88 protein-coding genes and 2 pseudogenes (2 of these 90 running past the window's edge) are annotated in these 115,343 nt (G+C 71.6%); 45 read left to right on the forward strand and 45 right to left on the reverse strand.

Annotated elements, in window-relative coordinates; all coding sequences use genetic code 11:
• The 4 genes from acnA to ABZ098_RS11115 form a co-directional block, all read left to right on the forward strand.
• Window positions 1–675, forward strand: the 3' portion of a protein-coding gene (gene acnA, locus ABZ098_RS11100; protein ID WP_356589506.1) for an aconitate hydratase AcnA. The gene continues 2,043 nt to the left of window position 1, outside the view; 675 of the gene's 2,718 nt are visible here — the last part of the coding sequence; its start codon lies off the left edge, out of view; it ends in the stop codon at window positions 673–675.
• 264 nt (window positions 676–939) lie between these two features.
• Window positions 940–1,488, forward strand: a complete 549-nt coding sequence (locus ABZ098_RS11105; protein ID WP_356589508.1) for a DUF1062 domain-containing protein — start codon at window positions 940–942, stop codon at window positions 1,486–1,488.
• Between the two features lie 345 nt (window positions 1,489–1,833).
• Window positions 1,834–2,415 carry an HD domain-containing protein gene (locus ABZ098_RS11110; protein ID WP_356589510.1) on the forward strand — a complete coding sequence of 194 codons (582 nt, stop codon included), beginning with the start codon at window positions 1,834–1,836 and terminating at the stop codon, window positions 2,413–2,415.
• 414 nt (window positions 2,416–2,829) lie between these two features.
• Window positions 2,830–3,894 (forward strand): lytic polysaccharide monooxygenase, encoded by a 1,065-nt coding sequence (locus ABZ098_RS11115; protein WP_356589512.1) that lies wholly within the window; start codon window positions 2,830–2,832, stop codon window positions 3,892–3,894.
• Window positions 3,895–4,148: 254 nt separating this feature from the next.
• Here the strand turns inward: ABZ098_RS11115 and ABZ098_RS11120 are convergent, their stop codons facing one another.
• Window positions 4,149–5,144: an acetylxylan esterase gene (locus ABZ098_RS11120; RefSeq protein WP_356589514.1), complete on the reverse strand. Its 996-nt coding sequence runs from the start codon at window positions 5,142–5,144 to the stop codon at window positions 4,149–4,151.
• 203 nt (window positions 5,145–5,347) lie between these two features.
• On the opposite strand from ABZ098_RS11120, the gene ABZ098_RS11125 reads away from it, so the two are divergent.
• From ABZ098_RS11125 to ABZ098_RS11150, 6 genes are all read left to right on the forward strand, one after another.
• Window positions 5,348–6,328, forward strand: coding sequence for an ABC transporter permease subunit (locus tag ABZ098_RS11125; protein WP_356589516.1), 981 nt, complete (start codon window positions 5,348–5,350; stop codon window positions 6,326–6,328).
• A complete protein-coding gene (locus ABZ098_RS11130; protein ID WP_356589518.1) occupies window positions 6,322–7,194 on the forward strand; it encodes a carbohydrate ABC transporter permease in 873 nt (290 codons plus the stop codon). Before ABZ098_RS11125 ends, ABZ098_RS11130 begins: the two co-directional genes overlap by 7 nt.
• A 37-nt stretch (window positions 7,195–7,231) precedes the next feature.
• A complete protein-coding gene (locus ABZ098_RS11135) occupies window positions 7,232–8,887 on the forward strand; it encodes an extracellular solute-binding protein (protein WP_356589520.1) in 1,656 nt (551 codons plus the stop codon).
• Window positions 8,887–10,401 (forward strand): xylan 1,4-beta-xylosidase, encoded by a 1,515-nt coding sequence (locus tag ABZ098_RS11140; protein ID WP_356590492.1) that lies wholly within the window; start codon window positions 8,887–8,889, stop codon window positions 10,399–10,401. Before ABZ098_RS11135 ends, ABZ098_RS11140 begins: the two co-directional genes overlap by 1 nt.
• A gap of 71 nt (window positions 10,402–10,472) precedes the next feature.
• A complete protein-coding gene (locus ABZ098_RS11145) occupies window positions 10,473–11,288 on the forward strand; it encodes a YesL family protein (protein ID WP_356589522.1) in 816 nt (271 codons plus the stop codon).
• Window positions 11,285–13,294, forward strand: coding sequence for a beta-galactosidase (locus tag ABZ098_RS11150; protein WP_356589524.1), 2,010 nt, complete (start codon window positions 11,285–11,287; stop codon window positions 13,292–13,294). The genes ABZ098_RS11145 and ABZ098_RS11150 overlap by 4 nt, the downstream gene beginning before the upstream one ends.
• Here ABZ098_RS11150 and ABZ098_RS11155 read toward each other — a convergent pair.
• Both ABZ098_RS11155 and ABZ098_RS11160 read right to left on the reverse strand, forming a co-directional pair.
• Window positions 13,288–15,225 (reverse strand): alpha-glucuronidase, encoded by a 1,938-nt coding sequence (locus tag ABZ098_RS11155; RefSeq protein WP_356589526.1) that lies wholly within the window; start codon window positions 15,223–15,225, stop codon window positions 13,288–13,290. The genes ABZ098_RS11150 and ABZ098_RS11155 overlap by 7 nt on opposite strands.
• Before the next feature lie 20 nt (window positions 15,226–15,245).
• A complete protein-coding gene (locus ABZ098_RS11160) occupies window positions 15,246–19,034 on the reverse strand; it encodes a GH92 family glycosyl hydrolase (RefSeq protein WP_356589528.1) in 3,789 nt (1,262 codons plus the stop codon).
• Window positions 19,035–19,389: 355 nt separating this feature from the next.
• On the opposite strand from ABZ098_RS11160, the gene ngcE reads away from it, so the two are divergent.
• From ngcE to ABZ098_RS11210, 10 genes are all read left to right on the forward strand, one after another.
• Window positions 19,390–20,850, forward strand: a complete 1,461-nt coding sequence (ngcE, locus tag ABZ098_RS11165; protein WP_356589530.1) for an N-acetylglucosamine/diacetylchitobiose ABC transporter substrate-binding protein — start codon at window positions 19,390–19,392, stop codon at window positions 20,848–20,850.
• Window positions 20,851–20,865: 15 nt separating this feature from the next.
• A complete protein-coding gene (locus ABZ098_RS11170) occupies window positions 20,866–21,792 on the forward strand; it encodes a sugar ABC transporter permease (RefSeq protein ID WP_356589532.1) in 927 nt (308 codons plus the stop codon).
• Between the two features lie 4 nt (window positions 21,793–21,796).
• Complete coding sequence (locus ABZ098_RS11175) at window positions 21,797–22,714, forward strand: carbohydrate ABC transporter permease (RefSeq protein WP_356589534.1); 918 nt, start codon at window positions 21,797–21,799, stop codon at window positions 22,712–22,714.
• A 194-nt stretch (window positions 22,715–22,908) separates the two neighbouring features.
• On the forward strand, window positions 22,909–24,108 hold the full coding sequence (locus ABZ098_RS11180; RefSeq protein ID WP_356589536.1) for an ROK family transcriptional regulator: 1,200 nt from the start codon (window positions 22,909–22,911) through the stop codon (window positions 24,106–24,108).
• Window positions 24,109–24,241: 133 nt separating this feature from the next.
• Window positions 24,242–25,333, forward strand: a complete 1,092-nt coding sequence (locus tag ABZ098_RS11185; RefSeq protein WP_356590494.1) for a substrate-binding domain-containing protein — start codon at window positions 24,242–24,244, stop codon at window positions 25,331–25,333.
• 289 nt (window positions 25,334–25,622) lie between these two features.
• Complete coding sequence (locus tag ABZ098_RS11190; protein ID WP_356589538.1) at window positions 25,623–26,414, forward strand: ATP-binding cassette domain-containing protein; 792 nt, start codon at window positions 25,623–25,625, stop codon at window positions 26,412–26,414.
• A complete protein-coding gene (locus ABZ098_RS11195) occupies window positions 26,411–27,733 on the forward strand; it encodes a sugar ABC transporter permease (RefSeq protein WP_356589540.1) in 1,323 nt (440 codons plus the stop codon). Before ABZ098_RS11190 ends, ABZ098_RS11195 begins: the two co-directional genes overlap by 4 nt.
• 123 nt (window positions 27,734–27,856) lie before the next feature.
• On the forward strand, window positions 27,857–29,776 hold the full coding sequence (gene dxs / locus ABZ098_RS11200) for a 1-deoxy-D-xylulose-5-phosphate synthase (protein ID WP_356589542.1): 1,920 nt from the start codon (window positions 27,857–27,859) through the stop codon (window positions 29,774–29,776).
• A gap of 142 nt (window positions 29,777–29,918) precedes the next feature.
• Complete coding sequence (locus ABZ098_RS11205; protein ID WP_356589544.1) at window positions 29,919–31,421, forward strand: amino acid permease; 1,503 nt, start codon at window positions 29,919–29,921, stop codon at window positions 31,419–31,421.
• Between the two features lie 74 nt (window positions 31,422–31,495).
• Window positions 31,496–32,923, forward strand: coding sequence for a glycosyltransferase family 39 protein (locus ABZ098_RS11210; protein ID WP_356589546.1), 1,428 nt, complete (start codon window positions 31,496–31,498; stop codon window positions 32,921–32,923).
• A gap of 100 nt (window positions 32,924–33,023) precedes the next feature.
• Here the strand turns inward: ABZ098_RS11210 and ABZ098_RS11215 are convergent, their stop codons facing one another.
• Complete coding sequence (locus ABZ098_RS11215; RefSeq protein WP_356589548.1) at window positions 33,024–33,389, reverse strand: NTP pyrophosphohydrolase; 366 nt, start codon at window positions 33,387–33,389, stop codon at window positions 33,024–33,026.
• Window positions 33,390–33,459: 70 nt separating this feature from the next.
• Here ABZ098_RS11215 and ABZ098_RS11220 point away from each other — a divergent pair, with 70 nt between their 5' ends.
• The 3 genes from ABZ098_RS11220 (at window position 33,460) to ABZ098_RS11230 (ending at window position 35,446) form a co-directional block, all read left to right on the forward strand.
• A complete protein-coding gene (locus ABZ098_RS11220; protein ID WP_356590496.1) occupies window positions 33,460–34,488 on the forward strand; it encodes a hypothetical protein in 1,029 nt (342 codons plus the stop codon).
• Window positions 34,489–34,581: 93 nt separating this feature from the next.
• The gene (locus tag ABZ098_RS11225) at window positions 34,582–35,295 is read left to right on the forward strand and encodes a hyaluronoglucosaminidase (protein ID WP_356589550.1); all 714 of its coding nucleotides are present in this window, start codon (window positions 34,582–34,584) and stop codon (window positions 35,293–35,295) included.
• Window positions 35,296–35,305: 10 nt separating this feature from the next.
• Window positions 35,306–35,446 carry a hypothetical protein gene (locus ABZ098_RS11230; RefSeq protein WP_356589552.1) on the forward strand — a complete coding sequence of 47 codons (141 nt, stop codon included), beginning with the start codon at window positions 35,306–35,308 and terminating at the stop codon, window positions 35,444–35,446.
• A gap of 53 nt (window positions 35,447–35,499) precedes the next feature.
• Here the strand turns inward: ABZ098_RS11230 and ABZ098_RS11235 are convergent, their stop codons facing one another.
• The 4 genes from ABZ098_RS11235 to ABZ098_RS11250 form a co-directional block, all read right to left on the reverse strand.
• Complete coding sequence (locus ABZ098_RS11235) at window positions 35,500–37,626, reverse strand: 3-hydroxyacyl-CoA dehydrogenase NAD-binding domain-containing protein (protein ID WP_351990577.1); 2,127 nt, start codon at window positions 37,624–37,626, stop codon at window positions 35,500–35,502.
• A complete protein-coding gene (locus ABZ098_RS11240) occupies window positions 37,623–38,849 on the reverse strand; it encodes an acetyl-CoA C-acyltransferase (protein ID WP_053852149.1) in 1,227 nt (408 codons plus the stop codon). The genes ABZ098_RS11235 and ABZ098_RS11240 overlap by 4 nt, the downstream gene beginning before the upstream one ends.
• Window positions 38,850–38,967: 118 nt before the next feature.
• Window positions 38,968–40,005, reverse strand: coding sequence for a LacI family DNA-binding transcriptional regulator (locus ABZ098_RS11245; protein ID WP_356589554.1), 1,038 nt, complete (start codon window positions 40,003–40,005; stop codon window positions 38,968–38,970).
• Window positions 40,002–42,371: a glycoside hydrolase family 2 protein gene (locus ABZ098_RS11250; RefSeq protein ID WP_356589556.1), complete on the reverse strand. Its 2,370-nt coding sequence runs from the start codon at window positions 42,369–42,371 to the stop codon at window positions 40,002–40,004. Before ABZ098_RS11250 ends, ABZ098_RS11245 begins: the two co-directional genes overlap by 4 nt.
• 153 nt (window positions 42,372–42,524) lie before the next feature.
• On the opposite strand from ABZ098_RS11250, the gene ABZ098_RS11255 reads away from it, so the two are divergent.
• Genes ABZ098_RS11255 through ABZ098_RS11265 form a run of 3 tightly spaced genes read left to right on the forward strand, consistent with a single transcriptional unit; the run spans window position 42,525 to window position 45,606 of the window.
• On the forward strand, window positions 42,525–43,838 hold the full coding sequence (locus ABZ098_RS11255; RefSeq protein ID WP_356589558.1) for an ABC transporter substrate-binding protein: 1,314 nt from the start codon (window positions 42,525–42,527) through the stop codon (window positions 43,836–43,838).
• Entirely contained in the window at window positions 43,838–44,779 is a 942-nt protein-coding gene (locus tag ABZ098_RS11260; protein ID WP_356589560.1) for a sugar ABC transporter permease, read from the forward strand. Before ABZ098_RS11255 ends, ABZ098_RS11260 begins: the two co-directional genes overlap by 1 nt.
• Window positions 44,776–45,606, forward strand: coding sequence for a carbohydrate ABC transporter permease (locus ABZ098_RS11265; protein WP_356589562.1), 831 nt, complete (start codon window positions 44,776–44,778; stop codon window positions 45,604–45,606). Before ABZ098_RS11260 ends, ABZ098_RS11265 begins: the two co-directional genes overlap by 4 nt.
• A gap of 82 nt (window positions 45,607–45,688) precedes the next feature.
• Here the strand turns inward: ABZ098_RS11265 and ABZ098_RS11270 are convergent, their stop codons facing one another.
• The 3 genes from ABZ098_RS11270 to ABZ098_RS11280 form a co-directional block, all read right to left on the reverse strand.
• Window positions 45,689–46,969, reverse strand: coding sequence for a ribonuclease D (locus ABZ098_RS11270; protein WP_356589564.1), 1,281 nt, complete (start codon window positions 46,967–46,969; stop codon window positions 45,689–45,691).
• 132 nt (window positions 46,970–47,101) lie between these two features.
• Complete coding sequence (locus tag ABZ098_RS11275; RefSeq protein WP_007385400.1) at window positions 47,102–47,764, reverse strand: response regulator transcription factor; 663 nt, start codon at window positions 47,762–47,764, stop codon at window positions 47,102–47,104.
• 224 nt (window positions 47,765–47,988) lie between these two features.
• A complete protein-coding gene (locus ABZ098_RS11280; protein WP_356589566.1) occupies window positions 47,989–48,657 on the reverse strand; it encodes a DUF3000 domain-containing protein in 669 nt (222 codons plus the stop codon).
• Window positions 48,658–48,773: 116 nt separating this feature from the next.
• Here ABZ098_RS11280 and hemE point away from each other — a divergent pair, with 116 nt between their 5' ends.
• A complete protein-coding gene (gene hemE / locus ABZ098_RS11285) occupies window positions 48,774–49,829 on the forward strand; it encodes a uroporphyrinogen decarboxylase (RefSeq protein WP_356589568.1) in 1,056 nt (351 codons plus the stop codon).
• A gap of 1 nt (window position 49,830) precedes the next feature.
• On the opposite strand, the gene ABZ098_RS11290 is transcribed toward hemE, so the two are convergent.
• Window positions 49,831–50,658: a rhomboid family intramembrane serine protease gene (locus tag ABZ098_RS11290; protein WP_356590498.1), complete on the reverse strand. Its 828-nt coding sequence runs from the start codon at window positions 50,656–50,658 to the stop codon at window positions 49,831–49,833.
• A 135-nt stretch (window positions 50,659–50,793) separates the two neighbouring features.
• On the opposite strand from ABZ098_RS11290, the gene ABZ098_RS11295 reads away from it, so the two are divergent.
• Window positions 50,794–51,120: a hypothetical protein gene (locus ABZ098_RS11295; RefSeq protein ID WP_356589570.1), complete on the forward strand. Its 327-nt coding sequence runs from the start codon at window positions 50,794–50,796 to the stop codon at window positions 51,118–51,120.
• Window positions 51,121–51,138: 18 nt separating this feature from the next.
• On the opposite strand, the gene ABZ098_RS11300 is transcribed toward ABZ098_RS11295, so the two are convergent.
• Together ABZ098_RS11300 and ABZ098_RS11305 are read right to left on the reverse strand one after the other, a co-directional pair.
• Window positions 51,139–52,533 (reverse strand): FAD-dependent oxidoreductase, encoded by a 1,395-nt coding sequence (locus tag ABZ098_RS11300; protein WP_356589572.1) that lies wholly within the window; start codon window positions 52,531–52,533, stop codon window positions 51,139–51,141.
• A gap of 27 nt (window positions 52,534–52,560) precedes the next feature.
• Window positions 52,561–53,565, reverse strand: a complete 1,005-nt coding sequence (locus ABZ098_RS11305) for a DUF4349 domain-containing protein (protein ID WP_356589574.1) — start codon at window positions 53,563–53,565, stop codon at window positions 52,561–52,563.
• A 157-nt stretch (window positions 53,566–53,722) separates the two neighbouring features.
• Here ABZ098_RS11305 and hemG point away from each other — a divergent pair, with 157 nt between their 5' ends.
• Window positions 53,723–55,162, forward strand: a complete 1,440-nt coding sequence (hemG, locus tag ABZ098_RS11310; protein ID WP_356589576.1) for a protoporphyrinogen oxidase — start codon at window positions 53,723–53,725, stop codon at window positions 55,160–55,162.
• 5 nt (window positions 55,163–55,167) lie between these two features.
• Complete coding sequence (gene hemQ / locus ABZ098_RS11315) at window positions 55,168–55,899, forward strand: hydrogen peroxide-dependent heme synthase (RefSeq protein ID WP_020133767.1); 732 nt, start codon at window positions 55,168–55,170, stop codon at window positions 55,897–55,899.
• Here the strand turns inward: hemQ and ABZ098_RS11320 are convergent, their stop codons facing one another.
• The 17 genes from ABZ098_RS11320 to zapE all read right to left on the reverse strand — a co-directional run bounded on the left by ABZ098_RS11320 (window position 55,900) and on the right by zapE (window position 73,269).
• Window positions 55,900–57,516, reverse strand: a complete 1,617-nt coding sequence (locus ABZ098_RS11320; protein WP_356589578.1) for an alpha/beta hydrolase — start codon at window positions 57,514–57,516, stop codon at window positions 55,900–55,902. It abuts the gene before it with no gap.
• 116 nt (window positions 57,517–57,632) lie between these two features.
• Window positions 57,633–58,430 carry a TIGR04222 domain-containing membrane protein gene (locus tag ABZ098_RS11325; RefSeq protein ID WP_356589580.1) on the reverse strand — a complete coding sequence of 266 codons (798 nt, stop codon included), beginning with the start codon at window positions 58,428–58,430 and terminating at the stop codon, window positions 57,633–57,635.
• 100 nt (window positions 58,431–58,530) lie between these two features.
• Window positions 58,531–59,319: a DUF4142 domain-containing protein gene (locus ABZ098_RS11330; RefSeq protein WP_356589582.1), complete on the reverse strand. Its 789-nt coding sequence runs from the start codon at window positions 59,317–59,319 to the stop codon at window positions 58,531–58,533.
• Window positions 59,320–59,422: 103 nt separating this feature from the next.
• Entirely contained in the window at window positions 59,423–60,727 is a 1,305-nt protein-coding gene (locus ABZ098_RS11335; RefSeq protein ID WP_356589584.1) for a DUF692 domain-containing protein, read from the reverse strand.
• A 275-nt stretch (window positions 60,728–61,002) separates the two neighbouring features.
• Entirely contained in the window at window positions 61,003–61,608 is a 606-nt protein-coding gene (locus tag ABZ098_RS11340) for a TIGR03086 family metal-binding protein (RefSeq protein WP_356589586.1), read from the reverse strand.
• Complete coding sequence (locus ABZ098_RS11345) at window positions 61,608–62,015, reverse strand: hypothetical protein (RefSeq protein WP_356589588.1); 408 nt, start codon at window positions 62,013–62,015, stop codon at window positions 61,608–61,610. The genes ABZ098_RS11340 and ABZ098_RS11345 overlap by 1 nt, the downstream gene beginning before the upstream one ends.
• 115 nt (window positions 62,016–62,130) lie before the next feature.
• Complete coding sequence (locus tag ABZ098_RS11350; protein WP_356589590.1) at window positions 62,131–62,733, reverse strand: TetR family transcriptional regulator C-terminal domain-containing protein; 603 nt, start codon at window positions 62,731–62,733, stop codon at window positions 62,131–62,133.
• Window positions 62,730–63,446 carry an aminoacyl-tRNA hydrolase gene (locus ABZ098_RS11355; RefSeq protein ID WP_356589592.1) on the reverse strand — a complete coding sequence of 239 codons (717 nt, stop codon included), beginning with the start codon at window positions 63,444–63,446 and terminating at the stop codon, window positions 62,730–62,732. The genes ABZ098_RS11350 and ABZ098_RS11355 overlap by 4 nt, the downstream gene beginning before the upstream one ends.
• A 16-nt stretch (window positions 63,447–63,462) precedes the next feature.
• The gene (locus ABZ098_RS11360) at window positions 63,463–63,642 is read right to left on the reverse strand and encodes a hypothetical protein (protein WP_356589594.1); all 180 of its coding nucleotides are present in this window, start codon (window positions 63,640–63,642) and stop codon (window positions 63,463–63,465) included.
• A 9-nt stretch (window positions 63,643–63,651) separates the two neighbouring features.
• The gene (locus ABZ098_RS11365) at window positions 63,652–64,473 is read right to left on the reverse strand and encodes a polysaccharide deacetylase family protein (RefSeq protein WP_356589596.1); all 822 of its coding nucleotides are present in this window, start codon (window positions 64,471–64,473) and stop codon (window positions 63,652–63,654) included.
• A gap of 60 nt (window positions 64,474–64,533) precedes the next feature.
• Window positions 64,534–66,051, reverse strand: a complete 1,518-nt coding sequence (locus ABZ098_RS11370) for an FAD-dependent oxidoreductase (protein ID WP_356589598.1) — start codon at window positions 66,049–66,051, stop codon at window positions 64,534–64,536.
• Between the two features lie 20 nt (window positions 66,052–66,071).
• Entirely contained in the window at window positions 66,072–66,965 is an 894-nt protein-coding gene (locus ABZ098_RS11375; RefSeq protein WP_356589600.1) for a polyphosphate kinase 2 family protein, read from the reverse strand.
• 80 nt (window positions 66,966–67,045) lie between these two features.
• Window positions 67,046–68,413, reverse strand: a complete 1,368-nt coding sequence (locus tag ABZ098_RS11380) for a PhoX family protein (RefSeq protein WP_356589602.1) — start codon at window positions 68,411–68,413, stop codon at window positions 67,046–67,048.
• Between the two features lie 100 nt (window positions 68,414–68,513).
• Window positions 68,514–69,290, reverse strand: coding sequence for a slipin family protein (locus tag ABZ098_RS11385; protein WP_356589604.1), 777 nt, complete (start codon window positions 69,288–69,290; stop codon window positions 68,514–68,516).
• Between the two features lie 118 nt (window positions 69,291–69,408).
• Window positions 69,409–70,893, reverse strand: a complete 1,485-nt coding sequence (locus tag ABZ098_RS11390; RefSeq protein WP_356589606.1) for a SulP family inorganic anion transporter — start codon at window positions 70,891–70,893, stop codon at window positions 69,409–69,411.
• A 5-nt stretch (window positions 70,894–70,898) separates the two neighbouring features.
• A complete protein-coding gene (locus ABZ098_RS11395; RefSeq protein ID WP_356589608.1) occupies window positions 70,899–71,477 on the reverse strand; it encodes a carbonic anhydrase in 579 nt (192 codons plus the stop codon).
• 691 nt (window positions 71,478–72,168) lie between these two features.
• Entirely contained in the window at window positions 72,169–73,269 is a 1,101-nt protein-coding gene (zapE, locus tag ABZ098_RS11400; protein WP_356589610.1) for a cell division protein ZapE, read from the reverse strand.
• A 37-nt stretch (window positions 73,270–73,306) separates the two neighbouring features.
• Between zapE and ABZ098_RS11405 the strand changes: the two genes are divergently transcribed.
• The 6 genes from ABZ098_RS11405 (at window position 73,307) to ABZ098_RS11430 (ending at window position 86,123) form a co-directional block, all read left to right on the forward strand.
• The gene (locus ABZ098_RS11405; RefSeq protein ID WP_356589612.1) at window positions 73,307–74,104 is read left to right on the forward strand and encodes a pyrimidine reductase family protein; all 798 of its coding nucleotides are present in this window, start codon (window positions 73,307–73,309) and stop codon (window positions 74,102–74,104) included.
• 170 nt (window positions 74,105–74,274) lie between these two features.
• On the forward strand, window positions 74,275–74,730 hold the full coding sequence (locus tag ABZ098_RS11410) for an indole-3-glycerol phosphate synthase (protein ID WP_356589614.1): 456 nt from the start codon (window positions 74,275–74,277) through the stop codon (window positions 74,728–74,730).
• Window positions 74,731–74,775: 45 nt separating this feature from the next.
• Window positions 74,776–76,167: a UDP-N-acetylmuramate--L-alanine ligase gene (gene murC / locus ABZ098_RS11415; RefSeq protein ID WP_356589616.1), complete on the forward strand. Its 1,392-nt coding sequence runs from the start codon at window positions 74,776–74,778 to the stop codon at window positions 76,165–76,167.
• A gap of 13 nt (window positions 76,168–76,180) precedes the next feature.
• Window positions 76,181–76,588, forward strand: coding sequence for a peptide-methionine (R)-S-oxide reductase MsrB (gene msrB / locus ABZ098_RS11420; protein WP_330263817.1), 408 nt, complete (start codon window positions 76,181–76,183; stop codon window positions 76,586–76,588).
• Between the two features lie 141 nt (window positions 76,589–76,729).
• Entirely contained in the window at window positions 76,730–84,595 is a 7,866-nt protein-coding gene (locus ABZ098_RS11425; RefSeq protein ID WP_356589619.1) for a type I polyketide synthase, read from the forward strand.
• A 52-nt stretch (window positions 84,596–84,647) separates the two neighbouring features.
• On the forward strand, window positions 84,648–86,123 hold the full coding sequence (locus ABZ098_RS11430) for a glycoside hydrolase family 3 N-terminal domain-containing protein (RefSeq protein ID WP_356589621.1): 1,476 nt from the start codon (window positions 84,648–84,650) through the stop codon (window positions 86,121–86,123).
• Window positions 86,124–86,184: 61 nt separating this feature from the next.
• Here ABZ098_RS11430 and ABZ098_RS11435 read toward each other — a convergent pair.
• Window positions 86,185–87,503 (reverse strand): annotated as a pseudogene (locus ABZ098_RS11435) (glycosyl hydrolase).
• Window positions 87,504–87,511: 8 nt separating this feature from the next.
• On the opposite strand from ABZ098_RS11435, the gene ABZ098_RS11440 reads away from it, so the two are divergent.
• Both ABZ098_RS11440 and ABZ098_RS11445 read left to right on the forward strand, forming a co-directional pair.
• A complete protein-coding gene (locus tag ABZ098_RS11440) occupies window positions 87,512–88,585 on the forward strand; it encodes a BadF/BadG/BcrA/BcrD ATPase family protein (RefSeq protein ID WP_356589623.1) in 1,074 nt (357 codons plus the stop codon).
• 65 nt (window positions 88,586–88,650) lie between these two features.
• Entirely contained in the window at window positions 88,651–90,810 is a 2,160-nt protein-coding gene (locus ABZ098_RS11445) for a glycoside hydrolase family 3 N-terminal domain-containing protein (protein WP_356590500.1), read from the forward strand.
• Here the strand turns inward: ABZ098_RS11445 and ABZ098_RS11450 are convergent.
• The 6 genes from ABZ098_RS11450 to ABZ098_RS11475 all read right to left on the reverse strand — a co-directional run bounded on the left by ABZ098_RS11450 (window position 90,774) and on the right by ABZ098_RS11475 (window position 100,051).
• Window positions 90,774–91,652 carry a carbohydrate ABC transporter permease gene (locus tag ABZ098_RS11450; protein ID WP_356589625.1) on the reverse strand — a complete coding sequence of 293 codons (879 nt, stop codon included), beginning with the start codon at window positions 91,650–91,652 and terminating at the stop codon, window positions 90,774–90,776. The genes ABZ098_RS11445 and ABZ098_RS11450 overlap by 37 nt on opposite strands.
• The gene (locus tag ABZ098_RS11455; protein WP_356589627.1) at window positions 91,649–92,671 is read right to left on the reverse strand and encodes a sugar ABC transporter permease; all 1,023 of its coding nucleotides are present in this window, start codon (window positions 92,669–92,671) and stop codon (window positions 91,649–91,651) included. Before ABZ098_RS11455 ends, ABZ098_RS11450 begins: the two co-directional genes overlap by 4 nt.
• Entirely contained in the window at window positions 92,671–94,041 is a 1,371-nt protein-coding gene (locus tag ABZ098_RS11460) for an extracellular solute-binding protein (protein ID WP_356589629.1), read from the reverse strand. The genes ABZ098_RS11455 and ABZ098_RS11460 overlap by 1 nt, the downstream gene beginning before the upstream one ends.
• A 117-nt stretch (window positions 94,042–94,158) precedes the next feature.
• Window positions 94,159–94,845 (reverse strand): peptidyl-prolyl cis-trans isomerase, encoded by a 687-nt coding sequence (locus ABZ098_RS11465; RefSeq protein WP_356589631.1) that lies wholly within the window; start codon window positions 94,843–94,845, stop codon window positions 94,159–94,161.
• Window positions 94,842–99,056 (reverse strand): NEW3 domain-containing protein, encoded by a 4,215-nt coding sequence (locus ABZ098_RS11470; RefSeq protein ID WP_356589633.1) that lies wholly within the window; start codon window positions 99,054–99,056, stop codon window positions 94,842–94,844. The genes ABZ098_RS11465 and ABZ098_RS11470 overlap by 4 nt, the downstream gene beginning before the upstream one ends.
• Window positions 99,057–99,166: 110 nt before the next feature.
• Window positions 99,167–100,051 carry a MurR/RpiR family transcriptional regulator gene (locus ABZ098_RS11475; RefSeq protein WP_356589635.1) on the reverse strand — a complete coding sequence of 295 codons (885 nt, stop codon included), beginning with the start codon at window positions 100,049–100,051 and terminating at the stop codon, window positions 99,167–99,169.
• A gap of 119 nt (window positions 100,052–100,170) precedes the next feature.
• Between ABZ098_RS11475 and ABZ098_RS11480 the strand changes: the two genes are divergently transcribed.
• Window positions 100,171–100,935, forward strand: a complete 765-nt coding sequence (locus ABZ098_RS11480) for an SIS domain-containing protein (RefSeq protein ID WP_356589637.1) — start codon at window positions 100,171–100,173, stop codon at window positions 100,933–100,935.
• A 46-nt stretch (window positions 100,936–100,981) separates the two neighbouring features.
• Here the strand turns inward: ABZ098_RS11480 and ABZ098_RS11485 are convergent, their stop codons facing one another.
• From ABZ098_RS11485 to ABZ098_RS11495, 3 genes are all read right to left on the reverse strand, one after another.
• Entirely contained in the window at window positions 100,982–102,022 is a 1,041-nt protein-coding gene (locus tag ABZ098_RS11485) for a lysylphosphatidylglycerol synthase transmembrane domain-containing protein (protein ID WP_356589639.1), read from the reverse strand.
• 223 nt (window positions 102,023–102,245) lie between these two features.
• Window positions 102,246–102,704: a hypothetical protein gene (locus tag ABZ098_RS11490; protein ID WP_356589641.1), complete on the reverse strand. Its 459-nt coding sequence runs from the start codon at window positions 102,702–102,704 to the stop codon at window positions 102,246–102,248.
• A 116-nt stretch (window positions 102,705–102,820) separates the two neighbouring features.
• Window positions 102,821–103,762, reverse strand: a complete 942-nt coding sequence (locus tag ABZ098_RS11495) for a hypothetical protein (protein ID WP_356589643.1) — start codon at window positions 103,760–103,762, stop codon at window positions 102,821–102,823.
• Window positions 103,763–104,146: 384 nt separating this feature from the next.
• Between ABZ098_RS11495 and ABZ098_RS11500 the strand changes: the two genes are divergently transcribed.
• The 4 genes from ABZ098_RS11500 to ABZ098_RS11515 all read left to right on the forward strand — a co-directional run bounded on the left by ABZ098_RS11500 (window position 104,147) and on the right by ABZ098_RS11515 (window position 110,056).
• Window positions 104,147–107,398, forward strand: coding sequence for a BTAD domain-containing putative transcriptional regulator (locus ABZ098_RS11500; protein ID WP_356589645.1), 3,252 nt, complete (start codon window positions 104,147–104,149; stop codon window positions 107,396–107,398).
• A 94-nt stretch (window positions 107,399–107,492) separates the two neighbouring features.
• A complete protein-coding gene (locus ABZ098_RS11505; RefSeq protein WP_356589647.1) occupies window positions 107,493–108,158 on the forward strand; it encodes a M15 family metallopeptidase in 666 nt (221 codons plus the stop codon).
• A gap of 115 nt (window positions 108,159–108,273) precedes the next feature.
• Complete coding sequence (locus tag ABZ098_RS11510; protein WP_356589649.1) at window positions 108,274–108,807, forward strand: RNA polymerase sigma factor; 534 nt, start codon at window positions 108,274–108,276, stop codon at window positions 108,805–108,807.
• A 112-nt stretch (window positions 108,808–108,919) separates the two neighbouring features.
• Window positions 108,920–110,056, forward strand: coding sequence for an NlpC/P60 family protein (locus ABZ098_RS11515; protein ID WP_356589651.1), 1,137 nt, complete (start codon window positions 108,920–108,922; stop codon window positions 110,054–110,056).
• Between the two features lie 45 nt (window positions 110,057–110,101).
• On the opposite strand, the gene ABZ098_RS11520 is transcribed toward ABZ098_RS11515, so the two are convergent.
• The gene (locus tag ABZ098_RS11520; protein ID WP_356589653.1) at window positions 110,102–111,442 is read right to left on the reverse strand and encodes a hypothetical protein; all 1,341 of its coding nucleotides are present in this window, start codon (window positions 111,440–111,442) and stop codon (window positions 110,102–110,104) included.
• 93 nt (window positions 111,443–111,535) lie between these two features.
• Between ABZ098_RS11520 and ABZ098_RS11525 the strand changes: the two genes are divergently transcribed.
• Both ABZ098_RS11525 and ABZ098_RS11530 read left to right on the forward strand, forming a co-directional pair.
• Window positions 111,536–112,762 carry a molybdopterin-dependent oxidoreductase gene (locus tag ABZ098_RS11525; protein WP_356589655.1) on the forward strand — a complete coding sequence of 409 codons (1,227 nt, stop codon included), beginning with the start codon at window positions 111,536–111,538 and terminating at the stop codon, window positions 112,760–112,762.
• Window positions 112,762–113,166: pseudogene (locus ABZ098_RS11530) on the forward strand (hypothetical protein); the annotation flags it as partial. The gene ABZ098_RS11525 and the pseudogene ABZ098_RS11530, both read left to right, overlap by 1 nt.
• Here the strand turns inward: ABZ098_RS11530 and ABZ098_RS11535 are convergent.
• The 3 genes from ABZ098_RS11535 to ABZ098_RS11545 form a co-directional block, all read right to left on the reverse strand.
• On the reverse strand, window positions 113,055–113,855 hold the full coding sequence (locus ABZ098_RS11535; protein ID WP_356590502.1) for a class I SAM-dependent methyltransferase: 801 nt from the start codon (window positions 113,853–113,855) through the stop codon (window positions 113,055–113,057). The pseudogene ABZ098_RS11530 and the gene ABZ098_RS11535 sit on opposite strands and share 112 nt — an antisense overlap.
• 347 nt (window positions 113,856–114,202) lie before the next feature.
• On the reverse strand, window positions 114,203–114,811 hold the full coding sequence (locus ABZ098_RS11540; protein ID WP_356589657.1) for a DUF2064 domain-containing protein: 609 nt from the start codon (window positions 114,809–114,811) through the stop codon (window positions 114,203–114,205).
• Window positions 114,808–115,343, reverse strand: the 3' portion of a protein-coding gene (locus ABZ098_RS11545) for a glycosyltransferase family 2 protein (RefSeq protein ID WP_356589659.1). 175 nt of this gene lie beyond the right edge of the window; only the last 536 of its 711 coding nucleotides appear in the window; its start codon lies beyond the right edge, outside the window; its stop codon occupies window positions 114,808–114,810. Before ABZ098_RS11545 ends, ABZ098_RS11540 begins: the two co-directional genes overlap by 4 nt.

Raw genomic sequence — 115,343 nt, forward strand, 5'->3', positions numbered from 1 at the left:
GACTCGGTCACCACCGACCACATCTCCCCGGCCGGTGCCATCAAGGCCGACACCCCGGCCGGCAAGTACCTCACCGAGCACGGTGTGGAGCGTCGTGACTTCAACTCCTACGGCTCGCGCCGAGGCAACCACGAGGTCATGATCCGCGGCACGTTCGCCAACATCCGCCTGCGCAACCAGATCGCGCCGGGCACCGAGGGCGGCTACACCCGCGACTTCACCCAGGACGGCGGTCCGGTGTCGTTCATCTACGACGCCTCCCGCAACTACATCGAGCAGGGCATCCCGCTCGTCGTCCTCGCGGGCAAGGAGTACGGCTCCGGCTCGTCCCGCGACTGGGCCGCCAAGGGCACCGCGCTGCTCGGCGTCAAGGCCGTCATCGCCGAGTCGTACGAGCGCATCCACCGCTCGAACCTCATCGGCATGGGCGTTCTGCCGCTCCAGTTCCCCGAGGGCCAGTCCGCCGCCACCCTCGGTCTGACCGGCGAGGAGACCTTCTCCTTCACCGGTGTCGAGGAGCTCAACAACGGCACCACGCCGCGCACGGTCAAGGTCACCACCGACACGGGCGTCGAGTTCGACGCGGTCGTCCGCATCGACACCCCCGGTGAGGCCGACTACTACCGCAACGGCGGCATCATGCAGTACGTGCTGCGCAGCCTGATCCGCAAGTAAGCCCCTTCGGGCACTTGAGGGCCGCACTCCCGGTGACGGGGGTGCGGCCCTTTGCTGCGTGGCGTGACCGGAAGGGCTGCCCCACGAAAACCAGTGGATCAGCGCCACCGTGCGCCATTACGGTGCTGCCGCACCGAGTCGCCGAGGCAAGGACGTGCCGTTGTACACCGTGTGAGACCCCCCGAACGCTGATCGGTCGCGCGCCGCACATGTGCGCCGCGCTGCTTTCTGCTGCGGACTTCTCACTGAAACCGGTGTACTTCTGTGCTCACCACCTGGGTGGTCATGCCCACCTGCCTTCCGCTCGTCCTCCGCCGTTGTCACACGTGCGCGTCAAAGCGCTTCCGGGCCAACGGCAAGTTCCGCGTCAACGCGCACCACAAGCTCCTCGACGCCTGGCTCCTCGCGCTGTGCACCACCTGCGGGGAAACGGCGAAGCTCACGGTCCTGGAGCGGGTGCGTGTGCGTTCCGTACGACCGCAACTGCTGGACCGGCTGCACGACAACGACCCCGTCCTCGCAGCCGAGTTGCTCCAGGACCCGGTCATGCGGCGCCGTAACCGCATCGCCCTGGACTGGAGCGACGCCTGGCGTCTCGACACCGGCGGAACGGACCATCCGGGCCGCGAGGTGATCGATGTGTCGGTCCGCTTCGCCGCACGGATCCCCGTCCGTCCGGTACGGCTGATCGCCGACGGCTGCGGTCTTTCCCGGGCCGAGGTCGAGGGACTGATCACGGAGGGCAAGCTGGTCTCGTCGGTCCGGCTGAGCGCCAGGCTCTCCGACGCTTTCACCTTCACGCTCAAACGCTGAGCCCTCGTGGGCACCTGGGACCTGCCCGGCCGGGCTCAGGTGCCCACGAGGTGGCCGGCATCCGCCGTCGGTCCACCCAGCGGGCGGCAGTGCGCGGCCGTGGTCGGGGATGTGCGAGGCCCCGCACGTCTCAGTTCCCGGTGTGTTCGGGTGCACGGTCGGAGCAGGGCCGCCGGAGCACGGTCGCGGAGTCCCGGGTGGTGACGACGACGTGCGGCTGTGGCAGCTCCAGGACGGTCGGTCGGTAGGTCGGAGCACCTCGCGCACATACACACAGCGGCGTCGCTGCCCTGCACGCCCAGAAGACCCGCTCCCCAACTCCCTTACGTCTCCTACCCTTACCGCGTGACGCTCCCCGACCCCCTCCTCCGCGCCCTCCAGGACCCCGGCCCCCGCCCCCTCCCCGACGAGGCGGCCGCACTTCTGCGCACGCTGGACGCCCCGCCCCGCCTGGCGGCCCACCTGAGACTCGTGCACGACGTGGCGTACGAGCTCGTCGAGTGGCTGGCGGTGCGGTACCCGGAGCTCCAACTCGACCGTGAGGCAGTGCTGTTCGGGGCCGCGACGCACGATGTGGGCAAGACCGCGCACCCTTGCGAGCTCTCCGGTCCCGGCTCCGCACACGAGGAGGCCGGCCGTGACCTTCTCCTGGCCCACGGCGTCACCCCCGAGCGCGCCCGTTTCGCCGCCACGCACGCGGCCTGGACCCTCCCGGACATCGGGCTCGAAGACCTGCTCGTCAGCGTCGCCGACAAGATCTGGAAGAACAAGCGGATGCAGGAACTGGAGGACCTGGTCATCAGGAGGCTCGCCGAGACGAGCGGCCGGACGGTGTGGGAGGAGTTCCTGGCCCTCGACGACGCGCTGACCGCCGTAGGAGAAGGCGCGGAGGAACGACTGGCCTTTCAGGCGGCGTACCCGCTGTGACCGTCACCCGGTTCCGGGGTTCTGCCCTCGAACCGCGATCCGTCCATCCAGGAGTTCCCGGTCGAAGGGCAACTCCACTTGCTTGACCTGCCGTAGGTCCAGCCGTCGGCTTACGGGAACATGCAGCTGTGCTCGGTGGCCTGCGGGGTGCGGCCATCACCCTCCCGCGGACGCCGTCACGTGCCGTGATCGGGTGGACGAAGCCATCGTCAGTCGAACCGCCGACACCACACCACGCCATTCACCACAGCGCCCCCCGTTTACAACTGCGCCGCATCCCGCTACCTTCCGCAGAAGGTGGGGTGGGAGCGCTCCCATGCGGACGGACCGGAACCCGCCCGCGTGCGCGCCCCCACCTCACCGCAACCCCACACACCCGCACGGCCCGTACCCCACGGAACGGACTGGACTGTCATGATCCTGACAAAGTTATCGAGGGTGACCCGCCCCAGAGTCCTCTTCCTGGTCCTCGTCTCCCTCCTGGCCACCATCCCCGCCCTCAGCCTGGTCCTCACGGCCGGCGGCAAGGCCGAGGCCCACGGCACCCCGATGAAGCCCGCAAGCCGCACCTTCCTGTGCTGGCAGGACGGGCTGACCGACACCGGGGAGATCAAGCCCATCAACCCGGCCTGCAAGAACGCACAGGCGGTCAGCGGCACCACGCCGTTCTACAACTGGTTCTCCGTGCTCCGCTCGGACGGCGCCGGCCGTACCCGCGGCTTCGTGCCGGACGGCCAGTTGTGCAGCGGCGGCAACACCAACTTCACCGGCTTCAACGCCCCCCGCGACGACTGGCCGCTCACCCACCTCACCGCGGGCAAGACGGTCGACTTCTCCTACAACGCCTGGGCCGCGCACCCGGGTTGGTTCTACGTCTACGTCACCAAGGACGGCTTCGACCCGAAGAAGACCCTCACCTGGGACGACATCGAGTCACAGCCGTTCCTCAGCGTCGACCACCCGCCGCTCAAGGGCAGCCCGGGCACGGTCGAGGCCAACTACTCCTGGACCGGCCAGCTCCCGGCGAACAAGTCCGGCAGGCACATCATCTACATGGTCTGGCAGCGTTCGGACAGCGCGGAGACCTTCTACTCCTGCTCCGACGTCGTCTTCGACGGCGGCAACGGCGAGGTCACCGGCATCCACGAGCCGGGCAACCCGACCGAGCCGGTGCCCGGCGCCTGCACGGCCACCCGTAAGACGACCGGCAGTTGGAACGGCGGCTACCAGTCCGAGGTGACCGTCACCAACTCCGGCGACGTCCCGATGCTGGGCTGGATGGTCGACTGGACCCTGCCGACCGGACAGAAGGTCGACAGCCTCTGGAACGGCAACGCCACCTACACCGGCCAGGCCGTGATGGTCCACAACGCCAACTGGAACGGCTCGCTCAGTCCGGGGCAGAGCGCGACCTTCGGATACGTCGCCACCGGCTCCGGAGGCGACACGGCCACGACTCTTCCCTGTCGCGTCGGCTGAGTCACCGTCAGAACACGCTCGGACCTTCCGCTCAGGGCGGACCCGGTGGGGCTGTGCGCCACCGGGTCCGCGAGCCGTGCCGGCGCAAGGGGGGGGTGATGGCCGACGCGGATGGTGCTGGCTTGTGACGACGAGGCCGACGTGCGACAACGTTGTCGAGTGGTCTATACAACTCTACCGCCCCAACGGACAACGATGTCAAATCAGTTGGGGGAACCGCCATCACCCAGACCCCCCGCGTGCGAGCAACCGGGTTACCGGCCGGTCTCCAACACCTTTGCCAGCCAATTGAGTTGGCGCCGCACCTGCACCGCGTCCCCGCCCTCGTGGCCGTTGTACGGATAGGCGTGGATCTCCTTGCGGAGGTTCACGCCGATCAGCTCCCCGTAGCGGTTGAAGGCCGCGTACGCCCCGCTCGGCGGGCACACCGCGTCGCGCAGCCCGACTCCGAAGTGGGCCGGGGCGGCGGCGCGCCGGGCGAAGGAGACGCCCTCCATGTACGAGAGCGTGCGATACGCGGCCTCCTCCACGCCCCGGTGCACGGAGAGGTACGCGCCGATCTCGCCGTACGGGCTCGCGTCGGTCAGGTCCAGAGCGCGCCGGATGCCGCACAGGAAGGGCGCGGTGACCAGGGCCGCCGTCAGATCGGGCACCAGGCCCGCGACCGCCAGCGCCAGCCCGCCGCCCTGGCTGTTGCCGACGGCCGCGACGCGACCCCCGTCCACCCCCGGCAGCGCCCGCACCGCCGTCACCGCACGCACCGCGTCCGTGATCAGCCGCCGGTAGTGGTAGGCACGCGGGTCGAGCAGGCCCCGTACCGCGGGTCCCGGGCCGCCCGGGGCCGAGGCGTGCGGGTCGGGGGTCGCGCCGCCGTTGCCGTACTGGTCGCCCTGGCCGCGGTTGTCCATCAGCAGATGCGCGTACCCGGCGTTCACCCAGGTCAGCCGTTCGTGCGGGAGGCCGCGGCCCCGCCCGTAACCGGCGTACTCGACGACCGCGGGCAGCGGTTCGCGCATCCCGGTGGGTCTGCTGAACCAGGCGCGTACCGGATCGCCGGCGAAGCCCCGGAAGGTGACGTCCCAGGTCTCCGTCAGCCGCAGCCCGTTCTCCGCCGGGCGCGCCGACACCAACACCTCGGTCTGCGCCGCCTCTTTCAGGGTGTCACGCCAGAACTCGTCGAAATCCGGGGGTTCCTGGACATCGGGACGGTAGTGCTCCAGCTCCGCGACGGGCAGGTCGAACGCAGGCACAGGGCACCTCGCATGAGTCGGTCTACGTAGTGAAACTTGCGGAGGGAACCGGGACTTGGCCTCCCTGTTCTACCCCACTCCTGCCCCGGGTATCTCCCGCCCGCCCCATTGACAGCGCTTTCTCCAGCCCTCTAAGTTGCCGCGAAGTTACCGGTAAGAGCTCGAAAGTTTCGGTTCCGTGCCTCCGTCTGAGAGGACCGAGCATGAGCACATCCGTCAAGTCGGCCTCTCCACCGCTCAGCGTCGGGGACCCACCCGGAGCGCCGGCCCGTCCCGCGCGGCGCGGCGGCCGGCGCCGGGCCCTGCGCCGCGACTGGCAGCTCTACTCGCTGGCCGTCCTGCCGCTGCTGTTCTTCCTGGTCTTCCGCTATCTGCCGATGATCGGCAACGTGATCGCCTTCCGGCGCTTCGAGCCCGGCGGCTCGATGTTCGGCGAGGAATGGGTGGGCCTGCGCTATGTGCGCATGTTCCTCAGTGACCCCACCTTCTGGCAGGTGTTCCGCAACACCCTGTGGCTCGGCGGGCTCACCCTCGTGTTCTGCTTCCCGATCCCGATCGTCCTCGCCCTCCTGCTGAACGAGGTGCGCCGGCGTTCCCTGAAGCGTTTCGTGCAGTCGGTGTCGTACCTCCCGCACTTCCTGTCGATCGTGATCGTCGCGGGCCTCACGATGCAGATGCTCGCCACCGACGGCCCGGTCAACCACGCGCTCGGCTGGTTCGGCCACGACGAGATCCGCTTCATCCAGGAACCCGACTGGTTCCGCACGATCTACGTCGGTTCGGAGGTCTGGCAGACCGCCGGCTGGGGCACGATCCTCTACCTCGCCGCGCTCACCACCATCGACGAGGACCTGTACGAGGCCGCGCGCATCGACGGCGCCAACCGCTGGAAGCAGATCTGGCACGTCACCCTGCCCGGCATCCGCCCCACCATGATCACGCTGCTGATCCTCAACGTCGGCACGTTCATGGCGGTCGGCTTCGAGAAGGTCCTGCTGCTCTACAACCCGCTGACCTATCCGACCGCGGACGTCATCTCGACGTACGTCTACCGCGCGGGTGTCGAGTCCAACAGCTTCAGTTACGCCGCCGCTATCGGACTCTTCGAGGCGATCATCGGCCTGTTCCTGATCACGTCCGCCAACACCCTCTCGCGCCGCACAGTGGGGACCAGCCTGTGGTGAAGCCGAGCCGCTCCCACCGGGTCTTCCAGGGCGTCAACGGGGTGGTTCTCACCCTCGTGGTGCTGGTGACCCTGTACCCCTTCGTCAACATCGTCGCGAGGTCCTTCAGCGGGGAGCGGCAGATCCGGGCCGGTGAAGTGACGCTGTGGCCCAAGGGGTTCAACCTCACCACGTACCGGATCGTCTTCCAGGACTCGATGTTCTGGCGCAACTACGGCAACACCGTGTTCTACACGGTCGTGTCCACCGCCGTGGCCATGGTCCTGACGACCTGTTACGCCTACGTCCTGTCGAAGAAGCACCTCAAGGGGCGCGGGGTGCTCGTCGGCATCGCCGTGTTCACGATGTTCTTCACCGGCGGTCTGATCCCCAACTACATTCTCGTCACCGAGCTCGGGCTGAAGAACAGCGTCTGGGCCATCGCGCTGCCGAACGCGATCAGCGTCTTCAACCTGCTGGTGATGAAGGCCTTCTTCGAGAGCCTGCCGACCGAGCTGGAGGAGGCCGCGCAGATCGACGGCCTGAGCACCTACGGCATCCTCTTCCGGATCGTGCTGCCGCTGTCCAAGGCGGTCGTCGCGACCATGGTGCTCTTCTACACGGTGTCCTTCTGGAACTCCTGGTTCAGCGCGTTCCTCTACATGGACCACTCCGACCTAATGCCGGTCACCGTCTACCTGCGCAACCTCATCGCCGGAGCCACCGGCGGCGGCAACGCGGGTGCCGGGACCGCGGAGCTCAGCCAGGTCGGCGCGAGCATCCAGGCGGTCACGATCGTGCTCACCGCGCTGCCGATCATCTGCGTGTACCCGTTCGTCCAGCGCTTCTTCGTCTCGGGCGTGATGCTCGGCGCGGTCAAGGGCTGACAGCCCGTCACTTCATTTACGGAACAAGGGAGTATCCGTGGAGAACACCGGATCGCTGTCACGACGTCAGATCCTGGCCGCCGCCGGATTCATCGGCCTCGCCGGCCTCACCGGGTGCGGCAGCGGCGACGACGGAGGCGACTCCAAGGACCTTTCCAAGAAGCAGAACGGCGCGATGAAGGAGTACCAGGCGGGCCAGCAGTTCAAGGCCGGCAAGGCGCTGTCCTTCTCCGTGCTGCACAACGACAACCCGGTCTACCCCCTCAAGAAGGACTGGCTGTTCTGGAAGGAGGTCACCAGGCGGACCGGGGTCACCATAAAACCCCTAGACGTCCCCCTGGCCGACTACGAGAAGAAGCGCAGCGTCCTCATCGGCGCGGGCGACGCCCCCTTCATCATCCCGAAGACGTACCACCCCTCCGAGGTCGCGTTCGTCTCGTCGGGCGCGATCCTCCCGGTCAGCGAGTACGTGCACCTGATGCCCAACTTCCGGGACAAGGTGAAGAGATGGAAGCTGGAGCCGGAGCTGGACTCCATCCGCCAGTCCGACGGTAAGTACTACCTCCTGCCCGGCCTGCACGAGAAGCCCAGGTCCGGATACTCGCTGTCGTTCCGCACGGACGTCCTCGACAAGCACGGACTGACCCTCCCCACGACCTGGGACGAGGTGTACGACGTCCTCAAGGCGCTCAAGGCGGAGTACCCCGACAAGTACCCGTGGACCGACCGCTGGAGCACCAACACCCCCTTCCCGTGCGGGGCGTTGTTCCAGTACCTGGGTCAGGCCTACGGGGTGAAGGCCGGCTGGGCGTACGACAACATCAGCTTCGACACCAAGGCGGGGAAGTTCGTCTTCACCGCGACCCAGGACGCCTACCGGCAGATGATCGAGTACCTGAGAAAGATCGTCGCCGAGAAGCTCCTCGACCCCGAGAGCTTCACCCAGCAGGACGACCAGGCCGTGCAGAAACTGCTGGCCGAGAAGTCCTATGTCATCAGCGCCAATCCGCAGGAGCTGGTGCAGAACTACCGCTACAACCTGGGCAAGCAGGTCAAGGGCTCGACCATCGAGATGGTCCCGGTGCCCCTCGGACCGGCGGGGCCGGTCCTGCTGAGCGGCATCCGGCTGGAGAACGGCGTCATGATCTCCAGCAAGGCCCTCAAGAGCGACACCTTCGTCGCGATGATGCAGTTCGTGGACTGGCTCTGGTACTCCGACGAGGGCCAGAAGTTCTGCAAGTGGGGCGTGAAGGACGTCACTTACACCGAGTCCGGCGGCACGTACACGCTGAAGCCCGGGATCTCGCTGATGGGATCCGACCCGGACGCCCCGAAGGACCTCCAGAAGGACTACGGCTTCTTCAACGGCGTGTTCACCTACGGCGGCAGCTGGGAGCTGGTGTCCTCCAACTTCAGCCCGGACGAGCAGAAGTTCCAGGACGTCATGTCCCAGCGCAAGGAACTCCCCGTCGACCCGGCCCACCCCCTTCAGTCCTTCGAGCAGGAGCAGGCGACGCTCTGGGACACCCCGCTCAAGGACCACGCCATCCAGAACACCCTCCAGTTCGTGCTCGGCAAACGCCCGATGTCCGAATGGGACGCGTACGTGGCCGAGTTGAAGGCGAAGAACATGCAGCAGCTCGTCGACCTGCACAACAAGGCGCACGAACGGTTCAAGAAGGAGAACGGGTGATCTTCCGCGTCCCCGCCGAGCCGTCCGGCCCCTTCTCCGACGCCTGGCGCCACTGCGTCGGCACCGGGAGGATCGAACTCGCCCTGCGGCGCGACTACCAGGACTCCCTGAAGCTGCTCCAGCGCGAGATCGGCTTCCGGTACATCCGGGGGCACGGACTGCTCAGCGACGGCATGGGCGTCTACCGGCCGTACGAGTGGCCCGAGGGTGTACGGGGTGTCCGGCACTCCTTCACCTACGTCGACCAGGTCGTCGACGCCTACCTGGAGCTCGGCATCCGGCCCTTCCTCGAACTCGGCTTCATGCCCGCGGAGTTGGCGTCGGGGGAGCGGACGGTGTTCCGGTGGCAAGGGAACGTCACCCCGCCCCGTTCGCACAAGGAGTGGGCCGCCCTGGTCAAGGCGACCGTCACCCACCTCGTCGACCGGTACGGCCTCGACGAGGTGCGGGGATGGCCCATCGAGGTGTGGAACGAGCCCAACCTGCCGGACTTCTGGGAGGGCGCGGACGAAAAGGCGTACCACCGCCTCTACGAGGTGACGGCGGCCGCGGTGAAGGAGGTGGACGCGGAACTCCAGGTCGGCGGCCCCGCGATCTCGCCGGGCGCCGACGAATGGCTGGACCGCTTCGCCGAGTTCGCCGAACGACGGAACGTCCCGGTCGACTTCGTGTCGAAGCACGCCTACACCTCGGGCCCCGCCCAGCACGTCCCCTTCGGCGTCCACCAGACCCTGGCACCCGCCCAGCACCTCCTGGACCAGTTCGCCACGCCCCGCGAGCGGCTCAAGGGCACCCGCCTCGCCGAACTCCCCGTCCACATCACCGAGTTCAACTCCTCCTACCGCCCCGACAACCCGGTCCACGACACCGCCTTCCACGCGGCCTACCTGGCACCGGTCCTCGCACGCGGCGGCGACCACGTCGACTCCTTCTCGTACTGGACCTTCAGCGACATGTTCGAGGAGGCAGGACCGCCGACCGTGCTCTTCCACGGCGGCTTCGGCCTGCTCACCCACCGACAGGTGCGCAAACCCGCGTACCACCTCTACGCCTTCATGGCCCGCATGGGCCCCGACCTGCTCACCCGCGGAGCCGACCACCTGGTCACCCGGCACCCCGACGGCCGGGTGACGGTCCTCGCCTGGGCGCCGGTCGACGCGAGCGGCGAGACACCCGGGCCGACTCGGCACCGGCTGCGCCTGTCCGTGCCGGTGCCGGGTGCGCGGGAGGCGTTCGTACGGCGGTCCGTGGTCGACGAGGAGCACGGCAACGCCCGCACGGCCTGGCAGCGGATGGGCAGCCCGCGCTCACCCGGCCCGCACCAGCTCGACGTGCTCCACGAGGCCGCCGAGCCGGGCCGACAGCACCTGCGGCTGCCGGTCGAGGACGACCGGACCGTACTGGACCTGACACTGGCCCGCCACGAGATCACGCTCGTGGAGGTGAGCCCGGTCGTGGAGGAGGCCCCGGAATGGTGGGACGAACGCCGACTGCTGGGGAGGGGGCCCCGGTGAGCCGGGTGGGCCGGGTACCGGCGACGGACGGTCGCAGCAGGGCGGGAGTGCACGGCACCCCGGCCGGTCCCATGTCGAGCCGCCCTGCGGCACGGACAGAACTGCGGGCCGGCCCTGCACCCACGGTCCGCGCCGACCGGCCCGGCACCGCCGCACACCGCCCGCCCGCCGGACAACGGCACCAGGACAGCCGCCCACCCCGTGCCCCCCACCCCACTCCTGCCTCCTTCGGCACCGGCTCCCTCTCCCGCGCCGCGGCCCTCATCCACACCCTCCTCACCGTCGAGGCCCTGCTCCTCGTCGCCGCCTCCCCGGGGCTGGCGGGTCTGCTCCTGCTGGGCCCCGCCCCCGCCAACCTCCCCCTCGCCGCCGTATGCCTGCTGCCCCTCGGCCCGGCCACGGCCGCCGCCGTGTACGCGCTCGACCACCGCGACCGCGACCTCACCGACCTCCACCCGGCCCGGTCCTACTGGCGAGGCTGGCGGCTCAACGCCGTCCCCGCGCTCAAGCTGTGGACACCCCTGCTGGCCTGGCTCACGGTCATCGCCTTCACGCTCACCCACTTCGCCGCCACCGGCCTGCCCGGCTGGTGGGCCGTGCTGCTCGCGGCCGTCGGTGCCGGCTCCCTCCTGTGGGGCGCGCACGCGCTCGTCCTCACCGCCCTGTTCGCCTTCCGGGCCAGGGACACCGCACGCCTCGCCGGCTACTTCCTGTTCCGGCACGGCCGCGCCACCCTCGGCGCCGCCTCGCTGCTCGTCCTGACGGCCGCCGGGACCGCCGTACTGACCGAGGCCCTGCCCGCCCTGCTGGCGGCCCCGCTGCTGCTGTCCCTGCTGCACAGCAGCCGCCCGGTGATCGCCGAGACCCAGGAGGACTTCACCGAATGAGCCCGTCGAGCTCCAAGATCCCCTACGGCGGCGACTACAACCCCGAGCAGTGGCCGCAGGAGGTCTGGGACGCCGACCACCGGCTGTTCACCGGGGCCGGCATCGACACCCTCACCGTCGGCGTCTTCTCCTGGTCCCTCACCCAACCCGCCGAGGACACCTACGACTTCACGATCCTCGACCGCATCCTCGACCGGGCGGCGGCCGAGGGCCGGCAGGTCTGCCTGGCCACCGGTACGGCCGCGCTCCCGCCCTGGCTCGCGCGCCGGTATCCCGAGGTGAACCGCACCGACTTCGAGGGCCGCCGGCACCGCTACGGCCAGCGCCACAACTTCTGCCCCAGCTCACCGGCGTACCGCAGGCTCGCCACGGAGCTGGCCGCACGGCTCGCCGAACGGTACGCGGACCACCCGGCACTGCTCGCCTGGCACATCAACAACGAGTACGGCGGCGTCTGTTACTGCGGCCTGTGCGCCGACACCTTCCGGGACTGGCTGCGGGACAGGTACGGCACACTCGACGCCCTCAACGACGCCTGGTGGACGACGTTCTGGTCGCACCGCTACACCGACTTCGCCGAGATCGAACCGCCGAGCGCCCTCACCGAGCACTGGCGGGGCCCCGACCACACCGCCTTCCAGGGCATCACGCTCGACTACTCCCGCTTCACCACCGACGCGTTGCTCGGCTGCTTCCTCGCCGAGAAGGAGGTGATCCGCGCCCATGACCCGGTCACCCCCGTCACCACCAACTTCATGGGCATGTTTCGCCCCCTCGACTACCACCGTTGGGCGCCCCACCTCGACTTCGCCTCCTGGGACAGCTATCCGCCCCTCGACGCCCCGCCGACCTGGCCCGCCCTGGCCCACGACCTGATGCGCGGCCTCAAGGACGGCGCGCCCTTCTGGCTGATGGAGCAGACCCCGTCCACGACGGCCTGCCGTGACGTCAACCCCCTCCGCAGACCGGGGGAGTTGCGCCTGGCCACCTACCAGGCGATCGCGCACGGCGCCGACGCCGCCCTCTACTTCCAGATGCGCGCCTCCCGGGGAGCCTGCGAGAAGTACCACGGAGCGGTCATCGGCCACGCGGGCCGCGACGACACCCGGGTCTTCCGGGAAGTCGCCGAACTGGGCGCGGAGTTGGAGCTCCTCGACGACGCCTCCCTGGGCGCCCGCACCCCCGCCCGCACCGCCCTTGTCTTCGACTGGGACAGCTGGTGGGCCCTGGAGATCTCCGACGGGCCGTCCCGACTGGTCAAGTACCAGGAGGTGGTCCACGCCTACTACCGGGCCGCCCGCGAGGCAGGCGCCGACGTGGACGTCGTCCCCCACACCGCCGACCTCACCCCGTACGACGTGGTCCTCGCCCCCGTCCTCCACATGGTCAAGGGTGACCTCGCAGCCCGCCTCGAAGCCGTGGCGGCACGCGGCGGCACGGTCCTCGCCACCTTCCTCTCCGGCCGTGTCGACGAGCACGACCGGGCCTTCCTCACCGACGTGCCCGGCCCCCTCGCGCCCCTGATGGGCATCCGGATCGACGAATGGGACGCCCGCGCACCGGAGTTCGCACAGCCCGTACCGGAGCTGGCCGCAGAAGGACGGCTCGTCTTCGAGATCGTGCAGCTCCGGGGCGCCGAGGCCATCGCCACCTACGGCTCCGACTTCTACGCGGGGACCCCCGCCGTCACCCGCAACCGATACGGGCAGGGCGAGGGCTGGTACGTCGCCACCGCCCTGGACCAGCCGGGCGTCGGCCAGGTGGTCCGCCGTGTCCTGTCCCGCCACGACCTCGTCGGCCCGTACGCCCACCACGAGGGTCTGGAGACGGCCACCCGAGTCGCCCCCGACGGAACCCGCCTGCTCTTCCTCCTCAACCACACCGACCACACAGCCGAGGTGAAGGCCCACACCACCGCCACCGACCTGCTCACCGGAGAACGGACCGAGGCCGGTTCCCCCTTCACCCTCGACCCGCGAGGCGTGGCGGTCCTCCGGCTTCAGTAGATCGTCCGCCCCCGCTCGTCCGGCACCCCCGACTTCCGGAAGAAGTAGCTGTTGACCTGATCGCGCCACTCACGGGCGCTCCGGAGCTGCTCCTCGAACCGCTCAGCCCCCCGCGCGTGCCGCTCCGGGTCCACGAGACCCGCCAGCGAGGCCCACACGTCCCGGGCCGCCTCCACCTCCGCCACGCCCTCGAAGTGCGTGTCGTAGATGTGCTGGATCACCGTCTTGCCGCTGTGCAGCGTGTGTCCGTACGACACGTGGTGGAAGAACAGCAGCAGCTCGTCCGGGCAGGTCTCCACCGACTCGTACAGCTCCGCCCAGGGCTTCGCGTACTGCCCCGCGTACCCCGTCCCGCTCGCCACGCTCCGGTCGACACCGACGCCGTCGCGGTCGGCGAAGTGATAGGTGCCCCAGGGGCTGTACTCGTAGCCGTCGACGCTCGGCCCGTAGTGGTGCCCCGGCTGGACCATGAACCCGACCCCGAGGGGAGCGGTGTACTTCTCGTACGTCCGCCACGATCCGTCCAGGATCGAACGCAGCCCCGCCGCGGCCTCGGGGCCGTCCCCGAAGGTGAGCCGGATCCAGTCGTCGAGGATCCGCCCCGGATCGGCGCCCGGCTCCCAGGCCAGCCGCCCGAACGTGTACAGGTTCGCCTGGGCCAGTGGATGCCCGGTCCAGAACGGGTCGTCCCCGACGTTGGACACGGCGACGAGCCCACCGCGCGCCAGCTCACCGACCGTGGACTCCCCGTCGATCCCGAAGCGCAGCACCTCGCTCCACATCGGCCCCAGCCAGCACACTTGCCGTTGCTGCCCGGTGTACTCCTGCGTCGCCTGGAGCTCCACCGCCAGCCGGGTGCCGGGCATCGCCCCGATCAGCGGGGAGACCGGCTCCCGCACCTGGAAGTCCATCGGACCGTGCTTGACCTGGAGGACGGCGTTGTCGGCGAACTCCCCGTCCAGCGGCACGAAATGGTCGTACGCGGCCCGCGCCCGGTCGGTCACGCGGTCCCGCCAGTCCTGGCGGTGGTCGTAGACGAAGGCCCGCCAGTGGACCGTACCGCCGTAGGGCTCCAGGGCGGCGGCCAGCATGTTGGCGCCGTCGGCATGGGTGCGCCCGTACGCGAACGGGCCCGGCTGTCCCTCGGAGTCGGCCTTCACCACGAACCCGCCGAAGTCGGGGATCACCGCGTACACCCGGGCGGTGGCCTGCGCCCACCACGCCGCCACACCCGTGTCGAGCGGATCGGCCGTGGGCAGGCCGCCCAGCACCATCGGCGCGGCGAAGGTCACCGACAGATGGACACGTATCCCGTACGGCCGCAACGCACCTGCGATGTCGGCCACTTCACCGATCCGGTCGGTCAGCAGCCGCGCCTCGGTCGCGTGCACGTTGACGTTGTTGACGGCCACGGCGTTGATCCCGCAGGCGGCGAGCAGCCTGCCGTACGCCCGCACCCGCTCCAGGTCGCCGCGCGCCCGTCCGTCCGCCCAGAACAGCGACCCGCCGGCGTACCCGCGCTCCACCTGGCCCATCACCGGGTGCACGGCCACGTTGTCCCAGTGGTCGAGCATGCGCAGCGCCAACCGCGGCTCGCGGAGCCTGTGTTGAGCGTCGCCGCGGAACGCCGCCTCCCCGAGCCGCACGACGTGGAAGAACCCGTACAGCAGCCCGCGCGCGCCGGACGCCGTGACGGTCGTACAGCCGTCACGGCGTCCGTAGCCGAAAGCCTCGCTGTCGTCGTCCCCGGTCAACTCCAGGACGAGATCGGGGTCTTCGCCCACGACCGCGCCCCCGAACCGCTCGCAGGCCCGGGCCACCTCGCCGCGGACCGTGTTCACCAGCGGGCCCGAGCCGCGGATCAGGGTCCGCCGGGTGCCGATCGGCCGGAACGCCCCGTCCGGCAGCCAGGCCGGATCGACACCCTGCATGGAACCCCCAACGCTTCGGCTCAGGCGAGCAGTTCGACTTCCGCGACCACCGCCTCACCGTCGAGCACGAGACGGTACTTCCCGTACGTACCCGCGGACCGCACGGTGAACGCCCGTGTCTGCCGGTCCCACGCGAAGGACTCCCCGGACCGCCGGTCGAGGGTCTTCCACGTGGTTCCGTCGTCCGAGCCCTGGAGCGTCCAGCCGGTCGGCGCCCTCGTACGGTCCGACGACGAGGTCAGCGTGTACTGGACCCCCTTGACCGCGCCGGACACCGGAAGGTCCACGCTGGTCACGGTCGCGTCCGTGGCCGACGTGTCGTCGAAGAGCGCCCCGTCCCCGGCGAGCACGTCCGCGCGCGGGGTCGGCACCTCGTCGTCCTGGGTGATCGACACCGGGGCCGCGTTCCTCCCCGTGCCCCACTTGGAGGGCCGCGGGCCCATGTCGAAGTCCAGGACGGCCCCCTCGGCCAGGACCGAGTGGGGGAGCGAAGTCGACGTCCACGGCTTGCCGTTGACCTTCAGGCCCCGCACGTACACGTTCCGCGCACTGTTCTTCGGCGCCCTGACCACCAGGTCCCGGCCGTTCTCCAGATGGACCGTGGCCTTGGCGAACAGCGGTGACCCGACGGCGTATTCGCCGCTGCCCATCACCAGCGGGTAGAAGCCCAGCGCCGAGAACAGGAACCAGGCCGACTGCTCGCCGTTGTCCTCGTCCCCGTGGTAGCCCTGCCCGATCTCGCTGCCGACGTACAGCCGCGACAGCACCTCGCGCACGTTCTTCTGCGTCTTCCAGGGCCGGCCGGCCGCGTCGTACATGTAGGTGACGTGGTGGGCGACCTGGTTGGAGTGGCCGTACATGCCCATCCGGACGTCCCGTGCCTCGGTCATCTCGTGGATGACCCCGCCGTAGGAGCCGACGAACTCCGGCGAGGCCGTCTCGGGCGTCGCGAAGTACTCGTCGAGCTTCTCGGCGAGGCCCGAGCGCCCGCCGTACAGGTTGGCGAGACCCCGGCTGTCCTGCGGGGCGGTGAAGGCGTATCCCCAGCCGTTGGTCTCGGTGTAGTCGTAGCCCCACACCCGCGGGTCGTAACTCGACGACTCGACACGCCAGTTGCCGTCGGCGTCACGGCCCTGGAAGAAGCCCGCGTTCTTGTCGAAGAGGTTCACGTAGTCCCGGGCCCGGTTCAGGAAGTACTCCGACTCCTCCCTGTAGCGCTTCTCGCCGGTCTTCGCGTACAGCGCCCGGCCCATCCGCGCGATCCCGTAGTCGTTGAGGTAGCCCTCCAGCGCCCAGGACAGGCCCTCGTGGGTGTCGGTGCTGGTGTAGCCGAGGAAGGGCGAGGTCTCCATGCCCTTGCGGCCCACACCGGAGGACGGGGGCACGACCGTGGCGTTCTTCAGGGCCGCGTCGTAGGCCGACCTCGCGTCGAAGTCGACGCCCTTGACGTACGCGTCCGCGAAGGCGACGTCCGAGGAGGTGCCGGTCATCAGGTCCGCGTAGCCGGGGGAGGACCAGCGCGAGGTCCAGCCGCCGTCCTTGTACTGCTGCACGAACCCGTCCACCATCTCGCCCGCTTGCGAGGGCGTCAGCAGGGAGTACGCGGGCCAGGTGGTGCGATAGGTGTCCCAGAAGCCGTTGTTGACGTACACCTTGCCGTCCACGATCTTCGCCCCGGTGTGCGTCGGGGTGTCGGGGGACGGCATCGGGGAGAACGGGGACGCGTACCGGTTTTTCGAACCCACCTTCTCGAAGCCGGAGTTGGGGTACAGGTACAGCCGGTACAGGCTGGAGTACAGCGTGGTCAGCTGGTCCTGCGTGGCGCCCTCCACCTCGACCTTGCCGAGGATCCGGTCCCAGGCGCGCTGGGCGGCCTTCTTGACGTCATCGAAGGACGTGCCGTCCGGGATCTCCTGGCGCAGGTTGTCCTTGGCCTGGTCGAGGCTGATGAGGGAGGTGGCGATGCGCAGGGTGACGATCCGGTCCTTGAACCGCAGGTACCCCTTCACCCCGCTGGACGCCCCGTCCACCACCGGCTTGTCGAACACGCCGTACACGAAGAGCCGGGTGGCTCCCGTCGACAGCCCGGACTTCACGTCCGAGTAGCCGGTGAAGGTCCCGCTCTCCTTGTCGAGCGTCAGCCCCGCCTGGTCCGTCACGTTGTCGAAGAGCACGCTCGCGTCGTCGCCCGGGTAGGTGAAGCGCAGGGCCGCCGCGTGGTCGGTCGGCGTCATCTCCGCCTTCAGCCCGTTCTCGAACCGCACCCCGTAGTAGTACGGCCGCGCGGTCTCGTTCTCGTGCCGGAAGGCCAGCTCCCGCGCCTCCCGGCCGGTGTCCGGGGTGCCGGAGGCGGCCGACGGCATCACCTGGAAGGTCTGCCGGTCACCCATCCACGGGCTCGGCTCGTGACTCGCGCTGAACGCCTGGATCGTCGGCAGGTTGTCGGCGTTGTTGGCGCGGGCGTAGTCGTACAGCCAGCTCAGCGAGGACGCGTTGGTCACCGGCGTCCAGAAGTTGAAGCCGTGCGGCACGGCCGTCGCCGGGAAGTTGTTGCCGCGCGAGAAACCGCCGCTGGAGTGGGTGCCCCGGGTGGTGAGCGCGTAGTCGGACAGATGCGCCTTGGGCTTCTCGGGCGCGGCCCGCTCCAGCGTGATGTCGTCCAGCCAGCCCCGGAACTTCGCCGGCCCGCCCGGGGAGTCGTAGGCGACGAGGATCCGGTCGACGGTCTTCCCCGCCGCGACCGACCCGATTCGTGCGACCACGTTGTTCCACTGGTTGACGTAGAGCGCCTTCGAGGCACCCTGCCCCTGGGGCGAGAGCGTGAATCCGTGCTGGTCACGCGCCCCGAGCCCGCTCAGGAAGGTGCCGTCGGTGAAGGCGAGGTCCACCGACACGTTGGTCGAGTCGTAGTCCCGGTCGCCGTCCACCATCGACGGGTAGATCCGGTACGACAGCCGGGTCAGCCGGTCGATGCGCACGTTCACGTCGAAGACCTTGTTGTACGAGTACGCCCGCCCCTCGGCGTTGTGCCGTCCGGCGTAACGCAGGGCCTTCTTTCCGGTGAACCCCGCGGCCGCCTTCGCGGTGGGCGATCCGGTCGGGCCGCGGTCGACCAGCGAGAGCATGTCCGGCGGGACCGGCCCATCGTTCGCCCCGGTGGAGAACTGCACGTCGGCGAGCTGGAGGATGCCCGGGGCGCCGTTGTTCGCGGTGATGTCGAGCCGGAAGTGCCGGTACTCGGCGACGGCGTCCGCCGGGATGTCGTACGACTTCGTCTGGAACCGCTCGGCGAAGCTCTCACCCGCGCGGGTGTCGAGGGTCTTCCAGTCCTTGCCGTCCGTGGAGCCCTTGAGCGTCCAGTCCCTCGGGTCGCGCTCGGCGACGTCGTTGGCCGAGGTGAGCGCGTAGGTGACCGCCTTCACCGGCTCGTCCAGGTCGAACTCCGCCCAGCCGGTGGACGCGAAGGCCAGCCACTTGGTGCCCGGCTCGCTGTCGGCCAGGTTCTCCTTCACCTCGCCGCCGGAGGCGTTCTCGGCGCTCGCCCGGACGTCGGTGACCCGGTCGGTGACATTGCCCGGGACACCGGTGCGGTAGCCGCCGTCGACACCGGAGGCCCGGTCGCCGTCGACCGTGCTGATCCAGTCGGGGGCCGGCTCTCCGGCCTCGAAGGAGGAGGCGAACCCCCCGGCGGCCGGGGCGGGAGCCTCGGGCAGGGCGACCGCCGCGCCCTGCGAGCCCACCGTCACGCAAAAGGCGGCCGTGATCACGACCGCCGTACTCCGTCTGAGCCGAGTTCTGTACCGATCCATCGGCGAGTACCCTCCCTGCAAGGACGGACAACGTTGTCACACAATCCGTGCAAGGATCAGTAGGGGCCCAAGTGGACAGTGGTGTCAAGGGCGTTGGCTGTGGCATTCGGGGCCTATGTCGCGGATTTTTCCGGCAAGCTTCGCGCGGGGCGCTCATATTTCCGCCAGGTCTCAACTCGAAAACACCCATGGCCAACATTGCATTCGATCTTGCTCCGCCCACCGGAAGTGGACTATACCTGTCGGCGATTCACCCCACTCGCACGAACCTCTTGCACGAACCTGCTTGACCTGACCGCGGTGCCGGGAGGATCCGGTTCACCGCCTGAGTCCTGGAGAAGGCGAGGACTTGAGCATGGGATCCACTTCCGCCGAGAACAGCAACAACGGCAGCGCGGGCGTAGGCCGCCGCGATCTGATCAAGCGGTCGGCCGCACTCGGCCTGATCTCCGTCCCGACGATGAGTTTCCTCTCCGCCTGCGCCAGCAGCGGCGGCGACGACAACGGTGACAAGGCCAAGGCCGGCAAGAAGACCGCGAAGAACCCCCTCGCGGTCAACGACACCGCGCAGATGGAGTTCGTCCTGTTCGACGGCGGCTTCGGCAAGGAGTACGCCGAGGACGCCGTGAAGATCTACGAGAAGAACTTCCCCAAGGCCACGGTGAAGTTCTCCGCCACCCAGAAGATCCAGTCCACGCTCCAGCCCCGCTTCAACCAGGGCACCCCGCCGGACCTCATCGACAACTCCGGCGCCGAGCAGATGGACATGGGCGTCCTGGTCGGCAAGAACCAGCTCGCCGATCTCACGCCGCTCCTGGACGCCCCGTCCTACGACGACCCGAACAAGAAGGTCCGCGACACCCTGCGCCCCGGCATCGTCGAGATGGGCCAGTTCGACGGCGACCCGGTGTGGATCATGTACTACGCGTACACGGTCTACGGCGTCTGGTACTCCCAGAAGGCCCTCGACTCGCTCGACGAGCAGTACCCGCAGACCTGGGACCAGATGCTCGCCGTGTGCGAGAAGGCCAAGAAGAAGGGCATGGCGGGCTGGACGTACGCGGGCAAGTACCCGTACTACCTCCCCTTCTCGCTCTACCCGATGATCGGCAAGGTCGGCGGCCGCGAGGTCCTCGACGCGATCGACAACCTGGAGCCCAACGCCTGGAAGAACCCGGCGGTCAAGGCCTGTTTCGACGCCTACTACGAGCTCTACAAGAAGGGTTACGTCCTCAAGGGCACCCCCGGTCTCGACCACATCCAGTCGCAGACCGCCTGGGCCCAGGGCAAGGCGCTGTTCATCCCGAACGGCTCCTGGGTGGAGAACGAGTCGGCGAACGTCATCCCCAAGGACTTCGACCTCGCGGTCTCCGCGCCGACCGGCATCGACTCCTCGGACAAGATGCCCTTCGGCACCATCTGGGCCTCCGGTGGTGAGCCCTTCATCGTCCCGGCCAAGGCGAAGAACACCGCGGGCGGCATGGAGCAGCTGCGCATCATGCTCAGCGAGGCGTCCTCGAAGAACTTCACCGCCAAGGTCAAGTCGCTGACCGCCTACAACGGCGGCACCGACGGCATCACCCTCACCCCGGGCCTCAAGTCCGGTGTGGCGGCGCTGGAGAAGGCCGGCGACAACGTGGTGAACCCGCGCATCCAGGACTGGTACGTCCAGCTCCAGAAGGAGCAGATCGGCGTGGCGGGCCTCGGCGAGATGATGGCCGGCCGGCTCACCCCCGCCGAGGCCATCAAGAAGATCCAGGGCTTCGCCGACGCGGCCGCGAAGGACTCCTCGATCAAGCACTACAAGCACCAGTAACCGGGCGGAGCAGCGATGCAGCACGGCAAGTACCGGTTCATCGTGGGGTTCTTGGCGCTGCCCCTGGGACTGTACGCGCTATTCGTGATCTGGCCGTTCATCCAGTCCATCTACTACTCGTTCACGGACTGGACCGGTCTGAGCCCCGAATTCAAGATGGTCGGCCTGGACAACTACCGGAGGATGCTGGACGACGAGATCTTCTGGAAGTCCTTGCAGCACAGCTTGATCTTCGCGCTCGTGCTGCCGCTGCTGACGATCAGCCTGGCGTTGTTCTTCTCCTTCATGATCAATGTCGGCGGGCGGAAGAGAAGGGGAGGCCCGGTCGTCACCGGTGTCCGGGGCTCCTCCTTCTACAAGATCGTGTATTTCTTCCCGCAGGTCCTCTCGATCGCGATCGTCGCGCTGTTGTTCGCCTTCGCGTACAACCCGGACAGCGGTGCCATCAATTCGATCCTGCGCGGAATCGGCCTCGACAGCGTCCAGCCGCTGTGGCTGGGCGACCCGAGCCTCGCCCTGTGGGCCGTGATGGCGGTCCTCGTGTGGTCCACGGTCGGTTTCTTCGTGGTCCTGTTCAGCGCCGGCATGGCCTCCATCCCGGCGGATCTGTACGAGGCCGCGCTGCTCGACGGGGCCGGGCGGGCCAGCACGTTCTTCAGGATCACCCTGCCGCTGCTGTGGGACACCGTGCAGTCCGGGTGGGTCTACATGGGCATCCTGGCCCTCGGTGCCGAGTCGTTCGCGGTCGTGCAGATCATGACGACCGGGCCCGGCGGTCCCGACTACTCGACCACCGTCATGGTCCTGTACGTGTACCAGAAGGCGTTCCGTGACGGGCAGGCCGCCTACGCCACCACCATCGGTGTCGCCCTGCTCGTCGTCACGCTGGCGTTCGCCGCCCTGGTGATGCGCCTGGGCCGGCGCGAGCGGCTGGAGTACTGATCACATGAAGACGACCGAAACCCCCGTACCGGCCGAGTCCGGTGCTCCCGTCGCCAAGGTCGACCCCGTCGACCGGCCGCCCCGCAAGGAGAAGAAGGAGGGCGGCGTCCTCAACGTCTTCTCGCACGGCGTCCTGGTCCTCTGGGCGATCATGGTCGTGATGCCGCTGCTGTGGGCGGTGATGACGTCCTTCAAGGACGACAGCTCCATCTTCAACTCGCCCTGGGCGCTGCCGGACAAGCTGCACTTCGACAACTGGGCGCGGGCCTGGACCGACGCCAACATGAGCGACTACTTCCTCAACACCATTCTGGTGGTGGCGGGTTCGCTCATCGGCACCCTGGTCCTCGGCTCGATGGCGGCGTACGTGCTGGCCCGGTTCGACTTCCCGGGCAACCGGTTCATCTACTACCTGTTCATCGGCGGCATGAGCTTCCCGATCATGCTGGCGCTGGTCCCGTTGTTCTACGTCGTGAACAACATGGGCCTGCTGAACACCATCCACGGCCTGATCCTGGTCTACATCGCCTACTCGCTGCCGTTCACGGTGTTCTTCCTCACCGCGTTCTTCCGCACGCTGCCGACCTCGGTGGCGGAGGCGGCGTTCGTGGACGGGGCCTCGCACTCCAGGACGTTCTTCCAGATCATGCTGCCGATGGCCAAGCCCGGCCTGATCAGTGTGGGGATCTTCAACTTCCTGGGCCAGTGGAACCAGTACATGCTGCCGACCGTGCTCAACACCGACCCGGACAAGCGGGTGCTGACCCAGGGGCTGGTGCAACTCGCCGCCAGCCAGGGCTACAAGGGCGACTGGTCGGGCCTGTTCGCGGGCCTGGTCATGGCGATGATCCCGGTCCTCGCGGCCTACATCGTCTTCCAGCGGCAGGTGGTGGCCGGGCTGACCGCGGGCGCCCTGAAGTAGCCCCCGGGCCGCCCGCGCGGGCGTCACCCCTTCAAGATCCGGATCTTGAAGGGGCGGCGCCCCTTCGGCATGGGCGGGCACGCGGAAAGTGTTCAACCTCTTGACGGGAGGCGACCCGAACGGCTCAGCTTAGAGTTCACTAGTTGGACATAGACGGGGCCTCATCGATGCGGTCCCGCGCGCAGGAGGTCGTCGTGGAGACTCCGGGGTCGCAGTCGTCGCTGCACCGAGCCAACCTGGAGCGGGTCGTACGTGCCGTCCGGCTGGCCGGGTCGCTCACGCAGGCGGAGATCGCACGGACCACGGGACTGTCCGCCGCGACCGTCTCCAACATCGTGCGTGAGCTCAAGGACGGCGGAACCGTCGAGGTCACGCCCACATCGGCGGGTGGCAGGCGGGCCCGCGCGGTCTCCCTGAGCGGAGACGCCGGCATCGTCATAGGGGTGGACTTCGGGCACACCCATCTGCGCGTCGCGGTCGGGAACCTCGCCCACCAGGTGCTCGCCGAGGAGTCCGAGCCGCTGGACGTGGACGCCTCCGCGCCCCAGGGCTTCGACCGGGCGGAACAGCTCGTCACCCGGTTGATCGAGGCGACCGGCGTGGACCGCTCGAAGATCGCCGGGGTGGGCCTGGGCGTGCCCGGCCCGATCGACCTGGAATCCGGCTCCCTGGGCTCCTCCGCCATCCTGCCGGGCTGGATCGGCACCAAGCCGGCCGAGGAACTCCAGGGAAGGCTCGGCGTGCCCGTCCACGTGGACAACGACGCCAACCTGGGCGCCCTCGGTGAGCTGGTCTGGGGCAGTGGCCGGGGGGTGCGGGACCTGGCGTACATCAAGGTCGCGAGCGGTGTCGGCGCCGGTCTGGTGATCAGCGGCAAGATCTACCGGGGCCCGGGTGGCACAGCGGGAGAAATCGGGCATATTACTCTTGATGAGTCCGGCCCCGTCTGCCGTTGCGGCAACCGTGGCTGCCTGGAGACCTTCGCGGCCGCGCGCTATGTGCTGCCGCTGCTCCAGTCCAGTCACGGCACCGATCTCACCATGGAAGGCGTTGTTCGACTCGCACGGGACGGAGACCCTGGCTGCCGTCGGGTGATCGCCGACGTCGGCCGACACATCGGCAGTGGAGTCGCCAATCTCTGCAACTTGCTGAACCCGAGCCGAGTCGTCCTGGGCGGTGATCTCGCCGAGGCCGGTGAGCTGGTGCTCGGACCGATCCGGGAGTCCGTCGGCCGCTACGCGATCCCCAGTGCGGCACGTCAACTGTCCGTGCTTCCAGGGGCACTTGGAGGTCGCGCGGAGGTGCTCGGAGCACTCGCCCTCGCCCTCAGCGAGATGGGTGATTCGACCCTTTTGGACAGCACGCTGCACGCTGCGGCGCCTGCGTTCACTTAGAGAACGCACGACGTCGTTGCCATCTCGTTAAGTATTTACTTCTTGACGTCGCACGTGTGGCCGAGTTGACTTCCAGCCACCTCGGCCGCAACGACGCGGCCTCGTCAGGGAGGTTTCTCAAGTGAACACGCTCATGCGTCGTGTGGCCGTATCCGTCGCGATCTCGGCACTCGCCGTCTCCGCCGCGGCCTGTGGCAAGGCAGGCGACGACGACAACGCCGGCGACAGCAGCAGCTCGGGCACCGGCGGCAAGTCGATCGGCCTGCTCCTGCCCGACAACGTCACCGCGCGGTACGAGAAGTTCGACAAGCCGTACTTCGAGGCCAAGGTCAAGGAGCTGTGCGACGACTGCACCGTCTCCTACGCCAACGCCGCGGCCGACCCGGCCAAGCAGGCCCAGCAGATGAGCAGCATGGTGACCAAGGGCGTCAAGGTCATCGTGGTCTCCGCGCAGGACTCGGCCGCCATCAAGTCCTCCATCGCCTCCGCGGTGAGCAAGGGCGTCAAGGTCGTCGCGTACGACCGTCTGGCCCAGGGCCCGGTCTCCGCGTACGTCTCCTTCGACAACGTCAAGGTCGGCGAGCTCCAGGGCCAGGCCCTGCTCGACGCCCTCGGCTCCAAGGCGACCCCCAAGGCGAACGTCGTCATGATCAACGGTGACGACGCCGACCCGAACGCCGGCCAGTTCAAGGAGGGCGCGCACAAGGTCCTCGACGGCAAGGTCAAGATCGCCTACGAGCAGTCCGGCCTGTGGAAGGACACCGTCGCCGCGCAGAAGATGTCCGCGGCCATCACCCAGCTGGGCGCCAAGAACATCGCGGGCGTCTACGCCGCCAACGACGGCATGGCCGGTGGTATCGCCAACACCCTCAAGGGCGCGGGCATCAGCAACATCCCGCTGACCGGCCAGGACGCCGAGCTCGCCGCCATCCAGCGGATCGTCGCCGGCACCCAGTCCTCCACGGTCTACAAGGCCTACAAGCCGGAGGCCGACACCGCCGCCGAGCTCGCGGTCAACCTGCTCCAGGGCAAGGACATCAGCTCCCTCGCCGACACCGAGGTCACCAGCGGCTCCGGTGACAAGGTCAAGGCGAAGCTGCTGACCCCGGTCTCGGTGACCGTGAAGAACATCAAGGACACGGTCGTCAAGGACGGCCTGTACAAGGTCACCGACATCTGCACCGCGGACTACGCCGCCGCGTGCAAGAAGGCCGGCCTTCAGTAAGGCCCGCTGAGCCCGGGGCGCGTTCTTCGACGGACCCGCCCCGAGGCCGGCACCAAGCCTGTCCGGCGCCCGCACCGCCTTCATACCCCGCTGCGGGGCGGGCGCCGGACGGAAGCATGGCGGACGCAGCCGTTGCCAAGAGGCATCGGCCGCGCGCATGTTCGACTAGTAAATCCGTGCTTACGGCACAACTCGTCAGTCGAGAGCTACGAGCCTGAGTGTCCGAGAGCACAACCCCTCCGCGCCTTACCCCAAGCGCGGCATCCCCGCCGGTCAGGCGGCGAAGGAGATGGTTCACGTGTCCGCTACGCCCGTGCTGGCGTTGCGCGGAGTCTCCAAGCGATTCGGTGCGGTGCAGGCCCTCACCGATGTCGAACTGGAGGTCCACGCCGGAGAAGTGGTCGCCCTGGTCGGCGACAACGGCGCCGGAAAGTCCACGCTGGTCAAGACGATCGCCGGTGTCCACCCCATCGATGAGGGCGTCATCGAGTGGGACGGCAACCCGGTCAGCATCAACAAGCCGCACGACGCCCAGGGACTCGGCGTCGCGACGGTCTACCAGGACCTCGCCCTGTGCGACAACCTCGACGTGGTCGGCAACCTCTACCTCGGACGCGAGCTGCTGCACCGCGGCGTCATCGACGAGGTCACGATGGAGCAGAAGGCCCGCGAGCTGCTGAGCACGCTCTCCATCCGCATCCCGAGTGTGCGCATCCCGATCGCGAGTCTGTCCGGCGGTCAGCGCCAGGTCGTCGCCATCGCGCGCGCCCTGATCGGCGACCCCAAGGTCGTCATCCTGGACGAGCCCACCGCCGCCCTCGGTGTCGAGCAGACCGCACAGGTCCTCGACCTCGTCGAGCGGCTGCGCGAGCGCAACCTCGGCGTCATCCTCATCAGCCACAACATGGCCGACGTGAAGGCGGTCGCCGACACCGTCGCCGTGCTGCGTCTGGGCAGGAACAACGGCTCCTTCTCGGTGAAGGACACCAGTCAGGAAGAGATCATCTCCGCGATCACCGGTGCCACGGACAACGCCGTGACCCGTCGTGCGGGGCGTCGCAGCACGGAGGCCGCGAAGTGAGCGACACATCCAAGGTTTCCAAGGCGGACGCGGCGAAGGGGCAGCAGACCACCGTCGCCCCCGCCGACGACCCCACCGCCGCGCCGGTCGCCGTCGTCGACCCCCGGCTGCTGGTCCGCGAAGAGGGCTTCAAGGGCTACTGGACCGAGTTCACGCGCAAGGTCAAGGGCGGTGAGCTGGGCTCGCTGCCGGTCGTCGTCGGCCTGATCGTCATCTGGACGATCTTCCAGCTCCAGAACGACCGCTTCCTGAGCGCCGACAACCTCTCCAACATCAGCTACTACCTGTCGGCCACCGGCATGCTCGCCATCGGCCTGGTGTTCGTCCTGCTGCTCGGCGAGATCGACCTGTCGGTCGGTTCGGTCAGCGGTCTGGCGTCGACCCTGTTCGCGGTGTTCGTGGTCGAGCACGGCATGAACGCCTGGCTGTCGCTGGTCCTGGCGGTCATCACCGGTATCGCCGTCGGCGCGCTGCACGGCTGGTTCTTCGCCAGGATCGGTGTGCCGGCGTTCGTCGTCACCCTGGCCGGCTTCCTCGGCTGGAACGGTCTGATGCTGTGGCTGCTGGGCTCCAGCGGCACCATCAACATCCCGTCCGACTCCGGTCCGGTCCACCTGCTCGGCCAGAACTCGTTCTTCATGGACCAGGCCATCATCGGCGCCTACCTGCTGGCCGGTCTCGGTGTCGTCCTGACCCTCGTCGGCAACTTCGGTGAGCAGCGCCGCCGCAAGGCCGCGGGCGTGCCCTTCCGGCCGACCAGCGAGATCCTGATGCGCGTCGGCGCGCTCGCGGTGGCGTCCTTCGTCACGGCGGCGGTGCTGAACGACGCGGCCGGTGTCTCCAACGCGCTGGTGATCTTCCTCGCCGCGCTGGTGATCGTGGACTTCGTGCTGCGTCGTACGACGTACGGCCGCAAGGTCTTCGCGGTCGGCGGCGGCATCGAGGCGGCCCGTCGTGCCGGTATCAACGTGCCGATGATCCGGATCACCGTCTTCGCCATCTCCGGCGGCTTCGCGGCCGTCGGCGGTATGTTCTTCGCCGGTCAGACCGCCAGCGCCACGCTGAGCGCCGGTGGCGGCAACACGCTGATGCTCGCCATCGCGGCGGCCGTCATCGGTGGTACGTCGCTGTTCGGTGGACGCGGCTCGGTGTGGTCCGCGCTCCTCGGCATGCTGGTGATCCAGTCGATCCAGACGGGCCTGGACCTGCTGAACATGAACCAGTCCATCCAGTACATGATCACCGGTGGTGTTCTGCTGGGCGCGGTCGTCATCGACTCCGTGTCGCGCAAGTCTCAGAAGGCCGCGGGCCGCGGATAAGCCCTGCTCGGCCCAGCCAGGTCGCCCGGCACCCCAGAAGGTGCCGGGCGACTCGCATGTCGTGGAACATTAGACTCGACCCCGCCCGGCAAAGCTCGATCAGCTCTAAGCAAGGAGGCACGGGTGCCGCTGCTGACCCGTATCAGGGGACCGCGTGATCTGGACCGGCTCAGCCTTGAGGAGCTGGACCAGCTGGCGGAGGAGATCAGGAGCTTCCTCGTCGGCGCGGTCTCCAAGACCGGCGGCCACCTCGGCCCCAACCTCGGTGTGGTCGAGCTGACCATCGCACTGCACCGGGTCTTCGACTCGCCCAAGGACCGGGTGCTCTTCGACACCGGCCACCAGTCCTATGTGCACAAGCTGCTCACCGGCCGCCACGACTTCTCGAAGCTGCGCTCCAAGGGCGGCCTGTCCGGCTACCCCTCGCGCGCCGAGTCCGAGCACGACGTCATCGAGAACAGCCACGCCTCGACCGTCCTCGGCTGGGCGGACGGCCTCGCGAAGGCCAACCAGGTGCTGAAACGGGACGACCACGTCGTCGCCGTCATCGGTGACGGTGCCCTGACCGGCGGTATGGCCTGGGAGGCGCTGAACAACATCGCCGACGCCAGGGACCGTCCGCTCGTCATCGTCGTCAACGACAACGAGCGCTCCTACGCGCCGACCATCGGCGGCCTCGCCAACCACCTCGCGACCCTGCGCACCACCGACGGCTACGAGCGCTTCCTGGCCCGCGGCAAGGACCTCCTGGAGCGCACCCCGGTCGTCGGCCGCCCCCTCTACGAGACCCTGCACGGCGCCAAGAAGGGCCTCAAGGACTTCATCGCGCCCCAGGGCATGTTCGAGGACCTCGGCCTGAAGTACGTCGGCCCCATCGACGGCCACGACATCGAGGCGCTGGAGTCGGCGCTGGCCCGCGCCAAGCGGTTCGGCGGCCCGGTGATCGTGCACTGCCTCACCGAGAAGGGCCGCGGCTACGAGCCCGCCGAGCAGGACGAGGCCGACCGCTTCCACGGCATCGGCCCCATCCACCCCGACACCGGCCTGCCCATCAAGGCCTCCGCCGCGAGCTGGACCTCCGTCTTCGGCGACGAGATGGTCAAGCTCGGCCGGGAGCGCGAGGACATCGTCGCCATCACCGCGGCCATGCTCCAGCCGGTCGGCCTGAAGAAGTTCGCGGACACCTTCCCGGACCGCATCTACGACGTCGGCATCGCCGAGCAGCACGCCGCCGTGTCCGCGGCCGGCCTCGCGACCGGCGGCCTGCACCCCGTCTTCGCCGTCTACGCCACCTTCCTCAACCGCGCCTTCGACCAGGTCCTCATGGACGTCGCCCTGCACAAGTGCGGCGTGACCTTCGTGCTCGACCGGGCCGGCGTCACCGGCGACGACGGCGCCTCGCACAACGGCATGTGGGACATGTCGATGCTCCAGGTCGTCCCGACGCTCCGGCTCGCCGCCCCGCGCGACGCCGAGCAGCTGCGCGCCCAGCTCCGCGAGGCCGTCCAGGTCGACGACGCGCCGACCGTGCTGCGCTACTCCAAGGGCGTCGTCGGCCCCGCCGTACCCGCCGTGGGCACCGTCGGCTCCATGGACGTGCTGCGTGAGCCCGGCACGGACAGGCCCGACGTGCTCCTCGTCTCCATCGGCGCCCTCGCCCCCATGTGCCTGGAGATCGCCGCTCTGCTCGACAAGCAGGGCATCTCCACCACCGTCGTCGACCCGCGCTGGGTCAAGCCCGTCGACGAGGCCATGGCCCCGCTCGCCGAGCGGCACCGCGTGGTCGTCACCGTCGAGGACAACAGCCGGGTCGGCGGTGTCGGTTCGGCGATCGCCCAGGCCCTGCGCGACGCGGGCGTGGACGTCCCGTTGCGCGACTTCGGCATCCCGCCGCGCTTCCTCGACCACGCCTCCCGCGCCGAGATCATGGCGGAGATCGGGCTGACCGCGCCCGACATCGCCCGCCAGGTCACGGGCCTCGTCTCGAAGCTGGACGGCCGGTACGACAGCACCCCGGCCGAGGCGCAGCCCGCCCGCGACTGACAGGGGCTCGCCCGAACGGGCCGGTCACACCACTCTTGACAGTGGTGTGACCGGCCCGTTCGCGTGAATCCGGCCGCGCCGGGGCATACGACCTACGCCCCCTCTCGATCATGTCGAGGACGACACAGCGTGGGAGGTACCCGTGAGCAGCACCCTCTTCCGGACGAAGAAGGTCGAGCAGTCCATCCTCGATACCGAGGAACCAGAGCACGCGCTCAAGAAATCCTTGTCCGCGCTGGATCTGACCGTCTTCGGCGTCGGTGTCATCATCGGCACCGGCATCTTCGTCCTGACCGGCACCGTCGCCAAGAACAACGCCGGCCCGGCGGTCGCCCTGGCCTTCGTGGTGGCCGGCGTCGTCTGCGCGCTCGCCGCGCTCTGCTACGCCGAGTTCGCGTCCACCGTCCCGGTGGCCGGATCGGCGTACACCTTCTCGTACGCCTCCCTCGGTGAACTTCCCGCCTGGATCATCGGCTGGGACCTGGTCCTGGAGTTCGCGCTGGGCACGGCGGTGGTGTCGGTCGGCTGGTCCGGCTACATCGCCTCGCTGCTGGACAACGCGGGCTGGCATCTGCCGGCCGCGCTCGGCAGCCGCGACGGGGCCGACGGCTTCGGCTTCGACATCCTCGCCGCCGCGCTCGTCCTGGTGCTCACCGGCATCCTCGTGCTCGGCACCAAGCTCTCCGCGCGCGTGACCTCGATCGTCGTCGCCATCAAGGTGACGGTCGTCCTGACCGTGATCATCGCCGGCGCCTTCTTCGTCAAGGGCGACAACTACGACCCGTTCATTCCCAAGGCGCAGGACGTGCCGGCCGGTGACAGTCTCCAGTCGCCGCTGATCCAGCTCATGTTCGGCTGGGCGCCCTCCAACTTCGGCGTGATGGGCATCTTCACCGCGGCCTCCGTCGTCTTCTTCGCCTTCATCGGCTTCGACGTCGTCGCCACGGCCGCCGAGGAGACCAGGAACCCGCAGCGTGACATGCCCCGCGGCATCCTCGGCTCCTTGCTCATCTGCACGACCCTGTACGTGGCCGTGTCGATCGTCGTGACCGGCATGCAGAAGTACACGGACCTGTCCATCACGGCCCCGCTCGCGGACGCCTTCAAGGCCACCGGCCACCCCTGGTTCGCGGGCTTCATCAGCTTCGGCGCCGCGGTGGGCCTCACGACGGTGTGCATGATCCTGCTGCTGGGCCAGACCCGGGTCTTCTTCGCGATGAGCCGCGACGGACTGCTGCCCACGTTCTTCTCCCACGTGCACCCGAAGTTCCGGACCCCGCACCGCCCGACCATCCTGCTCGGCGTGATCATCGCGATCGTCGCCGGCTTCACGCCCCTGAGCGAACTCGCCGAACTGGTCAACATCGGCACCCTGTTCGCGTTCGTGGTCGTCGCCATCGGCGTGATCATCCTCCGCAAGTCCCGCCCCGACCTGCCCCGGGCCTTCCGCACCCCGTGGGTGCCGTTCATCCCGATCCTGTCGGTGGCGGCCTCGCTCTGGCTGATGCTCAACCTGCCGGCGGAGACCTGGCTGCGGTTCGCGATCTGGATGGTCCTCGGCTTCGCCGTGTACTTCCTCTACGGCCGTTCCCACAGCCGACTCGGCCGACGCGAGGAGACGGCGGCCGTCGGTAACACGGAGTAACACATACGTTCCGCCGCCCCGGCCCCGTATGTCCTGCCCAGCCAGGAGATACGGGGCCGGATAGCGTGCTCGCCATGTCCGCAGAGCTCCTGCTCCCGTCACCCTCCGTACCCGCTTCTCGTACGGCGTACTGGAGTCGGCTGCTGCCCCCGCTCGCGGCCCTGGCCTGCGTGACGAGGATCCCTTCCTTCTCCCGCCCCCTGTGGAACCCGGACGAGGGCTATCTCGCCGTCCAGGCACGGCTGCTGGCGCACGGCGGACAGCTCTACGAGACGGTCGTCGACCGCAAGCCGCCGTTCGTGCCGTGGCTGTACGAGGCCGCGTTCGCGGTGACGGGTTCCGGCACGCTGGCCGGCGTGCGGGTGCTGGCGGTCCTGGCCCAACTCCTCACCGCCGCCCTGCTGGCCTCCCTGGCCCGCTGCCGCTGGGGCGACGCGTCCGGCCGTACCGCCGGCGTCCTGTACCTGCTGATCTCCGTGGGACTCAACCCCGAGGACGCGCAGGCCGCGACCTTCGAGGTGTTCCTGCTGCCCTGCACGGCCGCCGCGATGTGGTGCGCGGACCGGCGGCGCTGGGGCGCGGCGGGAACGGCGGTCGCCTGCGCCTTCCTCACCAAGCAGACCGGCGGGGCGGTACTGCTGCCGGTGCTGGGGCTGTACGTGGCCTCGGGGGCGCGGCGTGAAGGAGTGCTGCGGCTGGCGGCGGGGGCCGTGCTGCCGGTGCTGGGCGCTGCGCTGGCCACGGACCCGGCGGGCTTCGTGTTCTGGACGGTGACGGGCTCGGGCGCGTACGCGACCCTGACCGGCTCCGAACTCCACGTTCTGTCAAGGGCGTTGGTCAACACCGGGATTGTCACGGTGGCCTGCGCGGGTCTGGTCCCACCTGTCGTACGGGCCCGGCGCGCACCGACGGCCGACCTGTGGCTGTGGCTGCTCGCGTCGGCGGGAGGCGTGGTGCTCGGCCTCCACTTCTTCGGCCACTACTACCTCCCCCTCCTCCCGCCGGTCGCGCTCCTGGCCACGGCGGCACTGCACGCCCTGCCGTACGACCGTACGGTCACGGCGGTGCTCACGTCGGCCTGCGCGTGCGCGCTGTTCCTGACGTGGGGCGCGCTGGCCCCTCGCCCTGACCTCGACCACGCCCGCCGTGTCGCACAGGCGGTGTCGTCCCGCACGGCGCCGGGCGATCCGGTCCTGCTCTGGGGGATACACCCGGAGACGTACTGGCTGGCTGACCGTGCCCCCGCCACCCGCTATCTGACGGCGGGTCTCCTCACCAACTACAGCGGCGGCCGCGACGGCGGGCGGGTGGGGGAGAGGTACGCAGTGAGGGGTGCGTGGAGGGTGTTCCGGCGCGAAGCGGTCTCGGCGGTCCTGGTGGTGGACGACTCCCGGGGCAAGCCGTACGCACCGGAACGGGTGCGGGGCCTCCGGCGGTTGCTGGCGGGGTACGAGGAGGTGGGGACGGTGGACGGGGCGGTGCTGTGGGTGAGACGGGGGTAGGGGGCGTCGCGTTGCGTCGTCGGGTGCGGGTGCGTCGTGGCTGGTCGCGCAGTTCCCCGCGCCCCTGAGGTACGTGCACTGGGCCCACCTTCAGGGGCGCTCAGGGGCGAACCGTCCGCGGTCCCGCCACCTCCGCCCCCAACTCCCCGACCCTGCGCCGCAGTTCCCGGTCCGCCGTCACCACCAGCACCGGCCGCTCGCCCGCCCCCGCGACCAGCTCCACCATGTGGTCGTCACCGCTCCCGGTAGCCGACTCCACGCGCACCCCCGGCACGGAGGACACCCCCCGAGCCGCCCCCTCCACCACCAGCACGATCTCCACGGGACCGTCCCGCCCGGGCACCCCGTCCACCGCCAGCCGGTCCCGCAGCCGTTCCGCCGCCCCGCGTCGGTCCCGCCACCATCCGTCCGGCACCGACCCGACGACATTCGCGGCATCCACGACGACCAGCAGCACGTCACTCATGCCCCCAGCGTCCCACGCCCGGCCCACCCGAGGACGGCGCCGACCGCCCGATTAGAGTGGGCCCGTGTCAATGGTCCGTACAGTGAACGGCGACTGGCTCATCCGCGCCCGCGACGGCCGACTCGGCGTCTACGCCACCCGTGACGAAGCCGTGTGGTGCCGGGCGGAACACCACCCGGGCAGCGACACCTGGTTGCCCTGGCGCAGGGTCGGCGGCGACCAGCGCCTGCACCCAGGACTCGCCGTCGGACACGGCGCGGACGGCTACGCGCATCTCGTCTCCTGGCGGCCCACCAAGGCGCAGGAGGCGGGCCTGGTCCACTCCACGCACTTCCGCGTCCACCTCGCCGCCCTCGACTGGGCCCCGGTCGGTCACCCCGACAAGGCCGGCGCGCGCACCGGCGTACCCGCCGTGGCCGTCGACGCGGAGGGCCGCGCCCATGTCTTCGTCCGCGACCGCGGCGACGGCGTGCGCGCCCTCGTCCAGAAGGAACGCGGCGGCTGGAACGCCTGGGCCGACCTCGGGGGGACCGACGTGCACGAGCAACTCGCCGCGGTGACGGGGGAGTCGGGCCGGGTCGAGCTGTATGGCAGCAGCCCGGCGGGCATCCTGCGCTGGCTCCAGGCGCAGGCGGGGGCACCTCCCGTCCAGGCCGACCCGTTGCCGGTGCGCGTCGAGCCGGGCACGCTCAGCGCGCTGCCCACCTCCAAGGAACACACCACCCTGTTCTTCGCGGACCCCGAGGGCATGCTCCACGCCTGGCGTGCGGACACCGAGCCCACCCCGCTGCTCGCGGCGGCGGGGCCGGGCCCGGCGGCCCTGCTGCGCTGCACCCTGGAGGGCCACGACTGCACGGTCCTCGCGCAGCGTTCGGCCTCCGGCCGGGTCGCCTTCGCCGCCTGTCCGACCGAGCAGGAGTCGGCGGGGCTGTGGTGGACGGAGTCCGGGCCCGGGTTGCCGGCGGACACGGCCGTGGCCCTCGCCGAGGACGCGGACGGCCGTGTCGTCGCCGCGACGGTGACCCCGGACGGGGAGCTGCGGATCGCCCGGCAGAAGGACGAGCCGGGACTGGCGCTGGCGGCCTGGCGGGAGGTCTGAGCACCCCCTGACCCGAACGTCCAAGCCTCGCACACCTGTGCGTAGTCCGTGATGGAATGGTGATCCAATCCGGTACGGACAAGGGGGATCCCCATGGCAGTGGGACGAAGACTGTTCCTCGGCGCGTTCACGGCGGGGGCCGTGACCGTGGCCGCCGACGGCACGGAGGCGGTGGCGGTGGGGGACTACACCGACTACACGGCGCCCGCCCAGTTCTGGACCCGGTCGACGACCGCGCACGCGGTCACCGCCGTCATGGCGGCCACCTCCGGGGCGGGCGCCGCGCTCAACGTGGCCTCGCAGAACCCGCAGACCTCGGCCCTGAACGTCACCGGCGTGGAGACCGCACGCGGCACGGTGAAGATCACCCACGACGGTTACGCCGACGGCTCGGACGCCGACGGCTCCGCCCTGTCCATCGACCTCCAGACGCACGGCGTCACGGACCAGAGCGGCGGCACCGCGGCCCAGGGCATCTTCGTCACCGCCACCACCGGGGCGACCAAGGGCGCCCTGCTGGTCCTGCGCAACAACAAGGGGCTGGACGACCTGGTCGTCAAGGGCAGCGGCCGGGTGGGCATCGGCGTCCGCCGGGGCGACACCCCGCAGGCGCAGCTCCATGTCGTCCAGGTGGCCCAGGACGCCGCGTCCGCGATCCTCGCCGAGGGCGCCGTACGGCTCGCGGACGTCACGGCCGCGCCGAGCAACGCGCCCGCGGCACTGGGCGGCGGCTCCCTGTACGCCCGGGACGGCGCCCTGTACTGGAAGGGCGGCAGCGGCAAGGTCACGCTGCTGGCCCCGGCGTAGGGGGAGCGCCATGGAACTGACCCCCGAACAGCTCGTCGCCGAGTTCCAGGACGCCGTCATGGAGCTCTACTTCGCCCGCAAGCGCATCGCCCGCCTGGAGGCCGAGAACGCCGACCTCACGGCCCGGCTGGCCGCCGCCGAGGCGGAATGAGAAGAGGGCCTCCGCCGCGGCGGAGGCCCTCTTCACGGCCGTACGGGAGGTGCTTACGCCGGAACCGACGCCACGCCCGGAGCCAGGAACTTCTTGCCGTTCACGCGCTCGGAGACACCCTCGCGGTCCAGGTACGGCGTGATGCCGCCCAGGTGGAAGGGCCAGCCGGCGCCCGTGATCAGGCAGAGGTCGATGTCCTGCGCCTCGGCGACGACACCCTCGTCGAGCATGAGCCCGATCTCCTGGGCGACGGCGTCCAGGACGCGCTCGCGGACCTGCTCCTCGGACAGGACGACATCGCCCTGCTTGAGGAGCGCGGCGACCTCCGGGTCCAGCTCCGGCTTGCCGGAGTCGTAGACGTAGAAGCCGCGCTTGCCCGCCTTGACGACGGCCGCGAGGTTCGGGGAGACCGTGAAGCGGTCCGGGAAGGCCCGGTTGAGGGTCTCCGAGACGTGCAGACCGATCGCGGGACCGACCAGCTCCAGGAGGACCAGCGGGGACATCGGCAGGCCCAGGGGCTCCACCGCCTTCTCCGCCACGGCCACCGGGGTGCCCTCGTCGATGACGTTCTGGATCTCGCCCATGAAGCGGGTGAGGATGCGGTTCACGACGAACGCCGGGGCGTCCTTGACCAGCACCGCGGTCTTCTTCAGCTTCTTGGCCACCGCGAAAGCGGTCGCCAGCGAGGCGTCGTCGGTCTGCTCACCGCGGACGATCTCCAGGAGCGGGAGGATCGCGACCGGGTTGAAGAAGTGGAAGCCCACGACCCGCTCGGGGTTCTTGAGCTTCGACGCCATCTCCGAGACGGAGAGCGAGGAGGTGTTGGTGGCGAGGATCGCGTGCGCCGGGGCGACCGCCTCGACCTCCGCGAACACCTGCTGCTTGACGCCGATCTCCTCGAAGACGGCCTCGATGATGAAGTCGGCGTCGGAGAAGCCCTCCGCCTTGTCCAGCACACCGGTGACCAGGGCCTTGAGGCGGTTGGCCTTGTCCTGGTTGATACGGCCCTTGCCGAGCAGCTTCTCGATCTCGGCGTGGACGTAGCCCACACCCTTGTCGACGCGCTCCTGGTCGATGTCGGTCAGCACGACCGGCACCTCCAGGCGACGCAGGAAGAGCAGTGCGAGCTGGGAGGCCATCAGACCGGCGCCGACGACACCGACCTTGGTGACCGGACGGGCCAGGTTCTTGTCCGGGGCGCCCGCGGGACGCTTGCCGCGCTTCTGCACCAGGTTGAACGCGTAGATGCCGGAGCGCAGTTCGCCGCCCATGATCAGGTCGGCGAGGGCCTGGTCCTCGGCGTCGTAGCCCTGCTGGAGGTCGCCGTTCTTGGCGGCCTCGATGATGTCGAGAGCGCGGTAGGCGGCCGGAGCGGCCCCGTGCACCTTGGAGTCCGCGATGAAACGGCCCTTGGCGACGGCCTGGTCCCAGGCCTCACCGCGGTCGATCGCCGGGCGCTCGATGACGATCTCGCCCTTGAGGACGGACGCCGTCCACAGCAGGGACTGCTCCAGGAAGTCCGCGCCCTCGAACAAAGCGTCGGCGATGCCCAGTTCGTAGACCTGGGCGCCCTTGAGCTGCTTGTTCTGGTTGAGGGAGTTCTCGATGATGACCGAGACGGCCTTCTCGGCGCCGATCAGGTTCGGCAGCAGGGTGCAGCCGCCCCAGCCGGGAACCAGACCGAGGAAGACCTCGGGGAGCGAGAAGGCGGGCAGGGCCGCGGACACCGTGCGGTAGGTGCAGTGCAGACCGACCTCGACGCCACCGCCCATGGCCGCGCCGTTGTAGTACGCGAAGGTCGGCACCGCGATGCCCGCGAGGCGCTTGAAGACCTCGTGGCCGCCCTTGCCGATGGCCAGCGCGTCCTTGTGCTCCTTGAGGAGCTCGACGCCCTTGAGGTCGGCGCCGACCGCGAAGATGAACGGCTTGCCGGTGATGCCGACACCGACGATCTCGCCGGCCGACGCCTCCTTCTCGACCTGGTCGATGGCGGTGTTCAGGTTCGCCAGCGACGCCGGGCCGAAGGTGGTCGGCTTGGTGTGGTCGAAGCCGTTGTCCAGCGTGATGAGCGCGAAGCGCCCCGCGTTGAACGGCAGGTCCAGGTGGCGTACGTGCGCCTGGGTGACGACCTCGTCCGGGAACAGCTCGGCCGCACCCTTCAAGAGCTCAGTGGTGCTCACTTGCTGCCTCCGGCGTCCTTGTGGTTCGGGTTCTCCCAGATGACCGTCGCGCCCATGCCGAAGCCGACGCACATGGTGGTCAGGCCGTAGCGGACCTCGGGCTGCTCCTCGAACTGACGGGCCAGCTGCGTCATCAGACGCACACCCGAGGAGGCCAGCGGGTGACCGAAGGCGATCGCGCCGCCGTACTGGTTGACGCGCTCGTCGTCGTCCGCGATGCCGTAGTGCTCCAGGAAGGCCAGGACCTGGACCGCGAAGGCCTCGTTGATCTCGAACAGGCCGATGTCGGAGATCGACAGCCCCGCCTGGGCGAGCGCCTTCTCCGTGGCCGGGATCGGGCCGTAGCCCATGACCTCCGGCTCGACACCCGCGAAGGAGTACGAGACCAGGCGCATCTTCACCGGCAGGTCGTTCTCGCGGGCGAAGTCCTCGGAGGCGATGAGGGAGGCGGTGGCGCCGTCGTTCAGACCGGCCGCGTTACCGGCGGTGACCCGGCCGTGGACGCGGAACGGCGTCTTCAGCCCGGACAGGTTCTCCAGGGTCGTGCCCGGACGCATCGGCTCGTCGGCGGTCACGAGGCCCCAGCCGGTCTCACCGGCCTCCGGGTTGGTGCGGCGCACCGAGATCGGGACCAGGTCGGCCTGGATCTTGCCGTTGGCGTACGCCTTGGCGGCCTTCTCCTGGGAGCGCACGGCGTACTCGTCGGCGCGCTGCTTGGTGATCGTCGGGTACCGGTCGTGCAGGTTCTCGGCGGTCATGCCCATGAACAGGGCGGACTCGTCGACCAGCTTCTCGGAGACGAAGCGCGGGTTCGGGTCCACGCCCTCGCCCATGGGGTGGCGGCCCATGTGCTCGACACCGCCGGCGATGGCGATGTCGTACGCCCCGAAGGCGACCGAACCGGCCACGGTGGTGACGGCGGTCAGCGCACCGGCACACATGCGGTCGATGGAGTAACCGGGTACCGACTGCGGGAGACCGGCGAGGATCCCGGCGGTACGGCCGATGGTGAGCCCCTGGTCACCGATCTGCGTGGTCGCGGCGATGGCGACCTCGTCGATCTTCTTGGGGTCGAGACCCGGGTTGCGGCGCAGCAGCTCCCGGATCGCCTTCACGACGAGGTCGTCGGCACGGGTCTCGTGGTAGATGCCCTTCGGGCCCGCCTTGCCGAACGGGGTGCGGACGCCGTCGACGAAGACGACGTCCCTGACGGTACGAGGCACGATGGCTCTCCTCCAGATGCGGGATCTGCACTGCCGCGCTGCGCTGAGCGCGCGCTCAGGACCCATGCTACTTATCAGTAACGTGACTGCACACCCCTGGAGGCGGGAGCGGCGAAGGTCACACCGCGGGAGGCGCCGTGGAACCCCGCGGTGTCAGTACCGGAGTGGGCACGGGGTGCGAGCCGGGCCCCTCGCCGGTGATTACTCCGAACAGGGTCCGAGCCGCCTCGGCACCGAATCCGTGCACGTCATGGCTCATCGCGGAGAGCGTGGGGTGGGTGAGCCGGCACAGCTGGGAGTCGTCCCAGGCGAGCAGGGAGACATCGCGCGGGACGTGCAGCCCCATCTCCGCCGCCACCGACAGCCCGGCCACCGCCATGATGTCGTTGTCGTAGACGATCGCCGTCGGCCGGTCCGCCGGCGGGGCGGTCAGCAGGGACCGGGTGGCCCGTCCGCCGGCCTCCCCCGAGTAGTCGGTGGTCACCTGCCAGGCCCCCGCGAGGCCGAGCCCGCGCGCCGCGTCGTCGAACGCCGCCGTCCGCATCGCCGTGTGCCCGAGCGCCGCCGCACCGCCCACCCGGGCGATCCGCCGGTGCCCCAGCGCCGCCAGATACCGCACGGCCTCCGTCACGGCCGTAGCGTCGTCGGTCCACAGGGAGGTGAGACCGCCGGTCAACGACGGATGCCCTACGGCCACCACCGGCATCCCCAGCCGTTCGGCGGCCGCGACGCGCGGATCGTCGTCCCGGAAGTCGACCAGGATCGACCCCCCGACCTGCCGTCCCCGCCACCACGACTCCTGGAGCCCGACCTCCTCCTCCACGGTCCGCACGAGGCGCAGCAGCAGCGAGCAGTTCCGCTCGATCAGCACGCTCTCCACGCCCGACACGAACTCCATGTAGAAGGGTTCGAGCCCCAGCAGCCGGGCCGGCCGACAGATCGCGAGCCCCACGACGTCCACCCGTGACCCGGCCAGCGTCCGTGCCGTGAGGTTCGGTGCCCAGCCCAGCTCCCGCGCGGCCCGGAAGATCCGGTCCCGCGTCGCCTCCGACAGCCCCGGCTTGTGGTTGAAGGCGAGCGACACGGCCCCCTTGGACACCCCGGCGCGCGCGGCGACGTCCTTGATGGTGACGCGCGAGGCCGGCTGGGCTGTCATCGGCTGGGCTCCAGGCAGTACAGGGCGGACCGGGCGGCAACCGCGTCAGGAGTCTCCCAGCCGCTGACCCCGATGGTCACCCGCTCCCCGGGCAACAACGTCACCAGCCCGCGATCGGCCCGCGCCCCCGGCTCCAACCGGTCGGCCTGGAGCAGCAGATCCCGCACGAGGGTGCGGGCCGTCACGGTCACGGCCCCGGGGGCGACGGAGACGTCGAACTCGGGCCGGGGGTAGGGGACTTCCCGGTCGGGTGAGGGAAAGTGCACGCTCCGCAGTCCGTCCGCGTCCGCCACCAAGAACTCCTTCGCCCCCACCGGCACCACCTCGGCCGGTACCGCCACCTCAGCGACCGCCCGCCGGTCCGCGCGGAAGGGCACCTCGATCTCGCCGATCACCTCGCCGTCCACCGACATCCGCCGTAGCCGCAGCACCCCCGCCCACGGCTCACCCGCCTGGTTGACGACCGCCAACACCGGGCCCTGTGCCCGCACCTGAACCGTCAGCAACCGATCCGCGTACAGCCGCCGCAGCTCGTGGTAGAGCGGCTTCTCCCGTCCGTCCCCGTCCACCGCCGCCCAACTCGTCACCGGCCAGCAGTCGTTGAGCTGCCACACCACCGTCCCCGCACACACCGGCCAGTGCGACCGCCAGTGCTCGATCCCGGTGGCCACCGCCCGCGCCTGGTTGACCTGCATGAGGTAGTGCCAGCGGTCGAAGTCCCCTTCGGGAAACACGAAATGGCGTTCCAGACCCCGCCGCAGCTTGCCGTTGCCGTCGTCCGCCTTCTGGTGGTGCAGCACCCCGGGGGAGTCCGCCGCGAGCTCCTCCCCGGGCAGCGCACGCGCGAGCGTGGCGTACGCGGGCGGCGCCTGCCAGCCGAACTCGGCCACGAACCGCGGGACGTCGTCGCGGTACGCGGCGTAGTCGAGACGGTTCCACACCTCCCACGAGTGGTGGGTCCCGTGCGCGGGATCGTTGGGATGCCGCTCACACGACCCCGACCAGGGACTGCCCGCCGTGTACGGGCGCGTGGGATCCAACTCGGCCACCACCCGCGGCAGTACGCCCAGGTAGTACCCCTCACCCCAGGAGTCCCCGGCGAGCCGCGCCTCCCAGCCCCAGTCCCGAAACCCCCACAGGTTCTCGTTGTTGCCGTTCCACAGCACGAGCGAGGGATGCGGCATCAGCCGTACGACGTTCTCCCGGGCCTCCGCCTCCACCTCGCCCCTGAGCGGCTGCTCCTCCGGGTAGGCCGCGCACGCGAACGGGAAGTCCTGCCACACCAGCAGCCCCAACTCGTCGCAGGCGTCGTAGAAGTCCTCGCTCTCGTAGATCCCCCCGCCCCAGATCCGCACCAGGTCCACCCCGGCCCCGGCGGCCTGCTCCAGCCGCTCCCGGTACCGCTCACGGGTGATCCGGGAGGGGAACACGTCGTCCGGGATCCAGTTCACGCCGCGCGCGAAGAGCCGCTCGCCGTTCAACACGAGCGTGAACCCCGTGCCGTGCTCGTCGGCCGACCGGTCCAGCTCGACGGTCCGGAAGCCGACCCGGCGCCGCCACACGTCCAACGGCCGGTCCTCGTGCAGCAGCGTCAACTCGACGTCGTACAAAGGCTGTTCACCGTACCCGCGCGGCCACCACAGCCGTGCGTCCGGCACCTCCAGCCGTACGGTCCCCGAGGTCCCGTCGATCGCGGCGCGGGCCCGTACCCCGCCCACGGAGGCCTCCACCGCCAGCGGCGCCTCGACCCTGGTCCGTTCCACCTCCACCGCCAACTCGACGACCCCCACGCCCTGTTCGACGGTGACGAGCGGTCGCACCCGGGCGATCCGGGCCGTCGACCACCGCTCAAGGCGCACCGGCCGCCAGATCCCGGCCGTCACCAGCGTGGGCCCCCAGTCCCAGCCGAACGAGCAGGCCATCTTGCGGACGTACTGGTAGGGCTCGGCGTACGCGGCGGGCCGCTCGCCCAGTTTCCCGCGCACCGCCTCGGCCTCGGCGTAGGCGGAGACGAACCGCACGGCGAGCCGCCCGGACATGCCGGTCACGTCGAAGCGGTACGAGCGGTGCATGTTCCGTGTCCGGCCCAGCGGTTGGCCGTCGAGGAGGATTTCGGCCACGGTGTCCAGACCGTCGAAGACGAGGTCGGTCTGCTCGTGCCCGTTCGTGGGCGCCAGGTCGGTCTCGTAGGTCCACTCCCGCCGCCCCACCCACGCGACCTCGGTCTCGTTGCGCCCGAGAAAGGGATCCGGGATCACCCCCGCCGCCAGCAGGTCGGTGTGCACGCAGCCCGGCACGACGGCCGACAGCGCGCCCCCCTCGTGCCGCAGGATCCATCCGTCGGTGAGTGGTGTGGCCTGAAGCATGTACGCACTCCTAAACCGATCAAGTCCGGGCGCTCGAAAGTCTTTCGGCATCGTTGGCGAGATAGGGACTTTACCGGTTAAGAAAACGTTGTCAGAGTTCCGAATCAGCCAACCCGCCCGTGCTCGTCCGTCCCATGAACGGAGCTGATGCACATGAACCGCCGTACAGTCCTGGCCATGGCCGTGGGAGCCGCCCTGCTCATCCCGGGGTGCACCGGCACCGGAGGCTCGTCGAAGGGCGCCGACGCCAAGGCCCCTGACGATCCGTCGAAGGTCACCGGAACCATCAAGGTCCTCACCGTCCGCACCGACCTCGTGCAGGACGGCACGATGAAGAAGTACGCCGCCGCGTTCAACAAGACCTATCCCAAGGTCAAGGTGGAGTTCGAGGCCCTGACGAACTACGAGGCCGAGGTCAAGATCCGGATGAACACCGAGAACTACGGTGACGTCCTGCTGATCCCCGCGGTCATCAAGAAGGCCGACTACCCGAGGTTCTTCGCCTCCCTGGGCACCCAGGCCGAGCGCGCCAAGAAGTACCGCTTCACCGACTACACCACCGTCGACGGCAAGGTCTACGGACAGAGCCCGGTCGGTGTGTCCCCCGGGTTCGTCTACAACAAGCGGATCTGGAAGGAGGCCGGCGTGACCGAATGGCCCACCACCCCGGCCGAGTTCCTCGACGCTCTCAAGGCCATCAAGTCCAAGACCGACGCGATCCCGTACTACACCAACTTCGCGGCGGGCTGGACGCTCTCGGGCTGGACGAGCGTCAACGGCTCGGTCCACTGCGACCCCAAGGCGACCGACAAGCTGGCCGAGGGCGACCCGTGGGCACAGGGCGCCGACCTGCGCGTGGGCGACACCCTCCTCTACGACATCGTGAAGGCGGGCCTGGTCGAGAAGGACCCGACGACCAGCAACTGGGAGGAGTCCAAGCCCCGTACCGCGAAGGGCGAGATCGCCACGCAGTGGCTCGGCACCTGGGCGATCGTGCAGTTCCAGGACGCCGCCAGGAAGGCCGGGGTGAACCCGGACGACATCGGCTTCATGCCCTTCCCGGCCCAGGTGGACGGCAAGTTCTGCGCACCCGTCGGCCCCGACTACAACCAGGGCGTCAACGTCCACTCCCAGCACAAGGAGGCGGCCCGGGCCTGGATCGACTGGTTCACCGACAAGTCCGGCTACGTCGAGGACAACCTGGCCATCCCGCCGGTCAAGGGTGCCGCGCTGCCGGCCGTGATGAAGCCGTACGAGGACGCCGGGGTGAAGTTCATCGAGGTGGACGACACCAAGGGAGCGCAGGTCAAGCAGATCGACAACCAGTCCGAGGTCGGCATCTTCGCCCCCGAGTACCGCAAGAACCTCGTCGACCTCGCTCGCGGAGCCCGCAAGGGCAGCCTCGACGGCTTCCTCGACGACCTCAGCAAGCGCTGGACGGACGCCCGGAAGAACCTGGGGTCCTGATGACGGACACGACACAGAAGGCGGCCGTGGAGGTGATCCCGGCCGCCCCCGCCCCGGCCCCCGCCCCGCGCCGGACCCGCGTCCGGCGGGGCGTCACCCCCTGGCTGTTCCTGATCGCCCCGCTCGCCCTGCTGATCACCTTCACGTACGCGCCGATCGTCAACATGCTCGCGTACAGCTTCACCGACTGGGACGGCGTCAGCCCCGCGCTGCGCTACACGGGCGCCGAGAACTACCAGGAGGTCTTCACCCGCCCGGACCTCTTCGAGGTCTTCTGGGTCAGCGGCTACTACCTCGCCGCCTCCGCGGTCCAGATCGTCCTCGCGCTCTACTTCGCGACGGTCCTGAGCTTCAACGTCCGCTTCCGGAACTTCTTCAAGGGCGTGCTCTTCTTCCCGTACCTGATCAACGGGGTCGCGATCGGGTTCGTGTTCCTCTACTTCTTCCAGGACGGCGGCACCCTCGACTCGGTGCTGAGCCTGGTAGGGGTGCACACCGACCACGCCTGGCTCGGCACCCCGGCCTCCGCGAACACCTCGCTGGCCGGCGTCTCGGTCTGGCGCTACCTGGGCCTGAACTTCGTCCTCTTCCTGGGCGCGATCCAGTCCATCCCGGGGGAGCTGTACGAGGCCGCGGAGCTGGACGGAGCCAACCGCTGGCACCAGTTCCGGTACATCATCGCGCCGGGCATCAAACCGGTCCTGACGCTGACGGTGATCCTCTCGATCTCCGGCTCGCTCTCGGTCTTCGAGATCCCGTACATCATGACCGGCGGCGCGACCGGCACCGAGACCTTCGTGATCCAGACGGTCAACCTGGCCTTCCGCTTCAACAAGACGGGCCTGGCCTCGGCCGCCGCCGTCGTCCTCCTGCTGATCATCCTGCTGGTGACCTGGGTGCAGCGGCGCCTGGTCCCCGACGACAAGGTGGACCTCGTATGACCCGCCGCACGCTCACCCGCGCCCTGGTCCACCTCTCGCTGATCGCCGCGACGGTGGTCGTCCTGCTGCCGCTCGTGGTCGTCCTGTTCACCTCCCTCAAGTCGGAACGGGAGATGGCGAACACGAGCGGGGCCCTCGAACTCCCGGACGACCCGCTGAACTTCCACAACTACGTGGCGGCCTTCCAGGACGGCGGGATGCTCTCCGCGTTCACCAACACGGCGATCATCCTGCTGGTCTCGGTCGGCGGCACGGTCCTCATCGGCTCGATGACGGCCTACGCCATCGACCGCTTCACCTTCCGCTTCAAAAAGCTGGTGGTGGCGCTCTTCCTGACGGCCGCGCTGGTCCCCGGCGTCACCACCCAGGTGGCGACGTTCCAGATCGTCAACAGCTTCGGCATGTTCGACTCCCTGTGGGCGCCGATCGTCCTCTACATGGGCACGGACATCGTCTCGATCTACATCTTCCTGCAGTTCGTCCGCTCGATCCCGATCTCCCTGGACGAATCGGCCCGCCTGGACGGCGCCAACGCCTTCACGATCTACCGGAAGATCATCTTCCCGCTCCTGAAGCCGGCGACGGCGACCGTGGTGATCGTGAAGGGCATCACCGTCTACAACGACTTCTACATTCCGTTCCTCTACATGCCCTCGAAGGATCTTGGCGTGATCTCGACGTCGCTGTTCCGCTTCAAGGGCCCGTACGCGGCCCACTGGGAGGTGATCTCCGCGGGCGCGGTCCTGGTGATCCTGCCGACCCTGATCGTCTTCCTGTCGTTGCAGCGCTTCATCTACAACGGCTTCATGCGAGGAGCGACCAGGTAAGCGCCCCGTCAGGGGCGCGGGGAACTGCGCGAGCAACCACGGACGACCCGCAGCCGCCGTACATCAGGAAGCTCCACGGCGGCTATGCGGACAGGGCGGCGACCAGAACCGGCGTGACCTGTTCGACCTGCCAGGCCCGAGCCCCGTAACCGGCCAACGCGGCCCCCACGGACTCCGCACTGACCACACTCGGCGGCTCCCAGCACACCCGCCGCACCGTGTCCGGAGTGATCAGGTTCTCCTGCGGCATGTTCAGGGTCTCGGCGAGCGCCGACACGGCCGCCCGCGCCGCGGACAACCTCGCGGCCGCCGCGGGGTCCTTGTCGGCCCAGGCCCGCGGCGGCGGGGGTCCCGTCACCGGCTGCCCGGGCTGCGGCAACCGCACCTCGGGGAGGGCCCGGGCCCGGTCGACGGCCGCCTGCCACTGCTCCAGCTGCCGCCGCCCCGTGCGATGCCCGAAGCCGTTCAACGCGGCGAGCGCGTGCACGTTCACCGGAAGGGCGAGCGCCGCCTCGACGATCGCCGCGTCGGACAGCACCTTGCCCGGCGACACGTCCCGCCGCTGGGCGATCCGGTCCCGCGCCTCCCACAGCTCCCGCACCACGGCCAGCTGCCGGCGCCGCCGTACCTTGTGCATCCCGGAGGTCCGGCGCCAGGGGTCCTTGCGGGGCTCGGCCGGCGGGGCCGAGGCGATCGCGTCGAACTCCTCGAGCGCCCACTCCAGCTTCCCCTGCCGGTCGAGCTCCTTCTCCAGCGCGTCCCGCAGATCGACGAGAAGCTCCACGTCGAGGGCGGCGTAGCGCAGCCAGGGCTCGGGCAGCGGGCGGGTCGACCAGTCGACGGCCGAGTGGCCCTTCTCCAGGACGAAGCCCAGCACTCCCTCGACCATCGCGCCGAGCCCCACCCGGGGGAACCCGGCGAGCCGGCCGGCCAGCTCGGTGTCGAAAAGGCGCGAGGGGATCATGCCTATCTCGCGCAGGCACGGAAGGTCCTGTGTGGCGGCGTGCAGCACCCACTCCGCATCGGAGAGTGCCTCGCCGAGTCCCGAGAGGTCGGGACAGGCCACGGGGTCGATCAGCGCGGTCCCGGCTCCCGCGCGGCGCAGCTGCACGAGATACGCGCGCTGCCCGTAGCGGTAGCCGGACGCCCGCTCGGCGTCGACGGCGACGGGGCCGGAGCCCGCGGCGAACGCGGCGATCACCTCGGCGAGCGCGTCCTCGTCGGCGATCACGGGCGGAATGCCCTCGCGCGGCTCCAGCAGAGGGATCGGAGCCTCCGCGACAGAAGATCCGCCATCGTCCGGAGGGCCGCCTCCGGTGGTTCGCAGTGAAACGTCTGCTGCGGTCTCTTGGGCGTCGGTCACATGTCAAGGGTATCTGTGTATGGACAGCGCCCGCCGACGGAACGTTCCGTCGGCGGGCGCTTGAGGGTCGGAAACCAGTCAGCCCGGTGAAAGGCCTGGTTCACGTCCGTGAACAGTGAGGCGTGAAGGGCCTCAGTGGATGATGCCGGTACGGAGGGCCACCGCCACCATGCCGGCACGGTCTCCCGTGCCGAGCTTGCGGGCGATGCGGGCGAGATGGCTCTTGACGGTCAGTGCGGACAGGCCCATCGAGACGCCGATCGCCTTGTTGGACTGCCCTTCGGCCACCAGCCGCAGCACCTCGACCTCACGGCCGGAGAGCTCGCGGTAGCCGCCCGGGTGGCTCGGGGCGCCCGGGGGGCGGCGGTGCATACGGGCGGCGGCGGCGCCGATGGGGGCGGCTCCCGGTCGGGTGGGGAGCCCGAGGTTGGTCCGGGTGCCGGTGACGACGTAGCCCTTGACGCCGCCCGCGAGGGCGTTGCGCACGGCGCCGATGTCGTCGGCCGCGGAGAGGGCGAGCCCGTTGGGCCAGCCCGCGGCGCGGGTCTCGGACAGCAGCGTCAGGCCGGAGCCGTCGGGGAGATGGACGTCGGCGACGCAGATGTCTCTGGGACTGCCGATACGGGGACGGGCCTCCGCCACGGACGAGGCCTCGATGACATCGCGCACACCGAGCGCCCAGAGGTGACGGGTGACGGTGGATCGTACGCGCGGGTCGGCCACGACCACCATGGCGGTGGGCTTGTTCGGGCGGTAGGCGACCAGGCTTGCGGGCTGCTCGAGGAGAACGGACACCGGGCCTCCTGGGGTGCGGGACGGCTTGGAAGGTCACAGACGTCTTCGGCACCGAACCCGGCGTCCTTTAGAGAATGATCACGATCTAGTGAGTAACAATTAGTGCAATTCGGACGTACGGTCGATCGTTCGGTGAACACATCGGTTCGTTCGAGGGTCCACTCCTGACTGAAAGTGGCCGTATCGACAAATTGATGCTCCGTGTGGGTGGTCGGCATGTTTGGTCAGCGTGCCTGCGGGTCCCGCCGCTGGGGCAGCGTGACCACCGACGCGTCGCCCGGCCCGGCCGGCGGCAGGCCGGCGACCTGGGCCAGCAGGTCGCACCAGGAGGCGAGGTGCCCCGCCGTGTCCGGCACCCCGCCCAGGCCCTCACGGGGCGTCCAGGAGGCCCGGATCTCGATCTGCGAGGCCGCCGGGCGCTCGGAAAGACCGCCGAAGTAGTGCGAGCTCGCGCGCGTGACGGTGCCGCTCGGTTCGCCGTACGACAGCCCGCGCGCCGCGAGCGCGCCGGTCAGCCACGACCAGCACACCTCGGGCAGCAGCGGGTCGGCCGCCATCTCCGGCTCCAGCTCCGCGCGCACCAGCGTCACCAGCCGGAAGGTGCCCCGCCAGGCGTCGTGGCCGTCCGGGTCGTGCAGCAGCACGAGGCGCCCGTCGGCGAGGTCCTGGTCGCCGTCGACGACCGTCGCCTCCAGCGCGTACGCGTGCGGGGCGAGCCGCTGGGGCGCCCGTGTCGCCTCGATCTCGATCTGCGGCCGCAGCCGACTGTTGCGCAGGGCCTGAACCGCGGCCTGGAAGGCCGGCGGAGCCGCACCGCTCCCATCCCGGTCACTCCCCTTCGCGTCGTCCATTCCGCCCGAGTCGTCCGACAGTCGTCCTTGTGCCGCAGCCATGCGGGAAGGTTAAGGGGAAGGGGGGCGCGGTGCGGGCCTAGACACCCTGACTCGGCTCCATGCCCACACAGACACCGCGCACTCGGCACTCATCGCACCGTGCGAGACTTTCCGACGTGAGTGCACACCAGACGCCGCCGCCGGCCACGTACGAATCCGCCTTCCTCAAGGCCTGCCGGCGCGAACCCGTGCCGCACACCCCCGTGTGGTTCATGCGCCAGGCCGGGCGCTCGCTGCCCGAGTACCGCAAGGTCCGCGAGGGCATCCCGATGCTCGAGTCCTGCACGCGCCCCGAGCTGGTCGCCGAGATCACCCTCCAGCCGGTCCGCCGGCACGACGTGGACGCGGCGATCTACTACAGCGACATCGTCGTCCCGCTCAAGGCCATCGGCGTCGACCTCGACATCAAGCCCGGCGTCGGCCCGGTCGTCGAGCGCCCGATCCGCACCCGCGCCGACCTGGCCCAGCTCCGCGACCTCACCCCCGAGGACGTCTCCTACGTCACCGAGGCCATCGGCCTGCTGACCGCCGAGCTCGGTGCGACCCCCCTGATCGGATTCGCGGGCGCGCCTTTCACCCTCGCGAGTTACCTCGTCGAGGGCGGTCCGTCCCGCACGTACGAGAACGCCAAGTCGATGATGTACGGCGACCCCGAGCTGTGGGCCGACCTCCTCGACCGCCTCGCCGAGATCACCGCCGCCTTCCTGAAGGTCCAGATCGAGGCCGGCGCCTCCGCGGTCCAGCTCTTCGACTCGTGGGCCGGCGCCCTCGCCCCCGCCGACTACCGCCGCTCCGTCCTGCCGGCCTCCGCGAAGGTGTTCCAGGCCGTCGAGGGGTACGGCGTCCCCCGCATCCACTTCGGCGTCGGCACCGGTGAGCTGCTGAAGCTGATGGGCGAGGCCGGCGCCGACGTCGTCGGCGTCGACTGGCGGGTCCCGCTCGACGAGGCCGCCCGCCGTGTCGGCCCCGGCAAGGCGCTCCAGGGCAACCTCGACCCGACGGTCCTGTTCTCCTCCACGGAGGCGGTCGAGGCCAAGACCCGCGAGGTCCTGGACTCCGCCGAGGGCCTGGAGGGACACGTGTTCAACCTCGGCCACGGCGTCATGCCGACCACCGACCCGGACGCGCTGACCCGCCTCGTGGAGTACGTCCACACGCACACCGCCCGCTGAATCACCACGTGTGCCGGGGCCGTGCCTTCCTGCCGAACAGCAGGCCGCGCGGTTCCGGCGGCGGGGGAGTGCCCGGTTTCAGCGGCCAGGCGAGCAGCATCCCCGCGAGGAATCCCACGACGTGCGCCGCGTACGCCACCGTGCCCGCCGCGGAGACGCCCTCGCCGGACGAGTAGAACGCCTGGAGCACGAACCAGAAGCCCAGCACCAGCCACGCCGGCAGTCTGAGCGGCAGGAACACCAGGAACGGCACCAGGACCCACACCCTGGCCTTCGGGTACAGCACCAGATAGGCGCCCAGGACCCCGGCGATGGCACCCGAGGCGCCGATCAGCGGGTCGCTGGAGTCGGCGTTGAGGAGCGCGAAGCCGTACGAGGCCGCGTAGCCGCAGACGACGTAGAACAGCGCGAAGCGCACATGGCCCATCCGGTCCTCGACGTTGTTGCCGAAGATCAGCAGGAACAGCATGTTGCCCAGCAGGTGCAGCCAGCCGCCGTGCAGGAACATCGCCGTCAGGACGGACAGGGCGGGGGACTTGTCGTAGTCCGGCGGGGCCACCACACAGCCCGTCGCGCCCTGAGCGCTCGTGCCGACCTCGCCCGTGGGGACGAGCTTCGGCATCTGATGGTGGATCAACTCCTGTGGGATCGCCGCCCAGTGGTCCAGGAACGCCTGGAGGTGGCACAGCTGCGACACGCTGCTGTCGCCCGCCACGGAGCCGGCCAGGCCGGGCGTGAACAGGAACACGAGGACGTTCGCGGCGATGAGCGCGTACGTCACCACGGGGGTGCGGCGCACGGGGTTCACGTCATGGACGGGGATGACCACAAGGAAGTACTGCCCGCGATGGGCCCGGCGAATCGGTGCCGCCTCGGTGAACACCCGCACGCACGCGTGCGTATGTCTCCTCAACCGCCCGCGGCACGGGGAAGGCGGGCCGCGGGGACTACGTGAGGAACAGCGATGAACGACCGTATTACTCCTCCGATGCACGCTCTTCCCGACGGTGAGGCCGAACTCTCCCTGGTGGTGCGACTGCCGTGGGAGGACGTGGCCAGGCTCGGTCAGGAGGCCGGGCGGCTGGCGTCCCAGATGCAGCGGCCGGTGACGCTCGACGAGGCGGTGAGCCACCGGCTCAGGTCCGCCCGGTCCGCGGCGCACGCCAAGCCGGCGGGCGAGCAGCCGTCCGCGATGCCCCCCAGCACCAGCGCCTCCGTGTCGGCGCTGCCGCCCCGGCCGCCGGCCGACCAGGCCCGCCAGGCCATCGAGCGGATCAACGGAACGGCGTAGCCCTCGGGCACTCGGACCTCAGGAGCCCCGCACCTTCGCGACGGCCTTCCTGGCCGCCACCAGCACCGGATCCCACACCGGGCTGAACGGCGGCGCGTACCCCAGGTCCAGGGCCGTCATCCGCTCCACCGTCATCCCCGCCGTCAGGGCCACCGCGGCGATGTCGACCCGCTTGCCCGCGCCCTCTCTCCCGACGATCTGCACGCCGAGCAGTCGCCCCGTGCGGCGCTCGGCGAGCATCTTCACCGTCATGGGGGAGGCGCCCGGGTAGTAGCCGGCCCGGTTGGTGGACTCGATCGTGACCGACACGAACTGCAGGCCCACCCGACGGGCGTCCTTCTCCCGCAGGCCGGTGCGGGCGATCTCCAGGTCGCAGACCTTGCTGACGGCCGTGCCGACGACTCCGGGGAAGGTGGCGTAGCCGCCGCCGACGCCCGTGCCGATGACCTGGCCGTGCTTGTTGGCGTGGGTGCCGAGCGCGATGTGCCGTTCCTGCCCCGACACCAGGTCGAGGACCTCCACGCAGTCACCGCCCGCCCAGATGTTCTCGTGACCGCGCACCCGCATCGCCAGGTCCGTCAGCAGACCGCCGTGCCGGCCCAGCGGCAGCCCGGCCGCCTTCGCGAGCGCGGTCTCCGGGCGTACGCCGATGCCGAGCACCACCACGTCCGCCGGGTACTCGGCGTCCTCAGTGGCCACCGCGCGGACCCGGCCGTCCTCACCGGTGAGGATCTTGGTCACCTCGGTGTCGTTGACCATGGTGATGCCCAGGCCCTCCATGGCCTCGTGCACCAGGCGCCCCATGTCCGGGTCGAGCGTGGACATGGGCTCGCTGCCCCGGTTGACGACCGTCACCCGGTAGCCGCGGTTGATCAGGGCCTCGGCCATCTCCACGCCGATGTAACCGGCGCCCACCACCACCGCGTCGCGGCCACGCGTGTGTGCCAGCGTGTCGATGAGCGCCTGGCCGTCGTCGAGGCTCTGCACCCCGTGCACACCGGGGGCGTCGGCCCCCGGCATGTCGGGGCGGATCGGGCGGGCACCGGTGGCGATCACGAGTTTGTCGTACGGCGTCCAGGACTCGGCCCCCGAATCGAGGTCACGCGCGCGTACCCGCTGCCGCTCGACGTCGATCTCCGTGACCTCGGTGCGCACGCGCAGATCGATGCCCCGGGCCCGGTGCTCCTCGGGCGTACGGGCGATCAGCTCGTCAGGCCCGGTCACCTCCCCGCCGACCCAGTACGGGATGCCGCACGCCGAGTAGGAGGTGAAGTGGCCGCGCTCGAAGGCCACGATCTCCAGCTCGTCGGGGCCTCTCATCCGGCGGGCCTGCGACGCCGCGGACATCCCCGCGGCGTCGCCACCGATCACGACCAGACGTTCCCTCGTGTCCCGCGTACGGCTCATGTTCATGCGAACACGCTACGAGGGCGGGGCATTTCAGTCCCGTTCGCCCCGCTCCGGCGAGCGGTCCGGGTCCGGGACGGGGCGGGCGGTGGGCAGCGGGCCCAGGGCGGTCGAGGCGGCCGTCGGCGCGGGCCGACGGGGCAGCCGGGGCCGGACCAGGCGCAGCCAGACCAGCACGATCAGCGCGAGGCCCGCCAGGAACGGCAGTACGGCCGCCAGCGCCACCACGACCCAGCGCAGCATGGTCACGAACGCGTCCCAGCCGCCCGCCAGCGCGTCGCCGACGCCGGGATCGTCGTCCTCCTCCGCCTTGACGACGGGCTTCTCGGACAGCGACAGGGTGATGGTGGCCAGGCTCGTGCGGTCCTTCAGGGACGCCTGACGGGCCAGCAGCGACTCCAGGTCGGCCTGACGGCTGCTCAGCTCGCCCTCCAGGGTCACCACGTCGCTCAGCTTGGTCGCCTTGTCCATCAGGTCCCGGATCCGCGCCACACTCGCGCGCTGCGTCGCGATCCGGCTCTGCACGTCGACGACCTGGTCGGTGACGTCCTGCGCGTCCGCGGTGCGCTCCAGGAGCTTGCCCGCACCCTCAAGGTCGGCGAGGACCTCGTCGTACTTCTCGACGGGCACCCGCAGCACCACCTCCGTCTGCTCCCGGCCCTCCTCGTCGCGCGAGGTGGACTCCTTGCCGACGAACCCGCCCGCGTTCTCGGTGGTGGTGCGGGCCGCGGCGAGCGCCTTGGGCACGTCCTTGACCTGCACGGTCAGCGAGGCGGTGCGGATGATGTGGTTGGTGGCGGGGTCGGGCGCCGCGCTCGCCTTCTTGCCGCTCGCGCTGTCCTCGGCGGCGCCGGCCGCGCCCTTCTCGTCGGCCTGCGCGCCGGCCCGGTCCTGCTGGGCGAGGCTGCCGCTGTCGCCGTCACCGCCACTGGCCCCGCTGCACCCGGTGAGCGCGAGCGTCCCCGCCAGCAGGAGCCCGGCCAGGACCCGGACCGGCCGCGCGGAGCCGCGTGAACGGCGTGAACGTGGTGTGCGCATGGGTGTCCCCCCGAGGGTCGTGAACAACTGACGCTCCTTCGACGCCGGAGGGAGCGCGAACGTTGGACCCCGGTGGTTCCGATGCGGTCACGGTCAGGACTCGTGAAGGACACCGGGCCGCCGGTGGACTCTCAGTGGGGTCTGAGAGGCTGGGGCCATGAGCGGATCACAGGTCGTCGTCATCGGAGCCGGCATCGCGGGACTGGCCGCGGCCCACCGGTTGTCGCAGCGCGGTGTGCGCGTCACCGTCGTCGAGGCGGCCGACCGTGTCGGCGGCAAGCTGCTCCCCGGTGAGATCGCGGGCGCGCGCGTGGACCTCGGCGCCGAGTCGATGCTGGCCCGCAGGCCGGAGGCGGTGGCCCTGGCGCGCGAGGTGGGCCTCGGTGAGCGCCTCCAGCCGCCCGCCACCGCGACCGCCTCGATCTGGACCCGCGGCGCCCTGCGCCCCATGCCCAAGGGCCACGTGATGGGCGTACCCGGCACCGCCGAGGCCCTGGCCGGGGTGCTGTCCGACGAGGGCCTCGCCCGCATCGAGCAGGACGCCGAGCTGCCCCGCACGGAGGTCGGCGACGACGTGGCGGTCGGGGAGTACGTGGCGGCGCGCCTGGGCCGCGAGGTCGTCGACCGCCTCGTCGAACCCCTCCTCGGCGGGGTGTACGCGGGCGACGCGTACCGCATCTCGATGCGCTCGGCGGTCCCGCAGCTCTTCCAGGTCGCGAAGATCCACGCCTCGCTCACCGAGGGCGTCCGCGAGATCCAGGCCAAGATGGCCGCCAACCAGCAGACCGGGCCCGTGTTCATGGGCATCGAGGGCGGCGTGGGCACCCTCCCGCTCGCCGTCGCCGACGCGGTCCGCGCGCGCGGCGGCGAGATCGTCACCGGCGCCCCGGTGAGCGAGCTGCGCCGCGAGGCGTCCGGCGGCTGGAAGGTCGTCACCCCGGACCGCGTCCTGCACGCCGACGCCGTGATCCTCGCCGTCCCCGCCCCGGCCGCCGCAGGACTGCTGCGCGCCGAGGCGCCCGAGGCCGCCACCGAGCTCGACACCGTCGAGTACGCCTCCATGGCCCTGGTCACGCTCGCCTACCGCCGCTCCGACACCGCCCTGCCCGCGGGCAGCGGCTTCCTCGTCCCGCCGGTCGACGGCCGCACCATCAAGGCCTCCACGTTCGCCTCCCAGAAGTGGGGCTGGATCGCCGACGAGAACCCGGACGTCGTCGTCCTGCGCACCTCCGTCGGCCGCTACGGCGAGACGCAGATCCTGGAGCGCGACGACGCCGACCTGGTGGACGTCTCCCGCACCGACCTCGAAGCGGCCACCGGGCTGGCCGCCGCCCCCCTCGAAACCCGGGTCACCCGCTGGACCGACGGCCTGCCCCAGTACCCCGTCGGCCACCACGCGCGCGTGGCCCGCATCCGCGAGCAGATCGCCAAGCTCCCCGGCCTCGCGGTCTGCGGCGCGCAGTACGACGGCGTCGGCATCCCGGCCTGCGTCGCGAGCGCCCACGCGGCCGTGGACCAGATCCAGGGCGACCTGACCGCGGTGCGCGAGCTCACGGCCAACCCGGTGCAGAGCCTGCACGGCGGAGCGGGAGAATAGGGGCCATGAGCAACGACGCCCCCACCCCCGAGTCCGGCAGGGTCCCGAACAAGGGCAAGCTGGCCAAGGACCTCAACGAGGTCATCCGTTACACGCTCTGGTCCGTCTTCAAGCTGAAGGACGTGCTGCCCGAGGACCGCACCGGCTACGCCGACGAGGTCCAGGAGCTGTTCGACCAGCTCGCCGCCAAGGACGTCACCATCCGCGGCACCTACGACGTGTCCGGGCTGCGCGCCGACGCCGACGTCATGATCTGGTGGCACGCGGAGACCAGCGACCAGCTGCAGGAGGCGTACAACCTCTTCCGCCGCACCAGGCTGGGCCGCGCCCTGGAGCCGGTCTGGTCGAACATGGCGCTGCACCGCCCCGCCGAGTTCAACCGCTCGCACATTCCGGCGTTCCTCGCGGACGAGAACCCCCGGGACTACGTCAGCGTCTACCCGTTCGTGCGGTCCTACGACTGGTACCTCCTGCCCGACGAGGACCGCCGCCGCATGCTCGCCGACCACGGCAAGATGGCCCGCGGCTACCCGGACGTCCGCGCCAACACGGTCGCCTCCTTCTCGCTGGGCGACTACGAGTGGATCCTGGCGTTCGAGGCCGACGAGCTCTACCGCATCGTCGACCTCATGCGCCACCTGCGCGCCTCCGAGGCCCGCATGCACGTCCGCGAGGAGGTCCCGTTCTACACGGGCCGCCGCAAGGACCTCGGCGACCTCGTGGCCGGCCTCGCCTGATCAGCGGGCGGGTCCGACGGCCGCCTTCCGGGAGCCGGCCACCGGCTTCGGTTGCGGCTCGGGGTGCGGGGCGCACGCGGCGCGCCGCACCGGGAGGCGGCCCTCCAACAGGTAGGCGTCCAGGTATCCGTTGACGCAGGGATTCGGGCCGCCCGCGATGCCGTGCGTGCCCGCGTCCCGCTCGGTCACCAGCACCGAGCCGGACAGCCGCCGGTGCAGCTCCAGGGCGCCGTCGTACGGCGTGGCCGCGTCCCGCTCGGCGGCCAGGATCAGCGTCGCGGGCAGCTCACCGGGCCCCGTCCGCACGTCCAGCGGCTCCTGCCGGGCCGCGGGCCAGTAAGCGCAGGGCAGGTTCAGCCAGACGTTGTCCCACGTCTCGAACGGCGCCACCCGGGCCAGCCGTGTGTTGTCCCGGTCCCACACCTTCCAGTCCGTCGGCCAGGGCGCGTCGTTGCACTCGACGGCCGTGTAGACCGCGTTCGAGTTCTCCGCCTCCTGCGCTGCCTCCTGGTGCGGCCCCGCCTGTTGGATCAGCGGCTTCGGATCGCCCTTCAGGTACGCCGACAGGGCCCGCGCCCGGTGCGGCCAGAGGTCGTCGTAGTACCCGGCCGACAGGAACGCCCCCTGGAGCTGCCCCGGCCCGACCTTGCCGCCGGCCGGCTCGGCGGCCAGCCGCGCCGCCGCCCTCTCGTAGCTGTGCAGCACCTCCTCGGCCGTGGCCCCGAGCCCGTACACGTCGTCGTGCCGGGCGACCCACTCCCGGAAGTCCGCCCAGCGCCCCTCGAACGCGGCCGACTGGTCCAGGTTGTTGCGGTACCAGACCTGCTCCGGCGCCGGGTTCACCGCCGCGTCGAACACCATCCGCCGGACGTGGGACGGGAAGAGCGTCGCGTACAGCGCGCCGAAATAGGTGCCGTACGACGCGCCCATGAACGTCAGTTTCCGCTCGCCGAGCGCGGCCCGCAGGACGTCGAGGTCCCGGGCGTTGTTCAGGGAGGTGTAGTACGGCAGAGCCGCGCCCGCCCGCTGCGCACATCCGCGCGCGTACGACTTGGCCTGCGCGACGCGTTCCTTCTTGTACGACTCCGAGGGGTGCGTCGGCGCCTGGGTCGGCGCCTTGAAGAAGTGCTTGGGGTCGGTGCAGGACAGCGGCGCCGAACGGCCCACCCCGCGCGGGGCGTAGCCGACCAGGTCGTACGCGGCCGCGAGCCCCTTCCACTCGGGCAGCGCGCCGACCAACGGGAAGTACATGCCCGAGCCGCCGGGACCGCCGGGGTTGTAGACCAGGGCGCCCTGCCGGGGCACCCGGCGCTTGCTGTTGTGCGGGTCCTTCTGGGTGGCCCGCACCCTGCTGACGGTCAGTTTGATCTGCCGCCCGTCGGGGCGCGCGTAGTCGAGCGGGACGGACACCGTGCCGCACTGCACCCCGTCGGGCAGGTCTTCCACCGCGGGACAGGCGCCGAAGCGGACACCGGCCGACCCCGCGCGTGCCGCGGCGACCGCGGTGCCGCGGAGTTCCGCCGCGCCCGGGGCGGCCGGAGCGCCCCCGGCCGGTGCGGCGGCCAGCGTGGTCAGGAGCAAGGTTCCGGCGGCCGTGTAGAGGGCGGGAGCTCTCATCGGTGTCCCTTCGGTGCGCGGCAGCGACAAAAGGGATGTTTGGTTCGGCTGTGGGGGAAGGCAAGCACCGCCCCGCCGGTGTCGGCCCCAATGCCTCCGTGCGCCCCCGGGTGAACTCAGTCGCGCCGGTGGGGAAGGCGGTGTTCCTCGTCCTGGCCGACGGGCCGGTGGGCGAAGGCCGCGCGCAGGTCCGGTTCGCCGACGGCGCTGATGCCGCGTACGGCGACGGAGGTGAGATAGGTCCGCTCGTCCGTGCCACCGGGGTGCCGGTTCAGGGCACCGAGCAGCCGCTGGCCCGCCGGGGACGCCCAGCGCGAGTACGGGTGCACCTCCATCCGCGCGATGGCCAGACAGCTCAGGCTGAGGGCGAGCGGCAGCGCGAACCAGAGGGCGACCAGGTGCCGCGGCATCTCCGACGGGGCGGGCGCCAGCAGCGCGAGCGCGCCCAGCGCGACGACGGCCACCGAGGCCAGCTTCACCTGGCGGACCCCCGCGGCGATGCCGGAGCGGGCGCCGTCGGGCACGGCGAGGCCCGCGTCCACGAGCCGTTCGGCGAGGCTGCGCACCGCGGCCGCCGAGGCCGCGTCCGCCCGCACCGGAGCGATCCGGGACTGCCCCTCCGGCCCGATGGCCCCGATGACCGTGCGCTCCATCTCGTCCCGGCCGCGCGGGTCGACGACGGTCGCCCAGCCGGTGTGGGCCAGCAGCAGCCGTCGCTGCCGGGCCATGGAGACGAGCGTCAGATCGGCGACCCGCCGCGGTCCACCGGACAGGAACGCGGCCTCGTACAGCGTCAGATCGTGTCCCCGGGCATCCGCGTCCGCGGCCGCCGCGTGTACGGCGGCCAGGCACAGGCGCGTACACGCGGTGCCGGCGGCGGCCCAGGCCAGCAGCAGAAGAAGAACCCAGAACATGCCGCGTTTCTATGCCAAAGGCTCGTGGCGGCGCCATGGGATGTTCACGATCCGGACGGAGTGTTGTCGGTGTGTGACGTTCCGTTTGTCCGGAAGTGAACTACGACGGCACGGGGACGGGAGGGGGGCTCGAGGCGGCCGGGGGGAGAGTGAAGGTCGTGGCGTACGGCGACGGGGTGACCGGAACGACCTGGCCCGGGTCGGCCGTCGGGCCGGGCGGGGCGGGGGAGTTGGTGATCGGAGGGGTGCTGCCCGCGGCCAGGTCCCGGGCCAGGGCGCCGAAGTCGACGTACCCGGTGGCCTCCAGGATCTTGATGTGGTCCAGCACGGTGGTGTTGGCGTCGTCGGCCAGGGCGCGGACCAGGGAGTTCTGGGTGCTCGCGCGGACCTCGGCGACGACGGAGAACACCCGGCCGTGCGCGAGGCGCAGGATGTTGGCGAACTGCCGGTCGTAGTCGACGCCCTGGGCCTGGTCGAGGGTGGCGAGCCACTGCTTCTGCTGGTCGTTGGGCTCGTTGGGCAGGGCGAGCCCGAGCTTCGACGCCACGTCACGCACGCGCGCGTCGAGGAACGTGTGCCCCTCCACGAGGTGCTGCCCCGCCGTCCGCACGGCCTGCGTCGTGCCCTTCTGCTGCGCCTGCTGACCGGCGGGCAGCTCCCACAGCCCCGCCAGCCGCACCTTCGTGACGAAGTCCCGGTCCAGCGCGGACAGCGGTCCGTACGGCGTCGCCACGGTCCCGGCGTTGAGGACGCTCAGTCCCGTGCCGGAGCGGTCGGCGTAGGACCAGAGGGGGATGAGCAGGGCCACCAGGGTCGCCGTCAGCCCGGCGATGATCACCCCGGTGCCGGTGAAGATGCCTCGCCCCTCGATGGGCGGTCGCGGTCGCATGGTGCCTCCTGTTGCGGCACCGCACGCTAGAGGGTTTCAGGTGCGGGATTGACATATTACTGCCGGGTCCGCGCAGCCTTCCCGTCCCCGAGTCCCCGCATCCTCACCTCCCCAGCAGCACCTTCCGCGTGGCCCGGGCCAGCCGGATCCCCGGCCGTCGGGACCTCGGCGCCGGACCCGACCGCTCCAGCCACCACTCCCGCAGCTCCCGCCGCACCCGCGCGTCCTTCGACTCGCCGCTCGTCAAGAGGTGTTCGGCGAAGTCCAGGGCGTCCCGCCGGTACCCCTCGGTCATCGGCGCTCCCTGCGCGTACGCCAGGAACGCCGATCGGTAACCCGCACCGAGGATCACCGGCAGTTCGGGCGCCACCTTCGCCACCACGTCCGCCCGCTTCCCCGCGAGCGCCCGCGCCTGCACCCCGAGCCGCACCCGGTCGAACCCCTCCGGCACCGGCGTCGCCGCCACGAGCGCGGACAGCAACGCGGTCTGGGCCAGCGCGAGCCGCTGGCGGGCGGGGGAGGTCGAGACGCCCGACGGCTCCCCGGAGGCGCCGGCACGCCACGCACCGCCGGGCCGCGCGGCACCCCCCTTCTCCACCGCCTCCCGGATCGCCCCCAACTCCCTTTCGAGCTCCGCCGGTTCGGGAAAGTTCTCGTCCCGCTCCAGCAGCACGCCCGGCGGTGAGACCCGGGACGCGAGGTCGGTGAGGATGTCGAGGACCGGCCGCGGGACGGGGTGGGCGTGGCTGTCGTGCCACACCCCGTCCCGCTCGAACCCACCCGCCACATGGACGTACGCGATGGCCTCCAGGGGCAGTTCGGCGAGTGCCTCGGCGGGGTCCTCGCCGCGGTTGACGTGGTTGGTGTGCAGGTTGGCCACGTCGATCAGCAGCCGCACGCCCGTCCGGTCGGCGAGGTCGTACAGGAACTGCCCCTCGGTCATCTCCTCGCCCGGCCATGCGACCAGGGCGGCGATGTTCTCCACCGCGAGCGGCACCGGCAGCGCGTCCTGCGCGATGCGGATGTTCTCGCAGAGGACGTCCAGGGCGTCCCGGGTGCGCGGGACGGGCAGCAGGTGTCCCGCCTCCAGGCGGGGGGAGGCGGTCAGGGGGCCGCCCGCCCGGACGAACGCGATGTGCTCGGTGACCAGCGGCGACCCCAGCGCCTCGGCCCGCTCGGCGAGGGCCAGGAGCCGTCCGGCGTCGGGCCGGTCCGCGCCGCCGAGGCCGAGTGAGACGCCGTGCGGCACCACGGTCACCCCGCGCTCACGCAGTCGCAGCAGCGACTCGGGCAGGTGCCCGGGGCAGACGTTCTCGGCCACGGCCTCGACCCAGTCGATGCCCGGCATGCCCTCCACGGCGTCCGCGATCTCCGGCCGCCACCCGATCCCCGTGCCCAGTCGCTCCATGGTCCGTCCCCTCCCCGCCTCTCCCGCACCCGCTCCGGTCGTCGCCCGCTCGGCGTGACGGAGGTATGGCCCCACGGCTCGGGCCCGAACCGCACCCGGGGAACCTTCAGAGCAACATTTGAGGTTCGGCGGCGGAGCCCACGGCCCGGCTCCCTCCATGCTTTCGGTGCGAACGGGGCCCCGGGCTTGCGGTCGGCGCTGCGTCGGGCATCTCGCCGGTGCCGGGGGGCCTGCGGCGCGGCATCCGACGTTCGGCTCCGGCCGGGTCCGGGAGGTCACCGGCCGGTTCCGGGCCATGCGTCGGGCTGCCGGCCCAGCAGCCGCAGCGTCTCCTCCAGGGGCCCGGCCCCCTCCGGAACCTTCAGCGCGGGCGCGAACGCGAATCCCGGCCCGCGGCCAGCCGGGTCCGTCGGAACGCGCCGGGCCACGGCCAGCCCCGCGATGAGCACGTCCTCGGACAGGCGGAGCGGCACACCGAGCGCGGCCGCCACGTCCCACGCGTGCACGACGTAGTCGACGAAGTGGAAGCCGATCGCCGTACGGCCGGCGAACCCACCGCCCAGCTCCGGCAGCACGAACTCCCGCTCCGTGACGCCCGGTTCGGCGAACGCCGCGAGCACCGCGTCCGCGGCCGCGCGATGCGCCGCGGCGGGGTCGCCCAGCTCCCGCGGTTCCCGCCAGTGCCCCAACTCGCCGCCGTCGCCCCGCGCGGCGGCCGCGAAGCCGTGGTGCTGCGCGGTCATGTGCGCCACCAGCCGCCGCAGGTCCCACCCCGCGCAGGGTGTGTCCCGCGTCCAGTCCCGGTCGTCCGCGCCCCGGGCCAGCTCCACCAGCCGCGAAGCCTCCTCCACGGCGATCCGGTCCAGTTCGACGACATCCATCAGCGCTCCTCGGCGATCAGGTCCAGGGCGTACGCCCACACGGCATCGGGATCGAACTCCTCGAACTCCCGCCGTGCCGACCGCAGTTCACCGCGCCCACGATGCGCGCGGACGATCCGCGCGTGGTCGGGCCGGCCGGTGAACTCCTTGAGTCCCCGCTCGTCGGCCCATACGGACACGGACCCGGACCGCCGGCGCAGGGGGTCCGCCCACAGCCACACCCCGATCGCGCCGGAAGTCGACGGCCAGGTGCGGCGCAACCGCATCCCGGCCAGTGCGACGGCGAGGGACCGCCCGTGGCCGTCGGCGGTGAAGTCGGTGACGGCGACGAGCACGGGGTCGTCGAGCGCAATGGCGGGACCGGACTTCCAGCGGGAGCGAAGGACGCGTGGTCGAGGAGTGCCCATGCGCCGACCATAAAACTAAACGAACGATCGTGCTACTAGTTTTCGCGCCCGAACCGCGCCCGAACCGCGCCCGAACCGCGCCCGAACCGCATCCGGCCGAGGAGTGCCCGAGTCGTCAGGCCCGGAACCGCGCCGCGATGCCCCGCCGGGCCCTGGCATAGGGCGCGGACTCGCCGTGCAGCACCGACATCGCGTTCGCCGTCTCCATCAACGCGACGACCTCGAAGGCCAGTTGCCCCGGATCGGTGTCCGCGCCCACCTCACCCGCGGCCCGCGCCTGCTCGGCGCACCGCTCCAACTCCGCGAGCCAGGCGCGCTGTGCCTCGACGAGGGCGTCGTGGACGGCACCCTCGCGGGCGTCGAACTCGGCCATGACGCCGTAGAAGAAACAGCCCCCCGGGAAGACCCGCTGCTCCGAGTACCGCAGCCAGCCCTCGCACAGGCCCCGCAGCCGGGCGAGCCCGTCAGCCGCATCGGAGACCGGTTCCAGCACCTCGGCGACGAAGATCCGCGAGGCCTCCCGCACGGTCGCCAGCTGCAACTCCTGCTTGGAGCCGAACAGGGCGAACACCCCGCTCTTGCTCAGCTCCAGCTCTCCGGCCAGCCGCCCCACCGACAGCGCCTCCAACCCCTCGACCGAGGCGATGTCGACGGCCCGGCGCAGCACGGTCCGCCGGGTGCGGTTGCCCCGCTCGACACGCCCGTCGACCCTGGTCATCGCAGCGCCGGATGGTCCGCGACGACCGTGCAGGAGCCGGGCGCGATCTCCGTGAAACCGGCGTCACGGACCAACGGCAGCCCACTGGCGGTGAGTTCGGCCCAGCGGCCGGGGGGCGCCGTCCGTACGGCGAGCGGGAACCCGGCGTCCCGCCACGCGGCCCGCTCCTCCTCCGGCAGCTCCCACCAGGCGAGTTGGGCACCGTGACCGGCCTGGGCCATCGCCTTGCCGGCCGACATGTCGAGGTCCGGGCTGAGCCACAGGACGGGGGCGGTCGGGTCCGCCCCGGCAGGCGGCTCGGGGTCGTCGAGGTCGGTGCCGGAGACCTGGAGTTTCGCCAGCTCCTTGGGCCACCCGTCCAGCGGCACCGGCGGGAACACCCGCACCTCGGCCGCCTTCCCCGTCACGGTGATCCCGGGCAGCGCCTCGGCCCGCCGCCACTCGGCCCCCCGGGCCCGCCGTACGACCTTCCGGATCCGGGCGTCCTGCCAGTCCCGCACGGCCTCGGCCCACTCCCCGTCGCCCACCGAACGCTCGTCGGCGAGCATGACGAGCACGGCGCGGGCTGCGGTCTCCAGGGCGTCGGTACGAGCGGGCGGAGCGGCCTTCTCGATGCGCACGACCAGGGGCAGCACGAACTGCGGTGCCTCATCGCGTGCGGTCGGCTCGGAACGGAAGGGGCTGTCGGTCGAGGGCGTCACGTCGTGGCTCACCCGGACAACCCTAAGGTCACCCCGAGCAGGCCGTCCGCTGAGCCTCCTGCCACTCGCACACCGGGCACAGCGTGATCCCCTTGTACGACTCCGGATACTCGGTCGGCTCCCGGCACAGCACACAGTCCGCGTACGGCGGCCCGTCGGCGACCGGCGGCTTCGGCACGTTGCCGATCGTGCAGTAGTCCTCGCTCATACCTCCAGCCTAGGACCCGATCAGCTCGGACACCCGTACGAACCGGTAGCCCCGCGCCCGCAGCTCGGGCACCACCGTGCGCACCACCCGCTCCGTCGTCGGCGCCGCACTGCGCGTGCAGTGCATGACCACGACCGATCCCGGGCGCGCCCCTTCCAGCACCTGCCGGGACACGGCCCCCGCGTCCGTCGCGAACGCGTCCCCGCTCACCACGTCCCACTGCACGGCGGTCACCCCGACCGGGGTGAGCGCCTTCAGCGCCCGCCGGTCGTAGCAGCCGCCGGGAAAGCGGAAGTACGGCCGCGCGTCCGGCACCCCCGCTCTGCGGAACGCCGTGAACGCCCGCTCCACGTCCGCCCGCATCCGGTCGGCGGAGACCGTCGGCAGCCCGTAGCAGTCGTCGGTGAAGGCGTAGTGGCTGTAGGAGTGGTTGGCGACCTCGAAGAGCGGATCCCGCCCGATGGAACGGGCCTGCTCGGGATACTCCTCGGCCCACCGCCCGGTCATGAACACGGTGGCCGGCACCTTCAGTGCCCGCAGCGCCGCGATCAGCCCGGGATTGTCGAAGTGCTCGCCGGCCGCCGCCCGGGCCCCCTGGTCGGCGGTCATGTCGGCGTCGAAGGTGAGCGCGACCGTCCTGCCGTGGACGCGGGAGCCGTTCTTGAAGACCGGGGTCAGACCCCCTGGGCCGGGGGCGAGCGTGGGGGGAGCGGAGGTCGCGGCCGGGGACGGCCGGGCCGGCCGGGGAGCCTGGTGGGGAGCGGTGGCGCAGGCCGTGAGCACGGCGCCGAGGAGACAGGCGGCGGTGACGCGTCGTACGGAAGTGATCACCGTATGAAAATATGGCGAACTGCCTTATTTGCCTGTCACCCCGGCCGTGACGTCACCCGCTCAGATGTCCCGCTGCTCCAGCGGCTTGGTCGCCGGCCCCTGGATCACCTTGCCGTTCGTGTCGAAGCGGGAGCCGTGGCACGGGCACTCCCAGGCGTCCTCGGCCCCGTTGAAGGAGACCAGGCAGCCGAGGTGGGTGCAGCGGGGGGAGACGGCGTGGAGGTTGCCCTCGTCGTCGCGGTAGACCGCGAGCCGGTCGCCGTTCACCCGGACCACGGCGCCCTCTCCCGGCGGGAGGGACTCCAGCGGGGGTGCGGGGCGCAGACGGTCGCCGACGAAGTGGCGGGCCACCTGCGCCTGGGTCTTGAGGAAGGACGGGGCCTCGCGGACCTGTGAGCGCAGCCGGCGCGGGTCGTACAGGTCGCTCCACTCGCACTGCTCGCCGGTGATCTGGGCCGCGAGCAGGCGGCCCGCCATGATGCCGCCGCTCATGCCCCAGCCGCCGAAGCCGGTGGCCACATAGGTGTGCCGGGCGCCCGGGTGCAGCGGGCCGACGAGCGGCACGGTGTCGGTGGGGTCGTTGTCCTGGGTGGCCCAGGCGTGGGTGAGCTCGACGTCGGGGAAGTGCCGGGCGGCCCAGGCGGAGAGGTCGTCGAACCGGGCCCGGGTGTCGCCGGTGCCGGGTGTGAAGTGCTCGCCGGTGACGATGAGCAGGCGCCGCTCGGCGTCCCAGGGAGCCGTGCGGACCGAGCGGGTGCCCTCGTCCGGCGTGATGTACATGCCGTCCGGATCCCGCTCCCGGTCGATCGTCCCGGCGACGACCAGCTCGCGGCGCGGCGAGAGCCGGGTGAACAGCAGGGCCCGGTCGAAGATTGGGTAGTGCGTGGCGACCACGACGTCCCGGGCCGTCACCGTCGCCCCCGTGTCCGTCGTCAGGCGGCACGGCTCGCCCTCGTCGAGGCCGACGACGACGGTGTGCTCGTGGACGGCCGCCCCGGAGGCGACCAGGTCCTGGGCCAGGGCCAGCAGGTACTTGCGCGGATGGAACTGCGCCTGCCCGGTCACCTGGACCGCGCCCGCCACCGGGAACGGCAGCCCGGTCTCCGTCACGAAGGTCGCCGACAGCCCCGCCTCCCGGGCGGCCTCCGCCTCGGCCCGCAGCTCCCCGACCCGGCTCTCGTCACGGACGTAGGTGTAGGCGCTGCGCTGCTCCCAGTCGCAGTCGACGCCCAGCTCGTCCGCGATCTCGGCGGCCCGTTCGATCGCCTCGCTCTGCGAGCGCGCGTACAGCCGGGCGCCCTCCGGGCCCCGGGTGCGGCGCACCTTGTCGTAGATCAGTGTGTGCAGGGCGGTCAGCTTGGCGGTGGTGTGGCCGGTGACGCCGGCGGCCACCTGACCGGCCTCCAGGACCGCCACCCGCCGCCCGGCCCGCGTCAGCTCCCACGCCGTGCTCAGCCCGGCGATGCCGGCGCCGATGACGGCCACGTCGACGTCGAGGTCCTCGGTCAGGGGCGGGTGAGGCCCGCCGGGTGCCGTCTCCAGCCAGTACGAGCCCTTGACGTGTCGGTTCTCGGTCATGCGTCCCGAGTACCCCGGGATCACTGTTCCAGCAGCCGCCTGCGCGCGTCCGCCACGTCGAAGTCCGCCTGCGGGTAGTGCGGGTCCAACTCCGACAGGTGCTCCAGGAGGAGCCGGCTGACCGCCCAGTTCCGGTACCACTTGCGGTCGGCGGGGACCAGGTACCAGGGGGCGTGCGGTGTCGAGCAGCGCTCCAGAACCGTCTCGTACGCCTGCTGGTAGGCGGGCCACAGGGCGCGGTCGTCGATGTCCGCGACGTTGAACTTCCAGTGCTTGTCCGGGCGGTCGAGGCGCTTGAGCAGGCGGTCGCGCTGTTCGCCGTAGGAGATGTGCAGGAAGCACTTGATCACGGTGACGCCGTCGTCGGCGAGGGACTTCTCGAAGTGGTTGATCTCGTCGTAGCGGCGCTCGATCTCGGCGGGCGGGGCGAGCGAGCGGACGCGGGCGACGAGGACGTCCTCGTAGTGCGAGCGGTCGAAGATGCCCAGCTCGCCGGCTTGCGGCAGGGCCCGTTTGATCCGCCAGAGGAAGGAGTGCCCCAGTTCCTTCGGGGTGGGCGCCTTGAACGCCCGGATACGGCAGCCGGCCGGGTTGAACAGGCCGATGACGTGCTTGACCGTACCGCCCTTGCCGCTGGTGTCCATGCCCTGCAGCACCAGCAGGACCCGGCGCCGGTCGCCCGCCGTGCTCGCCGCCCACAGGCGTTCCTGAAGGTCGGCGAGCGGGGCGGCCAGCTCGGTCATCGCGGCCAGGCCCGCCTGCTTGTCACGGGGGCCTGCCGGGGTCTCCCGGGCGTCGCGGGCGGCCAGATCCACCGGCTTGCCGCCCGGTATCCGCAGCAGCTCGCGCAGGGCGAGGTCGTCCCCGCCCCGCGCGCCCTTCGCCGCGCGGCTCTTCGAGCCCTTCTTCGACATGGGGCACCCCTTCCGGTCCGGGTACGGCCCCTCGATCCTGCGCCGGGGGACCGGGGCGCGCCAGCCGTCGTGGAGGGCGGCTACCTGCGCCAGGGCCCCGTCACCGCGAAGGTCGTCCCGGGCGTGTAGCAGTTGACGTACATCGTCTGCCCGTCGGGGGAGAAGGTGACGCCCGCGAACTCGCCCCACTCGGGGGCGTCCGGCGTCCCGATGTTCTGCGCGTTGCGGGCCATCGCGTAGACCTCGCCGTGCCGGGTCACGCCGAAGACGTGCTGGGCGCCGTTGCCGTCCTCGCACACCATCAGGCCGCCGCTCGGGGCGAGGCAGATGTTGTCCGGGGACTCGCCGGGCAGCTGCACGTCGGTGTCCGGGCCGAAGACGATCACCAGGGTGAGCCGGCGCGCGGAGGGGTCGTAGCGCCAGATCTGCCCGAAGTGGTCGGCGGCCGAACCCTCGGCGCTGTGCGCGAACGACGACACGAAGTAGACGCTCTTCCCGCCCCAGTAGCAGCCCTCCAGCTTCTGGGCGTGCGTGATGCCCTTGGGGCCGAAGTCCTGGAGTCGGATGGGGGTCTGGGTGGCCAGCGGGTCCGGTACGTCGACCCACTCGATGCCCTCGAAGCAGGCGCCGGTCTCCTGGATCAGCGACAGGTCCGGTACGCCGGGCACCCGCATCGCCTGGAGCCGGCCGCCCGCGCGCAGTGAACCGAGGCCGCCCTCGGGCCGGTGGGGCAGGAAGCGGTAGAAGAGGCCGAAGGGCTTGAGGAAGGCGTCCTCGGTCTCGTAGACGATGCCGCGCTTCGGGTCGATCGCGATGGCCTCGTGCTGGAAGCGGCCCATCGCGGTCAGCGGTACGGCGCCCGAGCGGTGCGGATCGACCGGGTCCACCTCGAAGATGAAGCCGTGGTCCTTGGTGTAGCCGTTGGTACCGGCCTTGTCCTCGGTCTCCTCGCAGGTCAGCCAGGTGCCCCAAGGGGTGGGCCCGCCCGCGCAGTTGACGGCGGTGCCGGCGATGGCGACCCGCTCCGACAGCACGTTGTCGCGGGAGTCGAGCGTCAGGGCCGTACAGCCGCCCTTGCCCGCCGGGTCGTAGGTCAGGCCCTTGACGGTGGGGACGGCGAGGGGTGCGGTGGGGCGGTTCTCGTGGTTGCGGACCAGGTGGACGCGGCCGTGTCTGCCCGGCAGGGCGGTCATGCCGTCGTGGTTGGAGGGGACCTTGCCCTCGCCGGAGCGGAGCGGGTCGCCCTCGCGGGAGAGGACCTTGTAGCGGAATCCTTTCGGCAGGTCCAGCAGGCCGTCGGGGTCCGGGACGAGCGGGCCGTAGCCGGTGTGACCGAGGGACTGGGCGGCGGCGGTGCCGGCGAAGAGTTCGGAGAGGGCGCCGGTGAAGGCGATGCCCAGGCCCAGGGCGCCGGTGCGGGCCAGGACCTGACGTCGTGTTGCGGACATGGCGAAGCAACCTTCCTGCTGGCGGACAGGACTGTGACGTCGCTGTGTCTATCACCTGGGTCGGCCCGCGGGAACCACGCGCGTAGCGTGTCCCTTTCCGTCAGCTCCCGGTCGGGTGCTCCTGCGCCCGCTCGAGGAAGCGCAGCAGCTCCACCGGGAAGGGCAGGACGAGCGTCGAGTTCTTCTCGGCGGCCACCGCCACGACCGTCTGGAGCAGCCGGAGTTGGAGCGCGGCGGGCTGCTCGGACATCTCCTTGGCGGCCTCCGCGAGCTTCTTGGAGGCCTGGAGTTCGGCGTCGGCGTTGATGATCCGGGCCCGCCGCTCACGGTCGGCCTCGGCCTGCCGGGCCATCGACCGCTTCATCGCGTCCGGCAGCGACACATCCTTGATCTCGACGCGGTCCACCTGCACGCCCCAGCCGACGGCCGGGCTGTCGATCATCAGTTCCAGGCCCTCGTTGAGTTTCTCGCGGTTGGACAGCAGGTCGTCCAGTTCGCTCTTGCCGATGATCGACCGCAGCGAGGTCTGGGCCATCTGGGAGACGGCGAACTTGTAGTCCTCGACCTTGACCAGCGCGCTCGCCGCGTCCACGACCCGGAAGTAGACGACCGCGTCCACGCGCACGGTCACGTTGTCCCGGGTGATGCCCTCCTGGGCCGGCACCGGCAGCGTGACGATCTGCATGTTCACCTTGTGCAGCCGGTCCACGAACGGCACGATCGCCGTGAACCCGGGCTCGCGCACCTCGCCCGCGAGGCGTCCGAGGCGGAAGACCACGCCGCGCTCGTACTGCTTGACGACCCGGGCCGCCGCCGCGAGGTAGACGACCCCCGCGGAACCGGTCGCCACGGCCGCCGTCAACAGTTCCTGGAGCATTCCGGCCTCCTCGTCGAGAGGTCCGTATGTCTGCTCCTGCAACGATATGCCCGGTGCCCGGTCCGGGGCCACGACGGCCCCGGACCGGGCGGGAGAGCACTACGAGCGCGGTGGAGCGCTACGGGGCGGCGGTGGCCTTCACCAGCTCCGGTTCCGTGACCCGGACCGGCTCCGTGCCGACCGCGCTGTGCCGCTCGGCCCAGTTCTCCAGGGCGGTACGGCAGGCGTGGTCCAGGTGGTGCAGACCGGAGAGGTCCAGTTCCACGGGACGGTCCTGGGGCAGCGACTCCAGGCTGTCGAGGATCTTCGGCAGCCGGAGGAAGGTCGCGTTGCCCGACAGGTGGGCCTGGATCGGGCCCGCGCCCTTGTCGACGATCTCCAGCTTGAGGTGCGAGGCCTCCCACGCGGTCTTGACGACCGAGAGGGCCAGACCGATCAGCACACCCTCGAACATGTTCACCGCGACGATCGAGACGGCCGTGGCCACCAGGATCAGCGCCTCACCGCGGTGGCCGCGCCACAGCGACACGATCTCCTTGAAGGGGATCAGCTTGAAACCGGCGTGGACCAGGATGCCGGCGAGCGCGGGCAACGGGATCAGCGCCAGCGTCGAGGGCAGCAGGGCCGCGAACAGCAGCAGCCACACGCCGTGCATGACCCGGGACGCCTTGGTCTTCGCGCCCGCCTGGACGTTGGCGGAGCTGCGCACGATGACCGCGGTCATGGGCAGGGCGCCGAGCGCGCCGCACACCGTGTTGCCCACGCCCTGGGCCATGAGCTCCTTGTCGTACTCGGTGCGCGGACCGTCGTGCAGCCGGTCCACGGCCGCGGCGCTGAACAGGCTCTCGGCGGAGGCGATCAGGGTGAAGGCGATGATCGTGCCGAAGATGGCGGGGTTGGCCAGTTCGCCGAAGGCGTCCATGCCGGGCGGCTGGATGGAGGCCAGCAGGCCGTTCACCTCGACGGTGGCGATGGACAGGCCGAAGACCTGGGTGACCAGGGTGGCCAGCAGCACCGCCGCGAGCGCGCCCGGTACGGTCTGAGCCTTCTTGGGCAGCTTCTTCCACAGCACGAGCACCGCTATGGTGCCCGCGCCGACGGCGAGCGAGGCCAAAGCCGTGGTGCTGCCGAGCGCGTCCACGGCGGCGCCGGGCAGGCCGAGGATCTTGTCGAGTCCGGAGGCAGGGGCCTTCAGACCGGCCGCCGAGTAGAGCTGGCCCGCGATGATCACGAGACCGATACCGGCCAGCATGCCCTCGACGACCGAGACGGATATCGCCCGGAACCAGCGCCCCAGCTTCAGGGCGCCCATGGCGAGCTGGATCAGGCCGGCGGCGAGCACGATGACGCCGAGCGCGGGCAGCCCGAACTCGTTCACCGCTTCGAAGACGAGCACGGTCAGACCGGCCGCGGGTCCGGAGACCTGGAGGCTGCTGCCCCGCATCAGGCCGGTGACTATGCCGCCGACTATGCCGGTGACGAGGCCGAGTTCGGCCGGGACGCCGGAGGCGACGGCGACGCCCACGCAGAGCGGGAGCGCGACCAGGAAGACGACCAGGGAGGCGGCGAAGTCCTGCCGCAGGTGAGGGTATTTGGTCATCATGCCGATCACAGACCCTCGAACGCGTCGGTCTCGGTGCGGTGGACGCGCACCGCGCCCGTGTGCACCTCGTAGTACCAGGCGTGCAGGGTCAGTTGGTCCTCCGCGAGCTTCTTGTCGATGAACGGGTACGACCGCAGGCGCAGCACCTGGGCCAGGACGTGGTTCTGCACGCCCTCGGCCACTTCCGGGTCCTCGGTCGTGCCGACCGGGCGCGGGGTGGCGTGATTCAGCCAGGCGCGCACGGCCGGGACGGCGTCCAGGTCGTCGCCGCGCACGAGGGCGCCGACGGCGCCGCAGTGCGAGTGCCCGCAGACCACGATGTCGCGGACGCCCAGCACCTCCACGGCGTACTCGATGGTGGCCGCCTCGCTGGTGGGGTGCTCCGAGGCGTAGGGAGGAACGATGTTGCCCGCGGTGCGCAGCTCGAAGAGCTCGCCCGGGCGGGCGCCCGTGATCAGGGCCGGGACGACCCTGGAATCCGAGCAGGTGATGAACAGAACCTGGGGGGACTGGCCTTCGGCCAGCTTGGCGAACTCCTCAGGGCGCTGTCCGAACGTACGGGCGTTGTCGATGAGGGGCTGCATGTGGTGACTCCTCCTGGCGCGCCGTGGGGGCGCGTCGGGCTTACCAGGCGCGCCGAAGGGCGCGTCGGTTGACATGACAGGTGGGGGAACAGAGGTGGGGCACTGCTCGGCTGTCAGCAGCGGAAAACTTGAAGTGCCGCCGGAGCGTGGGCTGTCGAGGGTCTCGACAGGGGGAACTCGCCTGCTGACACCCGCTCGGGCGTGGCCGTCGGATCCTCGGCCGCCAGGGGGCGCTCGGGCCCCTCGGGGGCGAAGTCGACGGTGCGGTGCCGGTCGCGGGTGCGCAGGGGACCGGTCGGGTCCCCGACGTGGTTGCAGTGACGTTTGCCGGAGCCTTCAGCGCGTGACGCCTTGCCGGAGATCTTGATTCCGGACTGAGCTTTGGCCTCAGCTTGACGGCCTGTGTGCGCGGTTGCGAATCCCTCGGAGGGTGCGAAGAACGGGAGCGCCAGAAGAACGGCGGTGAGGACCGCTACCACGGTCCGTACCGTCGCACCTCGGAACATGCGCCCCCCTCTCGGCAGCTGGCACTTCTAGTCCAGACCAAACGTTGGTCAACGAGTGGTCAAGAAACACCTTAACTCGGCAAAGTCGTTTGCTGGGTTAACTTAACGTTTCCGGCTGAAGAGAGGCTGAAGCGCGCCGGGTCGCTGACGCGAACTGGCCCTTGACGTGCGAGGTTTCGCTGTGATTAAGCGACGAGACCCTTGGCGTCGCGCGCCAGCGCGGTCAGCCGGGATATCGCACGGAAGTACTTCTTGCGGTAACCGCCGTTCAGCATCTCCGCGCTGAACAGCCGGTCGAAGGGCAGCCCGGAGGCCAGCACCGGAACCTCGCGGTCGTAGAGGCGGTCCGCGAGCACCACGAGCCGCAGCGCCGTCGACTGGTCCGGCACCGGCCGCACGTCGGTGAGGCAGACCGCCCGGAGGCCGTCCGTCAGGGCGCCGTAGCGGCTGGGGTGGACCTTGGCGAGGTGGTCCAGCAGGCTCGGGAAGTCGTCGAGCGAGGCGCCCTCGGTGGCGTACGCCGCCTTGGTGACCTCCTCGTCGGTGAACGGCGCCGGAGCCTCGGGCAGCCCGCGGTGGCGGTAGTCGTCGCCGTCGATGCGCAGCGGGCGGAAGTGCGCCGCCAGGCCCTGGATCTCGCGCAGGAAGTCGACGGCCGCGAACCGGCCCTCGCCGAGCTTGCCCGGCAGGGTGTTGGAGGTGGCCGCGAGCGCCACGCCCGCGTCGACCAGCTTGCCGAGCAGCGTGGAGACCAGGACGGTGTCGCCCGGGTCGTCCAGCTCGAACTCGTCGATGCACAGCAGGCGGTGCCCGGAGAGCGTCTGGACCGTCTTCTGGAAGCCGAGGGCGCCGACCAGGTTGGTCAGCTCGACGAAGGTGCCGAAGGCCTTGAGGGAGGGCTCGGCGGGGGTGGCGTGCCAGAGGGAGGCCAGCAGGTGGGTCTTGCCGACGCCGTAGCCGCCGTCGAGGTAGACGCCGCGGGGGCCCGCCGGGGTCCTCGGGGCCTTGGCCCTGCCGAACCCGAGGAAGCCGCGCCTGCCGCCGCCGACCGCGTGCGCGCCGCCGAGGCCCGCCGCGAAGCCCTCCAGGACCCGGACGGCCTCGGTCTGGCTGGGCTGCTTCGGGTCCGGGATGTACGTGTCGAACCGCACCGAGTCGAACCGCGGCGGCGGCACCATCTCGGCGACCAGCCGGTCCGCGGGGACGTGCGGCTCACGGGCGCACAGGGACGGCGGGGCGGTGTCGGTCGTCGAACCGGACCCGGACGCGGCGGGGGAAGTAGACACGGTTCACCATGCTAAGCGCCGTGCCAGACTGCACGGCATGCGACGCCTGTTCCCTGTGACCGACCAGACAGCGATCCGGACCCCGCGAGGAGAGGCCGGCCACGACTGGAGCCTCGCCGAGCTGGCCGCCGCCTACGCCTATCCCGAGCACGGCCCCGGCCCCGAGACCCCAGAGGTGTGGCTGCGCGCCAACATGGTCTCCACGCTGGACGGGGCCGCCCAGCACGACGGCCGTTCGCATCCCATCTCCACCGCGACCGACATGCGGATCTTCGGGACGCTGCGGGCACTGGCGGACGTGGTGATCGCCGGTGCCGAAACGGTCCGGCAGGAGGGTTACCGGCCCGCACGCGTGCGTGACGAGTTCGCGGGGCTGCGGGAGGCGGCCGGACAGGGCCCGGTCCCGGCGATCGCGGTGGTCACCGCGAGCCTTGACCTGGACTTCTCGCTCCCGCTGTACACCTCGCCCCTGGTGCCCACGCTGATCCTCACCGGCGCCGCGGCGGCCCCGGACCGGATCGCCGCGGCCGAGAAGGCGGGCGCGCGGGTGGTGATCGCCGGGGACGGGGTCGGCGTGGATCCCGCGCGGGCCGTACGGGCGCTGGCCGAGCTGGGGCACACCAGGCTGCTGACCGAGGGCGGCCCCCGGCTGCTCGGGCAGCTCGTGGCCGCCGGGGTGCTCGACGAGCTCTGTCTGACCGTGTCGCCGATGCTCACCGCGGGCGACGCGCAGCGGATCGCCGGGGGGCCGTCGGTGGCCGTCCCCGCGCGCTTCGTACTGGACTCCCTGCTGGAGGAGGACGGGTTCCTCTACAGCAGGTATCGCAGGCCCTGACCCTCCGGACGCGGGTTCGATCGGTACCGCCGAGTCCGACATCGGCGGAATCTGTCGTTCCGGTTGGCTTCCGGCGGGCACACTGAATCGGCAGTACCCGTGCGATCACGGGGCAGGATGCTTTCCGCAGCGCGCAGAGAAAGGGACGCCCGGTGTTCACAAGCGTTTTGATGATCGAGAAGGCCCTGACGTCCGCCGACGTGGAGTTCGTCACCACCTTGCACGGCGACGAGTCGGTCGCGTTCCATGTGCTGCTCCAGCCGCGGGGGGACCAGGCCGACCGGCTGCTGCGGGCCATCGACGACGTGGCGCTGGGCGAGCTGGACGAGGCCGTGCGGGAGCGGGAGACGCCCGAGGGCGAGGCCGCGAAGGGTGTGGGGGAGCGGGCCCTGGAGGTCTCCCTCCAGGCGCTCAGGGCCTCCGGGAGCGAGGCGGAGGGGCGGCTCATCGAGGACCACCCGCTGGACGCGCTGAGGTCCCTCGTCGAGGAGATCGGCGCAGATGAGGTGATCGTCCTGACCGACCCCCACTACGTGGAGGAGTTCTTCCACCGGGACTGGGCCTCGCGCGCCCGTCACAAGGTGGGCGTACCGGTGCTGAAGCTGTTCTCGCACAGCAAGGCATAGGCTGAGCCCCGCATCCGTACCGCACCACTTTGGGGAGACACTCGCATGGCACCCGGCCTTCCTACCGCCATGGACCGACCGCACTTCATCGGGATCGGTGGGGCCGGGATGTCGGGGATCGCGAAGATCCTCGCGCAGCGCGGGGCGAAGGTGGCCGGCAGTGACGCCAAGGAGTCGGCGACCGCTGAGGCACTGCGCGCGCTCGGCGCGACCGTGCACATCGGGCACGCGGCCGAGCACCTGGCGTCCGACGCCACCTGTGTCGTGGTGTCCTCGGCGATCCGGGCCGACAACCCCGAGCTGGCCCGCGCGGCCGAGCTCGGCATTCCCGTCGTGCACCGGTCGGACGCGCTCGCCTCGCTGATGGACGGCCTGCGGCCGATCGCGGTCGCGGGCACGCACGGCAAGACGACCACGACCTCCATGCTGGCGGTCTCCCTGTCCGAGCTGGGCCTGAAACCGTCGTACGCCATCGGCGGCGACCTGGACGCCCCCGGCTCGAACGCCCTGCACGGCGAGGGTGAGATCTTCGTCGCCGAGGCGGACGAATCGGACCGCAGCTTCCACAAGTACGCACCCGAGGTCGCGATCGTCCTCAACGTCGAGCTCGACCACCACGCCAACTACGCGTCCATGGACGAGATCTACGAGTCCTTCGAGACGTTCGTCGGCCGGGTCGTCGAGGGCGGCACGCTGGTCGTCAACGCGGACCACGAGGGGGCGCGCGAGCTGACCCGGCGGGTCGCGGAGAGCGGCGTGCGTGTGGTGACGTACGGCGACGCCGAGGACGCCGACGTGCGCGTGCTCTCGGTCGTCCCGCAGGGCCTGCGGAGCGAGGTCACCGTTCTCCTCGACGGCGCGGAGCTCACCTTCGCCGTGTCCGTGCCGGGACGCCACTACGCCCACAACGCCGTCGCCGCCCTGGCCGCGGGCGTGGCCCTCGGGATCCCCGCCGCCGAGCTGGCGCCGGCCCTGGCCGCGTACACCGGCGTCAAGCGGCGTCTCCAGCTCAAGGGCGAGGCGGCCGGGGTGCAGGTCATCGACTCCTACGCCCACCACCCCACCGAGATGACCGCTGACCTGGAGGCCATGCGCGCGGCCGCCGGTGACGCCCGCATCCTCGTCGTCTTCCAGCCCCACCTGTTCTCGCGGACGCAGGAGCTCGGCAAGGAGATGGGCCAGGCGCTCGCCCTGGCGGACGGCTCGCTGGTCCTGGACATCTACCCGGCCCGCGAGGACCCGATCCCCGGCGTGACGAGCGAACTGATCATCGAGGCGGCGCGGGCCGCGGGCGCCGACGTGACGCCGGTCCATGCCGAGGCGGACGTGCCGGAGACGGTCGCGGGAATGGCGAAGGCCGGTGATCTCGTTCTCACCATGGGCGCGGGCGACGTCACCGACCTCGGCCCGCTGATCCTGGACCGTCTCGCGAAGTAAGGGGCTGAGCTTCATGTCGTACGACGTCGAAAAGCCGGACGAGCAGTGGCGTGCGGAGCTGACCCCGGCCGAGTACGCGGTGCTCCGCCAGGCCGGGACGGAACCCGCCTTCACCGGTGAGTACACCGACACCAAGACCACCGGTGTGTACTCCTGTCGCGCCTGCGGTGCCGAACTGTTCACCTCCACCACGAAGTTCGAGTCCCACTGCGGCTGGCCGTCCTTCTACGACCCGAAGGACACCGACGCGGTCGAACTGATCGAGGACCGCTCGCACGGGATGGTGCGCACGGAGGTGCGCTGCGCCCGCTGCGGCTCCCACCTCGGGCACGTGTTCGAGGGTGAGGGGTATCCGACCCCCACCGACCAGCGGTACTGCATCAACAGCATCTCGCTGCGGTTGACGGCGGACGAGGGCTGACACAGGGGCCCCTTCACCCGAGTTCCTTGGCTGTTCCTTGGCTGGTTTCACCAACTGCGCCCGTCCCGCGCCCACTTGCGATGCGGTGGCGGGCGCGCGGGCGGGATACGGTGCGGACTCGGTGATCCAGAAGGAGGCCCGATGCGTGTCGGGGCAGAGTCCGCGGTCCGGCCCGTGGTCACGTTGCTGGTCGAGAACGCCTCGCGACACGGCGGGAAGCTCGCGTTCGCCGACGACCGGCGGGCGGTGAGCTGGGCCGAACTGGAGCTCCGGACACGGCGGTTGGCGGGTGCGCTCGGCGTGGAGCGCGGGGCCAGGGTGGCGTTCTGCCTCGACAACAGCGTCGAGCTGGTCGAGGGACTGCTCGCCACCGTCCGGGCCGCCGCCGTCGGGGTGCCGTTGAGTCCGCGCGGGACCCACGCCGAACTCGCGGCGCTGCTCGCCGACTGCGATCCGGACGTACTGGTCGTCGACCGGCGGCAGTTGACGCGGATCGCCAGCGTGGTCGGGGAGCGGTCACCTCGACTGGTGGTGACCGGGGAGGGCCCGGCGCCCGAGGGGGTCGCGCACTTCGACGACCTCGTGGCGGACGGCCGTTCACCCGGACCCCGCGACGACCTCGGTCTCGACGAGCCCGCCTGGCTGCTGTACACCTCCGGCACCTCGGGCACCCCCAGGGCCGCCGTCGCCAGCCAGCGGTCCGCGCTCTGGTCGCCGGTCGCCTGCTACGTACCCCGGCTGGGGCTCTCGTCGGACGACCGGCTGCTGTGGCCGCTGCCGCTCGCGCACACCTATGCCCACTCGCTCTGTGTCCTCGGTACGACCGTGGCGGGCGGCAGCGCGCGGATCACCGCCGCGCGGGAACCGGCCGCGCTGGTCCGGCTGATCGAGGAGTTCGCGCCGACCGTGCTGGGCGGAGTGCCGCTCACCTACCAGCAGTTGCTCGACACCGGGCTCGGCGAGGTGGCCTCGCTGCGGGTGTGCGTCACCGCCGGGGCACCGAGCGGTCCGGAGCTGCGGGAGCGGGTCGAGGAGCGGCTCGGGGCACCGCTGCTCGACGGGTACGGCAGCACCGAGACCTGCGGCAAGATCGCGATGGAGTCACCGGCGGGGCCGCGGGTGCGGGGCAGCAGCGGGGCCGTGCTGCCCGGCATGGAGGTGCGGCTCGTCGATCCCGGGAGCGGGGCGGAGGTCGTGGACGCCGAGGGCGAGATCTGGGTGCGCGGACCCGGCGTGATGCTCGGCTACCGCGACGGCACGGGGACGGACGGCGACGGCTGGTACCGCACCGGCGACCTGGGGCGGCTGGGCGAGCACGGACACCTGACCGTCACCGGGCGCGCGAACGACCGGATCGTGCGGGGCGGGGAGAACGTCGACCCCGTCGAGGTCGAGCAGGTGCTGCGCGGGCTGCCCGGGGTGCTGGACGCGGCCGTGGTGGCCCGGCCGCATCCGCTGCTCGGCGAGGTCCCGGTCGCGTTCGTCGTACCGGGGGAACGGGCCCTCGACACGGGCGGACTGCTGAGGGCCTGCGCCGAGGTGCTCTCCGCGCACAAGGTGCCCGAGGACGTCCTGTTCACTCCCGCCATCCCCCGCACCGCGGCCGGCAAGCCACGACGTGCCGTCCTCCGCGAGGGCCTCGCGGCGCGCCCCGCCGAGGACACGCTCACAGGGCTCGCGGACCGGACGCCGGGGGAGCGGCGGGGAGTCCTGACGGAGCTGGTCTGCGCGGAGACGGCGGCGATCGGCGGCGGCCCGGGAACGCTGGCTGGGGCGCTCGCTCCCGGGCGTGAGGCGCCCGTCACCGACGCCGCCGCGATCGATCCCCACGCCGCCTTCGCCGACCTCGGGCTCACCTCCCTGGGGGCCATGACCCTGTGGCACCGGCTCGGTCTCCGTACCGGACTGCGGCTGCCCGCCACCCTGGTCTGGGACCATCCGACGCCCGCCGCGGTCGCCGCCCACCTGGACGAGCGGCTGCACGGCGGCGGGACCGCGACCACGGCCCCGCGCCGCGGCCCCGCCGCCGAGCCGATCGCGATCGTGGCCGTCGGCTGCCGCTACCCGGGCGGGGTGCGCTCGCCCGAGGACCTGTGGCGGCTGGTGTCCGACGGGGTGGACGCCACCGGGGAGTTCCCGGCCGACCGGGGCTGGGACCTCGACGCCCTGTACCACCCGGACCCCGACCGGCTCGGCACGACGTACACCCGACGCGGCGGTTTCCTCACCGACGCGGCCGACTTCGACCCGTTGTTCTTCGGCATCTCGCCGCGCGAGGCCACGGCCACCGACCCGCAGCACCGGCTGCTGCTCGAAGTCGCCTGGGAGACGCTGGAGCGCGCGGGCATCCCCGCGCCCTCGCTGCGCGGCAGCGCCACCGGCGTCTACGTCGGCCTGATGCACGGCGGATACGGCGGCGGGGCCTCCGCGCACGCCTTGGAGTCGCACATCGGCGTCGGGTCGGCGGGCAGCGTGGCCTCGGGGCGGATCTCCTACGTGCTCGGCCTGCGCGGTCCGGCCCTGACCGTCGACACGGCCTGCTCGTCCTCGCTCGTCGCCATGGACCTGGCCGCGGCCGCCCTGCGCGCGGGCGAGTGCACCCTCGCGCTGGCAGGCGGGGTGACCGTGCTGGCCAGTCCGAAGCCGTTCGTGGCGTTCAGCCGGCAGCGCGCGCTGTCGGCGGACGGCCGCTGCCGGTCCTTCGCGGACGGCGCCGACGGCACCGCGTGGGCCGAAGGCGTCGGCCTGGTGATGCTGGAGAAGCTGTCGGACGCCCGGCGCAACGGCCATCCGGTCCTGGCCGTGCTGCGCGGCTCCGCCGTGAACCAGGACGGCGCGTCCAACGGCCTCACCGCCCCCAACGGCGAGGCCCAACGGGAGCTGATCCGCCTGGCGTTGGCCGACGCCGGGCTGGAAACGGCCGACGTGGACGTCGTCGAGGGGCACGGCACCGGGACCGCGCTCGGCGACCCGATCGAGGCGGGCGCCCTGCTCGCCACCTACGGCCAGGACCGCGAGCCCGGCGACCCGGTGTGGCTCGGCTCGGTCAAGTCGAACCTCGGGCACACCCAGGCCGCGGCCGGGGTGGCCGGCGTCATCAAGATGATCGAGGCCATGCGCCACGGCGAACTGCCCAGGTCGCTGTACGCGGAGCGGCCGTCGCCGCACGTCGACTGGTCGGACGGGGCGGTACGCCTGCTGGACCGGGCCAGGCCCTGGCCGGAGCGCGAGCGGCCGCGCCGGGCGGCGGTCTCGTCGTTCGGGATCGGCGGGACCAACGCGCACGTGATCATCGAGGAGCCGGACGCGGTCGAAGAGTTGGACGCGGTCGAGGAGCCGGACGCGATGGAGGAGGCGCCGGGCCGGGTCCGCTCGAGCCCGGGCACCGTCGTCCCGTGGCTCGTGGGCGGTGGCGACGAGGCCGGACTCCGCGCCCATGCCCGGGAGTTGGCGACAGCGCTGGCCGACGTGCACGGGGAAGCGGCGGTTCTGGACGTCGCGTATTCGCTCGCGACCACCCGAGCGCCCCTCCAGCACCGCGCCGCCGTGATGGCCACCGGCGCCGACGGGCTGCTCGCCGGGCTCCGGGACCTGGCCGACGGCACCGACAGCCCCGCGCTGCGCAGGGGCACCGCGCGCGGCACCACCAAGGTGGCGCTGCTCTGCGCGGGCCAGGGCGCCCAGCGCAGCGGCATGGGCCGTGAACTGTCGGCGCGCTTCCCCGCGTTCGCCACCGCCTTCACCGAACTGTGCGACGCGTTCACCCCGTTGCTCGACCGTCCCCTGCGCGAGGTGATCGACGACCCCGACAGCGACCTCCTGCACCGCACCGGCTACGCCCAACCCGCCCTGTTCGCCTACGAAGTCGCGCTGCACGACCTCCTCGCCGACTGCGGTGTACGCCCGGACTACCTGGTCGGCCACTCGATCGGCGAACTGGCCGCCGCGCACCTCGCGGGCGTGTTCTCGCGGGCCGACGCGGTACGGCTGGTGGCCGCGCGGGGCCGCCTGATGGCCGGGCTGCCCGCGGGCGGGGCCATGTTCGCCGTACGGGCGCCGCTGGCGGACGTGCTGAAACGGCTCGACGAGGAGCCGGCTGCCGGGGTCGCCGTCGCGGCGGTCAACGGACCCGAGTCCGTGGTGCTGTCCGGCGCCGAGGAGCCGGTGTCCGCGCTGGCCGCCCGGTTCGGGCGTTCGGCGACCAGGTTGAAGGTCAGCCACGCCTTCCACTCGCCGCTGCTCGACCCGATGCTGGACGGGTTCCGGGAGGTCGCCGAGTCGGTCACCTACCACCGGCCGTCCGTACCGGTGGTGTCGACGCTGACGGGACGCCCGGAGCCGGACGCGATGCGGGCCGCCGGGTACTGGGTGCGGCAGGCGCGGGAGACCGTGCGGTTCGCCGACGCGGTGGAGTGGCTGGCGCGTACGGGCGTGACGGCGTACGTGGAGGCCGGGCCGTCGGCGGCGCTGAGCGCGGCGGCCGAGGAGTGCGTCGAGCCGGGCTCCGGAGCCCTGTTCACGTCCTGCGCCGAGCCGGCCGTGGCCCTGGCGGAGCTGCACGTCCACGGTGTGCCGGTGGACTGGCGGTCCGTGTACGCCGGGACCGGTGCCCGGCGGCGGCCGTTGCCGACGTACCCCTTCCAGCGGCAGCGCTACTGGCTCGATGTCCGTGACCCGGGCGGCGGTGGCGGCCGGGCGCTGGTCGGCGAGGCGCAGCCGGACGCCGACGGGCCCGGGACCCGGTACAGCGGTGCGCTGTGCACCGAGCGGCAGCCCTGGCTCGCGGACCATGTCGTCGGAGACCGGACGCTGGTGCCCGCGGCCGTCTTCGCCGAACTGGCCTTCCGGGCGGCGGGGGCGGGTGTGCAGGAGGGCCCGCTGCGGCTGTCCGAGCTGGTCCTCCACGAGCCGCTGGTGCTGCCCGCGTCGGACGCGGTGCCGGTCCAAGTGGTCGCGGACGCCCCGGACGAGGAGGGGAACCGCCCGGTCACCGTGTGGGCCCGCACGGGGGAGACCTGGACTCGCCATGCCGGGGCGTCGGTCGCCCCGGTCGGTGCGCCTGCCGCGGTCGCCGGGGACACGCCATGGCCGCCCGCCGGCGCCGAGGAGGTCGCCGTCGACTATGAGCGGCTCGCCGCGTACGGGCACCACTACGGGCGGGCCTTCCGCGCGGTCGGCAGGCTCTGGCGGCGCGGTGCCGAGACGTTCGCCGAGGTGGCGTTGCGGCCTCAGGAGGCGGCGGACGCCGGTTCGTACACCCTGCACCCCGCCCTGTTCGACGCGGCCCTGCACGCGGCACTGCTGGCCGAAGGGCCGGGCGGGGGACCGGGCGAGGCGCGGGTCCCGCTCGCCTGTACCGGCGTGACCGTGCACGCGACCGGCGCCACCGCCGCGAGGGTACGTCTGGAGCGGCTCGGGGCCGACGAGGTGCGGGTGACGCTGACCGGAGTGGACGGGCGGCCGCTGGCCACCGTCGAATCCCTGGTCACCCGGGTGACGAAGGTCCGCCCGACCGAGCTGTACGAGGTGGTCTGGCGGCCCGCCACGGAAGCCGGGAACGACGGCACCGACCACGAACTGCTCGAAGCGGCAGGCCGCGGCGCCGACCACGAGCTGCTCGACACCGCGAGCCTGTTGAGCCAGTCGCCCGAGGACGTGCCGGGCCGGGCCCGGCATCTCGTCACCGCCGTCCTGGCCCGTGTACGCGACTGGGTGGCCGGCACCCGTCCGGGCCGTCTGCTGGTGCTCACCCACCACGCCGGCGGGGACGACCCGGACCCGGCGCAGGCCGCGGTGGCCGGGTTCGTGCGCAGCGCCCAGTCAGAGCACCCCGGCCGGATCGTGCAGGTCGACCTCCGCGGGGGCGCCGCCACACCCGCGGCACTGGACGCGGCCCTGCGCACCGGCGAACCCCAACTGGCCCTGCACGAGGGCACGGTCCTGGTGCCCAGGCTCGTCACCACCGGCGCCGCGACCACCGCCCCGCCCGCCCTCGACCCGGACGGCACCGTGCTGATCACCGGTGGCACGGGAGCGCTCGGGGCGAGCCTCGCCCGGTATCTCGTCGCCGAACACGGCGTCCGGCACCTGGTGTTGGCCAGCCGCGGCGGCCGCAGTCCCGACTGGGCCGCCGAACTCACCGCTGACGTCGGCGTGGTCGCCTGTGACGTCAGCGACCGGGCCGCCGTCCACGCGCTCGTCGAGTCCTGCCGACCGCCCCTGACTGGGCTGTTCCATCTCGCCGGCGTGGTGGCCGACGGTGTGGTGGACGGCATGACACCGGAGCGGGTGGCCGAGGTGCTCGCGCCCAAGGCGGACGCGGCCTGGCATCTGCACGAGGCGACCGCGGACCTGGGACTGTCCGCGTTCGTGCTGTACTCCTCGGCCGCCGGCGTGCTGGGCAGGCCGGGACAGTCCAACTACGCGGCCGCCAACGGCTTCCTCGACGCGCTCGCCCAGCACCGGGCCGCCCACGGGCTGCCCGCGCTCTCCCTCGCCTGGGGCCCTTGGAGCACCGCGCACGACGACGGCATGGCGGGCCGGGTCGCGCCGAACCTGTCGGCCGAGGACGAGGTGCCCGCGATCACCGAGCGGGAGGGCGTCGAGCTGCTGGACTCCGCGCTGCGCACGGCGGCCCCGGTGCTGGTGCCCGTCCCGTTCGCCCGCGCCACGCGCGGCGGTTCGCCCCTGCCGTTGCTCGTGGACCTGCGTCCGGCGCGCCCGGCCGCGGTCACCGCGGCACCGGCGGCCGAGCAGGCGTCCGGTGCCTGGCTCGATCGGCTCGCCGCGGCTCCCGAGGCCGACCGGGCGGGTGTGCTGGCCGGGTTGCTGCGCGCCGAACTCGCGGCGGTGCTCGGCTTCCCGGACGCGGACGCGCTCCCCGCCGACCGGGAGTTCGGGCAGCTCGGCTTCGACTCACTGACGGCCCTCCAGTTCCGCAACCGGCTCAACGCGTTCACCCGGCTGCGGCTGGCGCCGACGGTCGTCCTCGAACACCCGACGCCGGAGGAGTTGTCGGCCCACCTCCTCGCCGCCCTGGAGGAGGCGGGTGCGCTGCCGGACCCGGCGGCCCCCGCGGGGGCCCTGGCGGCGGAGACGACCGCGCAAGTGCCGTCGTCCTCCTACCGGTTCACCACCCTCTACCACCGTGTCCTGCGCGAGCAGGGTCCGCTGGAGGCGATGACCCTGCGGTACGTCGCCTCGTACGCCCTGCCGTCCTTCACCGCGGACGACCGCGCCCGGCACGCCGTCGCACCCGTCCGGCTCGCCCGAAGCGGCGGCGTCGGCGGCGCCGGTGGAGAAGGTGCGGCGCTCGTCTACTTCCCCGACTACCTCGCGCCCTTCCACCGCGTCCCCACCGGGCTGGCCGAAGAGTTCGACGGGGAACGGGACCTGTACCTGCTGGAACACCCTGGATTCGGCGACCGCAGGGCGGTCCCGGACTCGATGGAGACACTGGCGCGGGCGCACGCCGACACGGTGCGCGAGATCTCCCGGGGCGGCCCCGTCGTGCTGGTCGGCTACTGCGCCGGTGGCGTGATCGCCCACGAGGTGGCACGCCGGCTGACGACTTCCGGGGAGCCGCCGGCCGGTGTCGTCCTGGTCGACTCGCACGCGGGCGTGCTCCAGCGCGGGGATGCCCGTGCACTCGCGCTGATGGCCGCCGGTGCCGTGCTGCCGGAGGACGTGGTCGCGGAGTTCGACGACTCGCTGCTGATCGCGGGCAGTGGCTACGCGCGCGTTCTGGAGGGGTGGCACCCCGAGCCGGACCCCGGGTCCCCGCCCGTGCCGACGCTGCTGCTGCGCGGCCGGCCGACCGCCGAGATGCGGCAGGCCGACCCCGACGGGGACTGGCCGCCGCACTGGCCGCTGCCCCACGACACCGCCGACGTCCCCGGCGACCACTACTCCGTCGTCCACCGGGACGCCGACTCCACGGCCGCGGCGATCCGGGCCTGGCTGACCGGGTGCCCCACCCGGACCGGACCCGGACGGGACGGTGAATGATCGAACCGCTGGCGTGTTGACTTTCGGCTGAGCGAGCCAGAGGATTCCGGAGGTGACCCACACCGAGCACACGTCTGCCCGCACCGCCCTCCCCGTCGACCTCGACGAGGCGGCCCACCGCTGCCTCGTCGCCGGGTTCGAAGGCACCACGGCCGTCCCCGACACCCTGAAGCGGCTCATCGACCGCGGGCTCGGCGGGGTCATCCTGTTCACCCGCAACGTGCGCGACGCGGAACAGGTCCGCCGACTCACCGACACCCTGCGGGCGCTGCGCCCCGACCTGCTGGTCGCCATCGACAACGAGGGCGGCGGCATCGGGCACCTGGTGGCCGCGGGCGCCCCCGAGGTCCCCGGCTCCTACGCCCTCGGCGTCGTCGACGACCCGGACCTCACCGCCCGCTGTGCCGACGCCCTCGCCGGACACCTCGCCACCCTCGGCATCACCGCCTCCTACGCCCCCGTGGCCGACGTCCAGCGGCAGGCCGACAACCCGATCGTGCGCACCCGTGCCTTCGGCGAGGAGCCCGCGCTGGTGTCCCGGCACCTCGGCGCCTGGATCGCGGCCACCGAGGCACGCGGCATCGCCTCCTGCGCCAAGCACTTCCCCGGGCACGGCGGCACGCTCACCGACAGCCACCACGAACTCGCCGTCGACCCGCGGCCGTACAACGAACTCGACCTCGACCCCTTCCGGGCCGCGATCGCCGCGGGCGTGCCGATGCTGATGAGCGCGCACGTCGTCTTCCCGGCGCTGGACGCCAACCGGCCGGCCACGCTCAGTCGGCGCATCCTCGGGGATCTGCTGCGGCACGAGCTCGACTTCGACGGGGTGCTGGTCAGCGACGCGCTGGAGATGAAGGCGATCTCCGACCGGTACGGCGAGGCGGCGGCCGCCCGGATCGCCCTCGCCGCCGGGGCGGACCAGGTCATCGTCGCCGTGGCGGATCCGAGGGTCACCCTGGAGTGCCGGGACGCGCTGCTGGAGGCGTTGCGGGAGGGGGTGCTGGGCGAGGAACGGGTCTGGGAGGCGGCGGGGCGGGTGCGGCGGCTGGTCGAGCGGTACGCGACGCCGGCCCGGCGGGTCACCCCGTGGGACGCGGAGGCCGGGCTGGAGGCGGCGCGTCGAGCCGTGCGGGGTGCTCCGGTGGGAGTGCGTGGGGCACACGTCGTGGACCTGTTCCCGGCGCCTCACCCCGCGCTGAACTGGGGCGGGGAGGATCTGCTGACCGAGGTGCTGGCCGTCGATCCCACGGCCACGGGGACGGCGGTGGCCGGGGAGCCCGCCGATGTGGACGCGGTGGCCGAGGAAATTCTGGCCAAGGCCGGGGGCGCGCCGCTGGTCGTCGCCACGTGTGATGCGGGTCTGTATCCCTGGCAGGGCCGTTTGCGGGATGCGCTGGCGGCCCGGCGGCCCGTGGCGGTTCAGGTCGCCACGGGGCTGCCGGACGGGAGCGCGATGTGTTCCTACGGCCGGGGGAAGGTCAATTTGCGGGCGTTGGCCGAAGGTGTGGTGGGGGGCCCGTCGTGAACCTGCGGGCCGGTGGGGGGCGGGCCGCGCGGTTCCCCGCGCCCCTGAAGGGGCGCTCGCCTCACGGAAGTCGTATGAGCTCCTGGATTCCGCGAGCGGAAAGATGGTCGGCGTCGTCCGCCTGCTCCCGCAGGACCACCGCCGGACGCACCCCCTGTTGACGCAACCGCATCCACTCCTCGAAGTACGCCCCGCCCGGGCCCGACACCGAGCGGGTGGACGGCGTGCAGTCCAGGACCAGGGCCGTGTCGCGCGGCTCGACCGGCAGCGGAGCGGCCCGCAGTTCGGAGATCGTCGCCGCCACCGCCTCCGCGATCGGCTTGGGACGCCCCTCCGCGTCGAACAGGCCCAGCGTGTACTCCAGTTCCGGGAAGTCCGCCAGTGACCGGTCGACGTCGTGGGAGCACCACCAGGTCACGCCCCACAGGTCCGCGCAGCCCGACGCGTTCAGGATGGTCTCGCGGGCGAAGTGCGGGGCGTCGGCGGCCGGGATGTGGGGTTCGGGGGCGCCCGTCTCCTGGATCCAGACCGGGCGGGCGGGGTCCTCGGCGTAGGCCTTGGCGAGTTCGGTGCCGTACTCGGCGAGGTGCAGGACCTGGGGGGAGCGGGGGCCGTAGCGGCTCGCGCAGCCGCCGGAGAAGACCCAGGGGTGGACGGTGGTGACGTCACCCTTGCGGGCCGAGGCCTCCGGGGTGAAGGGGTGGTCGTCGCCGTACCAGGCCGCGTCGTACGCGGAGTGCGTGACCAGGCCGCCGCCCGGGCCGAGACCCTCCCGGGCGGCGGCCAGCAGTGTGTCCAGGTAGTGGTCGACCTCCGCCGCGGTCACCGGGTTGTGCTCGACGAGGTTGTTGAGCTCGTTGCCCAGTTGGAGGCCGATGAGGTTGGGGCGGCCGGCGAGGGCGTGGCCGAGGGTGCGGAGCAGGGCCGCCTGGGCGGCGACGGCGTCCGGGTCGGTGAAGACGTTGCGGTGGTGCCAGCTGCGGGTCCACTCCGGGTAGAAGTCGAAGCTCGACAGATGGCCCTGCACGCCGTCCACCAGCACGTCGAGGCCCGCCTCGGCGGCCAGGTCGACGAGCTGCGCCAGCTGGTCCACGGCCGCGGTGCGGATCAGCGTGCGGTTGGGCTGGAGGAGCGGCCAGAGGTGGAAGACCCGGACGTGGTCGAGGCCGAGGCCGGCCATGTGGGCCAGGTCCTCGCGGGTGCGGGCCGGATCGAAGTCGTGCCAGGCGTGGAACCAGCCGTGGCGGGGCGTGTAGTTGACGCCGAAGCGGAGCGTGGGAATGGGATCCTCCTCGGGTCCTGCCGTGACCGGCGCTTGTTTGGCTCTTGTTCCTGCTCTTGGTTCCTGCTCTTGTCCTGCGCGAATGTATCAATCACCATAGTCATCGATGGGTAATGATTTGAACCAAGAATCGGCCGACGGGCGCGACCTGGTCATCGGCCTCGACGCCGGCGGCACCCGCACCCGCGCGGTCCTCGCCGCCGCCGACGACGGCCGCGTGCTGGGCGAGAGCACCGGCGGGCCGGGCAACGCCATGACCGTCCCGGTCCCGCAGCTCACCGACCACCTCACCGAGGCGCTCGCCCGGGTGGTGCCCGAGGAGGCGCGTGCCCGGGTGGTGGCCGTGACCGGCGGTTTCGCGGGAGCCACGGCGGCCTCCTTGGACGACCCCGGCACGAGCAGGGCCCGCACCGCCCTCACCGGAGCCCTGCGCCGCCTCGGCATCCCGGCCGACCGGGTCGGAGTGTGCAGCGACATCGAGGCCGCCTTCGCCGCCGCCCCCGGCACCCCCGCCGAGGGCCTCGCCCTGGTCGCGGGCACGGGCGCGGTCGCCATGCGCATCACCGGCCGGCACGCCACGACCACCGTGGACGGCGACGGCTGGCTCCTCGGCGACGAGGGCAGCGGCTTCTGGATCGGCCGCAGCGCGGTCCGCGCCGCCCTGCGCATGGCCGACGGCCGCGGCCGCCCGACGGTCCTCGCCGGCTGGATCGGCCGCGCCCTGGACCTGCCGGTCGACGTCCTCCCCAAGGGCGGAATCCCTTCCTACGACCGTGGCGGCACCGTCCCGCCGAGCGGTACCGCCCCCCACCCCACCGGCGTCCCCGGCTGGGAACGCGCCCGGCGTGAGGACTTCCGCCGCCATCTGCTGCCCGCCGTCATGGCCGATCCGCCCATCCGGCTGGCCCGTTTCGCCCCGCTGGTCGCCGAGGCGGCGGCCGAGCAGGACGCCGTGGCCGGGACGATCCTGAGCGAGGCGGCGGACCACCTGCTGGCGGCCGTACGGGCGCTGGAACCGCGCCCCGGTGAGCGGATCGTCGCGACGGGCGGGCTCCTCGGGCCCGAGGGGCCGCTCACCGCCCCGCTGGCCGAACGGCTCCAGGCGCACGGCCTGACCCTGGACTGGGTGGCCGACGGCCGCCCCGGCGCGGTCGCCCTCGCACGGCTGGCGCGCCCGTGAGCGACGCCGTGTACCGCGACCCCACCGCCCCGACCGACGCCCGCGTCAGCGACCTCCTGGCCCGGATGACCCTGCGCGAGAAGGTCGGCCAGCTCAACCAGCGGATGTACGGCTGGGACGCCTACCGGCGCACCCCCGACGGCGGCTTCGCACTCACCGAGGCCCTCCACGCCGAGACCGACCGTTTCGAGGGACTCGGCGCCCTGTACGGCCTCCAGCGCGCCGACGCCTGGTCCGGCGTGGACCACGGCCACGGACCCGGCGCGGAGGACGGGGCCGCCCTCGCCGAACTGGTGCAGCGGCACGTCGTGGAGCGGAGCCGGCTCGGCATCCCCACCCTCTTCGTCGAGGAGGTCCCGCACGGCCTCATGGCCCTCGACGGCACGGTCCTCCCGGTGAACCTGGCGATCGGCGCGACCTGGGACCCCGACCTGTACGAGCGCGCGGCCGCCCACGCCGCCGCCGAACTGCGCGCCCGGGGCGGCCACGTGGCCCTCGTCTCGGCGCTGGACATCGCCCGCGACCCGCGCTGGGGCCGTACCGAGGAGTGCTTCGGAGAGGACCCGTACCTCGCGGGCCGGCTGACGGAGGCGTTGGTCCGGGGGATGCAGGGCACCTCTCCGGACGGCGCTCGGGACGGCGTCTTCGCCGCCGACAAGGCGCCCGTCGTCCTCAAGCACTTCGCGGGGCAGGGCGCCACCGTCGGCGGCCGCAACTCCGCGGAGTCGGAGCTGGGCTGGCGTGAGCTGCACGAGATCCACCTCCCCGCAGCCCGGGCCGGTGTGCGCGCGGGTGCCGCCGCCGTCATGGCCGCGTACAACGAGGTCGACGGCATGCCCTGCTCCGGCAACCGTGCCCTGCTCACCGGCCTGCTGCGTGAGCAGTGGGGCTTCGACGGGCTCGTCATGGCGGACGGCCTCGCCGTCGACCGGCTGGCCCGGATCACCGGTGACAAGGTCTCCGCGGGCGCGCTGGCCCTCAACTCCGGGGTGGATCTGAGCCTTTGGGACGAGGGTTTCACGCATCTGGAGGAGGCGGTCGAGCGAGGGCTCGTCGAGGAGGCCGTCCTCGACGCCGCCGTCGCCCGCGTCCTGCGCCTCAAGTTCCGGCTGGGGCTGTTCGAGCCGCAGCAAACGACCTTCTCCCCGCCGGTCGGCGGAGAGGAGATCAGCAAGGACGTCGCCCGCGCCGCCGTCACCCTCCTGCGCAACGACGGCGTGCTCCCCATCGGCCGGAACGTCTCCCGGATCGCCGTCCTCGGCCCCCAAGCCGCCACCACCGCCCACCAGTCGGGCGACTACACGGCCCCGCAGCACCCCGGCACCGGCAGCAGTGTCCTCGACGCCCTGCGCGCACTCGCCCCGCCCGGCCTCGACATCCGCCACGCCCCGGGCTGTTCCCTCACCGGTGACGACCTCTCCGGCATCCCGGCGGCGATCGCCCAGGCCGCCGCCTCGGACCTCGCCGTGCTGGTCCTGGGCGGCAGCAGCGCCCGTATGCCCGGGACCGAGTTCGACGCCAACGGCGCCGCGCGCACAGCGGAGTCGGAGATGACCTGCGGCGAGGGCGTGGACCTCGCCGGACTGCGACTGGGAGCGGCCCAGTACGCGCTGCTGGACGCCGTCGTGGCGACGGGCACACCGACCGCGGTCGTGCTGGTCCAGGGGCGCCCGCACGTGGTGCCGGACACCGCGCCCGCCCTGCTCTCCGCCTGGTATCCCGGCCCCTGGGGCGGCGAGGCGATCGCCGAGGTGCTGCTCGGACGCACGGAACCGGCGGGCCGCCTCCCGCTCTCCGTCCCCCGCTCGGCGGCCCAACTCCCCGTCTACTACAACCACAAGGACACCGAGTACGGCGGATACGTCGACCGGAGCGCCGAGCCGCGGTACTCCTTCGGGCACGGGCTGTCGTACACGAGCTTCGCGTACGGCACGCCTCGGCTCTCCGGCGACGCCGTGGCCGTAGACGTCACCAACACCGGGCAGCGGTACGGGCGTTCGGTCGTCCAGGTCTACCTGCGCCGCCTGATCACCCCCACCTGGCCGCGCACCCTCGAACTGTGCGCGTTCGAGGGTGTGGGCCTGGCGCCGGGTGAGCGCCGTACGGTGACCCTGCCGCTGGAAGGCATCGACGGCACGGTCGAGATCAGGGTCGCCGCGTCCGCCCGGGAGGCGCTCGGGGCCCGGGGTCAGAGCTTGACGGCCCCCGCCGACACGCCCTTGTAGAACCACCGCTGGGTGATCACGAACAACACGAGCACCGGGATCACCGAGATCACCGCCCCCGCCATGACCATCCGCTGGTCGTACCCGAACGACGAGCTCTGGAGCCGCGAAAGCCCCAGGGTCAGCGTCATGTTGCTCTCGGAGCGCAGCACGATCAGCGGCCACAGGAAGTCGTCCCAGGCGCTGATGAAGGTGTTGATGACGACCACCAGGATCGCGCCCCACGCGGACGGCAGGTACAGGTGCCAGAAGCGCTGCCACTCGTTCGCGCCGTCGAGCATGGCCGAGTCCTCGATCTCGCGGGGGACCGCGAGGAACGCGCCGCGCATGAGCAGGACGTTGATGGCGCCGACGAAGCCGGGCAGCCACACACCGGCCAGGCTGTCGACCAGGCCCATGTCCCGGATGCTCAGGAACAGCGACACCATGATCGACTCGAAGGGGAACATCATCGAGGCGATCAGCACCACCCAGACCGCCTTGCGGCCCTTCCAGCCGGGCTTGGAGAGCATGTAGCCGGCGGTGGTGGAGAACACGAGCTGGCTGGTGACCGACAGGGCGACCACGATCAGGCTGTTCCTGATGTACGTCCACACCGGCACCTGGTCGAAGATGGTCCGGTAGGCCCGCAGCGTCGGGTGCTGGGGGAGCAGGGTGGCGTCGGCGCCGAAGACGTCCTCGCCGGTGCTCTTCAGGGAGGCGAGGAGCTGCCAGAGCAGCGGGCCCACGGTCAGGCCGAGGACCAGGAGCAGCAGCAGATAGCGGACGACCAGCTCGCGGGGCCGGCCGTAATCGCGCCAACGGGGCATCAGGCGGCGGCGCCTGTCCAGAGCCGTACTCATGCCTCGTCCTCCTTCGTCAGGCGCTGCGCCAGCAGGGTCAGCCCCAGCGTCAGCAGGAACAGGGCCACGCTCACGGCCGAGCCGTAGCCGGCGTTTCCGGTGACGGGGTCCAGGCCGACGTCCCGGATGTAGAACGGCAGGGTGCGGTCGGCGCCGCCGGGACCGCCGGTGGAACTGCCCAGCATGTAGATCTCGGTGAACACCCTGAGCGAGCCGATGCCGGTGAGGGTGCCGACGAGCATCATGGCCTGGCGCACGCCGGGCACGGTGATGTGCCAGAAGCGGCGGGCCGCGCCGGCGCCGTCCATGGCGGCCGCCTCGTGGAGCTCCTTGGGGACGTTCCCGAGGGCGGCCAGGTAGAACACCATGTACCAGCCGAGGCCCTTCCACAGGGTCAGGCCCATCGCGGACAGCAGGATCAGCCAGGAGTCCGACAGGAACGGGATCGCCGACCTGATCAAGTGGGCCTTCTGAAGCCAGGTGTTGACCAGGCCGTCGTCCGCCAGCAGCCACTGCCAGCTCAGGCCGACGACCACGCTGGAGGCCAGCACCGGGGTGTAGAAGGCGGACCGGAAGAAGCCGATGCCCGGCAGGTTCTTCTCCACCAGCACCGCCAGCAGCAGCGGCAGCAGCACCATCAGCGGTACGACGATCAGCGCGTACAGGAGGCTGTTGCGGGTCGCCAGCCAGAAGTCCGAGTCGTCCAGCATCCGCGTGTAGTTGTCGAGGCCGACGAAGCTCGACGCGCCGCCCAGCGGCTTGGCGTTCGTGAACGACAGCAGGACCGTGTTGAGGAACGGGAACACGCCGAAGACCACCGCGCACACGATCGCGGGCGCGGTCCACAGCCACGGCAGCCACCAACGGCGGTACATGGCCGCCCCGTTGGCACCGGGAGCGGGCCCCGGCAGGACGGCCCTGGCGATACGGCGGGCACGGGACGGGGCCGGGCCCGGCACGGAGACACTGCGCTCCGTACCGGGCACGGACACCGGGTTCGTGGTGTGCGTCGCCGCCATCAGTTGCTCTGCTTCAGCAGCTCGTTCGCCTTCTCCTGGGCGTCCTTGACGGCGTCCGCCGCGCTCTTCTTGCCCTGCATGGCCAGCTGGACCTGGCCCACGATGGCGTTCTGCACGGCCGAGGAGATGTTGGTCTGGTAGGCGGTGGCCGTCTTCAGCTGCTCGGCGACCAGCTTGCGGGCCTGCGCGAACGGGTCGTCACCGGTGACCTTCTGGAAGAACGGGTCGTTCAGCGAGGCCGAGGTGGTCGGGAAGATCACGACCTTCGGGTCCTTGCACCAGGCCGTCTGGTTCTCGGCGTTGGTGAGGAACTTCGCGAACGCCAGGGCCGTTGGAGCGTTCTTGCTGGTCGCCGCGGTCGCGATGTACTGCGGGGCGCCCGTGGTGTGGCCCAGCGCGTCGAGGGGCTGCTGACCGACCGCGGTCTTGTCGTAGACCGACGGGCTGTTCTGCTGCACGAAGCGCACGAAGCTCGGGTTGGTCGAGCCGTAGGCGACCTTGCCCTGGCTGTAGAGCGTGGAGGGGTCGTTGTTGGAGGACAGCGAGTCCTTCGGCATCGCGCCCTCCTTGTACAGCTTGGTCATCCACTCGACCCACTGGACCGTGCGCGGGTCGTCGGCGAAGACGGCGGACTTGCCGTCGGCGGAGAGCGTCTTGATGTTCATCTGGTCCCAGTCGGCCGGGATCCGCCACACCGGGTTGGCCATCGTCGCGTAGAACTTGCCCTTGCCCGCCTTGGCGACCTTCTCGTAGTCCGCGAACAGCCCGAAGAGCGTGGTCGGCGGCTTGGCCGGGTCGACGCCGGCCTGCTTCAGCAGATCGGTGTTGTACGTCAGCACGATGCCGCCGGTGTACCAGGGCAGCACCGTGTGGACCGACGCGCCCGACGGGTCCTTCATGACGCTGGACTTCCAGAACGCCGGGACGAAGGGCTTGGCGGCGTCGGGGTCCTTGACGCCCATGTTCAGCAGGTAGCCGGCCTTGGTGAGGGAGGTCGCGGTCGGGGAGTCGACGTTGAGGACGTCCGGCAGGGTGCAGGCCTGGGCGTCGGCGACCGTGCGCTGGCCGAACGTGGCGTCACCGGGGTCGTCGATCCACTTGACCTTGGTGCCGGGGTGGGCCTTCTCGAAGTCGCTGATCACTCCGTTGAAGAAGCTCCCGAAGTCTTTCTTCAGGTTGGTGGTCTGGAAGGTGATGTTGCCCTTGACCTCACCGGTGAGCTTCCCCGACCCGACGTTGCCCTTGTCGACCTTGCAGCCGCCGGCGGTGGCGTCACCGCTGTCGGATCCGCCGCCGAGGCCGCAGCCGGTGGCCGCGAAGGACAGCACGGCGATACAGGTCAGGGTGCGGGTCAGTCTCTTTGCGCTCATGTGATGCCCTCCACGGCTGGTTCAATGAACCAACTCCGACTCCGATTGATGAAAAGGTGGACCAGAATTCATCGGAGGTCAATGGTTTCCCGTGTTGCGTTTAGGTTCCGTAGGAGATCAGTGCCGGTGCTCGTGGTCCGGGTGGGAGGGATCACCGGGATGTTCATGGCCGTGGGAGTACACGACTTTGCTGCGGGCCTGGTCCAGCCAGCCGAAGAACGCCTGGCGGCCCGCGGCTTGGCGCAGCTCGCGTGTGATGCGCTCGCGGACCGAGTCGTACGGCAGTACGTCCTCGGGGGTCGCCCCGTCGAAGGGGGTGACGCCCCGCCTCAACGCGTCCGGGGTGAGGAAGCGGTCCTGGTTGCGGCCGTAGTAGTCCTGTACGGCTGCCTCCGGGACCGTCTGTTCGGCTTCCAGGGCGGCCAGGAGGGTGCGGGCGGCGGGGGAGTGGGCCAACGCTGCCGCGACGATGCTGCCGAGGTCGGCGACGTCTGTCTCGGCGACGGCCAGGGCGGAGGCGGGTGACAGCTCTTCCGGTACTCTCAGGCCCCGGTCGGCGCAGGCCCTTCGGGCGAGTTCGTCGGTGACGATCACTTGTGTGGCCCAGCGGCGTCTTTGTCTCGCGACAGAGGGGGGTTCCGTCTGTCGTCGGGCGGGTGCGGCGTCGTCGTGGCTGGTCGCGCCCCGCGGCGGAGCCGCACATTGATTCAGCCCCGCGCCCCTGGGCGGCGTATCCAGGAACGCGTCCACCCGTTCTGTCGGCAGTGGTTCGCCGTCTATCAGAGCCGCGTGTTCCGGCGTCACGGAGTCACCTCCAGTACGACGGTCCTCGTGTACGCCACCTGGCCGTTCCACGCCGCCTTCGCCATGAGCCAGTACGCACCCGGTGGGATCGACGAGCCGTCCACCTCGATGACCGCCTCCGTCTGTCGCCCGGCCGGCACGGTGAAGCCCTGGAGGCCGGGTGTCACGCCCCGCCACGTGCCCCAGGACGACACCGCCCACAGCTGTCCGCCGACCGGGCCCCGGGTGGTGTTGTGCAGGCTCACCGGAACCTGAGCCCGCTCACCGCCGCGCACGGTGACCCGGTCGGCGTTCAGCTCGCACGTCAGTCCCGGACCGGCGGGCGGGGCGCCCGGCACGTCGAGACCGACGACGTCCTCGTAGATCTGGCCCCCGTACGTCAGCCGGGCCGTGAGCCAGTGGCGGCCGGGCTCGGCGTCCGGTGGCGGGGTCACCGTGATCTCGGCCAGCGAGAAGCCGCCGGGGCCGAGCGCGTACGGCAGTTCGGTCGGCTCGGCGGACCAGCCGGGCGGTACCTCGAAGGCCACCGTGCCCTGCGTCGACGTGTCCCTGAGCTCCGAGCCGACCCGGACCGTCGCGGTGACGGGGCCGGTCGCCGTGAGGGCGGTGGGGGAGAGGTAGACGGACACCGGCATGTTGCCGCGCGGGGCCGGTCCGGAGTTGTGCAGCCAGTAGCGGGTGTGGACGGGCTGGGCCGGCTCGTGGGCCGCGACGCCGGGGTCGGTCGTCGGCTCCGGCGCCCGCGGGGGCGTGGCCAGGACGGTGGCCACCTCGAAGCCGGTGAGGGCGGTCTCCAGGGTGCCCTCGGCGTCCGGCGTCAGGGACTCGCCGGGCCTTTCCAGGACGTCCGCACGGGCGCCCTCCGTCCACGCGACCGGTCCGCGCACCCGCGCCCGCACCGGGCGCCCGTTCACCTCGTGCACGCGGACGACGACTCCGCGCCCCGGATCCACGGGCGCGGCACTGCCCCTGGCCAGCGGGGAGCCGAGCGGCTTGAGGGCGTCGAGGAGCACCTCGCGGGCCGGCTCCACCTCCAGCAGTGAGGTGTTCCGGGGCAGGAGCGCGGACTGCCCCTCGCCGCGCACCCGGGCCGTGAGGGGATGGTTGAACTCATGTCCCCGCGCGGGGAGTCGGAGGTCCCGCCAGTCGCCCTCGCCCGCGACGACCGCGTACTCGAAGGTGTGCGACCAGCGCTGGAGCTGGAAGCCCGAGCCGTCGGGGGTCGTGCGGCGCGGTGGGTCGACCCAGATGCCGGACGGCCAACCGGTGCAGGAGCGCATCAGGGACATGTGGAGGTCGCCGGAGGTGGTGACCACACAGCCGGGCGTGCCCCGGTTCAGGACGGCGAAGCCGCGCCCGTCCCAGGCGTCCCCGGGCGGGAGCGCCTCGCCGCCGCCCGCCGCCGTGGCCGTGACGGTGAAGTCGTCCAGGTCGGCGATCAGCGCGTCGACCGCCTTCGCGTCACCGGCAGGATCGGCCCCCGCGATCACCAGCAGCGGCAGCCGTTCCAGGTCGCGCAGGTCGGCGCCGGGCACCCACTCCTCGCGCAGGGAGGCGCGCGGCGCGACCCAGACGGCCGCCACACCCCGTTCGGCGACCTGGCGGCGCAGCTCGCGGCCGGCCGCTGGGTCCATGGCGAGCGCCTCGGCGACCAGGGAGTTGCGCTCGGGTCCGCCGACGGCGATCCGGATGTCGGGGAGGTTGGAGTCGACCTCGAGGTCGCCATAGCGCGGGCCGCCGGCGATCGTCGAGGTGGCGGTCACGCCCGAGCGGACGAGGGCCGCCGCGAGCGGGGCGCCCAGTTCACCCGCCTCGTCCCAGTCGGCGTACACCAACTCGGCGACACCGAAGGCCCGTTGGCCGAGCTGCGCACCGGTGTCGTCCTGGAGCGCGACCCGGGCCGTGGAGCCCAGTCCGAACCAGGTGTTGGCCGGGTTGTCCAAGGTCCACGGGAACTCCTCGCTGTTCACGTCCACGAACCCGAACCCCCGCCCGATCACCGCGTCGGCGACCTCGTGCACGGGCAGCCCGCCCCGCACGTCGGAGGGCCAGCGGACCCTGATCAGGCGGTCCTCGCCGTCGTAACCGTCGATCGTCGTGGAGACGTCGAGGCGGTCGACGCCGGTCCACAGGGTCAGTGTCTGCGTGTACGTGAAGAGGCCGAGGTCGGCGCGGACGGTGATGCGGGAGCCGGCCGGCGAGTGCGCGACGTCGACGTCCGCCGTGACGTCCCGGCCGCGGGCGGCGGTCGTGCCGGTCGGGGTGAGGTGCCAGGGCCCCTCGCCGAAGCGCGGGTGCCTCGGGAACTCCTCCTGGACGACCAGCTCGTTGCCGATGTCACCGGCGGGCAGCAGTTCACGGCCGCCCTCGGACACGGCCCGCAGACTGCTCACGGCGCCGCCGCGCGCGGGGTCGACCGTCACCTCGTAGAACTCGTTGCGGATGGTCGTGCCCTCGCCGGAGGTCCACTCCGGGAGCGAGCCGGCCGCCAGGGGAAGGGCCTTGAGGCCCATGCCGGGCACCCGCGGGACGACCACGCGCACGGTGCCGTCCTTCTCGCGTACGGCGGGCAGCGGCTGGAAGTCGTCGCCGACGGGCACCAGGCCCGGGTCGTCGACGGTCAGCACGTCCTGCCGTTCCCAGGTGACGGAGTTGAAGACCACCAGGTCGGGGCCGGTGCCCGGCTCCACCCGGTCGGCCAGTGCCGTGGTCGCGTCGGCGTGCACGGTCTCGGCGAGGTCGGCCAACTCCCGCCAGCCGGTGAGGAGATCGATGTACACCTGGTCCGACTCCGAGCCGGTGATGGCGTCGTGGTGGGCGCCGTAGACGAGTTGCCGCCACGCCTTGTCGAGGGCCGCGTCCGGATAGGGGTGCCCGGTGACCAGCGAGGCGAGGGTCGCGCAGGCCTCCGCGTCGGCGAGGAGCGTCTCGCCGTACCGCTGGGCCTGCTTGGTGTCGATGTAGGAGACGTCCTTGCCGGTGTAGACCGGGTTCATGTCCCGGGTCTGCGGCGAGGCCCTGCGGCCCTCGGCCTCCAACTCCGCGCGTACGGCGGCGAAGAAGTCCCGGGGGATGCCGGAGACGAAGCGCGGCCAGACGTAACGGGCGTTCCAGTCCCGGTGGATGTCCATCACCCAGCGGCACGGCGGCGCGTAGTCACCGCCGACCGGGAGCAGCACGTTGCGGGTGAGCGCGACCTGCTTGAGCCCCTGGAACAGCTTGAACGCGGCCGCCTCCGCCTCGGGCAGCGTCGGCGCGTTGTCGATCCGCCAGCCGGCGCCGTAGTGGTTGACCATGTACGCGGTGAGGATCCCACGCCCCGAGGGGGCGATCCAGTCGAACTCGGCCGGGAACTGCATCCGCTTCGGGTCCCGCGGTTCCTCGCCGAAGACGGAGAGGGTCGGGCCCCACTGGTGGAAGGGCCCGCGCGCCCACGAGCTGGACGTGACCCCCGCGTCCGCCATCAGCCCCGGGAACTGCGGGTCGTGTCCGAACGCGTCCAGCTGCCAGGCGGTCTCCGGGGACGCCCCGAGGATCGCCCGCTGGTACCCGTCGCCGTACAGGGCGTTGCGGACGGTCGCCTCGGCGCCGGTGAGGTTGGTGTTCGGCTCGTTGTAGGTGCCGCCCATGATCTCCACGCGGCCGGTGCGGATCAGCTCGCGCAGGAAGCCGCGCTCCTCGGGGAAGGCGTTCCAGTACGGCTTGAGGTAGTCGACCTCCGCCAGCACGAAGGTGTACGCCGGATCGCGCCGGGCCAGATCGGAGTGCGCCCGCACCAGGCTCATCCCGGACTGGCCGCGCGAGTCGAAGGTGCGCGCGGGCAGTCCGGTCGTGGCCGGGTCGTCGGCGACGTCCCAGGTCTCGGTGTAGGCGCCCTGGGTGTTCCACCAGACGGGGTCGTAGTGGAAGTGGCTGACCATGAACATGGTCCAGCCGGGCTCGGCGACCGTGAACTCGCCGGTGCCGGTCGCGCTCTCGTTCCCGTCGGCCGCGGTGACCGTGATCGGGCCGCCGGCGCCGGTCACGGGTATCTCGGCGCGTACCGTGCCGTCCTCGCCGACGGTGACGACGGTCTCCCCGGTGCCGTGTCCCTCGACCGTCACGCGGACCGAACGGCCCGGGACGTGCTCGATCCCGGCCCGCACCAGCTGGAGCGGTTGCTCGGGCGTACCGACGAACAGCTCGGTCGACTCAACAGAGGTGACGCGCATGGGGCTCCTACGAGATGACTCGGGGGAGCCCCATCCTGGCACCGAGAGGATGATTCAAACAACCATCTTTGTGTTATCTCGGTGGTTCATCCATGCAAGATCGCTCACGGTCACCGCGTACGGCGGGCCTTCACCGCGTGCTGCGGGGTGATGTGGTCGGTGAGCGCGAGGGAGGCGCTGGCCCGCTGGTAGGCGACCTGGCCGACGCGGACGTAGAGGCAGTCGACGATCATCAGGACGGAGTGCCGACCGCCGATGCTGCCGGTGCGGAAACTGGTCTCGGAGGTCGCGGAGATGAGCCGGATGTCGGCGGCCTTGGCCAGCGGGGAGCGCGGGTCGGTGGTGATGGCGATGGTGGTCGCGCCCCGCTCCTTGGCCATCTCGAAGGGTTCGAGGGTCTCGCGGGTGGCGCCCGAGTGGGAGATGCCTATGGCGACGTCGGCCGGGGTGAGCAGGGCCGCGGAGGTGGCCGCGCCGTGCACCTCGGTCCAGCCCCGGACCTGGCAGCCGATGCGGAACAGTCGGGTCTCGGTCTCCTGGGCGACCGCGCCGCTGCCGCCGACGCCGTACACGTCGATGCGGCGGGCCTTGGCCAGCGCCTGGGCCGCGCGCTCCAGGGCGTCGAGGTCGATGCGCTCGATGGTCTGCTGGATCGCGCGCAGGTCCGCGCTGCCGACCACCTGGACGACCCGCTCCAGGCTGTCGTCCGGTGAGATGTCGGGGCCGATCTCCGCCGAGCCCCAGTCGGAGACCTCGCCGCGACCGCGCTCCTGGGCCAGTTCGATCAGCAGGTGCTGGTAGGAGTCGAGCCCGATGGCACGGCAGAACCGGGTCACCGTGGCCTGCGAGGTTCCGGTGCGGCGGCCCAGCTCGGCGGCGGAGCAGTGGGTGACGGCGGCCGGATCCTCCAGGATCAGCTCGCCGACCTTCCGCAGGGAACCGGCCAGCCGGGGCAGCTCGGTGCGGATCAGTGTGGTGACGTCGGTCGGAGGCATGGAAAGAAGGTATCAGCCACCCTTAGTGCCGCTGATTGAATACCAGGACCGTGCTGTGGTTTATTGATTCACCGGTGGGTGGTTGTATGGTGGTTCAATCCATCAGTGGGGAGTGTCGCGTGTCCGTCGAGTCAGTCAGCGCCCAGGGCTTCGCCGAACAGAGCCTGGGCGTCCTCCGTCACGTCACCGAGTCCGCCCGCGAGGACGTGCGCCGAGCCGCCGAGCTGATCGTCGACTGCATCCGCGCCGACGGGGTGATCCACGCCTTCGGCACCGGCCACTCCCAGGCGATGGTCCTGGAGGTGGCCGGCCGGGCGGGCGGCCTGGTGCCCACCAACCGGATCCAGATGTCCGACCTCGTCCTCTACGGCGGTGACGCGCCGAGCGTGCTCGACGACCCGCTCCTGGAGCGTGAGCCGGGGGTGGCCGAGCGCCTCTACGACCTCGCGGCGCCCCAGGCCCGGGACCTCTTCGTGATCATCTCCAACTCCGGTGTCAACAGCGTCATCGTGGAGATGGCGCTGCACGCCAGGTCGCGGGGACACAAGATCCTCGCGATCACCTCCCTCACGCACACGGGCGCGGTGCCCGCGGGTCACGCGAGCGGCAAGAAGCTGGTGGACCTCGCGGACGTGGTGCTGGACAACGCGGCGCCGGCCGGGGACGCGCTGCTGTCGCTGCCGGGCGGCGGGGCGGTGGGGGCGCTGTCCACCCTGACCGGCGTGATGCTGGTGCAGATGGTGGTGGCCGAGGCCTCGGGCCTGCTGCTCGCGGCCGGGGAGCGGCCGCCGGTCTACGTGTCGGCCAACGTGCCGGGTGGTTTCGAGGGGAACCTGGAGCTGGAGAAGCGGTATGCGGGGCGGGTCCGGCGTACGGCCAGCTAGGGCTTCGGGGGTAAGAGGTTCACCGGTTTCTGCTGCGGCCGAGTCTTCACAGCACCTTCCGGTGCACCAGCGCCGACATGCAGAACACCCCCGGTAGCAGGGGCAGCCACACCGTCAGGACGCGGTAGCCGATCAGGGTCGCCGTGCCGACGCTCACCGGGACGCCGTAGACGGCGAGGGTGAGGACCATCGCCGCGTCCACCGGTCCGATGCCGCCGGGCGCGGGCACGGACCCGACCGCACTGCTCGCCGCGAGGTACGCGAACGCGACCTGCGCCCAGGAAAGCGTCACCCCGAGCGAGGCGCCGACTGCGTGGATCACGCTCGCCTGGAGCAGCGGCGCGGCGGCCGCGCCGCCCCACAGGGCGAGGACCCGGCTCGGCATGGTGTGCAGTCGGCGGGCGTCGGTCAGCGCGGTGCGCACGAACGTGACCGCCGGGTGGCGCAGCGGGCGGACGAGGGTCAGCAGCAGGAGCGTGGCGCCGAGTCCGAGTCCCGCGGCCACCAGGGGCAGGAACAGCATGCGCCGGTCCGGGACCAGATCACCGAGCCGCAGCAGATCGGGCAGCGCCACCACGAAGCCGATCAGGACGAGCGTCTTGGCGATCGGCCTGACCAGCGCGTACAGGGCGAGCGAGGCGGTGGCCCGAGCCAGCGGGACGCCCTGCCCCCGGAGGAAGCGCAGGGTGACCGCGTGGGCGCCGAGGCTCGCCGGCAGCACGTGGTTGGCGGCGCCGGCGGCGAACTGCGAGGCGACCAGGAGCCCCGTCGGCAGCCGCTCGGGCAGCGCGCCCTGCCGTACGACGGAGGCGGAGATCCAGCCCAGGCAGGTGTAGAGGAACCCCACGAGCAGCCAGCCGGGATCGGCCGAGGCCAGCCGCGCGGTGCCGTCGTACAGGGCACGCCGGTCCAGCACCGCCCACACGCCGATGAGCAGGACGGGGAGCACGGTGAGCAGGCGGCGGGCGAGACGGGTCGGGGAGCGGCGGGAACCGTCGGGAGCGGGAGCCGGGGCGCTGATCGGGAGCGGGGCCGGGGCGGCGGCGGGGAGCGGACCCGGGGGACCTTCGAGCGGAAGCAGGGACACGGCGCACGTCGTCCTTTCGCGTCATGCCCCGTGCGGGACACGGGACATGACGGAGGCAAGGCGATGCAGAGGGGACGAGGGAAACGTTCCCGCTCGGTGTGACGTTCAAATGTCCGGCAGTCGAAGGAGCGTGGGCGGGCGGGCGACACGGGGTGCGGCGAGCGTGCTCGAACGGGTCGCCCCGGCACCCGTGACCGGGTGCCGGGGCGAGCTCGCGGGCGGGTCAGCCCTGGCTGCAGTAGTCGACCCAGCGGTGCGAGGAGATGTTGTTGTTGACGCTGGCCCCGAACTGCTCCAGGCCGGCGCCGTAGGTGAAGTGGTACTTGCCGGTGGTGGTGTCCCACCAGCGGTCGCCCTGGCTGATGCAGGCGTGCGCGCCACCGGCGTTGGGGGCCGTGTAGAGGTCCACGGCGTCGAGGCCGCCCGCGTAGCCGTTGTTCCAGATGTCGGAGGTCAGGTTGCGGCAGGAACCCCAGTCGTTGGAGTTGCCCGACCACTTGCACTCGCGGCCACCGCCGTACGGCTGGGTATACACGTGCAGGAAGCCGTCGGCGGAGGCGAGCTGGGCCGACCTGGTGCCCTGCGAGCCGGACTCCAGGGCGCTGGCGCTGGTGACCGGGGAGACGAGGACGGCGACGGCCGCGGCGGAGGCGGCGAGGGTGAGGACACGCTTGACGGACATGGGGGGTTCCTTCGTTCGGTGATGGTGATGGTGATGAGGGATCGGTAGGTGGTGCGACCACGGACGGTGCCGTGGTGGTCCGGGGAGGACCGGGCCGTGACTCGGTCGTCGTGCGCTCAGTCGCCGTGCGCGACGATCGCCCGCGCGCGGGGCAGCGCCTCGCGCCTGAGCCGGTCGAGATCGGCCGTCGGTCCCGGGTGGCGCCGCCGCAACTCGGCCCGGTACGCGGCGTCGAGGGACTTCGCCACGGCCGAAAGGCCACCGGAGCCGGAGCCGGAGCCGGAGCCGGAGCCGGAGCCGGCGCAGGCCGCCTCGGCCGACGCCAGCCGCACTTCCTCGGCGTGCGGCCACTCCTGGTCGGGCCGGGTGGCCGCGGCGCGGGCCTCGGCGGGGGTCGGATACGGGTGGCCCTTCGCCTTCATGCAGCGCGCCCACGGCTTGACGGCCGCCCGGTAGCGCTTGTCGGTGAGCACCATGGTCACGCGCATGCCGGCGAGGCTGTCGGTGACCCGGGTGGCCCGGAACCACGCCGGCAGGTCCTTGTACAGGTCCCGTTCCGCCTCCGCCACACAGCCCCGGTCGCTGTGCGTGACCTTGATGCCGTTCGGGAGACGGGCCGAAAGTCCCTGCGCCTGCGGCCCGTTGAGTGCGGCCACCAGTTCCGGGGCCCGGTCGGCGGGCATGGAACGGAAGTACCGCTGGTTCGGGTCGCGCAGGGCCTCCCGCTGCCGTTCGCGGTACAGATCCGTGCCGTAGCCGTGCCGGGCGGCCCAGGCCGGGTCGTCGACGACGTAGGGGAACCGGCTCGCCCCGTCGGCCGACGGCCGCTCCTCGACCCAGTACCGGTATCCGCGCTTCTCCATGCACTTCTTGATCAGGAGCTGCTCGGCGAGGTGGAGGGTCTCCTCCGGGGCGTCCGAGACGGGGCGGCCGGCAACGGAGCCCGAGCCCGAGCCGGAGCCGGGGGCGGTGGCCCGCGACGTCGTCCCGTCCGCGCACCCCGTGACGGTCGCCGCCAGCAGAGCGGCGGTCAGAAGGAGCAAGGTCCGGCGTGGCATCGGGCGACTCCCTGGGCGCGGTGGAAACGATGTGTGCTTTCGAGCCGTTGACGCCTCCCGGGCCCCGTCCGTATGACCCGTGACGCACATGAGTTTCGGGCGCGAGAAAAATCGGAGAGCCGTCATACGAGCGCCCCCGGCAGGCCGTCCCTCAGGTGAGGGGGATCTCCGGGCACCGTCGAAATCCAGCCAACCGCCGTTCGGAGGGAAAGCCGGGGGATCAGTCCCCGTGCACCGTTGTCAGGCCCTGTCGCGGGGCCACTACGCGGTGATCGACTGGCCGGATCCGGCCACGGCCGCGCCGGTCCCGTCATCCGCGGACACCGCCCGTCGATATCGTCGAACACGCATCCGTGGGGCGGGCGGTACGGCGATCGGGGAACGATGCTCCAGGTACGTCTTCTCGGTCCGGTGGAGGCGTGGGAGGGGAACCGGCGGGCCCCGCTCGGCGGCGTCAGACCCCTGGCGGTCCTGTCCGCACTCGTCGTCCACCTGGGCGAGGTGCTCTCCACGGAACGGCTCGTGGACTGTGTCTGGGACGAGCAGGCGCCCGCCACCGCCAGCGCCCTCGTCGCCACCCATGTCTCCGCGGTGCGCCGCGCTCTGGCCCGCGTCGGCGAGGCGGAGGTGATCCGCACCCGCCCGCCGGGATACGTCGCCGACCTCGACGCCTCCCAGGTCGACGCCCGCCGCTTCGAGGACCTGCTCACCTCGGGCCGGGCCCAGGCCGCCGGGGGCCACGCGGAGGAGGCCGCCGAACTGCTGGCCGAGGCGCTGGGGCTGTGGCGGGGCCAGGAGGCCCTCGAAGGGCTGGGCCAGTCGTTCGCGCGGATCGAGGCGGCCCGGCTGGCCGAACTGCGTCTGGTCGCCCAGGAGGAGTCCTTCGGCCTCCAACTGGAACTGGGCCGCGCGGACCGCGCGATCGCGCCCCTGCTCGCGCACGTCGCCGCCCACCCCCTGCGGGAACGACCGCGCGGCCAGCTCATGACCGCCCTGTTCCGCACCGGACGGGTCTCCGACGCCCTGCGCACCTACCAGGAGGGCCGCGAGGTCCTGCGCGAGGAACTGGGCATCGACGCCGGCCCCGAACTGCGGGCCCTGCACAAGGCCGTCCTGACCAACGACCCCGTGCTGCTGGGCACCGCCACCGACGCCCCCGCGCCGCTGGGCGCCGGCTCGCGGCCGCACGATCCCTCACCGTTCGGCCCGGGTGCACGAGCCCACACCACCTCTGCCCTCGGCTCCGGCGTGCGTTCCGCCGACCCCGCGCCGTCCGGCCCCGGCTTCGGCCCGTCGGGGCGGGCAGCCGCCGCCGCTTCGCAGACCCGGCAGCGGATCACGGACCGTACGGCGGCGGTCGGCGGCGGACCGGGCACGCCGACCCCGAGGCCCGCCCCCTCCCATCTCCCCCCGGACATAGCCGACTTCGTCGGCCGGTCGGACCAGATCGACTGGGCCGTCTCATTGCTGGGCCGCGTCGACGAGCCCGGCCGCACCGCCCCGCCCATCGGGGTGATCTCCGGGCGTTCCGGCACGGGCAAGACCGCGCTCGCCGTCCACGTCGGCCACCGCACCGCCGAACTCTTCCCGGACGGCCGCCTGTTCGTGGACCTGCGGGCCGCCGACACCGCCCCGCTGCAACCCGCCGACGCCCTCGCCCGGCTGTTGCGCGCCATGGGCGCCGAACCGGAGACCCTGCCGAGCTCCGTCGAGGAACTGACGGGTCTGTACCGCACGTACACCGGGCACCGCCGCATCCTGCTGATCCTCGACAACGCCGCCGGTGAGGCCCACGTACGGCCGCTGCTGCCGCCCGGTGCCGGATCCGCGGTACTCGTCACCAGCCGGCGCCGGCTGGTGGCGCTGGAGGGCGCCGCCCACCTCGACCTGACCGTGCCGGACCAGGAGGAGGCCCTGGAACTCCTCAGACGGGTCGCCGGAGCGGACCGGGTGCGCGCCGAGCCGGAACAGACCGCCGAGATCGTCTCCCTGTGCGGGCGGCTGCCGCTCGCCGTGCGTATCGCCGGAGCGCGTCTCGCCGCCCGGCCGCACTGGGTGCCCGGCCGGCTCGCCGCCCGCCTGCGGGACGAGCGGCTGCGTCTCAACGAACTGCGCGCCGGGGACCTGGAGTTGCGCACCAGCCTGGAGCTCGGTTACGCCGACCTCGATCCGCAGGAGCGGCGCGCCCTGCGCCGACTGGCCCTGCTCGACCTGCCCGACTTCGCCGCCTGGATCGCCGCGCCCCTGCTGGACATCGGCACCGAGGAGGCCGAGGAGGCCGTCGAACGGCTGGTGGACTGCCACTTCATCGACGTGATCGGCGTGGACGGCACGGGCCGCGGCCGCTACCGCATCCACGACCTGGCCCGGGAACACGCCCGCGAGCGCTGTCTGTCGGAGGAGAGCGCCGAGGAACGGGCGTCGGCCGTGGGGCGGTTGGTGGAGTGCTGGCTGGGGCTGGCCGAGAAGGCCGCCGCGCGGGGCCCCGGCGGCACCGCGCGGTACTTCCCCGAACCGGCCGCCGTACGGCCCGTCGACCCGCACGATCCGCGGGCCGAGGAGGATCTGCTCACGCGGCCCGCGGCCTGGTTCGCCGCCGAACAGGCCGGTCTGCTCGCGGCCGTGGAGTACTGCGCCGACCACGGGATGGACCGCGCCGCCCGGGACCTCGCCGGGGCGCTGATCGCCAGCTCGGTCGCGCTGTACAACCAGTTCGACGCCTGGTCCCGCTCGCACACCGCGGCCATGGCGGCGGTGCGGCGCAGCGGGGACGGCGAGGGCGAGGCGTGGCTGCTCACCGGCCTGGGGCAACTCCGCTACGAACAGGACGAGTTCGAGGAGTCGTACGCCTACTACCGGGACGCCCTGGGGCTGTTCGAGGCCCATGACGACGTCCAGGGCGCGGCCCAGGCCCTCCTCGGCATGGCCACGGCCCGGCGCGAACAGGCCTGCTACCCCGAGGCGTTGGAGCTGCTCGGCCGGGCGCTGGAGGGGTACGGACGGCTCGACGACCGCGGCGCCCGGGCCCGGGCGCTCTACGGCCTCGGCTATGTGTACCGGGAGCAGGGCGACGACGACGAAGCCCGCGAGGCCTTCGCGCAGGCCCTGGAGCTGTACCGGGCCGAGGACGACCGGCACGGCGAGGCGCTGGTCCTGCGCGCGGTGGCCCTGTGCCACCGGGCGCGAGGGGAGTACGCGGACGCCGAGCGACTGCTGCGGGGCGTGCTGCGGGTCTTCGCCGGCCTCCACGACACACTCGGCGTGATGTACACGGAGCAGTCGCTGGCCAAGGTGGAGCTGCGGCTGGGCCTCCTGGACGCGTCGCGCGAACGGCTCGCGCGGTGCCTGGAGCTGGCCCGGGAGCGGCAGGACCGCTTCGGCGAGGCACTGGTGCTGCGGACGCTGGGGGAGTGGCACCTGGCCGCCGGTGACGCCGGGAGCGCACGGGACCCGCTGGAGCGCTCGCTGTCGCTCTGGGAGGCGCTGCGCCTTCCGCTGTGGCGGGCGCGGACCTTGTGGAGCCTGGCGGAGGTCTGGGAGGCGGCCGGGGAGCGGGGCGCGGCCGAGGGGGCCCGTGCCGAGGCGATGCGCGTCTTCCGGGAGGCGGGGGCGCGGGAGGCGCGGGAGCGGGCATAGGCGGGACCTGGGGTGATGTCGCTGCAGAACCGCTGGTCCGGCGCTTGCAGGCGATCTGCAGAGCATTTGCAGAGGCGCGCGCGACGCTCTTCCCGTGACAGACATCATCACGCTCGCGGACCCCAGGGTCGCCGCGGTGACGCACGACGAATGCGGGGAACCGCTCGTCGACCTGCGGGAGGAGGGGCAGTTGCTCCTCGACTCCCGGCAGGCCGACGACGAGGGCAGCTACGCCCATCTGCGGGCCGGCGCGCTGCGGCGGCTCGTGCGGGCCCAACGGCTGCTGCCCGCGGGGATCCGCCTGCTGGTGGTGGAGGGGTACCGGCCGCCCGACCTCCAGCGCCGGTACTTCGAGCAGTACGCGGCGACCATGCGGCGGGCTCACCCGGACGCGGCTGAAGAACGGATCCGTGAGCTGGCGAGCGCGTACATCTCGCCGCCTGAGGTCGCCCCGCACGTCAGCGGCGGCGCCGTCGACCTGACCCTGTGCGACCACACGGGCCGCGAACTGCCGCTCGGCACCGAGGTCAACGCGACCCCGGAGGAGAGCGCGGGCGCCTGCCGCACCGAGGCGCCCGGCATCGGCGCCGAGGCGCGCGAGTACCGGGCCCTGCTGGGCCGGGTGCTCACCGAGACCGGGTTCGTCAACTACCCGACGGAGTGGTGGCACTGGTCGTACGGCGACCGGTACTGGGCCCTGCTGCGCCGCGTACCGGCCGCCCGCTACGGCCCCGCCGACCCGCCGCGCCGCCCGGCCTGACCACCGGAGCGGGGACAGCGCACGACCACCGCCGCGAGCAATCACCGCGACGACCGCGGGGATCACCGCGACGACCGCAGGGATCCCCGCAGGGATCACCGCAAGGGGGAGAGAAATGCACAGCCACGCCACCTGCCCGCCACCGCCGCGCGAGACCGACGACCGGGTGAGCCCGGGGGACTTCGACGCGTCCTTCACGGCCGACATGCCACGCCTGCGAAGACGGCTGCTGGCACTGACGGGCAACCCGCACGACGCCGACGACCTGCTCCAGGAGACCTATCTGCGGCTCTCCCGGCGGGCCCGCTCCCAGAGCCTGACCCGGCAGCAGCACCCGTACGCCTACACCTGCGCCGTCGCCCTCAACCTGCTGCGCGACTCCTGGCAGCACCCCTCCCGCCGCGAGCGCACCACGGACGAGCTGCCGGACGCCGGCTGGGACGGCGGACTCGACTCCTACGAGGCCTCCGCCACGGCGCTCGCGCTGCTCGGGATGCTCTCCGAGAAGGAGGCCGCCGCGGTGATCCTCGTCGACCTGGAGGGACTCACCCACGACACGGCCGGGGAGCGCCTCGGCGCCCACCGCGGCACGGTCCAGCGCAACCGCCTGCGCGGCCTCGCCAAGATGCGCGCCGCCCTCCACAACTAGCCCGGGTGGCGCACCTCCACGGGGGTGGGGTGTGCCACCCGGGTTTCCCACCGCGTCTCCCCCCGGCGTCACCGGTATCCCGCCGGCGCCCTCTCGACGAAGGAAGAGTCCCTTGCAGACCATCAGCACGCGCCGTCGGACCAGCGGCGCGATCCTGGGCGCCTCGGCGCTGGCGCTCACCGCGTTCTTCTCCGCCCCGGCCCACGCCGCCCAGGACGCCACCTGCGGTGTCCTCGCGCCCGGCGCCTCGGCCACCGCGCAGGCCGCCGTCGACGCGGCCTGTTCCCAGATCGGCGTCTGGTACAGCTGGGGCGGCGGCCACGCGGCCACCCCCGGGGCCAGCTACGGCTTCTACGACGGCTCCGACCCGGACAGCCTCCACGACGGCGAGCGCAAGGGCTTCGACTGCTCGGGCCTGATGCGGTACGCCTACTACCGGGCGACCGGCAAGGACCTGCTCAACGGCACGGCCGACGACCAGTACCACAGCTCGCAGGCCTCCGCCCGGTTCTCCGCCGGGCAGGGCACCGCCCCGCTGCTGCCGGGCGACCTGATGTTCTGGGGCAGCGGGCACATCCACCACGTCGCCATGTACCTGGGCGGCGGACAGATGGTCGAGGCGTACGAGTCGGGCACCCACATCCGGGTCACCTCAGCGCGCACCGGCGGCGACTACGCGGGCGCGGTCCGCATCAACGGCTCCGGTACGCCGATCCCGCCGCCCGCGAACGGCGGCACCGTCTTCGAGACCTGGGGCACCGGCGTGCGCACCCACCGGTCGCCGAGCGTGGGCTCCGCCGTCGTCGACACCTTCGCCGGGCCGACGCAGGTGTCCGTCCAGTGCCAGCAGCACGCGGAGACCGTGAGCGCCGAGGGCTACACCAACGACGCCTGGGCCAAGCTCGCGAACGGCTCGTGGGTGACGAACATCTACATCAAGGGCCCGGCCTGGCTGCCCGGCATCCCGGACTGCGGCGGCAGCAGCACCCCGCCGCCGTCCGGTGGCAGCAAGGCGTTCCAGACCTGGGGCACCGGGGTGCGCACCCACAGCGAGCCCAACGTCAACGCCGCCGTGGTCGACTACTTCGCCCAGCCGACCACGGTCAACGTGGTCTGCCAGAAGCACGCCCAGGAGGTGACGGCCGACGGCTACACCAACGACGCCTGGTCGAAACTGACCGACGGCTCGTGGATGACCAACATCTACATCAAGGGCCCGGCCTGGCTGGACGGCGTGGCCACCTGCTGACCGACTCCGGACCGGACCGGCCGCTCGGCCGGTCCGGTCGCGTCCTCACCACCCCGTCAGCAACAGGTGGTTGAGGAGCAAGGCCAGCACTGCCTGCACGGCGAGCCAGCCGCGCGCCCCCGTCAGAAAGGCGCACGCGGGCAGCAGCCACACCGCGAACGGCAGCCAGATCCGCTCGGTCTCCGCCTTGCTCATCCCCGACAGGTCGGCGACGAGAAGGGCGAGCAGGGCGCTGAGCACCAGCAGAGGGAGCGGAAGATCACCGCGGTCCTCGCGCCGCCGTAGCCGGACGACGACCCGCCGCAGCCCCGCCACCGTCGCCGGCCCCACGATCAGCACCGTGCACGCGAGGTTCGCCCACACCCAGTACCCGTACGGCCGCACCCCGCCCGCGCCCTGGTAGTAGCGCGTGACCAGCAGCCGGTACGCCTCCCACCAGTCGAACCCCGCCACGGTGAACAGGACCGGCACCACCACGAGACCGGCCAGGGCGAACAGCAGGGGCCGCAGGGCGGAACCCCGGCCCAGCAGCAGCACCGCCCCCGCGACGACCGCCATGAGCGTCAGGCCGTACGACAGATAGGCGGTCAGTCCGAACAGCAGCCCCGAGCCGAAGCCGTTGAGCACCGGCCGGACACCGCGCACCGCGAGGGCGAGCAGGGTCACCGCCCAGGCCGCCACCGCCGCGAAGTACCCGTCGGCCGACGTGCCCACCCAGACCGCGGCCGGGGCCAGGGCCAGGAAGGGCGCGGCGCGGCGGGCGAGCGACTCGTCGGCGAGGGTCCGTACGGCGACCAGGACCGCGACCGCCGCGGTCGTGCCGACGGTGATGCACCAGGTCCCCGCCCAGCCGCCACCGCCGAGCCCGGCGCGGTCGAGCAGGACGAAGGTGAGGGTCGCGCCCGGGGGATGCCCGGCGACATGGGCGCCCCAGTTGTCGGGCGAGTCGATCAGGATGTGCCGGGTGAAGTCCCGCAGGGCCGCCGGGATGTCGTGGAAGCGGCCGACGGCCCGCAGGTACTCGTTCCTGGTGGTGAGCTGCTCGGCGACGCCCCGGTGCCAGCCGTCCACGAGGGCCAGCGACCACGTCCAGGCCAGGCCCGCGCCCCAGACGGAGAGCAGCAGCGGACGCCAGGTGAGGCGGGCGGCGAGCGAGGGGCCGTGGACCACCACGGCGGCCGCCACGACCACCGCGGCCGGGGTGCCGGGGCCGACGTGCGGGTCCCAACTCGCCAGGAGCGGCGGCCAGCCGACCCGGAGCGAGCCGTCCCGGTGCTGGATCACCGTGCCGACCAGGACGGCGGTCAGCACGAGGAGCGCGGCGCACACGGCCGCGTACAGGTCACGAAGGAGGTCCCGGTTCACGCCGACGACGCTAGGCCGCATGCGCGCCCCCGGACGGCTGACATGCGACGACGTCAGACTTTCGTCATGGTTCGCGGGCCCGTTTCCGGGGGGCCGCGGACCTACCGTCGGGGCATGGCCCGGTCTCCTTTCGCACCCTCCTTCTGGCGCAGTCCGCTGCGCGGCCCCTGGCTCACCTCGGTCCTCGGGATCGTGCTCCTCGGCGGCGTCACCCTGCTGTTCGTGACGGGGCTGCTGTCGTACGCGGCCTACAACCCGGACCTGTCGCCGGTGAACGACAAGACCCCCGACAAGGGGATCCTCGGCTTCTACCTCTTCTCCTGGCCGACCGACCCGCACTGGCTCTACCGGCTGAACCAGGGTGTCCACGTCACCCTCGGCATCACCCTGATCCCGGTGCTGCTGGCCAAGCTGTGGTCGGTGGTGCCGAAGCTGTTCACGCTGCCGCCCGCACGCTCGCTCGCCCACGCCCTGGAGCGGATCTCCCTGCTGCTCCTGGTCGGCGGCGCCCTGTTCGAGTTCGTGACCGGGGTGCTCAACGTCCAGCTGGACTACGTCTTCCCGGGCTCCTTCTACCCGCTGCACTTCTACGGGGCGTGGGTGTTCTTCACCGCGTTCATCGCCCACGCCGCGCTGAAGACACCGCTCGCGCTGCGCAACCTGCGTCGACTCCGCGAGGAGAAAACCGAGTTGGTGTCGCCGAACCCTGCTGAGCCGACCGTGTCGCGGCGCGGGGCGCTCTGGTTCGTCGGGGGCGGCTCGCTGCTGCTGTTCCTCACCACGGCCGGGCAGAGCTTCGACGGTGTGCTCCGTAGAACCGCCCTGTTCGCCCCGCACGGGGGCGGCCAGCCGGCCTCCGGCCCTGCCGGCTTCCAGATCAACAAGACCGCCCGGTACGCGGGGATCGATCCCGCGGAGACGGGTGCGGAGGCCTGGCGGCTGGTCGTCACGGGGCGCGACGGCCGCACGGTCCGCCTCAGCCGGGCCGACCTGCTCCGACTCCCCTTGCACAGCTCGGCGTTGCCCATCGCCTGTGTGGAGGGCTGGTCGACCTCCGACCAGTGGTGGCGCGGGGTGCGGCTGCGGGACCTCGCGGCGCTCGTCGGCTACGAGGACGATCCGCCGGACCTCTTCGTGGAGTCGCTGCAACGGCACGGCGCCTTCCGGCGGGCCGCCCTGCGCGCCAACCAGGTCGCCGACCCGCGGTCCCTGCTCGCCCTGTCCGTCAACGGCGAGGACCTGACCCCCGACCACGGCCACCCGGCCCGGATCATCGTGCCCGCGGCGCCCGGTGTGCTCAACACCAAGTGGGTGTCCCGGCTGACCTTCGGAGACCTGTGATGCGGATCCCTCTCGGCAGCCCCCTCCAACTCCTCCTGCTCGTCTGCTCGTTCGCCCTCGCGGGATACGCGGGGGTGCGGCTGCTGGCGGGGGACGGGTTCGGGATCGCGCTGTGGTTCGTGGGGGCGGCCGTCCTGCACGACCTGGTGCTGCTGCCGCTGTACGCGGCGGCGGACCGGGCGCTGGTGAGGGCGGCGGGACGGCACGTGCTGTACGTCCGCGTCCCCGCCGCCTTCTCCCTGCTGCTCCTGCTCGTGTGGTTCCCGCTGATCAGCGGGCAGGTCGCGGACCGTTACGCCTCGGCGACCGGCCTGTCCCCGGACGGCTTCCTGGCCCGCTGGCTGCTGGTGACGGCCGTGCTCTTCGGCGGTTCGGCGGTGGCGTTCGTCGTACGGCGGCGCAGGCCGACGCTCGTCCGGCGGCGCAGTGCGACGAAGGAACGGCCGCCCGCCGTCCACTGATCCACGCACGCCCAGCCGGTGCGGGCCGCGTGCCGCAGCAGGGCCGGGGTGCCGAGCCGGGCCCACGGGAACGGGTCACCGACCGCGCCCCGGGCGTCGGTGACATGCACCTGGACCCGCTCGTCGAGGTCCGGGTCGGTGACCGTCTCGGCGATCAACAGGCCGCCGGACCTGAGGAGTTGAGCCGTCCGCTCGAGCAGGACCGACGGGTCGCCGCCGATGCCGACGTTGCCGTCGATCAGCAGTGCGGTGCCCCAACGGCCCTCGCCGGGCAGGGGCTCGAAGACGGACCGCCGCAGGGCCTGCCCGCCAAGCGCGACGGTCCGCGCGACCGCCGCCTCGCTCACGTCGATGCCGAGCACTCGCCGGCCCCGGGCGCCGAGCGCGGCGACGAGCCGCCCCGGACCGCACCCGACATCCAGCACCGCCCCCTCGCAGCGCCGCAGCACCTCCAGGTCCGCGGCGTCCGCGGCGGCGCACCAGCGCTCCAGTTCCAGCGGGAGCAGCCAGCCGTCGGCCCGGCGCAGGAAGAGGGGCCCTCGTCCGGTGCGCAGGGCCCGCGCATAGGGGTCGACGGACCAGGCACTGTCCGTCGCACGCGGCCGGGGACCGTCGACGCCGTCTCCCTCCACCCGGCGGCCGCCGGAGGGAGCGTCGGACGTCCGGGTACCGGCGCCCGGGAGCGCCGGCCGCGGTCCGGGGCGCGGGCCGGTCACGACGGCCGTGGCCGGCTCCGGGTCCGCGGCGGGCGCCCCGGGGCCGGACTGCGCGCCGGGTTCCCTGGCCGTGGCCGGCTCCCGGGGTGGGCGGTCGGTGTTCCGTGGGCGCCCGATGACGTCGGTTCGGGGGCGTGGGTTGTCGAGGGTGCCGTGGGGCGGAGGTTCGGCCGGCCCGGGCCCGGGCCCCGTCTCGCCGCCGCCCGGCCGCACGGGTGCCGTGTCCCCGGCGGGCCGTGTCGCGGTGCCGACCTGGGACCCCCTCACCGCGGCACCCCCGCGAGCCGTGCCAGTTCCGCCGCGAACCGTCCGTGCGGGGCCGCCCGGGCGACCAGTGCCGCGTCGGACGCCGTGTCCACGTCCCGCAGCGGCGGCAGATCCCGTACCCGCAGGTCGCTCAGCCGGGCGCGCTGGGCCGCGCCGGTGCGGGGCGTCGACATGGGAACCCCGCGCAGCCGGGAGGGGTCCGGTTCAGCCAGGCCCAGCGCCCAGAAGCCGCCGTCCTCGGCGGGCCCGAAGTACGCCTCGCAGTCGGCGAAGTCCACCGTGAGCAGTTCCGGAGTCACCTGGGGCGTGTCCATGCCGATCAGCAGGGCCGGGCCGTCGCAGCCCGCGAAGGCCGCGGCCAGCCGTTCGTCGAGGCCGCCCGCGCACTGCCGTACGACCTCGAAACCCGGCGGCAGCCAGGGGCCCGGCGCCCCCTCCAGGACCAGGACCCGGCGGCGGGCCGGGGTGCGGGCCACGACGTCGAGGGTGTCCGCGAGGGACGCCTCGGCCAGCGCGGCCGCCTCCCCGGGCGTGAACGGCGGGGTGAGGCGGGTCTTGACCCGTCCCGGCCGCGGCTCCTTGGCGATGACGAGCAGCGTGGTCACGCGCGCACCCCCGTCCCGGACTCGGACAGGACCTGGCTCATGTCCCGCACCGCCTGCCAGGTGCCCCGCCAGGTGCCCGTCACCTTGGAGGCGCCGGTGCGCGGGTGGTACGGCACGTCGTGCTCGGTGATCCGCCAGCCGGCGTCGGCCGCCCGCACCACCATCTGGAGGGGGTAGCCGCTGCGCCGGTCGGTGAGGCCGAGGGTGAGGAGCGGTTCGCGGCGGGCGGCGCGCAGCGGGCCCAGGTCGCGCAGCCGCAGGCCGGTGCGGCGGCGCAGCAGCCGGGCGAGCGCGAGGTTGCCCGCCCGGGCGTGCGGCGGCCAGGCACCGCGGCCCTGCGGGCGGCGCCGGCCGAGCACGAGGTCCGCCTCGCCGGACAGCACCTCGGCCACGAACGGCACCAGGTCCGCGGGGTCCAGCGAGGCGTCGCAGTCGCAGAAGCACACGATGTCGGCCGTGGCCGCGCTCAGCCCCGCGTGGCAGGCGGCGCCGAAACCGCGGCGCTCCTCGCGGACGACGGTCGCGCCGAGAG

It is taken from the genome of Streptomyces sp. NPDC006335 (assembly GCF_040612795.1).
In the GTDB taxonomy this organism is placed as follows: domain Bacteria; phylum Actinomycetota; class Actinomycetes; order Streptomycetales; family Streptomycetaceae; genus Streptomyces.

Coding starts and splice junctions, on each gene's coding strand:
- ABZ098_RS11115 (WP_356589512.1), top strand. CDS start 2,830: ATGATCCTGACAAAGTTATCGAGGGTGACCCGCCCCAGAGTCCTCTTC.
- ABZ098_RS11125 (WP_356589516.1), top strand. CDS start 5,348: ATGAGCACATCCGTCAAGTCGGCCTCTCCACCGCTCAGCGTCGGGGAC.
- ABZ098_RS11145 (WP_356589522.1), top strand. CDS start 10,473: ATGTCGAGCCGCCCTGCGGCACGGACAGAACTGCGGGCCGGCCCTGCA.
- ABZ098_RS11150 (WP_356589524.1), top strand. CDS start 11,285: ATGAGCCCGTCGAGCTCCAAGATCCCCTACGGCGGCGACTACAACCCC.
- ABZ098_RS11155 (WP_356589526.1), bottom strand. CDS start 15,225: ATGCAGGGTGTCGATCCGGCCTGGCTGCCGGACGGGGCGTTCCGGCCG.
- ABZ098_RS11160 (WP_356589528.1), bottom strand. CDS start 19,034: ATGGATCGGTACAGAACTCGGCTCAGACGGAGTACGGCGGTCGTGATC.
- ngcE (WP_356589530.1), top strand. CDS start 19,390: ATGGGATCCACTTCCGCCGAGAACAGCAACAACGGCAGCGCGGGCGTA.
- ABZ098_RS11170 (WP_356589532.1), top strand. CDS start 20,866: ATGCAGCACGGCAAGTACCGGTTCATCGTGGGGTTCTTGGCGCTGCCC.
- ABZ098_RS11175 (WP_356589534.1), top strand. CDS start 21,797: ATGAAGACGACCGAAACCCCCGTACCGGCCGAGTCCGGTGCTCCCGTC.
- ABZ098_RS11185 (WP_356590494.1), top strand. CDS start 24,242: ATGCGTCGTGTGGCCGTATCCGTCGCGATCTCGGCACTCGCCGTCTCC.
- ABZ098_RS11190 (WP_356589538.1), top strand. CDS start 25,623: ATGGTTCACGTGTCCGCTACGCCCGTGCTGGCGTTGCGCGGAGTCTCC.
- ABZ098_RS11210 (WP_356589546.1), top strand. CDS start 31,496: ATGTCCGCAGAGCTCCTGCTCCCGTCACCCTCCGTACCCGCTTCTCGT.
- ABZ098_RS11215 (WP_356589548.1), bottom strand. CDS start 33,389: ATGAGTGACGTGCTGCTGGTCGTCGTGGATGCCGCGAATGTCGTCGGG.
- ABZ098_RS11220 (WP_356590496.1), top strand. CDS start 33,460: ATGGTCCGTACAGTGAACGGCGACTGGCTCATCCGCGCCCGCGACGGC.
- ABZ098_RS11225 (WP_356589550.1), top strand. CDS start 34,582: ATGGCAGTGGGACGAAGACTGTTCCTCGGCGCGTTCACGGCGGGGGCC.
- ABZ098_RS11230 (WP_356589552.1), top strand. CDS start 35,306: ATGGAACTGACCCCCGAACAGCTCGTCGCCGAGTTCCAGGACGCCGTC.
- ABZ098_RS11245 (WP_356589554.1), bottom strand. CDS start 40,005: ATGACAGCCCAGCCGGCCTCGCGCGTCACCATCAAGGACGTCGCCGCG.
- ABZ098_RS11250 (WP_356589556.1), bottom strand. CDS start 42,371: ATGCTTCAGGCCACACCACTCACCGACGGATGGATCCTGCGGCACGAG.
- ABZ098_RS11255 (WP_356589558.1), top strand. CDS start 42,525: ATGAACCGCCGTACAGTCCTGGCCATGGCCGTGGGAGCCGCCCTGCTC.
- ABZ098_RS11260 (WP_356589560.1), top strand. CDS start 43,838: ATGACGGACACGACACAGAAGGCGGCCGTGGAGGTGATCCCGGCCGCC.
- ABZ098_RS11265 (WP_356589562.1), top strand. CDS start 44,776: ATGACCCGCCGCACGCTCACCCGCGCCCTGGTCCACCTCTCGCTGATC.
- ABZ098_RS11280 (WP_356589566.1), bottom strand. CDS start 48,657: ATGGCTGCGGCACAAGGACGACTGTCGGACGACTCGGGCGGAATGGAC.
- ABZ098_RS11295 (WP_356589570.1), top strand. CDS start 50,794: ATGAACGACCGTATTACTCCTCCGATGCACGCTCTTCCCGACGGTGAG.
- ABZ098_RS11300 (WP_356589572.1), bottom strand. CDS start 52,533: ATGAACATGAGCCGTACGCGGGACACGAGGGAACGTCTGGTCGTGATC.
- ABZ098_RS11305 (WP_356589574.1), bottom strand. CDS start 53,565: ATGCGCACACCACGTTCACGCCGTTCACGCGGCTCCGCGCGGCCGGTC.
- hemG (WP_356589576.1), top strand. CDS start 53,723: ATGAGCGGATCACAGGTCGTCGTCATCGGAGCCGGCATCGCGGGACTG.
- hemQ (WP_020133767.1), top strand. CDS start 55,168: ATGAGCAACGACGCCCCCACCCCCGAGTCCGGCAGGGTCCCGAACAAG.
- ABZ098_RS11320 (WP_356589578.1), bottom strand. CDS start 57,516: ATGAGAGCTCCCGCCCTCTACACGGCCGCCGGAACCTTGCTCCTGACC.
- ABZ098_RS11325 (WP_356589580.1), bottom strand. CDS start 58,430: ATGTTCTGGGTTCTTCTTCTGCTGCTGGCCTGGGCCGCCGCCGGCACC.
- ABZ098_RS11330 (WP_356589582.1), bottom strand. CDS start 59,319: ATGCGACCGCGACCGCCCATCGAGGGGCGAGGCATCTTCACCGGCACC.
- ABZ098_RS11335 (WP_356589584.1), bottom strand. CDS start 60,727: ATGGAGCGACTGGGCACGGGGATCGGGTGGCGGCCGGAGATCGCGGAC.
- ABZ098_RS11340 (WP_356589586.1), bottom strand. CDS start 61,608: ATGGATGTCGTCGAACTGGACCGGATCGCCGTGGAGGAGGCTTCGCGG.
- ABZ098_RS11345 (WP_356589588.1), bottom strand. CDS start 62,015: ATGGGCACTCCTCGACCACGCGTCCTTCGCTCCCGCTGGAAGTCCGGT.
- ABZ098_RS11350 (WP_356589590.1), bottom strand. CDS start 62,733: ATGACCAGGGTCGACGGGCGTGTCGAGCGGGGCAACCGCACCCGGCGG.
- ABZ098_RS11360 (WP_356589594.1), bottom strand. CDS start 63,642: ATGAGCGAGGACTACTGCACGATCGGCAACGTGCCGAAGCCGCCGGTC.
- ABZ098_RS11370 (WP_356589598.1), bottom strand. CDS start 66,051: ATGACCGAGAACCGACACGTCAAGGGCTCGTACTGGCTGGAGACGGCA.
- ABZ098_RS11375 (WP_356589600.1), bottom strand. CDS start 66,965: ATGTCGAAGAAGGGCTCGAAGAGCCGCGCGGCGAAGGGCGCGCGGGGC.
- ABZ098_RS11380 (WP_356589602.1), bottom strand. CDS start 68,413: ATGTCCGCAACACGACGTCAGGTCCTGGCCCGCACCGGCGCCCTGGGC.
- ABZ098_RS11385 (WP_356589604.1), bottom strand. CDS start 69,290: ATGCTCCAGGAACTGTTGACGGCGGCCGTGGCGACCGGTTCCGCGGGG.
- ABZ098_RS11390 (WP_356589606.1), bottom strand. CDS start 70,893: ATGATGACCAAATACCCTCACCTGCGGCAGGACTTCGCCGCCTCCCTG.
- ABZ098_RS11395 (WP_356589608.1), bottom strand. CDS start 71,477: ATGCAGCCCCTCATCGACAACGCCCGTACGTTCGGACAGCGCCCTGAG.
- ABZ098_RS11405 (WP_356589612.1), top strand. CDS start 73,307: ATGCGACGCCTGTTCCCTGTGACCGACCAGACAGCGATCCGGACCCCG.
- ABZ098_RS11410 (WP_356589614.1), top strand. CDS start 74,275: ATGATCGAGAAGGCCCTGACGTCCGCCGACGTGGAGTTCGTCACCACC.
- murC (WP_356589616.1), top strand. CDS start 74,776: ATGGCACCCGGCCTTCCTACCGCCATGGACCGACCGCACTTCATCGGG.
- msrB (WP_330263817.1), top strand. CDS start 76,181: ATGTCGTACGACGTCGAAAAGCCGGACGAGCAGTGGCGTGCGGAGCTG.
- ABZ098_RS11425 (WP_356589619.1), top strand. CDS start 76,730: ATGCGTGTCGGGGCAGAGTCCGCGGTCCGGCCCGTGGTCACGTTGCTG.
- ABZ098_RS11440 (WP_356589623.1), top strand. CDS start 87,512: ATGGGTAATGATTTGAACCAAGAATCGGCCGACGGGCGCGACCTGGTC.
- ABZ098_RS11445 (WP_356590500.1), top strand. CDS start 88,651: ATGACCCTGCGCGAGAAGGTCGGCCAGCTCAACCAGCGGATGTACGGC.
- ABZ098_RS11450 (WP_356589625.1), bottom strand. CDS start 91,652: ATGAGTACGGCTCTGGACAGGCGCCGCCGCCTGATGCCCCGTTGGCGC.
- ABZ098_RS11455 (WP_356589627.1), bottom strand. CDS start 92,671: ATGGCGGCGACGCACACCACGAACCCGGTGTCCGTGCCCGGTACGGAG.
- ABZ098_RS11460 (WP_356589629.1), bottom strand. CDS start 94,041: ATGAGCGCAAAGAGACTGACCCGCACCCTGACCTGTATCGCCGTGCTG.
- ABZ098_RS11470 (WP_356589633.1), bottom strand. CDS start 99,056: ATGCGCGTCACCTCTGTTGAGTCGACCGAGCTGTTCGTCGGTACGCCC.
- ABZ098_RS11475 (WP_356589635.1), bottom strand. CDS start 100,051: ATGCCTCCGACCGACGTCACCACACTGATCCGCACCGAGCTGCCCCGG.
- ABZ098_RS11490 (WP_356589641.1), bottom strand. CDS start 102,704: ATGTCCGTCAAGCGTGTCCTCACCCTCGCCGCCTCCGCCGCGGCCGTC.
- ABZ098_RS11495 (WP_356589643.1), bottom strand. CDS start 103,762: ATGCCACGCCGGACCTTGCTCCTTCTGACCGCCGCTCTGCTGGCGGCG.
- ABZ098_RS11500 (WP_356589645.1), top strand. CDS start 104,147: ATGCTCCAGGTACGTCTTCTCGGTCCGGTGGAGGCGTGGGAGGGGAAC.
- ABZ098_RS11510 (WP_356589649.1), top strand. CDS start 108,274: ATGCACAGCCACGCCACCTGCCCGCCACCGCCGCGCGAGACCGACGAC.
- ABZ098_RS11520 (WP_356589653.1), bottom strand. CDS start 111,442: ATGCGGCCTAGCGTCGTCGGCGTGAACCGGGACCTCCTTCGTGACCTG.
- ABZ098_RS11525 (WP_356589655.1), top strand. CDS start 111,536: ATGGCCCGGTCTCCTTTCGCACCCTCCTTCTGGCGCAGTCCGCTGCGC.